We start from the raw sequence: 115,343 nt of genomic DNA, 5'->3' as shown, positions 1-115,343 counted from the left end.
CTGCCGGATCAGGCTGGACCGAATGATCTCGGCATCCGTCTCAAGTACGACCTGCTCGACTACCTGCGGGGACTCGACGCCGATTCGCCGGGCTATCGGGCGGTATCGCTGGTCGCCGAGACGGCCCCCCTGGCCGCATGGCACGGTCAGCTGCGGTCCGGCGATCTAGTCCTGATCGACAACGATCGCTGGGGGCACGGCCGCCACGAGGTCTCGGGTCGCCGGGTCGGCCCGAACGGTCGGTCCGACAATCCACGGGAGCTGTGGAGCGTAACCCTCGGCTGAGGGTTCCGGGATCGAGTCCTGGATCTCAGATGTACACGCCGAGCTACAGCGACTATGTGCTCGCTGGAGGGACGGTCTGCTGACCGAGTTCGGCGGTGATCCGTGCCGCCTGGACCTCGTGGGTGTGCGCTGCGGCCGGCTCTTCGAGGTGCCGGCCGCAGTCAGCCATCCCGAGGTGAGCGATTCGCTGCTCATACCGGTCCCCGAGGGCCTCTGCAAGATCGAGGGCTTCCTGGTACCGCAGTCGCGCCGCGGCGTGGTTCGACATCGCGCGGAGGATGTCGCCATGGATGTTCAGAGCTTCCGCCAGCGCCTGCTTGTCGCCTAGCTCGGTGTAGGCGACAAACGCGGAGCGATTGTCGGCCAGAGCCGACCCGTACTCAGCTCGTGCCAAATGCAAGAGAGCGCGACGGTGCACGATGAAGGCGCGGCCCGGCACATCGTCCACGTCGGCGATCTCTGCCGCCGCGTCGGCGAACGCGGCCTCCGCTGCCTCCAGCTCTTCGGTGGCGACCAGGACATTGCCCAGGTTGGTCAGCGCCAGTGCCACACCCTGCGGATCTCGCAACCTGCGGGACAGCTCAAGGGCTCGCCGAAACCGGCTGAGGGAGCCGGCATAGTCTCCGACCCGGTAGCGGACCGTCCCCAGGTTCGCCTGCGCAATCGATTCCCCGAACTCGTTCTCGCTCGCGGCGTACAACTCGACTGCCTGCACACTGCTCGCGTCGGCCTCGGCGTACAGTCCCAGGCGCTCATAGAGATGCCCCAGGTTCGCCAGAACGTTCGCCTGGTCCGTCGAATCGATCCCGGCCGCGACCGCGTGCTCGAAACCCTGCCGCTGATGCTCGACCGCCGACGGGTAGTCAGCCAGTGTTCCATCGATGTTGCCGAGGTTGATGTGGGCTCTGGCCAGCAAAAAATCGTCGCCGAGCAGATCCGCGAGGCTCAGTGCCTCCAGGCACTGTTCACGCGCCGCGCTGTAGTCTCCCCGGCGGAAGTTCACGACGGCGAGATGGATCAGGGACAGGCATCGCCGCGGCATGTCCGCGGTACGGGCGGCGAGCTCGTGCAGAAGCGCACCCTCCGAATAGAGCGCTCCAATCTCAAGGTACTTCGCGAGTACGGCCGCCAGATCTGCGGTCCAGTTCAGATCGCCCTCGCCGGCGACGTAACCGGCCACCGTCAGGATGTTGGCACGCTCGGCTTCGAGCCACGCACGTGCCTCGTCAGCTTCAGCGAACACCGGCGGCGCCGATGCGACGTTCAGCACCGGACGTCGGGATCGCTCATGAGGCAGGAGAACGTCCATGGCCGCCGACGCGCCGGCCGCATAGTGATCAGCGAGGCGCCCAGCGGCGATCGATCGGCTGCTCTGGGAATCGACGGTCACGGACAGGCGCCGACCGTAAGCCCGCACCACGTCGTGCAACCTGTATCGGCGCGAACTGATCTCTCGGATCAGGCTGGCGTCGGTCAACTGCTCCAGCGATGTCATGTTCGCGGTCGGCGCATCGCCCGTCAATGCGTCTGCCGCGTCGACGGAGCTCTCGTCGCAAGGCGAGACGGCCAGCAGCCTCAGGAGGCGCTGCCCAGCCGTGGTCAGGTCGTCGTACGAGACCGTGAGAGCCCGGTTGATCTCGCCCTCGAGGATGAGGTCATCGAGCACCACCAAGTGATCGGCGAGAGTCCAGTCGGCAAAGGCGTTGATGTGCCGGCCAATGGCCGCGAGTGCCTGCGGGAGATGGCCACAGCGCTGAGCGATCAGGGCGAGCTGACCGAACTGCTCCGCTCCGAGGTCATCGAGCCCGCCCGTCAGCCGCAGCAACTCGACGGCCTCGGCGTCGGTCATCGGGTCAAGGGCTGTGGCTGCGATTCCCTCGAGCTGACGCCGGCTGGTGATCATCGTGAAGGCCGTCGGCGAGTTCGGTAGCAGGTCCTGGACCTGCTCGGCCGAGGCCGCGTTGTCCAGCAGGAGGAACACCCTCCTGCCATTCATCAAGTTCCGGTAGCTCCGTACCTTCGCGCTATGTGCTCCCGGAAGTGGACCTCGCTGTCCCAGCCGGCGCAACAGCTGATCCAGAACGGCCGACGGATGCGCGGGCGGACGACGTTCCACGTCGAAGCCCCGAAGGTCGACGTACAACTGGAGCTCGCCGAGACCTTCGTCGGTTGCGCCGCGCGCGAGGCGAAGTGCGACCTCGGACTTGCCGACACCAGGCATACCGGTCAGAGCCCAAATCCCGCCCGGGACAACCCGAGCCGCGCTTTGACGCAAGATGCGGCTCCGACCGGTGAAGTACGGAGCCGGCAGCGGCATGGCCCCCATGACCTCGACAATCTGATCCGGGTCCGGCGGATGGAACACAGCGGACCACGCCTCACGCCACCAATCCTTCGCCTCGTCCGGTACGCCCAGGACCGACAACACGTCCATGAGGTTGTCGTACTTCCACTTGGTCCGGGCTGAGCGCTGCAACATTCGGCCAAGCACGCTGTGGCTCAGAGTCGGAACGTCTTCGTCGCGTCCGGCACGGCGGTACCGCAGCGCATTGACCTCTTCGGCCAGCGTGCGGTAAGCGATCGACCCCGCCCAGTCGACTGTTTGCTTCAGGACCATGGCGAGGTCGTCGACCTTCTGGGCCGAGCGCGGGTCAGGTGCTGGCGATGCGGAGTTCTCGCTCGGACTCACTGGTCGACCTCCTCGTCCCCGGCAGAGGGAGCGACCAGTGTCCCACCTTGTCCCACCGGCGAGACGTGGAGCTCGGGACGTCCGATCTTGGAATGGAGGCGCGGACGATCCGCGCCGTCGTCACTCACCATCTGGAGGACCAGTGACCACGTCCACCCCGTCGTCGGGCAATACCACTCCCCCGGCTCCGAGGTCTCACCTGCTCCGCAATCTCACGGTCGGCGCCGGCGTGCTGGCAGCGGTCGGCGGCCTGCTGGTCGGCATCGGCGCGGTGACACAGGCCGATGAGTCCAAGACGGACCGGACCGCCACCAACTCGGGAGGTTCGAACAACACGAGCAACAACGGCGACCACAACACCTCTGGGAGTAACAACACGGGAAGCAACAACAGCGGCGGCAACACGGTGGTCTGCCCCGCCACCGACTCCGGAGCCGTGACGAACTGCCCACTTCAGCAAATCATGGGTGACGAGACGCTGACCGACCCGGAGTTCCGCAAGCAGATCGCGGCAGTCTCGACGGACGCTCCCGCAGCACCCGCGCCCTATCAATTCGTCGTGGTCGACACGGGGAAACTTGGTGTGAAGGTCCGAACCGGTCCGGAGACCAGCGATATGCAGTTCGGATCGGCCGGCAACCGGTCGATCCTGTGGGTCGACTGCCAGGTGCGCTCCAGCTTCGACGCCGATCCGACAACCGGTGCCGGTCCGGTCTGGCTCAAGGTTCGCTGGCCGAACACCACCGGCACCGAGTGGGCGAACTCGCAGCCCCGGGACCCCGCGCGAGGCTGGGTCTACCGCGGTTACGCGATCCCGGCCGGTCACAACGGCGACATCCCCGCCTGCAGTTGATGCGCGGTCACCCGGTGGAGAAGCCGACGCTACCTGTGGTCCCAGGCGCGATGATCCGCAATCATCGATTTGGGGAAGCAAGGGGGCCGCATGGAGGGAATTCGGAGACGACCGATTCGGCTGGTACCACGAGAACGCGTGGCTTGGTTGCTGAGGTCACACCGGGTGCTGTCGAGCAGCACCCGGCTGAGTACACAGGCCGGCCTCGCCGCGGCCTTGTCGGAAGTGTCGCCAGCGGTAGGAAGGCTGAACGCCAGCTCCGTGTCACGTTGGGAATCCGGCCGGCTTGCCGTCTCGCATGCCACGCTGGACGCATACGAGCGGGTGCTTGAACTACCGGCCGGCTCGCTCACAGCTTGCGTGGACGTCATTCGGAGGTATTGGTCGCCGCAGGTGGCGGCGCCGACCTCGGCGTACCGGCGAGAGGGTGCGGACGCCGTACTGGACGATCTGCTCGACCGGATCGCGGTGGACGGCCCGCTGACCGCCACAGAATGGGACCTGCTGACCGAGCGGATCGTGCGTGTTCCTGGCCTGTATCTGCGGCAACGTGACTGGACCAGCCTCGCCGATCGGCTGCTGAGGGAACTTCTGGTCGCAGATCGAGGGCTCTACCTCCGGCGACGGGAGGCGTTTCACCGGCTGCTCGCACATCCGCAAGCCCAGGCTGCAGCCATTGGGGCGGCGGTCAGTGCCGGTGCTGACACCACCGGCCAGGGGATCATCGAGGCCGTCAGCATGCTCGACGGCAGCGCACACCCGGACGCGGCGGCTGCAGTCGTGCGGCAACTGGACCACCCCACTACATCCAGCGCACAGATCGGCGCACTACAGGCCGCCGTACGGAAGGTTCGCTTCGGCCACTTCTCGCCGGCGCAGCTGGCTCGGGTCAGTGAGATGGCGGGCGAGATGATCCGATCCGGCCGCGATGACGACGAACTGGTGGCGCTCGCGGACGAACTGAAGGTCGGGCAGATGCCGGCGTCGAGCGGATCATCCCGGCCAGGAGTCCTACTGGGCCGGCTGGTGCTCGGAATCACCGGCGCGGCCGGCCTCCCGGAATCACTGGACGACCAGGTGCTGCCGTTGCTGATAGAGGAGCTGATGTTCTCACCGTCCGCGGACGCGCGGCTGCTCGCCTCCAGCCTGGTCGCAGCCTCGCCGTTCCGCCCGACCGCCGCGCGGGCGGTCGCCGCGGAGCTCACCTCGGCGCGAGTCCTCATCGATCAGGCCGACTGGGCCGAGAAGCTCCTCGACACCCTGCGCTTGATCGGCGGACAGGACCAGGTCGAGCTCGTCCAGCGCGTAGCCACCGCCGACGGTATCCCCTCCAGCGTCAACCGCGCCGCCGCCATCACCATCGGCCACGTAGGCGGCAAGATCGACCGCTCGTTCTGGTCCCGCGGCTTCGGCAAGTACGTCGTACGGTGGCGCCGGCATCACCGCCCGGCCGACGCCCAGCAACTGGATGCTCTGGTCTACAGCGCCGGAGTCCTTGGCGAACGCTCAATCCTCACGACGCTCCGCGCCGACCCAACCCTTCCAGCGAAGGCCCGCACAGCCGCCGCCTGGTGGATCAACCTGCCGACGCACGTAGCTGACGGCGCTCGCACATAGCACCAGATCTCGTTGCCTGCAATGCCTCTTGCAGATCTCCAGAGGATCCGCATACGGCGACCTGGCACCGCCGATCGCGTTGCGATTGTCGTTACAGACATTCGCAAACCGTCAGGAGGCAACGATGAAAAGGACAACTCGCTGGGGCGTCATCGCGGCACTGCTCGTCAGCATGCAGACAGCTGCCGTGCCAGCCGGCGCGGCCCTGCCGACCTGCTACGCCGCAAGCTGCACCGGCTATCGGCCAACTGACGCCCAAGGCCCGAACGGCGTGCGCTGCTCGGATGACGCCCGCTCAGTGACCGCCGACAACCACCTCGTCTACAGCCCGCCGTTCACGGGCGCCTACCTCAGCGCCCAAACAGTCTCCGGCTACTGGAACTCAATCATGGTCGAACTCCGCTACAGCCCGGCGTGCCGCGCCACCTGGTCCCGTGTCTACTCCCGCGGCGATGCCAACTTCCACGGCAAACTCTCCACCTGGATCGTCAACCAGCCCAGCCAGGAAACCAACATCCACTACGACGGCTCAGGCGACTGGTTCACTCGCATGGTCGACGGCAGCAAGGTCAACTGCTTCGGAATGCAGATCTACCACCAGGACATCTGGCGGGCCTGGAAACAAGCGTTCTGCGTCTGACACCAGTACGTCGTAGTGGTGAGGTAGGAGTGGAGCTCAGCGAGGATGGGCCCACTCCATGATGCCGAAACGTTCTGTATCTCGAGAATCGAGATCGCGCCCGAGCTGCAGAACCGCAGCGTCGGTACAGCTCTAAGCCGAGTGAACCTGGAGCATTCCGACCGAGCGGAGAAGTTGCAGTCGCCGTCGGTTGCCGGCCGGACCCGCGCGTTCTGCATCGCCATCTCATTTCCGTGACCTGATGCAAAGTGTTACAGGCGGTCGAGGTACCAGTGTTGGTTGCTGGTGCCGAGGTATTGCCACAGGTGGACTTCGGCGCCTCGGTTGGGGTTGCTTTGCGGGATGTCGACGGCGAGGCCGCTGACTGTGGAGATGATGCTGTAGGTGCCGTTGGCGCTGGGCTCGACGCGCCAGGTCTGGCATGCCTGGTCGTTGGCCGTGGCGATGTCGACGACCGTTCCGAGTGTCGACCCGCAGGCGGCGGCGTTCAGTGGTTTCCCGGAGTTGCTGTCGAGGATCCGGTAGGCGTCATCGCCCAGGCTCTCGAACTGCCACTTCTGGCAAGGCAGTGCGGCTGAGTAGTCCCAGATCCGCACGTTGGCACCATCGGCGGTGTTGCAGTTCTCGATGTCGATGACGCGGCCGACGTTCACCTCGGACCGGATCTTGTACTGCCCGTCGAGCTGTGGGGTGTTCAGGGCTGCTCGGATGATCCATTGCTGGCTTGCCGCGGCCGAGCAGGGCAGTTGCTCGAGCCGGGCGCCGTTTGCCTGCGAGGCCCCGATCACCTCGGCGCATTTGCTGCTGTGCCCGAAGCGGAGCTGGACGACGGTGTCGTAGGAGCTGCCCTCGACGTAGTCGAGGGTCAGTTGCTGATTGGCTGCGCCCACACACGACCACTGCATCACCTGCGCGCGGTCAGCAGTTGAAGCGGCAGCGACCCCCAGGCATTTGGATGGCGCGTGAGCCGGCCGAACCTCGAACCGGTCAGTCCCGGCGACCCGGTTCAGCCGGAAACGCTGGTGCAGCGTGTTCTGGCAGTCCCATTGCTGATGCAGCGCGCGATCGTCGACATTCGCGGCCGGCAGTTCCAGGCACTTGCCGCTGTGCCGCGCCACGATCTCGTAGGTCCGATTCTCGATGTCGAAGCCCGGGTTGGTCGCGGCACCGACCGCAGCCTCGTCCCAACCGAGGACCGGTGCCGAGTACGTCGTACCGGTCGATGCGAGGCTCCACACCTGGCGACCGGTTCCACGCGTGCCCGACGATGCCACGAGAGCCACATCGTCCTTGCCGTCCAGGTCGTAGTCACCGGTGGCTAGTGCCGTGTCTGCCGGGTCGAACGTCCCGGCCTTGCGCCACCACAGTGCCGCGCTGAGCGCCGTACCGGTGTTCTTGAACACCCACAGACCAGTGTCCTTCGAGCCATAGTCGTACAGCGCAACCAAGTCGTCCTTGCCGTCGCCGTCGACGTCTGCCACCTCCGGGCGAGAGCGTTCCCAGCAGTACGACGTGTTGTCCGCCAGCTCAGCGGGCGTCGCGGCGAACGCCGTACCGGTCGAGCGGAACCAGGACGTGACCGTGTGACAGCCACCCAGGTTGCGCTGGTCAACCAGATCCGCCTTGCCGTCCCCGTCGATGTCGGCCAGAACGGGCGCACTGCCCGCCCACTCCCCCGGCGTGTCCAGCCAGCTGACCGGGTTGCCCAAGTCGCCGCCGCGGAACACCAGCGTCTCCCAACGACCTGCGCCGAGGTTGCGCTGCACCACGATGTCGGACTTCTTGTCACCGTCGACGTCCCCGGCGAGCACCCGTGCGGTCGACAGCGCCCAGCTCGACATGCCGCTGCTCCAGACCGGAGCCGCCGCACTGTCGTACCGGTTACCGTCGGACTTCAGCAGGTACAGCGAGTTCCGCCGCCCGGCCTCCTCCCGGAACAACGCGGCATCGGTCCGCCCGTCACCGTCGAAGTCCCCCTGCGCCGCTCGGCTGCGGAACAGCGGAAAGCCGCCGTTGTTGCCGGTGTCCCAGCCAACGAAGCCGGTCTCGAAACCATCCTCCTTGGCGTCCACGTTCCAGACCGAGGTCCGGCCGAACCCGTGATCGAGGACCAGCGACACATCCGCCCGCCCATCGCCGTTCACGTCGCCGCGAACATGCGGCACCGGCTTCGGTTCGGTGGGCTCGTTGGCCGACAACCCGTACGCCGGTCCGGCCGGGCTGATGTTGCCTGCGGCATCGACCGCTCGGACGTACAACCGTTTGGTCGGAACCCCTCCAGTCCCCGGCCAAACGGTTACCGGGATCACCGCCGTACCGTCCGGCCCAGCCTTCACCCGCATCGTGGTCTTGTCCTGCTGGAAGCCGTAGGCGTACTCGGCGACCCCGGCGTCACCGGCAGCCGGCCGAAGGGTGATCCGCCCGGTCTTCCCGACGTCGATCTTCGGTTCGCCGTCGGGAAAGTCGGCGGACTCGATGCTCGGAGTCTGCGGCCGGCTGGTGTCGATGCGGAAAGAGCACCGCCCGGTCCACGGCCCGTTGTCGAGTCCGTCGGAGCTGTTCGCCGAGTACGAGTACACCTGACCGTCGATCAGCTTGCCATCCGGGATCACCGGCCAGGCGAACGCCGCCCCCGATGTCGTCGTACTCGAGGTCACGGCATGGACCAGCGTGCCGTCCGCCTTGTGCAACTGCAACTGGGAGGTCAGGTTCTGCCCGTTCGGATCAGTGGCCACCGCGGAGAACTGCGGCTGCGTCGTACCGATCGGCGTCGGATCGGCCGCCGAGCCACACGGCAGCGGCCGGGTGAATTTCAGCTGCGTCGGCATCACCGGCGCGTGGTTGTAGACGATGGTGATCTTCGCGCTGCCGGGCACGAACTTCTTCCACTGGTTGACGTTGCCCTCATCCGGCGCCTGCAGACCAACGGTGACGAACCCGGTCTTGTTGTTCGCGGCCCGCTGAACCATCGCCGTCAGGTTCGAGCTGGCGAACTCCATCCCCATGTTCGGCTCACCACCAGCCGTCCAGGCGTGGCCGCTCGCGCTGTCGAGAAAACCCTTCCACGGAAGGGCGCCCTGGTTGTTCCAGGTCAACGGAACGGCCGGATCGATCGGTCCGGTCTCGTACAGGTTGACCGGCGTCGACGTCGAGGTCGGGCTGTGATCCAGGATGATCGAGAACGTCGCGCTGATGATCCGCGCGCCGCCGATCGGACCGGTCGGCAACTGGAAGAACGACCGGTACCGGACCTCACGGTCCCACGAGAACCCGACCTTCGCGCCCTCGGCACGGTCGTAGTTCCAGTACGACTGATTCGGCGCCATCTGATTCACATGCGTCCAGCGGTACGCCGTCCCGGTGTACGACAACCCGGTCGCCTGGGCCGCCGCCACCGCCGGAAGCCGAGGTTGCAACGTCACCGGCAAGGCGACCAGTAATCCGATCAACAGAATCAACCATCGTCTTGCATTCAGCATGTCCACCCCACAGGTCCGCGATCGTCACGGTTCGTGACGCACGGAGCACACCACGCTCGTCCAAGGCGCTCAACGGCTCTTTAGCCACGGCTAAAAGGCTCTCGACGCGCGCCAGAACCACTGCGACAAAGGGCGGACCTTGATGAGTCCACATCCTTGGGGAGGGGTTACACCGCATGCGACAACGACACCGCCGTACCTGGTACCGATCACTCGGGATCCTGGTCGGCTCCGCCCTGATCATCGGCCTGCACGGCCCGGCCGCCGAGGCCGCCGCGCAGCGACCGCCCGACAGCAAACCCTTCACGCCACGGAAGGAAAAGTCTGTCCCCGGCGTCAACGCCACCTTCACACCCGGCAAACCGGACCCGGCCGAAGCTGCTGCCCGCCCCCGCGCCGCCGCGGTCACCTGGCCGAGCCCCGGTACGGCGGAGGTCGCCGTACCGCTAGCCGACAGCAGGACACCGGCAGCCCGGCAACCCGGCAACCCCAAACCGGCCAGCCTGATCACCCCGGCCAAGGCCGGGGCGTTGCCGATCGCCATCGCCCCTGCCCACAAGCAATCCAAGTTCGCGGGCACCACACCGGCCAAGGTCAAGGTCGAGCTGGTCGGCCGCAAGGACAACGGCCTCGTACTACGCGTCGCGCGGGCCGACGGGCTCAAGCAGCCCGGCACAGTCAACCTCCAACTCGACTACAGCGCCTTCCGCGACACCTTCGGCGGCGACTGGGCCAGCCGGCTCCGACTGACTCGGTGCGCTACCACTTGCGAACCGGTTGCCACCCGCAACGACGGGTCCGGCCTGCTCTCCGCCGACGCGGCGGCCGATGCCACCAGTACCGAATACATCGTCCAGGCGGGTCCTTCCGGCACGGCGGGCGACTTCAGGGAGACCGGTTTGGCGCCGAGTGCCACCTGGAGTGTCGGTGGTTCGGCCGGCGACTTCACCTGGTCGTACCCGATGAGGATGCCGCCCAACCCGGCCGGGCCGATGATGGACCTGACGCTGGGCTACTCCTCCGGGAGCGTGGACGGCCGGACGACAGCCACCAACAACCAGCCCTCGTGGGTCGGTGAGGGATTCGACCTGGCACCGGGCGGTTCGATCGAACGGCGCTACGCGTCGTGCGGAGCGAAGTCGCAGCAGAACGGCAACAACGGCACGAAAGCCACCGGCGACCTGTGCTGGGCCACCGACAACGCCACGTTCACCTTGAACGGAAAAGGGGGCGAGCTCGTTCAGGACGACCAGACGAAGGTGTGGCATGCCCGCACCGACGACGGCTCCAAGATCGAACGTCTGAACAGCGCGGGCAACGGCGACAACGACGGCGAGTACTGGCGGATCACCGGCAAGGACGGAACCCAGTACTACTTCGGCTTGAACCACCTTCCTGGCTGGCAGAACGCAACCCAGGACACCCAGTCGGCATGGACGGTACCGGTCTTCGGCAACAACGACGGCGAGCCCTGTCACAAGACTGACTTCGCCGCGTCGTACTGCAACCAGGCCTATCGCTGGAACCTCGACTACGTCGTCGACACCCACGGCAACACGATGAGCCTGTTCTACGAGCGTGAACAGGACAACTACGCACGCAACCAGACCGCCACCACTGTCAGTCCGTACACCCGGGCCGGCAACATCGCCCGGATCGAGTACGGCCAGCGGGCCGGTCAGGTCTTCACCAGCCCGCCGACCGCGCGGGTCCTGTTCACCTCGGGCAACCGGTGCGACCCGGCCAGCACGAACTGTTCGGCGTACCCGGACACTCCGCTCGACCTCGCTTGCGCGAGTACGACCAACTGCAAGGACCACTACACGCCGTCATTCTGGACCAAGAAGCGGCTCGCCAAGGTCACCACCCAGGTCGCGCGCGGCACGACGTTCGGCGACGTCGAGTCATGGACCCTGCGACACACCTTCCCGCCGCCGGGTGACGGGACTCGCGCCGGCATGTGGCTGGAGGGCATCACCAACACCGGCTTGGTCGGTGGCTCCTCCACTGCGCCCGAGGTGAACTTCGACGGCGTTCAGCTGGCCAATCGCGTCGACGGAACCGATGGCATCCCGCCATTGAACTGGTGGCGTGTCTCGGCTGTCCACTACGGCACCGGCGGCGAGATCGCCATCTCCTATTCCGGCAAGGATTGCAGCTTGCCTGGAAATGTGCCGGCTCCGGACACGAACGGCAAGCGTTGCCATCCGGTGAAGTGGACCCCGGAGGGCCAAGCGGAGCGTCAGGATTGGTTCAACAAGTACGTCGTCACCGACGTGACCGAGAGCGACCGCGTCAGCGGCATCGAACCCGTGATCACGCACGTCGACTACCTGTCGCCGGCTGCGTGGCATCACGACGAGGAAGACGGCCTCGTCGAGATCGGCCGGAAGGGCTGGTCCCAATGGCGGGGCTACGAGCGCGTCCGGGTCACCAAGGGCGCGCCCGGCGGACCGCAGACAGTGACGGAGAACCGCTTCTTCCGCGGCATGGACGGCGACAAGCTCGCGAATGGTGGCACGAAGTCGGTCAAGATCACCGACTCCACCGGTGGACAGGTGCCCGATACACCCCAGTTCGCCGGCCAGTCCCGGGAGCGCCTCAAGTACGACGGCAGCACCGTCGTCGATCGCGCGATCACCACACACTGGTCTTCCGGCGCCACCAGCACCCGGACCCGGCCGTGGGGCACGACGAGGTCCTACGCCGTTCACGACCAGGCCATGCAGCAGGACCAGATCACCGACAACGGCTACCGGCGCCTCGTGAACCAGAACATCTACGATGCCGACGGCACTCTGGTCCGGGTCGACGACAAGAACGACCCGGCCAAGGCCGACGACGACGTCTGCACTCGCTACGAGTACGCCGCCAATCCAGCCAAGGGCCTGTCCGACATCAAGGTCCGGGAGCTGCGGATCGCCGGGTCCTGCGACCAACCGATCGTCAACGCCGACATCATCAAGGACGAACGGATCTACTACGACGGCGCCACAACTCCGGGCACCGCGCCGTCCAAGGGCGACAACACCAAACTGGAGCGGCTGTCCGGCTTCGATGCCGACGGGAAGCCGCAGTACCAGACCGTCTTCACCGCTGCCTACGACACCCTCGGCCGGCCGAAGGCGATCACCGATGCCCTCAACCGCACCACCACCAAGCAATACACACCGGCCGAGAACGGACCGGTGACGAAGGTGGTGCTGACCGAGGCCAACGGTCACCAGACAGCGCGGAGCTACGAGCCCGCGTGGGGTTCGGAGACGATCGTCACGACGCCCGATGGTCGGCACACGGATACGGCGTACGACCCGCTCGGCCGGAAGACCAAGATCTGGTTGCCCGGCCGCAACCGCGCGACAGACGTGCCCGACACCGAGTACCAGTACCAGGTCCGGGCCAACGGCCCTGACGTAGTGACGACGAAGACGCTGCAGACCGATGGCACCGTGAAGACGACCTACGACCTGACCGACGGGCTGATGCGGCCCCGACAGACGCAGAAATCGGCACCGGGAGGCGGCCGATTGGTCAAGGACACCTGGTACGACTCGCGGGGTCTCGAGGTCAAGACCAACCATTGGTACTACAACGACGCGCCCCCAGGAACCGACGTCCTGCTGCCTGTCGACAACGCGGTCCCGACCCAGACCACACTGCAGTACAACGGAGCAGAGGAACCGCGGCTGCAGACCTTCAGGTCAGAGGGACAGCAGAAGTGGCAGACGACGTACTCGACGACCTCGGACCGGTCGACGATCGACCCACCGACCGGTGAACAGCCGGAGACCAGACTGCTCGATGCCGAGGGCCGATTGGCCGAACTGCGCAAGTACGACGGCGACAGTCCGGTCGGCGCATTCCAGAAGACGTCGTACTCGTACGACGGCGCCGGCCGTCTTTCGTCCCTGACCGATGCTGACGGCAACGTCTGGAGATACGAGTACGACGTTCGCGGGCGCAAGGTCAGGGAGTCCGACCCGGACAAGGGCGTCACCATCTTCCGGTACGACGACCTGGACCAGCTGGTGTCGACGACCGATGCCCGCGGAGTCACCCTCGCGTACACCTACGACGAGATCGGCCGACGGACCGGTCAGTATCAGGACTCGGCGAGCGGCACCAAGCTGGCCGAGTGGACGTACGACACCCTCGGCAAGCGGCTACCGGTCTCGTCAACGCGCTACGTCGACGGCAAGCCGTACACGACCAAGATCACCGGCTACGACGCCGGCGGGCGCGCGACCGGAACGCAGATCGAGTTGCCGTCGACCGAGGGGGAACTGGGCGGAACCTACACGTTCGGAAAGACCTACCGGGCCAACGGTGCGACCGCGACAGAAACGCTGCCTGCGGTCGGCGACCTGCAGCAGGAGACTCTCGTCCATGGGTACGACGACTTCGACGCCGCGACCACCCTGTCGAGCGAACTCGGCAGCTATGTCACCGGAACCGAGTACACGCCGTTCGGCGAGTTGTCGGTCATGTCGATGGCACAGACCGGGGGCAAGTGGATCCAGAACAGTTACGAGTACGACGTCGCGACACGGCTGCTGAGCAAGGTGGTGACCGAACGACAGACGCTGCCACGACGCGTCTCCGCCGTGAGCTACAGCTACGATCCGGGTGGCAATGTCACGAGGATCAGCGATGCCCCGGGCGACGGCGGAGCGACCGACACGCAGTGCTTCGACTACGACGCCGCCAAGCGGCTCACCGCGGCCTGGACGCCGGCAAGTGGCGACTGTGCCACGGCACCGAGTGTCGATGCGCTCGGCGGGCCCGCGCCGTACTGGAACTCCTGGACGGTCGATGCCACCGGCAACCGAACGTCCGAGACCCGGAGGTCATCGGGCAGTGCCAGTACGACGACCTACGAGTACCCTGCGCCCGGGTCGGCCCGTCCACACGCCGTGACGAAGACCACGACGACGGACGGGGCCACCACGAGTTCGAACACCTACGCGTACGACGAAACCGGCAACATGAAGGAGCGCACGATCGCCGGCGTAGGTGAGACGCTCACCTGGGACAGCGAAGGCCACCTCGCGACATCGGTGCGGGACGGGAAGACGACAAGCTTCCTGTACGACGCCGACGGCAACCGGATGATCCGCCGGGACACGAGCGGCACCACGCTGTACCTCGGCCAGACCGAGGTGACGCTGAAACCGGACGGCACCACCGCCGCGACCCGCTACTACCAGCACAGCGGCAAAACCATCGCGGTCCGGACCGGCGGCCACCTGTCATGGCTCGGCACCGATCACCACGGGACTCCGACGATGACCATCGACGGGGATACCCAGCAGGTGCAGCGTCGCCGTACCGATCCCTACGGCAACACCCGCGGCGACAAACCCGTCGGTTGGCCCGGCCAACGCGGCTTCGTCGGGGGCGCCGAAGACCTGTCGACAGCTCTGGTTCATCTGGGCGCCCGCGAGTACGACCCGACTATCGGGCGCTTCATCTCCGTCGACCCACTTGCCGACCTCAACAACCCCCAACAACTCAACGGCTACTCCTACGCCAACAACAATCCGACAACCTATGCCGACCCCGACGGCCGCTCCCCCGACGGCGGCATCATCGAGGTGCTGCTCCTCATCATCGTCGTTGTGCTGGTCATCTACATCGTCTACAAGCTGGTAGAGGCGGTGGTGGAGGCCCTGGTGCCGGTGATCCGCAAGGTAGCCAACTGGATCGGCGGGATCCTGGACGTACTGAACCCCACCAAGCTGCTGATCGTGTTCATCGCGACTCTGATCACCACGTGGAACTGGGTGGCCGAACAGGTCCGGAACTGGGTCAAGAACACCTTCAAGCGGAACCTCAAGCAGATCCAGCGAGCCGAGCGGCCGCAGAATCCCGGCAAGCAACAGCCCGAGACCCAGGCCAAGGGCAAGGGCGGCGGCAAAGAGAAGGGCGGCGATCAGAAGAAAGGCGACTATCAGGGTAAACACGAGTGGAAGCCCAAGCACGAGTGGAAGCCGAAGCATGAAAGGCAGCCTGGATCTCACCGTGCCAACGAAGAGGGGCCACAGCGTCCGGAGACCGACTATCAGCCGCGCCACAACACCAAGATGGACCGAGCCTCCGACTGGGCCGACCGGAACCTCGGAGAAGGGCCGCCGCTGTTCCGTGGCCCCCGTGCGCCGTGGAAGGAAGTGCTGTGGTGGATCGGCTATGCCGCGTTCGTCGTGTCGCGATTCATGGACCCGCCGGAACCGGGATTCCACCCGCCGCACGAGTTCGATCCGCGACACGGCCCTGAGCCGGTCCTGAGCTGAACTCGTGGCAAGGGCCGGCCATCGATGGCCGGCCCTTGTAGGGTCGACAGACTGGGTGTTCGAACTGTTCATGCTCCCCCCGTGGTCTAACGTCATGAGTTGGACGCGAAGGGGATGGTGTTCTTGCTCTTCAACGTGCTGGGGACGTTTGAGGTTCAGGATGCGGATGGTGGGCGGATCAAGGCCGGGGGCGGCAAACAAATCACGACACTCGCCGTCCTGTTGTTGTTCGCCAACAGCTGGGTCAGCTCGCACCGCCTGATCGACTTCTTGTGGGAAGCAGATCCGCCCCGTTCCGCGGCAGGCAACCTGTCGACCTATCTGTGGGGTCTTGGACGGGTGCTGCCGCCGACTCGGGCGGGAGCGACGCGGATCGAGCGGGGGTCGGGGCGCTACCGGCTGAGTGTCGAGCGGGCCGAGCTCGACAGCTTCACCTTCGAGGATCTAGTGGCCGCAGGGCGCCAGGCCAACGACGCCGGAGACCGTGAGGAAGCCACGATCCGGTTCGAAGAGGCCTTGGCATTATGGCGAGGCGTGCCGTTCGAAGGCCTCGGGTCCCCGATGCTGCACGAGGCTGCGGCGCCGCTGCTGGAGAGTCGCTGGCAGGTCGAGGACGAGCTGATCGATCTGCGGCTCGAACTCGGTCAGCACGCGGCTGTGGTCGGCCGCCTGCAAGAGGCAGTCGCCGCGCAGCCGACGCGGGAACATCGCTGGGAGCAACTGATGCTCGCGTTGGACGGCTGCGGGCGGCGTGCCGAAGCACTCGACGCGTTCCAGCGGGTCTACCGATTCCTCGGCGAAGAGCTAGGCGTCGAACCAGGTCCGCGGCTCAAGGAACTACAAGCTCAGATTCTCTCGGCAACTCGATCAACAGCGGATCGCCCCAAACCATCCGCGACGCCGGGCACCGTCGTACCGGCGCAGTTGCCTGCTGCGGTGCCGGATTTCACCGGGCGTCGAGAGGCCTTGAAGTACCTCGACAACCTTGTCTCCATCGAGAGCGGCGTGTCCGCGGTCGTGATCAGTGCCATCACCGGTACGGCGGGTGTCGGGAAGACGGCGCTGGCCGTTCACTGGGCGCATTCCGTGGCTGACCGCTTCGCGGATGGGCAGCTGTACCTCAATCTGCAGGGCTACTCGACCGGCCGCCCGATCGAACCAAGCCAGGCACTCGAATGGATGCTGCACGCGCTCGGCGTACCGGGAGACCAGGTGCCGCCCGATCTGGAGTCGAAGGCAGGCATGTACCGGTCTGCGCTGGCCGGGCGTCGGCTGCTGATCGTGCTCGACAACGTGAGCGCCGTCTCCCAGGTCCGCCCGCTGCTTCCAGGCTCACCAGGCTGTCTTGCCCTCATCACCAGCCGGGATTCCCTGACCGGCTTGGTCGCACTCGACGGCGCGCGACGGGTCGACCTCGGCGTACTGACTGACGAGGAGTCGCTCGATCTCCTGGCCCGCCTGCTCGGCCCCGAGCGGGTGGAAGCGGAATCGGCCGCCGTCGCGAGGCTCGTCGAACTCTGCGCACGCCTCCCGCTGGCGCTCCGCCTGGCGGCCGCCGGCGTCGGCGCGACCATCGCCGACTCGGTCGACCGGCTCGCGGAGGATCAGCTCGGGCTCCTCGCCGTCGACGGTGACCCCGAGGCCGTCGTACGGCGGCAGTTCGACCACTCGTATCTCCGGCTGACCGGGCCGCAGCAACGCATGTTCCGGCTGCTCGGCCTGATCCCGATGCCCCAGGCGGGCCCGTACGCCGCGGCCGCCCTGGCCGACGTCTCGATCGCGGAGGCGACTCGGCTGTTGCGGCAGTTGGTCGCGGCACATCTCGTGGAGGAGCCGGTCACCGACCGGTACACCTTTCACGACCTCCTACGGGCCTACGCCGTCCAGCTGACACAGCAGGAAGACTCACCTGCCGACCGCGATGCGGCAAGCGACCGGCTAGCCGACTGGTACCTGACAGCCGCCGGCGCCGCCATGAACCGGATCGACCCGCGACGGGTCCAGCTCCCGAATCCCCCGGCGCCACCGCCCATCGGCGTACCGGTCTTCGAGACTCATCAACATGCGATGGAGTGGCTGGAAACCGAGCGGCCTGCCCTGCTGGCCTTGACAGCAGATGCAGAGCGACGAGGCCGCAACGATCGCGTCTGGCAGTTCCCGCAGACGCTCTGGCGGTTCTTCTACATTCGTGGCTACCAGCAGGACTGGATCAGCACCCACGAGTCAGCGCTGAAGGCCTGCGAGCAACTGGGTGACGAATGGGCTCTGGGCGAGACGCTGCACAACCTCGCGGGAGCTTGGCGACGTTCTGGCGACACCGCCGCGGCTATCGCCTACGCCGAGCGCGCGCTCGTGATGCGTCGTCGATGCGGTGACCAAGCCGGCGAAGCATCCACTCTAGGAGCTCTCGGGACGATTCGGATGATGCTCGGCGACAACCTGCCGGCGCGCGAACACCTCGAGCAATGCCTGGCAATCCTCCGGCAGATCGCCGGGCCTCCCCATCAAGCGATGGGGCTGATCAACCTGGGCCTGCTCGACCATGTGACCGGACGCAACGTGGAGGCGCTCGATCGACTCGGAGAGGCTCTGGAACTGTTTCGTCAGTTGGGAAACCGGATCGGTGAAGCCCATGCTCTTGGTGCGCTCGGCAAGACGTACGAGGCACTGAGCGACTATCCCGCGGCCCTCGAACACCAACAGGCTGCCCTCGAGCTGCACCGCGAACTCGGCGAACGCTGGAGTGAGGCGAACGCCATCAGCAATCTTGGTTCGGTGCTCTGCCGGCTCGGCCGGTACGGTGAGTCGCTGCAGCACCAGAAGGAGGCGCTTGCCATCAGCAACGAGCTCGGAGACAGCGAACTGGAGAGCAGCATCCGGAACAGTCTCGGCGAGCACCACCTCGCCGTCGCCGACCATGACTCTGCCGCCACAGAGTACGAGTTGGCGCTGAGCCACGCCCTCCGCACCGGCAACCGCCGAACGCAAGCCGCCGCCCACCACGGCCTCGCCCGAGCCAACCACACACTCCACCGGCACGACGTGGCCCACCGACACTGGCACCAAGCACTAGCCCTGTACGCCGACCAGCACCTCCCCGAGGCCGATGCCCTCCGCACGGAAATCACGACCCTCGACGAAACCTGCGCCGTACCGTAAGCAGTTGGAAGTCGCTTGGAACTTTTCTGGAAGTCGGTCTGTGAGCATGCGGAGAACGGCCGATCACGGACGGGGGAAGCGATGGTGCTGCGGATCTACTTCACGAGCGAGGACCTTCGGAAGGTACGGATCGCGGGCGGGCCGCATCCGTTGTGGGAACTGGTCCTGAGTATCAACTGTCTCCAGCAAGACGCATTGCCGCCGCAGTACTGGACCTGGCGGGATTCAGTGGGCACGCGGGGCCGCGCTCGCGCACTCGATGCCAGGGTGCTGCAGTCCGCGTGCGCCGTGGTCCCAGCCGCCGGGAACTTCGCCGACTTCCTGACCCCCACCGTCGATGAGCTCGATGCACAGGCTCACTTCGAGTCCATGCTGGCACTGCCGGCCGCCGCTGTTCGGGCCGATCTCACCCGCACCTACCGCCGCCTCGACCAGCCACCACGCTGGGCCCACCGGTTACACGAACTAGGCCGGCCCGACGGGGTGGTCCGACTCCTGCGCGACTACCGGGCCATCGCACTGCAAGGCCCGGTCTGGGGCGAGGTACATCGACACGTCGAGACCGCCCGGGCTCGCTACGCACATGATCTCCTGAGCGGCGGGCTCGACGTTCTGCTAGCCGGCCTGCACCCGTCGATCCGCTGGAAAGCGCCCGTCCTCGAGGCGGACTACTCGTACGATCTGGATCTCGAACTGGGCGGCCGCGGCCTGCAGATCGTCCCGGCGTACTTCAACTTCGGCGGACCCCTCACCTTCATCGACGGCGACCAGCCACCGACCCTGGTCTGCCCAGCTGTCCGGGACTGGGACGGCATCGGCACGATCACCCCAACCATTGACACCGCCGGGCTCGGCGACCTGATCGGACATACCCGCGCCAAACTGCTCGCCGCTCTCGGCATCGCCGCGTCCACCAACCAACTGGCTCACCGCCTCCACGTCACCCCGGCCGCCATCAGCCAACATACAAAGACCCTGCGCGAGGCCGGCCTCGTCACCACCACCCGAACCGGTCAATCCGTCCGCCACGCCGTCACCCCGCTGGGCCGTTCTCTGCTCAGATCCGACCGTTGACCGCATACGGCCGAGCGCGATGTCGTCGACGGCCCGGCGCCTCTGTGCGGTGAGCTCAGGCGCGGACCAGCAGCATCACCTCGGACGCCAGATGGCTGTTGGTCCGCCGGGCCTCCAGGCAGTGCATGCTGCTGTGGACGCCACGGAGGCCATTCGCGACCTCGTCGTCGAACATGTCGGCCACGACGGTGGCGGCCAGTAGGCCCAGCCGAGCTGCAGGTCCCCTGGCCGGCACCAGCTCCGGGGATGCTGTGATCGCCGTCACCGTGCCGACGGCCAGCGTGGTCATCCGGCGAGCCAGGATGCGCCAGGCCTGTTGATCGCGTTTGCCTTCGGCGCCGCTGTAGGCCGGTCCGCTCCACTTCGCGTACTTCAGTTGCTGGGCGGTGCCGCGCAGTATGAAAGGCGCCACCTCGGGGATGACCGGCGTAACAGCGCGAGACTCGTCGAGGAGCGCGGCGACGAATTGGATGAAGTGCTCCCAGGATTGGCCGGGTCGAGCTTTGGAGCGTGGCGGTTGCCAGGTCGACAGCAAGACACTGAATGCGAGGACGACCAGCTCGACGTCCTCGCCGGCGAGCCGGCGAGCTGTGTTTCCGTCCGCCATCTCCAGCAGGTCCTGTTGCAAGAGATGCAGATCATCTGCTTGCAGCGAATGGGTCAGGACGATGTCCAGTGCCTGACCCAACGCCTCGGACACCGCGGGGTTCCGGCGTACGGCCGATCGTCCCACCATTGGGCGTGCTCGCCGTGGAACAAAGCCCAGGCCTGCGGGGTCACTTGGATCAGCCACCGCCTGGATATCAAGCAGGTAGACCGCGCGCTGTCGGTGGCATTGGTCGGCTGATGGGATGGGTGGGGTGAGTGCCAAGACATGCTGGGAATCCCTTACCAGCAAGCGATTCTGCGCATCACCGACAGCAGATGACAATCCTCAGCTGGAAATCAGCGCGTTCGGGTTCGAGTCCCTGGCGGCGCACACTCAAACGCACTCATTTGATCCCAGGGCGAGCAGCTTGCCTTGAGCTGATCGTGACTGTGCGTCATGTCACACCGGCTGCCGCAGTCGCTCGGACTTTCGCCGTCCTTCTAGGTGCGGGTGGCTTGGGCGTGGAGGTGGTTGAAGGCGGATGGGGCCCGCACGTGGGCGTTGTGGCCGAGGCCGGGCAGGGTGAGGGTTTGGTCGTGCAGGGCGGCTAGCTCGGTGTTGGTGTTCATCGGGTCTAGTTCGCCGCGCGCCAAGAGGACGTCCGCCTGGCTTGCCGCGATCAATTGGGGCATCTTTGGCGCCCCGACGCCGAAGGTGGCCGGATCCATGGCGAGCCGCCAGCGACCGTCGACCTCCAGCAACCCCTCGTCCACGGACTCGTCGGCCGGATCCACCAGGCCTTGCAGCCCGGACACCTTGAGATACCGCGCGGCTGCTTCCTCCCGGCTGTCGAACCAGGCGACCGGCTTCTGCGCCAAGGCGGCGGCCTTGGCGAGCTCGGCGTCCGTCCAGGACACCTTCACGCCAAGGGCGATCACGCGGTCAACCTGTACGCCGTACCGCCCGCTGGACAGCTCGAGCGCGAGGACCCCGCCTAACGAGTGTCCGACGACGACCAGGCCTCGACGTACCGGCAGCGCCTCAGCCAGGGCGGCCGTCATGGACTCGAATGTGTAGTGCGCCAACGGCGCCGTCCGCCCATGCCCGGGCAAGTCCGGCGCTAGCCGCGGCTGCGGCCACCCGTCCCACACGCGCCCCGTCGCCCCAAGCCCATGCAACAACACCAATGAACCCATGCCAGCCAGGCTGACACAGCAAACCCACCACGCGCCACGACGCGCTAGCTGAGATTGAGGTCGGTTGAGAGGGGGAGGTCTGTGACTGAGGAGCCGGCTCGGAGGGTGAAGGTGCCGGGCTCGGTGGTCCAGGTGTTGTCCCAGTGGTGGAAGGTGTGGTTGTGCAGGGGGATGGTGAGTTCGGTGGTCTCGCCTGCTTGCAGGCGTACGACGGCGAAACCGGCTAGCCAGCGGTGTGGGCGGTCTACGGTGGTTTCGGGGCGTTCGGCGTATACCTGGACGACGTGTTTGCCGGGTCGTTGGCCGGTGTTCCGGACGGTGACCGAGGCGGTGGTCGCGGAGGCTTGGAGGTCGGACAGGGACCAGGTGGTGTAGCTGAGGCCGTGGCCGAATTCGAACGCGGGCTCGGTTCCGGCGCGGAGCCAAGCGCGGTAGCCGAGGTGGATGCCTTCGTCGTAGCGGACCGTCCCGTTGTGCGGCGTGACGTCGATGACCGGTACGTCGGCCTCGTCGCGCGGCCACGTCGTGGGGAGTCGACCGCCGGGCTCGACGACGCCGAGGAGTACGTCGGCCAGTGCGTTGCCGTACTCCTGGCCGCCGAAGTAGGTGACCAGGAGGGCTGCGACCTCGTCACGCCAAGGCAGCAGGACGGGTGAGCCGGCGTTGACGACGACTACCGTCCGGGGGTTCGCGGCGACGACGGCCCGGACGAGGTCGTCCTGGCGGCCGGGGAGTGCGAGGGTGGTCCGGTCGTGGCCCTCGGATTCGACCTTGGAGTTGGTGCCGACCACCACGACCGCCACCTCCGCGGCACGGGCGGCGGCGACGGCTTCGTCGATCAGCGCCTGCGGGTTCGAGCGGTCCGGCTCGAGTCCGACGGTGATACTCAGGGCGTTGCCGAGGCCGCCGTCCGCGGTCGGCACTTCGAGCTCGACGCGGATGTCGACCGGCTGGCCGGCGACCAGGTCGAGCGGGGTGGAGACGGACGGCGGGGACAGCAGTGCGGCGCCGAGATCGGTGCCGGCCGGTACGACGGATTCCTCGCGCAGAAGGTTGCCATCGGCAAAGATACGGCCACGCCCGACCGAGGCGAACCCGAGCAGCGCCGACGCGGACTCCGTCGGCGTGTACGTCGTACTGAACTCGAAGACCGCGGTGTCGGCGATCGGCGCGTCCCCACCGAGGTAGACGAGCGCGCTGGAGAAGCGATCCTCGGCGTACAACTCGGCCCCGTCCGCGGCGAGGAAGCGTGCCCGGGCGCCGGGTCGGCCGGTGACCGGGTTGGTCATCGTCGACAGCGGCAACTCCGCGACACCCTCCTGGACCACCGCGCCGATCGAGTAGGTCACCTCAGCAGCGGGCAGCGCGGCCCGGAGTCCATCGAGCGGTGAGACCACCGACGACGGTATGACGGTCGCGCTACCACCGCCTTGGGTCCGCGCGTCCCGCGCGTTGTGGCCGATGACCGCGACCCGCTGGAGCCCGGTCGCGTTCCAGGGCAGCTCGCCGGCGTTGCGCAGCAGGACAGATCCGTCGGCCGCCGCGGAGCGCGCGAAGGCGACCGTGTCGATCGACGGAACGGCAACAGGCTTCGCGAACCCTTCGAGCGCGCCGACCCGGGCAGCCAGCGCGAGCAGACGCAGCACCTTCCGGTCGATCGCCTCCTCCTTGACCGCTCCCGACTGCACAGCCTCGACCAAGGCGTCGCCCCACGCCCCGACCGGGCCCGGCATCGCCAGGTCCTGCGAGTAGTTGGCGCTTTCCACGCTGCGTACGGCGGTCCAGTCGCTCACCACGACGCCGTCGAAGCCCCACTCGCTGTTCAGTGGAGTCTCGAGCAACTCATTCTCCGAGGCGGTCGCACCGTTGATCGAGTTGTAGGCACTCATCACCAGCCAGGCCGTCGACTCGGTGACCGCCTTCTCGAAGGCGAGCAGGTACACCTCGCGCAGCGCCCGCTCGCTGACCACGACATCGGCGGTGAAGCGGTCGGTCTCGAAATCGTTGGCCACATAGTGTTTCGGGGTGGCGCCGACACCCAGCTCCTGGACGCCGGCCACGTAGGCAGCGGCGAGCTCCGCGGTCAGGACCGGGTCCTCGCTGAACGCCTCGAAATGACGCCCACCGAGCGGCGATCGGTGCAGGTTGATCGTCGGGCCGAGCACCACGTCCACGCCCTTGCGACGGGCCTCGAGCGCGGACACCACGCCGTACCGGTGGGCGATCCCGAGGTCCCAGGACGACGAGAGCGCGGTCGCGGACGGCAGGTTGAGCGACGGATCGCGCTCGTCCCAGACCGGGCCCCGTACGCCACTCGGGCCGTCGGACAGGATCATCGACCGCAGCCCGATCGCGGGCAGCGGGTGCGTCGACCAGAAGTCCTGGCCGGTGAGGATCCGGACCTTGTCCTCGAGCGTGAGGCGACCGAGGCGATCGGCGAAGTCAGCGGGAGTCGGGCTCATGAGTGTCACTGTAGGCGCGAAAACCGAGTGATGCTAGGTTTTGGGACATGGCACCGAGAGGCCCGTACGCGAAGGGGGTCGCCAAGCGCGAGGAGATCCTGACCACGGCGCTCGAGGTGATCGCCCGGCAGGGTTACCGCAAGACGTCGACGCGTGAGCTGGCGAGTGCGGTCGGGCTGAGCGAGGCCGGGCTGCTGCACTACTTCGGATCGAAGGAGAAGCTCTTCGAGGAGGTACTGCGAGCGCGTGACACCGCCGACACCGAGCGACTCGGCGAGGAGTCCGACGCGGTCGGCAAACTCGGCGCCATCATGCGGCACAACGCCGGCGTTCCGGGCCTAGTCCAGCTGTACTCGACCTTCTCCGCAGAGGCCGGGGATCCCCAGCACGGCGCCCACGAGTACTTCGTGGAACGGTACGGCGATCTGCGCGAGGTACTGGCCGCAAGTATCCAGCACCGGCAGGCGGACGGAACGATCAGCGCGGCGGCGGATCCGGAGAAGATTGCCACCCTGCTGATCGCCTTGTCCGACGGCCTGCAGATCCAGTCCCAGTTCGAGCTTCCGGACGAGCCAGGCGACTTACTGGACCATCTGATCGAACTACTGCGACCTACCTGATCAGGCGACGCGCACCACGCAGTCGCCGAGGATCGCGTCGATCGTCTGCAGGAGCGATGGGTCGAGCTTCACGCCGGATGCAGCAGCAGAGTTGGTGATCTGCTCAGGGCGTGAGGCTCCGACGATGGCCGAGGAGATGCCTGGCTGCTGCAGTACCCACGCGATCGCCAACTGCGCCATCGACAGCCCGGCCTCGTCCGCGAGCGGCTGGAGTCGTTGTACGCGCTCGAGGATCTCTTCCCTCAGCAGGCGCTGAATGAACTCGGATCCCGTCGGATCAGTTGCCCGGGAGCCGGCCGGGGCCGACTCACCGGGGAGGTACTTGCCGGCCAGAACGCCTTGCGCCACAGGTTGGTAGACGATCTGCCCGATCCCGGCTTCGAGGCACACGGGGACAACCTCGGCTTCGATCGTCCGGTGCAGCATGTTGTACTGCGGTTGATGGGCAACCATCCGGTCCAGCCCGAGGCCGTCCGCGATCTCGACGGCCTCGCTGATCTGCGCAGCGGTCCACTCGGAAACGCCGACGTACAGGACCTTGCCCTGCCGGATCAGGTCGTCGAAGGCCCGGAGCGTTTCTTCCAGCGGCGTGTCCTCGTCGAACCGGTGCGCCTGATAGAGATCGATGTACTCGGTGCCCAGCCGGCAGAGCGAGGCATGGGCCGCGTCCATGATGTGCTTGCGCGACAGGCCGCGCTCGTTCGCCCCGGGTCCGGTCGGCCAGTAGAGCTTGGTCAGCACCTCGACCGACTCCCGCCGGACACCTGCCAACGCTCGCCCGAGCACCTGCTCGGCTCGAGTCTCCGCGTACGCATCCGCGGTATCGAAGGTGGTGATGCCGGCGTCGAGCGCCGCACGAACGCAGGCAACGGCCGCATCCTGCTCGATCTGGGAACCATGGGTGATCCAGTTCCCGTAGGTGATCTCGCTGACCTTCAAACCGCTGCGGCCGAGCCGCCGGTGCTGCATGCCCGGAGTCCTCCTTCATCACGTCAGGAGCGCAACGAACCAGATTTCTGGAAGCGCTCCCGGTCACCGTACTGATCGGCCTTCTCCTCGGCAAACGCGAAGATTCGTCAGCAAATCGAGGCATTGACGGCCACCGATGCCATCCGACACTATCGGTCACACATCGCTCACGAACTGAGCAAACCGGAAGCGCTCCCGGAGACCGCCCCACCCCGAGACAGGAGCAGCAATGAGAACGAGAAGGATCACCCGCGGCCTGGTCGCCGCCGGCCTGATGGTCGCGGTCGTCGCGCCGGTGACGCAGGGCGCCCAAGCCGCCGTGACCGCCGGCGACCCGACGCAGCTGACCAGCGGGTTCTATGTCGATCCGAGCTCGAATCCAGCCACCTGGGTTCGGAACAACCCCAACGACAGCCGCCGTACCGCGATCCAGAACTCGATCGCGAGCAAGCCGATGGCGCGCTGGTTCGGCAACTGGAGCAACCCGATCGGCACCTCCGTCGGCAACTTCGTCGGGGCCGCGGACGCCGCCGACAAGCTGCCCGTGCTGGTCGCGTACAACATCCCCGGCCGGGACGCCTGCGGCGGTCACTCGGGCGGCGGCGCGGGCACGCCCGCGGCGTACCGCACCTGGATCCACGACTTTGCCGTTGCCATCGGCAACCGTCCGGCGGTGGTCGTGATCGAACCCGACGCGCTCGGTGACTTCAACTGCATGAACGCGGACCAGATCGCCGTCCGCAACGGCATGCTGAAGTACGCCGTACAGCAGTTCAAGGATCTGGCTCCGAACACCTGGGCCTACCTCGACGGCGGCAACGCCGGCTGGGTCGCCGCCGACGTGATGGCGCAGCGACTGACCGGCGCCGGCCTCGCGAGCGCCCACGGCTTCACGCTGAACGTATCGAACTACTACACCACCGCCCAGACGGTCAGCTACGGCAACGCAGTCAACGGCAAACTGTCCGCGGCCAAGCCCTACGTGATCGACACCAGCCGGAACGGCAACGGCCCCGGCAACGACTGGTGCAACCCGCCCGGCCGCAAACTCGGCACCACGTCTCGGCTCGGCGGCGGCGCGGAGATGCTGCTGTGGATCAAGGTCCCCGGCGACTCCGACGGCTCCTGCGGGACCGGCGCCGGCATCCCGGCCGGCACCTTCAGTCCCGTCCTGGCCATGCACCTGATCAACGGAAACTGACCCGCCGAGCCGACCAGCTCGACTCGATCCCTCCGTGCCCGCCGTCCCGAGCGGCGGGCCCGGAGTCACGACCGCACGCCGACGCACTGACACCCTGACCTGGAGGTCAGGGTGTCAGTTGTTGGGTTAGGGGGTGATCAGCTCTACCTTGCTTGCGGTGAGGGCTTCTCGTAGGTCGGCGGGGGGCGGGGTGTCGGTGATCAGGTAGTCGGCGCTGCTCAGTTCGGAGACTTGGGCGAAGAGGCGGCGGCCGAACTTGGAGGAGTCGGCGAGGATGGCTACGCGGGTGGCGCGCGAGAGCATCTCTTGCATCATCGCGGCTTCGGCGAGGTTGCTGGTGGTGTAGCCGGCGTCGGCGGAGATTGCGCCGACGCCGATCAAGGCGAGGTCGCAGCTGATGTCCAGCTCGGCGCCTCCGTTGACGCGGAAGCTGACCGGGCCGATCGTGGCCAGGGTGAGGGAGCGCACCGCGCCGCCGAAGACGTAGATGTCGCGGACGGCCGACGGGGGTAGCGCGGCCGGGACGAGCAGGTTGTTCGTGGCCACGGTGAGATCGCGGTGCTGGCGCAGGCTGCGGGCTAGCGCGAGGGTGGTCGTCCCGCCGTTGATCATGATGGTGGAGCCGTCCTGGACCAGGGCGGCGGCCAGCGTCGCGATCTTTTCCTTCTCCTGCTCCTGCAGGGTCAGCCGCTGGTCGACGGCGCGGTCGGTGCGGGAGATCGTCGACAGGCTGACAGCGCCGCCGTACGTGCGCACGAGGACGCCGTCGGCGCTCAGCTGATCGAGATCGCGTCTGACGGTGTCGATGGAGACGCCGAAGCGCTCGGCCAGTTCGCCGACCGTGACCTGACCGGTCTCGGCGACGTACGCCGCGAGCTGAGCTTTGCGGCCAGCGGGCAGATCCCGCCTGTCGTCCTTGTCCACGCTCACTCTTCCTCCCGATTCGTGCGGAAGTATGCCACAACCACGCGCACATGCCTGCCGCGAACACTCTCTGCTGTGCATTAGTCTGCCACATGTTGCGGCTCTTTGCAGCTCTGCTCTTGTGCTTGCGATATCTCGCTGTTAGCTTGGCGCCAATCCCGCAAAGAACAGAACGAAGGAGCTCGCCATGGCGACACGCAGATCCCGGCTGAGGCGTCTGGTAGGGGGAATGACGGCGATTGCGACCGTCGCGTCACTGGCGGCGTGCGGCTCTGGCGGCTCGGACGGCGCCGCAGCGGACGGCACCGTGACGCTGGAATTCGCCCAGTGGTGGGGAGCCGAACTCCCCGCCGGGAATTTCGAGAAGCTCATCGATGACTTCACGGCGCAGAACCCGAACATCAAGGTGAAGCTGCTCAGCGCGCCATACGCGTCGACCAAGCAGCAGCTCGTCACCGGCGCTGCGTCCAAGACCCTGCCCGACGTCGTGGGGCTCGACGGTGCCTGGGTCAACGACTTCGCCAAGCAGGGCGCGATCACCGATCTGTCCAAGCTGATGACCGACGCCAAGTACGACGCCGGCCAGCTCGCCAGCCAGGTGCAGCTCGAGGGCAAGACCTACATGATCCCGGTGGTCAACTTCGTCTACCCGCTCTTCGTCAACAAGGATCTGCTCGCCAAGGCCGGTGTCACGGCGGTTCCCAGCACGCGCACCGAGTTCCTGGACGCGGCCAAGAAGATCAGTGCGAGTGGCGGTGACGTCAAAGGCTGGGCGCTTCCGCTCGACACCGCCGTACCGAACGGCGTCCAGAACGACGTGATGTCGTGGCTGTGGGCATCCGGCGGCAGCATGCTGCAGGACGGCAAGCCGAACCTGACCAGCGCCCCGGTCAAGAGCACGGTCGAATTCGTGAAGAGCCTGAACGACGCCGGGGTGATCGCGCCCGGCTCGCTCACCATGAAGGAGCAGGACAAGGTCGAGAAGTTCACCAACGGCCAGGTCGGCATGATGATCGACTCGCTCGCGCACATCAACCTGATCAAGAAGAACAAGCCGGGCCTGAAGTTCGAGGTGGCAGCGCTGCCGGCCGAGGACGGCTACACCGGTAAGCGCGGGATCCCGTACGCGTCCTGGGGAATCGGCATCTCCAACTCCACCAAGCACAAGGCCGAGGCGTTCAAGTTGGTGTCCTACCTGATGAGCCAGGAGACCAACGCGAAACTCAGCACGATGGCCAACGGCTTCCCCGGTAACAAGAACGCGAAGCCCGACTTCAGCGACAGCGACCCGCTGTTCAAGACGGCGTTCGACATCTACCAGCAGGGCTACCCAGCCAACGAGTTCGTCGGTCTGCCCAAGTCCGAGGACCTGATGCGCAGCTTCGACGAGCAGCTCCAGCTGGTGCTGACCGGCAAGACCGGCGTCGACGACGCGCTCGCCAAGTCCCAGGAGTCCTGGACCTCGGTGATCCAGTAGCCCGCCAGGGCGCCCGATCAAGGAGAGGCATCGATGACGCTCACCGCAACCGAGACAGTGACGCCGGCCAAGCAGGCCGGTCCGGGCCGCCGCCCCGCCCGGACCCGGGCGCTGATCCCCTACGGCTATCTGAGTCCCACGCTTCTGCTGATCGTGGTCCTGATGGTGATTCCCATCGTCATGGTGATCGGCTACTCGTTCCGGGACAACGTGATCGTCCAGGAGAACTCGGTGTTCGCCGGGATCACCAACTACACCAAGGTGCTCACCGACCCGGACTTCCTGGCCGCGCTGAAGAACACGGGGGTGTTCATCTCGGTCAGTACCGTGGCCCACCTGCTCCTGGGGCTGGCCTTCGCGATGATGCTCAACACGCAACTGCTGAGCGGAGTCACGAAGGCGGTCTTCCGGATCGTCTACATCCTGCCCTGGCTGTTCACGATCGCGGTGATCGCCGTCATCTGGCGGCTGCTGCTCGATCCGTCCGGCGTGGTCAACTACGTGCTGCACACGCTGGGCGTGGTCCAGGAGGGTGTGAACTGGCTCGGCGACCCCGGTACGGCGCTCTGGGCGGTGACGTTCGTCAATATCTGGTCCGGCTATCCGTTCTTCATGATCAGCCTGCTCGCCGGGCTCCAGGGCATTCCGCACGACCTGTACGAAGCGGCCGCCGTCGACGGGGCGAACCCAGTGCAGCGGTTCCTGAACGTCACGCTTCCGCAGTTGCGTCCGGTGATCATCAGTATGGCGGTGCTCGATCTCATCTGGACGTCGCAGCAGTTCGCGCTGATCTGGATGACGACCGGCGGCGGGCCACTCAACTCCACCGAGATGCTCAGCACGTACACGTACAAGCGGGCTTTCAGCGAATACGAGTTCGCCACCGCGTCCGCGGCCGCCGTGATCGTGTTGCTGCTGACGATGGTGCTGGCCTTCTTCTACGTGCGCCAGCAAAGGGAGCGCTGACATGGCCAGAGTCGAGACCCGTCGTACCCTCGCAAAGGCCGGTGTCATCACCGGGCTGATCCTGGGCGCGCTCTTCGCCGGACTGCCGGTCCTGTGGATGCTCTCCACGTCGTTCAAGAGCAACGGGGAAGTTTTCCAGAGCCCGCCGAAGCTGCTCACCGAGAGCTTCTCGCTCGACGCCTATCGCGAGATCCTCGGCAACGGCGCCCAGCTCCGGTTCTTCCTCAACAGCTACATCGTCGCCTTCGCGGTGACCATCCTGACGCTCCTGGTGGCGCTGCTGGCTGGTTACGCGTTCAGTCGCTTCAACTTTCCGTTCCAGCGCACCATCAACGCCGTGATCGTCAGCGTCCAGGCCGTGCCGCCGATCACGCTGGTAGTCCCGTACTTCGGGCTCGTGGTCGCGCTCGGTCTGTACAACACCTATCCGGGCCTGATCCTCACGCACATGGTGTTCACCCTCCCCTACGCGATCATCATGATCACCGCGTACCTGAACACACTGCCGCGCGAGCTGGACGAGTCCGTCAAGGTCGACGGCGGCACCGGGTGGAGCGCCCTGTGGCGGGTCCTGGTGCCGATTTCGGTTCCCGGTCTGATCGCGGTCGGGGTCTACACGTTCATGATCTCGTGGAATGAGTACCTGTTCGCGCTGACGCTGACCCGCACCGACGACATGCGCACGGTGCCGATCGGCATCCAGTTGCTGATGGGCCAGCACTCGTACGAGTGGAACCAGATGATGGCGATGAGCATCCTCGGCTCGGTTCCCGTCCTGGTCCTCTTCCTGCTCTTCCAGCGACGGTTCATCGGCGGACTCACCGCCGGCGCCGTCAAATCCTGACACCCCCTCAAAGGAGATCACGCATGCTGACGACCACCAAGGTGATACTTGACGTCGCCAACGAGCACAGCTTCGCCGTACCGGCCTTCAACATCAGTGACTGGGCGATGTTCCAGGGGATCGTCGAGATCAGCGAGGAGAAGGACGCGCCGCTGATCATCGGGATCCACCCGGACGAGGTGAAGCACATCGGCCGCGAACTTATCACCGGCATGATCGAGCGATCACACCGCTCGAGTGTTCCGATCGCGATCCACTGGGACCACGGAGCGACGTACGAGCAAGTGCTGGAGGCGATCCAGTACGGCTTCACCTCCGTGATGATCGATGCCTCGTTGAAGCCGTTCGAAGAGAACGTCGCGCTCTCGAAGAAGGTCACCGACTCCGCGCACGCGCTCGGTCTGTCGGTGGAGGCCGAGCTCGGCACCATCGGCGCGAACGACAGCTACGCCGAGGCCGGCGCCGCCACGATCATCTACACCGATCCCGACGATGCGGTGACGTTCGTCGAACAGACCGGCGTGGACTGCCTCGCGGTGGCGATCGGCACGTACCACGGCTTCTATCCGGCGCACCTGAAGCCCGAGCTGAAACTCGACCTGCTCAAGGAGATCAAGAGTCAGGTGCGGATTCCGCTGGTCCTGCACGGCGGCTCCGGCAACCCGGACGACGAGATCGCCGAGGCCGCGCGGATCGGCATCAACAAGATCAACATCTCGACCGATATCAAGGTCGCGTACCACGACAAGATGCGCGAGGTGCTGGGCAACGATCCGAAGACGCGCGAACCGAATGCGATTCAGCCGGCCTGTATCGACGCCATGAAGGTCGTCGCGGCCCAGAAGATCGACCTGTTCGGTGCCACCGGCAAGGGTTCACTCTACTGATATGACCGATGCCTCCCGTGTACTGCTGGGCCTCGGCGGCTGCGTCGACTACGAGTTGAAGCTCACCGCCGGCGTACTGGAACAGTTGGTTGCCGACTACAACATCAGCGCCGAGGAGCTGGCGTCGCCGGTCGCGGTCGGCGGCGAGCGGGACCTTGTCGTGTCCATCCTCCAGTACGTCGCTCGCGGCGGCGGAGGCGAGCAGTACGTCGCCTCCGCCGCGGCACTGGGGACTTTCGCCAACCGGTTCCCGCATCGAGTTGCCCTCGGCGGCACCTCGGTGCGGGCGGGGATCGTGATGAGCCGGCTGGGCGTGCCGTCAACGCTGCATCTGGTCAGCATCAACGACACCATGCGCGGACTGCTGTCGCCGGACACCGAGTACATCTCCAGCAGCGTCGAGGACACCTTCTACCCGCACCTGATCGTCCAGTACGACGCGGGCCTGCGGATCCGGACCGGCGATCTCGACATCACCGCGCCGTACCCGAACCGGCTGATCTACGTCAACGACCCGGCCAACGGCGCCATGCTGCTGGCCGACGAACTGGGCGACCGACTGAGCAAAGCGTCGGTGTTCCTGATCTCGGGCTTCAACGCCATGCGCGACCAGGAGGAGCTCGACCGGCGGCTCACCGAACTGCGATCGCACCTGCGGCAACTGCCGCCGGATGCGGTGACGTACTTCGAGGACGCGGCCTTCCACGAGCCCGCGTTCAGCCGCCACGTCCGCGACGCCTTGCTCGAGGTGATCGACGTGTACGGGCTGAACGAGGACGAGCTGCAGTCGTTCATCGGGCACCCGGTGAACCTTCTCTCCGCAACCGAAGTCGCCGACGCGCTCACGGCGCTGCACGCACTCATCGCCGTACCGACGCTGGTAGTGCACACGAAGTACTGGGTGGCGGCGTTCGGCGAACGCGCCGACCAGTACGCCGACGCTCTCGACACCGGCACCGTGATGGCCACCGCCCGCTACCGCCACGGCGACAACTTCACCGCGGCGGACGTCGACCACCTGCACGCGCAACCGCGATGGCCCGAGTCCATCACCTTCGCCGCGGCGCTCCACGAGCGGATGGGCGCCGCGGTCCGCTGTGTCCCCGGATTCGTGCTCGACATCGAGAACCCCACTACCGTCGGGCTCGGCGACACCTTCGTCGGCGGCTTCCTCGCCGCCGTCGCCGAGCCGCGATTGTTGCGGTAGGCAAGTTCTTTAGAAGTTCGGCTGCGCCCAGCCGAGGTAGCTGTTGAAGTACGGCAGGCTCGCCTTGCCGATCCTCCCGTTGACACTGGTCGCCCAGAAGTTACCGTCACCCGTTGCGATGCCGACATGTCCGTAGGAGCTGATGTTCCAGAAGACCAGCGCACCCTTCGGCGGGTTCAAGTCACCCCGGTGCGCCGCGCCTCGCCGTACGGCGTCGTTCCAGTTAGCGATCGCCGACGCATAGATACCGGTCCGGCCATACGCGTTCTCGACGGCCTTCTCGCAGTACCCCTGGTACGACGTGGAGCCGTTGCGGGCCCTGAACCACGCGATCGCGTCATCGGCCCGCGACTGCGGGCCGATGGACGTACTGGCGATCGGCGCCGGCGCGGGAGTTGCTGTCGCGGTGGCCGGAACAGTAACGACCAGCCCGCCGAGCACGGCGGCGGTCGCGGTCAGACGCGTGAACGAGCGAACAAAAGCTGACCTCATGATGGTTGCCTTTCACTCTCAACTGCGACGGGAGGGCTTGTTCCATCAAGGCAAGCAGAGCGTGACCGCGTTGTCGCAGTAGGCAACGGAAGAAACTCACGAAGACCTGATGCGTTAGGTAGGCAATTTACGGATCGTTGCCCGCCGTCACATGAAGGTTGCTCCGGACTGATCCGGATGATCCTTGGGCGCAGACATCCCGGCCAGGAACGCAGCATAGAGTCCCGCCACGGTCTGAATGGTCGGCAGATCCACCGCGACGTGGAACGCCGCCGGATCCACAGCATCGATGGAGATCATCCCGAACAGCGTGTCACCCGACGCGACCGGCACCGCCATGAACGAGCGGTACTTCTTGCGGGGGTTCCAACCGACCGCCGGAGTCTCTCCCTCGACGTAACGCCAGGTGCGGGGCTCCCGCGCATCCAGCGCGTTGAAGGTCTCCGTGCCGCGGCCGCCGTCGCCCTCGTACACCGCGCGCATCGGCTTGGAATTACCCCGACCAGCGCGGTGCCGGAACACCAGACGACGATCGGAGATGTCGCCTTCGACCAAGTACAGACACACTCGCACCCCGGCGTCTGCTCCACCATGCAGATTGGCGAGACCAGCCAAGGTGGCCGTCTCCGCCGCGCCGGCGAGTCGCTGTCTCGGCAGGGTCTCGCCGGGGTCCAGCTGCGCGAGCGCTCCCAAGTGTTCCGCCAGCGGGGCGATGACACCGTTGACCGTCTGCACGCGAAACGCGATCTCGTCCTTCTCGCGGGCGCCTGCCCGCTTCGCCCGCACGCCGGCCTCCCAGGCCAAGAACGCCGGGATGGCGACGATCACCGCGGCACACACCATCCCCATCAGCCGGATGATCTTCTTCCGGTCGCCGGAGAAGATCCACCACCCGGTTTGGTCAGGCAGCACCTCGCCGTAGTCGACCTGCAGCGCCCAGGCCCCGAGCCCGGCCGCGATCACCACGCCCCACAGCGACAACCGCCACCACGACAGGCGGCGGTACCAGGGACGCACGTCGGGGGCCTCCGACCTGCGACGCCCGTTGAATTCGAGCATGCACAACTCCCAACGCCTGTGAAGTTAGCTGTCGGGTTCGGGCTGAGAGTCAAGACCCGGTCCGCTCCCGCGGACTTCACCCCAAGGGTCCCAACCACTCACAGTCGAGACTCCAACCTCCTGGGTCCCCCACCCCTGCCACAGTCCTTCGAGGGGAGTCCGTGTGTCCGGCAGGGTTCGGCGTTGACACACAAACAGTCCAGTTGCTCACGGGACTGTCGGCGACAGTAGCAGAGCGATGCCGGAACGGCTCGCAACGTCGCGAGACACGCTCAGCGTCGGCGTTTCGCCTTGTCTACAAGGCTTGTCGACACGGCTGGCGGAATCCGGCGCAGGCCGAAACCTCTCGCCACGCCGACACTTCGCGCACATTCGGTCATCCCAACAGCGAATTCAGTCGGGGTGCCGGACTTCTCAGGCCCTGCCGGCCAGCCGTTCTGCCAGACCGCGCAGGCCGATGAGACGCAAGAGCTTCACTCTTGTCTCGAGGGCGCGTCGCTGCTCTCGCTCGCGGACGTCGGCAGCCGCGGCCGCTTCGCTCTCAGCGCGTACCCGAGCGAAGTATTCGTCGGGGTCTCGCGCCGCGGCGACGGCTCGTTCGGGTCCGGACATATCCCCTAGCGGCTCCACAACATTCCCCTCAGCGATTGCTCGTGGCACGACCCTGGCACGAGCCGAGCCTGAGCAACAGGCACCCGACCGCACAGTGTCCCTAACGTGATGATCTTCAACCACTTTCACCTTTACGCGAATCTAACGTAAGCCTCAACGGTCGAATCCGTCCCCAAGTCACACAGAACCTGCGCGAGCACTCCGGACGCGGTCGCGTTCGTACGACGAGTCTTGCCACGAACCCGCATCGTTGGGAAGGCCAGAGCTCGGGGCATCCGGGGGCAGCCCCCAAAACCCTTTCAGAGCTGACCGCGTGCCCGGACCCGCCAGATGACGGCGACAGATCGACGAGGTATCGGTCAGAGCAGGTTCGCGGTCACCAGGTGCTTTTCGACTTGGGCTATTTCGTCGGGGTTGAGGGGGATTTGGGGTGGGGCCATGGTGGCGGTTTCGATGATGCCGCGGAGGTGTAGGGCTGCTTTGAAGGCTCCGAGGGCGGAGGAGCTGACGCCCATGCGGGTCGGGTCGCCTACTCGGATCAGGTCGAAGAGGCGGATTAGGCGTTCCTGTTCGGTGCGGGCGTCGTCCCAGTTGCCGGTGGTGGCGTGGTTGACGAGGTTTACGTAGCCGTGGGGGTCTACGTTGCCTAGGCCTGGGACTACTCCGTCGGCGCCCATTCGCAGGGCGTTGTCGACGGTTAGTTCGGAGCCGGTGAGGATGCTGAAGTTGGTGATGTCGCCGCGGTCGCGGGCGCCGAGGATGACGTTGCGTAGGCCGGCCTCGTCGCCGCTGGAGTCCTTGAGACCAGCCAGTACGCCGTCCGCCGCGAACTGCAGCACTAGATCCGCGCCGAGCTTGGAGTGGACGGAGACCGGGAGGTCGTACGCGAACACGGGTAGTCCGGCGGCTGCTGCGACCAGGCGGAAGTGCTTGTCGATCTCGGCTGGATGGGTGCGGGTGTAGAAGGGCGCGGTCACGACGATGCCGTCGACGCCGGCGGCGACTGCGGTGCGGACGTGGTCGATGACTCGCAGGGTCGCGGTGTCGATCACGCCTGCCAGCACTGGCAGTCGGCCGGCTACGTGGCCGACCACGGTGTCGAGCACGACCTTGCGGTGTCCGTCGGGCAGGTAGGCCACCTCGGAGGTGGAACCGAGCACGAACAGTCCGCTCACGCCGCCGTCGATCAGGTGGTCGACCAGCCGCACCAGCGAGGCGGTGTCCACCTCGTGGTCCGGGGTCAACGGCGTACAGACAGGTGGGATGACACCGGTCAGGCGGGCTGGCAAGGTCATGAACGCTCCAATGCTTGGGTGATCAGGTCATCGGTGGACTCGCGCTCCACGACCGGGTGATAGCAGCGGAACCGGTGGGCCGGATGGGCGGCGTCGGACTCGAAGTCCGGCATCGCGCCGGCGCAGCTGTCGTCGGCCTTCCAGCAGCGGGTGCGGAACGGGCAGCCGCTCGGTGGTCGGGTCGCCGACGGCACCGGGCCGGTCAGTGGGATCGGATCGATCGGGGAGATGAGGCCGGGGGTCGCGGAGAAGAGCGCCCGGGTGTACGGATGCCGGGCCCGCTGAGCGATCCCGACGGCTGGTGCTTCCTCGACGATCCGGCCGAGATACATGGTGATCACTCGATCACTCATCCTTCGAACGGTCTGGATGTCGTGCGAAACGAACACAAGCGAAAGACCGAGGCGTTCCTTGAGATCCAGCAGCAGGTTGAGGATCTGCGCGCGGACCGAGACGTCGAGAGCACTCGTCGGTTCGTCGGCAACCAGCAGCGACGGCTCGAGCGCGAGTGCCCGCGCGATCGCCACCCGCTGCCGCTGGCCACCGGACAACTGGCCAGGCAGGGCATCGGCGACGCTGCGGGGCAGGCCGACCAACGCCATCAACTCCTGGACCCGTTCGTTGCGCTGAGCAACGGTCCCACGATGGTGTACGTCGAGGGGATCGCGCAGCACCCGGCGTACGGGCAGCCGGCGGTTCAGCGCCGTCGAAGGATCTTGGAAGATCATCCCGGTTCCGGTGCCGATGGCCTGGCGACGTTCGGCGGGTTTCATCGACCAGATGTCCTGGCCGCGGAACGACGCCGTACCCTCGGTCGGTTCCTGTACGCCGACCAGCACCTTGGCCAGCGTGGATTTCCCGCAGCCGGACTCCCCCACCACTCCGACGGTCTCACCGGCGGCAATGGTCAGGTCGGCCCCGGTCAGCGCGTAGACCCGATCCTTGCGGAACAGACCGCCGGACCGAGCCCGGTGGACGACGTGTACGCCGGACAGTTCGAGCACAGGCTCCGTCATCGCAGTGCCTCCTTCTCCAAGGGCTCCGACGACTCCGGTACGGCGAGCGCGACCGCGGGGTGATGACAGGCCACCCGATGTGCCGACGACCCAGTGAGCTCAGGAGCGGTGGTGCGACACAGCTCGGTGACCATCGGGCACCGGTCGGCGAACCGGCAACCCGCCGGAAAGTCAGCCGGTGAAGGGACGACGCCGCGGATCTGGGTCAGTCGGGCGGCGCCGGATTCCAGCGACAGGACCGAGCCCAGCAGACCACGGGCGTAGTGGTGCGCCGGCTCGCCGACCAGGTCGGCCGTGACGCCGGTCTCGACGATCTGGCCGCCGTACATCACGACCACTCGGTCGGTGACGTCGGCAACCAGCGCCAGGTCGTGTGACACCAGGATCAACGCGAAGCCGAGTTCGGCCCGCAGTCGCAGCAGCAACTGGATCACCTGGGCCTGCACGGTAACGTCGAGTGCCGTGGTCGGCTCGTCCGCGACGATGAGTTTGGGGTCCCGAGACAGCGCCATGGCGATGAGCACGCGCTGGCGTTGACCGCCGGAAAGCTCATGCGGGTAGCTGGTCAGGGTCCGTTCGGGATCCAGGCCGACCAGCTCCAGCAGCTCTGTCGGAGTACGCCGTCCGCCGCGGCGCACCACCTGCTTCAACTGAGCCTTGATCGTCATCGCAGGGTTCAGCGAAGACAACGCGTCCTGATAGATCATCGCCATGTCGTGACCGAGCAGCCGTCGCCGTTCGGTGCGGCGCAGGCTCAGCAGGTCCTTGCCGTCGAACCGAATCCGGCCGCGGATCCGGGCGCCGCGCGGTTCCAGTCCCATCACGGCGAGCGCGGTCAGCGACTTGCCACACCCGGACTCGCCAACCAGGCCGAGGACCTCACCCGGCCGTACGTCGAAGCTGATCCCATCGACGATGTCGACGCCGTCGTGCCGGCCTTCGAAGCCGATCGCCAACTGCTGCACGGACAGCACGGGTTCGCCATCCGGCAACGGTCGCGCTCGTTCCCGCAGCCGAGCCGCCGCCAGGTCCAGACCGGGTAGCTCGACAAGTTCACCGGAGCCCGGCTGCGCTGTCTCCAACGCGTCCTTGTCCTTCTTGCTCTCCGCCCGACGCGCGCCCGGCGCCGCCCAGGCGTCGGAGACGCCCTCGGACAGGATGTTCAGCGACAGCACGGTGATCAGGATCAGCAATCCCGGGAACACCGTCGCCCACCAGCCACCCAGCAGCACCATATTCTTGCCATCGGCAATCACCGAGCCCCACGACGGCTCCGGCGGCCGGACCCCTGCTCCGATGAAAGACAGCGACGCCTCGAAAACGATGGCATCGGCAACCATCACCGTGCAGAACACCAGCACCGGAGCGGCACAGTTGATCGCCACGTGCCTGATCAGGATGTGCGGCGTACGGGCGCCGATGATCTTCTCCGCCACCACATAGTCCTCGCCGTACTGCGCGAGCACGTTGGCGCGGACCACCCGGGCCACCGGCGGCGTGTACAGGAAGGCGATCGCGAAGACGAGCACCGGAATCGACCCACCGAACACAGCAACCAGTACGGCGGCCAACGCGATCCCGGGGAACGCCATCACGATGTCCAGGATCCGCATCACGGTCTCGTCGACCGCCTTGCGCGAAGTGGCCGCGATTGCTCCGATGATCGCGCCGGCGGTCAACGCGAGCGCGGTTGCGCCGAGACCGATCATCAGCGACCAGCGAGCGCCGTACACGAGGCGGGTGAAGATGTCGCGGTTCGCACTGTCCAGTCCGAACCAGTGCGCACCCGAAGGCCCACCGCCGGCGTCCTCCTGCGTCAGGATGTCGTACGGCGTCAGCAGCGGAGCGAATACCGCAGCCAGGATCACCACTGCCAGTACGGCGACCGCGATCCAGGCGGGCAGTGGCAGCCGCCTGAAGTTGATCCCGGGGCGAGACAACTGCCGGGCCAGGCGTGCACGCATCAGGCAGCGCTCCTCAGTCGCGGATTGACCAGCAGGTACAGCACATCGACGACGAGGTTGACCACCACGAACCCGATCGCAATCGTCAGTACGACGCCCTGCACGACCGCCGGATCGCCGTCGCGGACGGCGTTGATCATCAGCGTGCCCATCCCCGGCAGGGTGAAGATCTGCTCGATCACGACTGCTCCGCCGAGCAAGTAACCGATCCGCAGGCCGAGCACGGTGAGCGGGTTGATCAACGCGTTCCGCAGGACATTGCGTCCCACGACCACCATCGGCGGCAGGCCGCTGCCGATCGCGGTCCGGACGTAGTCCTTGTCCAGTTCCTCGACGACCGACGTACGAATGATCCTGATCAGCTGCGCGGCCACCGGCAGGGACAGCGCGAGCGCCGGCAATGTCATCGTCCGCAACCACGGGCCGACCCCGTCGGCCGGATTCACGTATCCGCTCGGCGGAAACCAGCCGCGGTCCACTGCGGCGTACTGGATCATCAGCAGCGCGAGCCAGAACGACGGCGCGGCGACGCCGATCAGCGAGACCAGCCGGATCGCCTGGTCCGGCCAGCGGTCCCGGAAGATCGCCGCGGTGACACCGAGCAGCAACGCCAGCACGATTGCGATCAGCAGTCCCAGCAGAGTGAGCTGGAACGTCAACGGCATCGCCGTCGTGATCGATTGCAGCACCGACGCCTTGGTGAGCACGCTGGTCCCGAGATCACCCTGCAACAGGTCGCCGACGAAGTGCACATAGCGCAGCGGCAGCGGATCCAGCAGGCCGTTCTCCTGCCGGAACATGTGCAACTGCTCTTCGGTCGGGTTCGCGCCCTGGAAGTAGGCAACCGCGGGATCGTTGGTCGAGAACCGCATCACCAGGAAGACGAACGCGATGATGCCGAGCAGCAACGGGACCAGCAGAAGCAGCCGGCGAACCAGCATGCGGACGATGACAGCCACAGTCGGTTACCTCAGGCTCGCTTGGACTGCAGCAGGTTGATGCCCGGATAGGGCTGAGCCTTGACATCGCTCAGCTTCTTCGGGTTCCAGGCCGTCATCAGCTCGGTGTGGACGACCGGGTACAGCACCGCCTGCTCGGCGACCAGATCGAGGTACTCGTGGGTCAGCTTGAGCCTGGTGTCCGCGTCGGGTGCCCGGACCGCCTGGTCCATCTTCGCGAAGATCGCCTTCGCGCCGGCGCTGTTCTCCCAGCGCGTGTACTTCATCCAGGACCCACCCTGGGTGTAGTTGTAGCGCAGGATCAGGTCCGCGTCGGCACCGAACTGATTCGGGTTCGAGGCCGCCGCGACCACCTGATAGTCGGCATTCTGGTCCATCTTGGTGAACACCGCAGCGGTGTCTTGCGGCTGCAGTGTGGTCTTCACGCCGATCGCGTTCCAGGAGGCGGCGATGGTCGGCAGGCAGTCGACGATCCAGCTGAGGTTCACCGCGAGCAGATTGATCGACAGGTTCGTCACGCCGGCCTCGGCCAGCAGCGCCTTCGCCTTCGCCGGGTCATAGCTGTACACCGTCTTCGCCTTGGCGTACGCCGGGTTTTCTTCGTTCAGGAACGACGTACTGGCCCGGCCCCGGCCCTTGAGCGCGACCTCGATCATCTTCTGGGTGTCGATCGCCATGAACAACGCCTGCCGGACGCGGACGTCGTCGAACGGCTTGTTCGCGGTGTTGAACATCAGGAACATGTGGTTCATGCCCTTGCCGCCCTCGACGGTGAGGCCCGAACTCTTCAGCTGCTCGATGTTGGCGTACGGGATGTTGTCGGAGATCTGTGCCTCCGCACTGGCACCGGAGATCTTCGCGACCCGCGCCGAGGCATCGACGATGCTCAGCCAGTTCATCTTCTTGAACGCCGCCGGGCGCGGACCGTTGTAGTCCGCGAACGCCTCGAAGGTGGTGTTCGACTTCGGCTGGTGCGAGACCTGCTTGTAGGGGCCGGACCCGACCGCCTTGCCGTTCTTGGCCAGGTCCCAGGCACCCGGCTGGGAGAAGACGTGCTTGGGCATGATCTTCGCGATGGTCAGCCGGGGCGCACCGTCGGGGAACGGGAAGTTGAGGACCAGCTCGACGGACTTGTCGTCGACCTTCTTGACCTCTTTCAGCCAGGCCGCGAAGAAGTTGTAGGTCAGCACCTTCAGCTTCGGGTCGAGGATCCGCTCGAAGGTGAACACGACGTCGTCGGCCGTGACCGGCTGACCGTCGTGCCACTTCGCCCCGTCCCGCAGAGTGAACTTCCACGAGGTCGCGTTGAGGTCGGCCGGTACCTCGGTGCCCAGCGCGGCGTACGGCTTGCGGGTGATCGGGTCGGTATCGAGCAGGCCCTCGTAGATGTGCTGCATCGCCGCCATCGTGAACGCGGACGCGCTCAGGGTCGGATCCCAGCTCTGGTTGTTGCCGTAGCCGATCACCGCGGTGACCAGGTCGGTGTCACCACCGGCGCCCACGGATCCGGTCGAGGCCGGCCCACCGGAACAGGCCGACAATCCACCAGTGATCGTCGCGGCTGCCCCCAGCACGCCGGAGTACTTCAGGAACGACCGGCGGTCGAACCCAGATCCTGCGAATTCGTTCACGATGCCTCCGACTACAGGGGTGTGATGGTGCGTCGCAGGAGGTAGGCTGCAGGCATTCATCCCACATCCTACGTCCTATGACCGCCGACCTTAGGAGACCGTCGCCGGTCGGTCAAGCCCGGGAGCCGGCTGACCTCGGACGTAGGATGTGGGGCCATGCAGGAGCGGAAGAGTGGGAGTGCGTTGTGGCACTGACGCGGCCGAAACGCAGTGATGAGCTCGCCAACGCCATCGCCGACCTGATCATCGAGCGCAACCTGCAACCCGGCGCCCCGCTGCCGACCGAGAACGTGCTGATGGCCGACTTCCAGGTCAGCCGCAACTCGGTCCGGGAGTCGCTCAAGGCGTTGCAAGCCCTCGGGATCGTCGAGATCCGGCACGGCTACGGCACCTTCGTCGGCTCAGCCAGCTCGGCAGCGCTGCACCCGTGGTTGCTGTTCCGGACTCGATCGTCCGGCAGCAGCGTCGAGCGACTGAGCGAGCTGCTCGAGATCCGGGAGATCCTGGAGACCGAGCTCACCCGCCGGGTCGCCCGCACCGACAACGCCGAGCTTTTGAAGAAGCTGTCCGCCTGTGTCGACCGCATGCGCGTCGAGGGCCAGGACGCGGCCACCGCGGACCGCGAGTTCCACGAGCACATCTGCGATGCCGCGGGAGTTCCGCTCGCTCGGGAGTTGGTCGGTCTGTTCTGGGACGTCTACCGAGCCGTCGAAAGCGTGGAGACCGTGGCCCCCTCGCCGGCCGAGACCGCGGCGCGGCATCAGCGGGTCGTCGACGCGATCGGATCCGGCGACGCCGACCGGGCCGAGCAGTCCGTGCACGCCCACTTCGACGAGGTCCGCGACCGCCTCGGCACCGGCCCCTATCGCAGTCCGCGGGCCCCCATCAGCAACTGACCTCTTGGCGAACCACGCCAGGTCGGCTAACTTGACGCCGGACATCCCACGTCCTATCTCCACTCTCAGGGAGAGTCCCATGCGCAAGTTCAGTCTTGGCCGCGTCGCGGCTCCCGCTCTGCTCGCCGTCGGCGCGCTGCTCGCATCCGTCGTTCCGGCCCAGGCCACCGGGCCGGCCGCCGCTGCGCCCTTCGTCGACGACAGCCCCTTGTTCCAGCAGCGCACGAACGGGTACGCGTGTTTCCGCATCCCGGCGATCGTGCGGGCGGCCAACAACACGGTTCTCGCGTTCGCCGAGGGCCGGGTCGCGGATTGCGGTGACGACGGCGACATCGACGTCGTACTGCGAAGGTCGACCGACGGCGGCAAGACCTGGGGACCGCTGCAGGTGGTGTCCGAAGGCGGCGGCGACACCCACGGCAATCCGGTGCCGATGGTGGACAACCGGACCGGCCGAATCGTCCTGGTGACGACGCACAACGGCGCGGCCCCCTGTCCGAACGGTTGCGACCGCGACCCCTACGTGCAGACCAGCGACGACTCCGGGGTGACCTGGACAGCGCCGCGCGAGATCACCGACGGCAAGCTGCCGAGCTGGAACTTCTGGTACGCAACCGGACCGATGCACGGTATCCAGCTCCAGCACGGTCGGCACGCAGGTCGTCTGATCGTCGGCGCCAACTTCGAGTCGTACGACGGCGTTGGCGCGCACGTCTATGGCACGCATCTGCTCTATAGCGACGACTCCGGCCAGACCTGGCATATCGGAGCGACCACCTCACGCGACGACGGCACGGTCATCGCTCAAGAGGTCACCGTGATCGAGTTGGCGGACGGCCGGATCTATTCACTGGCTCGAGAACGCGGCACCGATCCGGGCAGCCGCGCGTACGCGCTCAGCAGCGACGGCGGCGAATCGTTCGACCGCCCGTTCCGGACGCTGCCTCGGCTCGAGATGCCCGACGTCCAAGGCTCGCTGCTCCGATTCAGTGCACGGTACGACGGCGATCGGCGGAACCGCATCCTGTTCTCCGCGCCGGCCCACCCGGCTGCCCGCGAGGTGATGGCGATCCGATCGTCGTACGACGAAGCGCGCACCTGGGACACGTGGCAGCAGGGCAAGGTCTTCTGGTGGGGACCGACGGCGTACTCCGACCTGGTTCGACTCGAAGGCGATCAGGCAGCGCTGCTCTACGAGGCCGGCGTCGCAACGCCGTACGAGTCGATTCGGTACGCTCGATTCAACGAGGCCTACCTGGCAACGCCGAACGGCACTCCCCCGGGCATCCCCGGTCCGCCCGCACCAGGCCCGACGACGGCTGACCTCGGTCCGGCCCACAACCCGGCGTACGTTCGCGGTGGGGCAATGGTTGCCGAGGGCAAGTTCGGCCCCGGCCTCGCGCTGGATGGCGTGGACGATCGCGTCGAGGTCCCGTTCGACCGCTCGATCGACGTCGGCGCGCAGGACTTCACGATGATGACGTGGATCAAGTACGGCGCCACCACCGGATCACACGCGCTCTTCTGGGCCTACCGCACCGGATCGGGCACGACACCCCAGGTCTGGCTCCGCGCCGAACCCGAAAGCAACCGCATCCGCGGTCTGATCGCGGTCGACCGATTCAACATCACGGTGCAGTCGACGTCGGCGTACAACGACAACCAGTGGCACCACGTCGTCCTCCAACGCGCCAACGGCAAACTCCGCCTGCTCGTCGACGGAGCCGAGGTCGGTACGGCGACCGCGCCCCCTGGCTCAGTCACCGCCGGCCAGGAGTTCGGCGTACAAGGCATTCACATTGGTCAGCGTGTCGACGGCGCCAACCGCTTGCGCGGAAACCTCGACGAGGTCCGCGTCTACCGCCGCGCCCTCTCCCCCACCGAACTCACCCGAATCCGCGAACACAACTCCCCCATCCGACCCGCCCTCGGCCTCTCGCTCCCCTTCAATTCAGTCGATTGACCAATTCCTTCGGCTCTTGCCTGCGCCCTTCCTCCGCCCCATTCTGTTAGGGCGTAGGAGGTGCGCATGAGCAGGTCCAAGGTGTGGGTTGTGACCATCGGTACCGCGCTGGTGGTCTTCACAGTCATCGTGCTCGGTACTTACCTGCTGACCGGTGAGGTCAAGCCCTGGTCGATCGGACTGGGCGGCGTGTGTTTCGCAGCCACGGTCGCGATCGGGAACTCGGTCCTCACGTCCCGCTCCAAGCCGGAGCCACCAAGTCAGGGAAGGCCCAGCCAGCAAACCGGAACGACGTATGCGACCGGCGGCTCGATTGCGGGCCTGGCCGCCGGTGGCGACATCACCATCGGTACGCCGCCTACACCTCGGCCGGAGGCACCGGACGAAGGCGCCTGATCCCGTGCCGGACCCGGACGAGAGCGCAGACCGGAAGCCGTCGCAGCAGACCGGACCGACGATTGCCAGCGACGGTTCGATCGCGGGTCTGGCCGCCGGGCGCGACATCCACATCGGTAGTCCGTCGTCGATCAACGACCTCGTTCTCGAGCTTCAGCATCTGAGTTTGAACGCGGCCTTCCAAAGGTTCCGGAAGATCGAACTCAAGGCGGGTGTTCTTGGCGATCTCGCCGCCAAGGACCCCCGTCGTGCGTCCGATCTCGTCGCGAAGCTCGTCACGGCTGATGAGGCCGGCGCCCGGCAACTCGTCCGGCAGCTGGCCCCTGCCTTCGCCGGGAAGCTCATGCTGTTGATGAAGCCTTCGGCCCGAGCGGCTTTGATGGAAGCCCATGGCAACCCGGCGCGCATCATCGGCAGCATGGGGTCTGCTGACGGGGCACCGTTGTTGTCGGACCTCGCACGACGCGATATCGGTACGGCGGCGAAGGTGCTCGCGGCCTTTCCAGCCACGCACCGCGCCGTCTACCTCGGCCACATGGAGCCGCACCAGGCTGCCCGGGTACTCAGCACGTTCGCACCAGCGGATGTGAAGGATGTGATCGAGCGCCTGGAGAGCAGCGACCGGTCTGCGGCGGAGATCCTGTCGGCCGAACTGCGGACCGTGGCTGAGTCCGCCCAGCGCGAAGGAAGTCTCAAGTCCAAGGTTCTTGCCTTCCAGATCGCAGCAGGCGCGTTGCTCGTCGTCTGCATCGTTCTGCTCGCCGGCCGCAGTGGCGGATCCGCTCAGCCGAACACCGGCGCCACGGTATCGCCGGGCCCGCTTTCAACTCCCCAGCCGGCCAGCAACCCCACTGTGTCCGTGATCCCCAGTGGTTTCCCGGCTGACCACCCTCTCCGCGCCGACCTCGCACAATGGTCGGATACCTGCCGCAGTTGGCAGGAAGAGCCGGAAGCCAAGGGCAGTCAGATCACCCGACTGATCTACAGCTGCCGAACCGCCGAAGGGATCTGGGTCGTCTACACCCAGTACTCCTCGGCCGTGATCCCCTTCAGCTTCGGCAAACCCAACCAGGCCGACGCCACCGGCGGATCCTGGAAGGGTCCCGGCGAACGACGAGGTACCTATCTCCTGTACGCCCGCGACCGCGGACGCCCCGGCATCTGGCTCCAGGAAGCCGGACCCTCCCGCATCGCCTTCATGCTCTGGGCTCCAGAGAACAGCAGCCTTGGCGAGGAAGAACTCAAAGACTCACTCCGCCGCCTACTCCGAGACCACGGCTACGAACTAGCGCCCTGACCGGGGAAGGGCGAACTCGCGGAGTTTGCCGGTCGACAGCCGCATTCGCACCAGACCTTCGACGGCGACAGTCGCTGCGGCGACGCCGTCGACGACGCTCACGCCCAGGTCGGCTGACAGGTCGTGGCACAGGTCGGCCATGCCCGCGCAGCCGAGGACGATCGCGTCGGAGCCGTCGCTGGCGAGGGCGTCTTTGCAGGCCTGCTGGATGATTGCCCGGGCTTGCGGGTCGGTCTCGAGGGCGAGTACCGGAATCTCGCAGGCGTGAATACCGAGGCAGCTCCGGGAGACGCCGTACTCGTCGACAAGGTCCTGAGCCTGCCCGACTGTTCTGGACAGTGTGGTGACCACGCTGAAACCGCGTCCTAGATAGGCCGCCGTCCGCATGGCTGCTTCGGCGATACCGACCACTGGACCGCGCGCCAGTTCTCGCGCGGCCTTCAGGCCGGGATCGCCGAAGCAGGCGATGACGTAGCCGTCGTACCCCTCGGCCTCGCCAGCGGCGATCTCCTCGAGCACCCCCGGTACGGCGAGGGCCGCGTCAGCGTGGCTCTCGATCGCCGGCGGTCCTTGGCGAGGACTCGTCGCGTCGACGGTGACACCCGGGCCGGCGGCGGCTCGGGCGCACTCGCCGATCTTGGCGGTCATCGATGCAGTGGTATTGGGGTTGATGATCTTGAGTTTCACGCGGCGGCCACGTTGGCGCGTTTTGCCAGGACCGAGTAGGCCGCGAAGCCGACACCGCAACCGATGAACCAGCTGTAGTCACTGATCCACAACGCCGCATCGATCCACCGTGGAACCAGTACCGAGGCGATGGAGACCAGACCCGCTGCGACGACAGCCTTGACTGCGCTGGGGTTGTAGCCCTTCGAGTAGAAGTACTCGCCGTCCTCGTCCATCGTGAACATGTCGTCGACGACGAGTTTCTGCTTGCGGATCAGGTAGAAGTCGGCGATCAGGATGCCGAACAACGGACCGATCAACGCACCCAGGATGCCCAGGGTGTAGTGAATGGCGGTGTCGTTGTTGTACCAGTTCCACGGGGTGAGGACGACCGAGCCGACTGCCGCGATCATGCCGCCCGCCCGCCAGCTGATCCGCTGCGGACTGACGTTGGAGAAGTCGAACGCCGGTGAGATGAAGTTCGCCACGATGTTGATCCCCACAGTGGCGGTGACGAAGGTGGCGGCACCGAGAAGGATGGCGAACGTGCTGTCGATCCGCTGCACGGTCTGGATCGGATCGGTGATCAGCTCGCCGTACACCGGGACGGTGGCGGCCGCGGTGACCACAGTCAGGAGCGAGAAGAAGATGAAGTTGAGCGGCAGACCCCAGAGGTTCCCCTTCTTGACGGCCGCGAAGCTCCTGCCATAGCGGGAGAAATCACCGAAGTTCAGCATCGGTCCGGAGAAGTAGGACACCACCAGCGCGATCGCGCTCAGCATCGTGCCGACCGTGGCCCAACCCGAGAGCTTGTGGTCCGACAGGCTGAGGTCGATGTGGAAGTCGGCCTTGATCAGCAGGTAGCCGCACAACAGCAGCATGGTCACGTAGACGGCCGGGCCGGCCAGGTCGATGAACTTGCGGATCGTCTCCATCCCCCGCCAGAACAGCGCCGCCTGAGCCACCCAGAGGATCGCGAATCCGACATACCCGAGGACGGACAGACCGAGGAATCCGTGCTGCGTGACATCCGCCCACGGGGCCAGACCCGGCCAGAGCTTCAGGAACACGATATTGAGCGCAGCGGCGGCCAGGAACGTCTGCACGCCGTACCAGGCGACCGCGATCAGGCCGCGGATGATCGCCGCGATGTTGGCGCCCCGGACACCGAAGGAGACCCGGCAGATCACGGGATAAGGGACACCGGCGAGCTGGCTCGGCTTGGCCACCAGGTTGCAGAAGAACTGCACGATGCAGATACCGGCGATCAGGCAGACGAACACCTGCCAGCTGGTCAGGCCGAGCGCGAACAGGCTGCCCGCGGTCAGATAGCCGCCAACGCTGTGTACGTCGGACATCCAGAACGCGAAGATGTTGTAGCTGCCCCAGGATTGGCGCTGCAGAGGCGCCAGATCTTCGTTCGTGAGCCGGGGGTCGTAGCTGGTCCCGGGGTCGATCTTCGTCACGGTGTCGGTCATGACGTGACGCTAAGGAGAGCTCGTTTCGGCCACGGACGCCGTCGGTAAACCCAGGGTTTCCGCTCAAATATATGCAGCGCGATCGGTCACACAGGGTCGACGAAGCATTCGGGGTCGTCGGCGAACCGGCTGATCACGGTCCGGAGCCGTGCGTAGTGCTCATCCGACTGGGCGATCAGCGCATCTGCATCGCGGGCCTGGAACGCCTCGATCATCCGCTCATGGTCCGCGTGCAGCGCTGCCCGGTCGGCGGCGGGGACGCGGGACATCGGCCTGGCCGGTTCGGTGATATTCCAGGCGGATTCGTACATCTTGACCAGGCGCTGCATCCCCGATGGCGCGATCAGGGCCAGATGGAACCGGCGGGCCGCCGCGTCGTACCCGCGGTCATCGCCTCGCTCGACGGCATCACCGAGCTGCTCGTGCGCCGCCCGGACTTCCGCCTCATGCTCGGCATCGACCCGGCCGACGGCCGCCCGAAGAGCCGCCGCCTCGAGCGCCTGGCGGACGTCGTACAGCTCCTTGAACTCGCTGAACGTCAACTTGGCGACGCTGTATCCCACGTGCGACCGATGCTCGACGAGTCCTTCGGCCAGCAGGGTCTTGAGCGCCTCCCGGACCGGGATCGGACTGACCCCGAAGAACGCCGCCACCTCGTCGATCGGAATCGGCGTACCGGGCTGCTGGTCGCCGGTCAGAATCGCGCGCCGCAGGTCAGCCTCCAGCGACGGCGTCCGGCCGGCACCGGACGTCCGCACCAACCGAGAGGCAAAAGCCGATCGACGACGCATCCCCTCACGATAGTCTGACGCGGTCACGTCGCGGATCCGCTGGGGGCAGCTGTGTTTCGATCTTTCCGGATGGTGCTGGCTCTGGCGCTGGTGGCTGTCTCCGTGGTCGCTTCACCTGAGGATGCGTTGGCCGGTCCGACGGCGTGCGCAGATCCTGCGGTGCAGCGGTTCGGGCCGGCGTCGGTGAGTGGCGCGATCGTCACGGCGGCGGTCGACAAGGGTCACGCGTACGTCGTCACCCGGGGACAGACGCCGCCGGTCGTCGGTGACGTCGATCTGGCGACCCGGCAGGTGGTGCGGTCGACCACGCTGCCGGACGGGCCTGCGGAAGGGCGGCCGGAAGGAGCCTGGGCGTCAGCAGTTGCCGGGGGCAACGTTTACTTCGGGACCTATCCGGTGCCGGATCTGTATCGGTTCGACCCGGTGACCGGCAAGGCAACCTTCCTGCGGTCGTTCGGAGCCAACGGTGGCTTCATCTGGAGTATGGCGGCCGCCTCGAACGGGACGCTCTATCTCGGTACCTACCCGGACGGCAAGGTCTGGGAGTACGTTCCGTCGACCGGCGCGGTCCGCGACTTCGGTGTCCTCGCCACAGGGGAACGGTATGTGCGATCCCTCGCCGTCGACGACACCACCGTGTACGCCGGTCTGCTGGACAAGGCGCGGTTGATCGCGATCGATCGCTCGTCCGGGGCGAAGCGTCAACTGGCTACGGGACCGACCGGATTCACAGTGCTGACGACCAACGGCGACCGCGTGCTGGCCGGCAGCGGCGGGACGCTGATCGACGTCCGCAAGGACGGCACGGACCTCAAGTCGATTGACCTTGGCGGACGAAGTGCGGATGCGATCACCGTCTCCCCCGACGGCACCGCGTATCTCTCGACTCGGCCACGCGGCGCGATCCTCTCCTACCGCAGCGGGGATACCGCCGCTGTCGAGATCGGGACTCCGAGGGCGGAAGAGGAGACGCGCACGATCGTGCCCATCGACGGCCACCTGACCGGCTTCACCGGAAGCGGCGGGTGGTGGGAAATGGACCCCGGCACCGGGCAATCGACGTACACGGATCTGATGGCAGCGGGCCTGACCGCCGGGGCCGAGCGACCGCAGTCGATGCTGCTCATCTCGGGCAAAGCGGTGTACATCGGCGGCCACTTCTCCATGACAGTAAGGAATCTGGCCACTGGACTGCATCGGCGGTTCTGGGTGCCGGGCGAACCCAAGGCACTCGTCCAGCGCGGCGACAAGGTCTACGCCGCGATCTACCCCAGCGGGCAGATCATCGAGATCGACCAGGCTACCGACGCGATCCGCAGCCTCGGCTACCTCGGCCACGGCCAGCAACGCCCGTGGGATCTCGAGTACGACGCTGTGACCGACAAACTCCTGGTCGCCTCAAGCGCCCTCGGCGCAAGCCTCAAAGGCGCACTGTCGATCGTCGACCCCGACACCGGCGAGATGAACGTCTACGTCGACGTCATCCCCGACCAGTCCCTGATGACCCTGTCCCTGGACAGCGCGAAAGGCATCGTCTACCTCGGCGGCGACGTGCGAGGTGGCGGCGGCACGACCCCCACCCAGACAAGCGCCTCGATCGCCGCCTTCGACCTGCCCACCCGCAAGGTCCTCTGGCGAAACAGCCCCATCGCCAACTACCAAACCTTCCAGGACCTCAAGGTCCACCCCAACGTCAACCTCCTGTACGGCGTCTACAAACGCACCGCAAGCTGGTTCGCCATGGACCTCGCCACCCGCAAGATCGTCCGCAAGGGCTCGCTGGCCGGCTACGGCGAACTGCACCTCCAACGAGGCAAGGTCTTCACCGCCACCTACTACGGCGGCGGCAACGTCCACGAACTCAGCGGAACCACCGCCCAACTCATCGCCACCGGCCTCGGCGACGAGTGGTACACCAACCCCCAACTAGCCTTCCAACCCAGCACCTGGAACGCCTGGACCCTGGCCGGCCGAGACCTGGCCCTCATCCGCCTAGACCCAACCTGCCCCCCGGTCAACGTCAACGGCTAGCTCACCGAGGAAAAGTCATTCGGATGAATTATTGACGGCGGGCATGACCTGGATCACACTCGTTCGAAATCCCTCAGTCGCCGCCCCACTGAAGGAGCTTTCGAATGCTGCCTCTCGCCACTGCCGCCCTGACCATCACCACGTCGCTTGCACCGGTTCCCGCGGCCGCCGCGTACTACGTCGATCCGTCGACCGGCTCGTCGTCCAATCCCGGCACCGCCGCCAGCCCGTGGCGCACGCTGCAGGAGGTCTTCGACTCCGGCCGCACTTTCGCGGCCGGTGACGTGATCTACCTGCGGAGCGGCAACCACGGGAATCCCGTGATCCGCGGCGGGATCGCCTCTGGCGTTCGGACGATCAAGGCGGAAGCGGGGCAAACACCGAGGATGCGGACACTGCGTTTCCAGAGCGGTGCCACGCGCTGGGCGGTCGACGGTGTGGTGGTGTCTCCGCCGGAGGCCGACGGGTCGTTCACCACTGCCAACCTGGTGCAGTTCGACGCGGGTGCCACGAATGACGTCGTACAGAACTCGCAGATCCGCGCGGCCAGTGACAGTACGGCGGCCGGCTGGGCGAACGATGATTGGGTCAACCGCAGCGGCACCGCGGTGATGGTGATCGGCAGCAACAATCAGGTGCTGGGCAACCAGATTCGCAATGTCCGCAACGGAGTCATGCTCGAGCGGACGACGACCGCCGGTGCCGGCGCGACCGGTGCTGTCGTCCGGGGCAACAGTGTCAACCACTTCTGGGAGGATGCCTTCCGCTGCAAGATCAGCGGCTGTCTCCTGGAGCGGAACTCGGCGATCAACAGCTACGCCGTCGTACCGCCAGGCATGGAGAACGATCCGCCGCACCGCGACATGTTTCAGAGCTATCGCGGCGATGGCAGCTTCACGCCGATCACGAATGTGGTGCTTCGCGGCAACGTCTTCATCAGCCGGCAGGGCACCCGGTACTCGAAGATTCCCTTTCAGTACAACGGGAAATACACCACCCAAGGCATCGGCGCCTTCGACGGTCCGTACGACAACTGGACCATCGAGAACAACGTCGTGATGGTCGAGGTGAATCTCGCGATCGGCCTCTACGGCATGAACAACAGCCGGATCGTCAACAACACGGTCGTGCCCAATGCGCTCGGCGTCGACAGCGAGATCCGGCTGACCAACCAGAAGGACGGCACCCCGTCCGACAACAACGTGATCCGCAACAACCTGGCTCACGCGTTCAACACCGGCGCCGGAACCAACACCCGGCACAGCAACAACGTCACCGTCGGCACAGCGTACTCGACATATTTCGTGGACTACGCCGCCGGAAACGTCCACCTGAAACCCGGCAGTCCCGCGATCGGTTTCGGCACGACCACCGACGCGCCAACGATCGACGCTGACGGCAAGACCCGTTCGGTCCCGTACGACGCGGGCGCCTACGAGTACTGAGCGGCCGGACCCGTCGAGTCGCGTACGACGAGCCTGGGGATCAGCGAGATCTGCCGCCGCGGCGAGTCGGGGTCGGCGAGCCGGGCCCGCAGAGTCTCGACGGCAAGGCGGCCGACGTCGAGCTTGGCCGGCGAGACCGCGGTCAGCGGGACATCGGAGAGGTCGGCGACCTCGTCGTCGTAGCTGATCACCGAGAGATCACCGGGGATCGAGATGCCGTTCGCCGCCGCCGCGTTGACCAGCAAGGTCGCCTCGCGGTCGGCGAAGCAGATGACAGCGGTCACCTGCTCTCGCCTGAGTTCGGCGAGAAATCGGCTCGCGTCGGCGCTCGTCCAGCGGTCGCGCGTCTCCGACACCACCGGTACGTCGCCAAGACCGTCGCGAAGCTGCGGTGCCGTATGCGGGCTCGTCCGTTCCAGGTAAGCGATCCGCGTGTGCCCCAACCCGCGCAAGTGCTCAACCGCGGACCGCGCCCCGGCGGCGTGGTTCGACCCGACGAACTCGTGCAATGTGCCCGGATCCTCCAGGCCACGCTCCACCAGCACCACCGGTACGTCGAGATCGTCGAGCCCCGGCACGTCCGCCGCGAGGATCAGCCCGGCCGCGCCGGCGCTCACGAGCCCTTCGACTGCCTGCCGCTCCGCGACCGCGTCCCACTCCGTTGAGCGCAACAGCATCTGTGCACCATGGACAGCGAGTTCGCGCTCGATTCCGACGATGATGCGCGGAAAGTAGTACGTCATCGACGGCACCGCCACGCCGATCAGCGGCCCGGTGTCGCTGCTCGCGATGTACATCCCCGAGCCTTGCCGCCGATAGACCAGGCCGTCCTGGACCAGCAGATCCACCGCCCGGCGGACCGTACTGAGGCTGACCCCCTGCTCACGGGCCAGTTGCTGCTCGGTCGGTAGCTTGCCGCCGGGCCATCGCAGCTCGGCGATCCCGCGCCGCAGGTCAAGCGCGAGATGCCGCGCCTTCTGCCCGCGCTGCACGTCAGCCGCCGGCACCTCGGATCCACTCACGCGCCGACTCTACTGGGCAGCACTCCGGAAATTCATTCGTATCAATCTGTTGACCCAGCAGATGACCTGGCCCACACTCATCCGAACACCCCCTGAATCCGCCTCAGGAGATCCCCCGTGAATCGACGCGCCTTCCTGGTCGGCACCACTGCCGCCACCGCAGCCCTCACCCTCCACCTACCGGCAGCCGCAGCCCCGTCGGACTTCGCCGCCCTGCGGGCCAGGTGGGCCGCCAGCCTGACTGGCGGTACGGCGATCGATCCAGCCGATCCGGACTATGCCGTCGCACTCCGTCGCCTGGACACCGCGGTCGCGTCATCGCTGGCCAAACTCGACCGCACTCCACAACGAACGCGGGTCTTCACCGACTACCCGCTGACCGCCGACCCGTCGGTCGCGAACACCTACGTCCGGCTCGAGCAGCTCGCAACCGCCTGGGCAACGCCAGGTTCGACGTACCACCAAGATGCCGCGCTACTGACCGACGTACTGGCGGCGCTGGAGTCGATGAACCAGCTGATCTACAACACGACGACTGCCGAGTTCGGCAACTGGTGGTCATGGGAGATCGGCGCGACCCGCCCGCTCGCGAGCATCATGGTCCTCCTGTACGACGTCCTGCCGGCCGAGGCGCGTGATCGGTACTGCGCGGCCATCGACCACTTCGTCCCCGACCCGTACCTGATGTTTCCGCCCGCGCGCTCGGTCGTGTCGACCGGCGCGAACCGGGTCGACCTCTGCCAAGCGATCATCGTGCGCTCGCTGGTCACAGATGACGAAGCGAAACTCATCCATGCCCGGGACGGTCTCAGCGACACCTGGCAGTACGTCACGAGTGGCGACGGGTTCTATCGCGACGGTTCGTTCATCCAGCACACCTGGGTTGCGTACACCGGAACCTACGGTCACGTCCTGCTCAACGGCATCGGCAAGCTCCTCGCCCTGCTCGCACAGTCGCCCTGGGCAGTCACCGACCCGAAGCGGCAGATCCTGTTCGACTCGGTCGCGAAGGCGTATCTCCCGGTCGTCCACGACGCGCGGATGATGGACTTCGTCCGCGGCCGCGCAGTCTCGCGGTACAACGCCTCCGACCACAACGACGGCTACACCGTGATGGAGGCGATCCTGCGCCTGGCCAACGGAGTCGATGCTGCCCTCGCGACGAAGTGGCGCGCCGCCGTCGCCGGTTGGGTCTCGCGAGACACCTTCGGCAGCGTGCTCGCCGGGGCCAGCATCCCTCGCGTCGCGCTGATCAAGAGCCTGCAGGGCGTGACTCCGGCACCTGAGCCCGACGGGCACACGTTGTTCGCCAGCATGGATCGCGCGGTCCACCGCCGTTCCGGCTGGGCCTACTCGATCTCGATGGCCAGCGCCCGGATCGCTTACTACGAATGCGGCAACGGCGAGAACGACCAGGGCTTCCACACCGGCTCCGGGATGACCTATCTCTACGACAAGGACAACGGCCAGTACGCCGACGCCTTCTGGCCCACCGTCGACCGCTACCGCCTCCCCGGCATCACCGTCGACAAGTTGCCCCTGGCACCGAAAACCGGCGGCGAATGGGGAGCCTGCCGACCGACTACGAACTGGGTAGGTGGATCCACCCTCGCCGGTTATGCAGCCGTCGGCCAGGACCTCCAAGGCCTGGGCTCACCAATGCGCGCCCGCAAATCCTGGTTCTGCCTCGACGAGTACGTCGTTGCCCTCGGCGCCGGAATCACCGGGACCAGCGGGAACCCCGTCGAGACGATCGTCGAGAACCGCAATCTGCACAGCGATGGCACGAACGCCCTGCTCGTCAACGGATCCGCAGAGGTCCCGGAACTCGGTGACGCAAAGACCGTCGCTGCTCGTTGGGTTCACCTGGACGGAGTCGCCGGCTACGTCTTCCTCGACGGCAGCATCCCACTGCAGCTCCGCCGCGAAACCCGGACTGGCGCTTGGCGAGACATCAACACGGGAGGCCCCACTACGCAGGTCGACCGCCGGTACCTGACGATGTGGCTGGACCACGGCGTCGATCCGACCAACGCGACGTACAGCTATCTCATCGCGCCGGGCACAACCGCCGTACGGACCGCCGAGCTCGCCCGCCACTGCTCGGTCCTCGTGCTGCGCAACACAGCCGACGTACAGGCGATCCTCAGCGGCCGGCTCCTCCTGGCCAACTTCTGGTCCCCAGGCCGCGCCGCCGAACTCACCGCCGACACCCCATGCTCAGTCGTACGACGTACGCGCGGCCGCGAGATCGACCTCGCCATCTCCGACCCGACGCAACTGGCCACCGAGGTGCGACTCCGACTGTCATTGCCCAGGGCCACCATCGTCAGCGCTGACGAAGGAGTCCACCTCCGCCGTACCGGCTACGGCCTCGAGATCACCGCGGACGTCACCAACGCAGCGGGCTCCACCCGGAACCTGACCTTGCGGCTCTAAGCTGGCCCCTGAGGAGGTGGGCTGGTGGCGGTGACGATGCGCGACGTCGCGCGGCATGCGGGCGTCTCGCCGAAGACGGTCTCGAACGTGATGAACGGGTACCCGTACATCCGCGAAGAGACCCGGGTCAGGGTGCTCGCGGCGATCGACGATCTCGGTTACCGGGTGAACATCTCCGCTCGCACGCTGAAGTCCGGGCGGACCGGTGTCATCGCCCTCGTGCTGCCCGAGCTGAGCAACCCGTACTTCGCGGAGCTGGCCGACGCGGCGATCGCAGCCGCGGGTGAGCACGGGTTGACGGTGATGATCGAGACCACCAACGCCGACCGCGAGCGCGAACTGACCGCGCTCGCCCGGCCCGGCGGCCACCTGGTCGACGGTCTGCTGTACAGCCCGCTCGGGCTTGGGCAGGAAGACGTGGACGAGCTGCCGACCCGCAGTCCGATGGTGCTGCTCGGCGAGCGGATCTTTCACGGCCCGGTCGACCACGTGATGATCGACAACGTCGAGGGGACCAAGGCCGTGGTCAAGCACCTGCTCGACCAGGGCCGGCGGCGGATCGCGCTGCTCGGCAGCAAACCCACTGAGCAGATCGGCACCGCCGCCATCCGGCACCGCGCGTACATCGAGGCTCACGAGGAGTACGGCGTACCTGTCCCGGAGGATCTGGCGGTCTCGGGCGGCAAGTGGCACCGCTCGAGTGGAGCCGACGCCATGAACGACCTGCTCTCCCGCACGCGGGACTTCGACGCGGTCCTGGCCTTGAACGACACGCTCGCACTGGGAGCGATCCGCGCGATCACCGCGCACGGGCTCCGGATTCCGGACGACATCGCGGTGGCCGGTTTCGACAACATCGACGAGGCCGAGTACAGCACTCCGACGCTGACCACGGTCGACCCCAACCGGGTGCACATTGCCCGGACCGCCGTCGACCTGCTCGTCCGGCGGATGGGCGGCGACACCTCGGAGCACGAGGAGTTGGTCGCGCCGTACCGGCTGCACGTCCGCGAGTCGACCGTCAGCTGACGTCTTGACCGGCTCAGGGCTGGCGTGCATCCTTTCTACACCGATGTAGTACACCGATGTAGAAGGCCGGAGGAACCCTGCAATGGCCGACGGCTCCGCCCCCTCTCGTCCCCGTCGCCGCGCCGTACTCGGCGGTCTGCTCGGCGCCGGCGCGCTGTCCCTGACCGGCTGTGCCGGCCTGCAGCCGAAGACCCGCGTTCGCGAATGGAACCTCTTCGGCGGTGGTGACGGCGCCCGCCTGCAGCAGATCCACCAGCAGTACGTCGCCGAACATCCCGACGTACGGTTCGAGGCCCACACGCTCGCCTGGGGACCGCCGTTCTACACCAAACTCGCCATGTCGGCGGCCGGCGGGCGCGCGCCCGAGGTGGCCACCCTCCACCTGTCGCGGCTGAAGGGCTTCAGCCCGACGACCATGCTCGACCCGATCCCGCTCGATCTGCTGACGGAGGCCGGCATCAGCGAGTCCGACTTCCTTCCGGAGATCTGGAACCGCTGCCACGTCGACGGCGTCCTGTACGCCGTTCCCCTCGACCAGCACCCGTTCGTTCTGTACTACAACACCGAGATCTGTCAGAAGGCCGGGCTGCTCGCACCCGACGGCCGCCTGAAACCGGTCACCGGCGTACCCGCCTTCCTGGACATGCTCAAGGCGGTCAAGGAAACCACCGGCAAGTTTGCCGCCTCGGTAGAGACCACCAACCCGTGGCGAATGTGGTGGACGCTCTACGGCCAACTCGAAGGCAAGTTCTTCGACGACTCCGGTCAGCGCCTGGCGCTCGATGACGCCAAAGCGCTCGAAGCCCTGTCACTGATGGCGAAACTCGCGGCCGATGGACTCACGCCTCGATCGGCCAACTACGCCGCTTTGGTTGCGCAGTTCAGCAACGGCGAGGCGGGCTTGAGTTTCAACGGCCAGTGGGAGGTGACCACCTACCAGACGGCGAAACTGCCGTTCAGTATGGCGCCCTTCCCGGTCCTGTACGACGTTCCGAAGTACGCCGGTGATGCGCACACCTTCGTGCTGCCGCACCAGGCGAACCGGAACCGGGCCGACACGAAGGCGACGGTCGAGTACATCGCGTGGATGCTCAAGCACAGTACGGACTGGGCGGTCGGCGGCCACATCCCGGCGTACCAGCCAGTGGTCACCAGCCAGGAATACCTGAGTCTCAAGCCACAGGCGGAGTACCGCAGCGTCGCGCCCGACGTGCTGTTCGATCCCGATGCCTGGTTCAGCGGCTCCGGGGCGCAACTGCAGAACGAGGCCGGTGCGGCGTTCAGTGGCGTCTTCTCCGGACAGACCACGCCGCAAGCCGCGCTCGCGCAGTTCAAGGCGGCGACCCAGAAGCTCCTCGACACTCCGTCCCCGGTCTAGGAGGTACGCATGTCTTCCCAAAAGCCTTGGCGGGAACGCTGGGCCGGGTTGTTCTTCGTCGGCCCGTTCTTGCTGCTGTTTGCGGTGTTCCTGGTGTGGCCGACCATCTCCGGGCTGTGGAACAGCTTCTTCAACACGAGCCTGGCGGGTGTTGAGCAGGAGTTCCTCGGTCTGCAGAACTGGCGCGAGATGTTCAGCGACTCCGCGGTCTGGTCGTCGCTGAAGAACACGCTGATCTTCACCGCGATGAGCACCCCGCCGTTGGTGATCATCGCGCTGGTGATGGCCCTGCTGGCCAATCGCACCGGTGTGCTCGGCTGGCTGTTGCGATTCGCGTACTTCGCTCCGTTCGTGCTGCCGGCCACAGTCGTGACACTGATCTGGGTCTGGATCTACGAACCGGGGTTCGGTTTGGTGAACGGGCTGCTGACGGCCGGTGGGTTCGCCGAGATCGACTGGCTGAACACCGAGAACCGGGCAATGCTCGCGGTGGTGATCACGACCGTCTGGTGGACGGTCGGGTTCAACTTCCTGCTCTATCTGGCTGCTCTGCAAGGGATTCCGGAGCAGGTCTACGAGGCGGCGGCGATCGACGGTGCGGGTGAGCGGCAGAAGTTGTTCCGGATCACGTTGCCGCTACTGCGCCGCACGACCGCACTGATCGCCGTACTGCAACTGGTGGCTTCACTGAAGATCTTCGACCAGATCTACCTGATGACCAACGGCGGCCCGAACTACGCGACCCGGCCGATCATCCAGTACATCTACCAGAACGGCTTCACCAACTACCGGATCGGCTACGCCTCGGCGATCTCGTACATGTTCTTCGCGATCATCGTGGTGGTGGCCGTGCTGCAGTTCAAGCTGTTCTCCGGCTCGAAGGAGACCAGCGAATGAGGCCGGCCTGGACGTTCCCGAAGGTCGCCACCACGGTTGGCGCGCTGATCCTGGGCGTCGTCTGGCTGATTCCGTTGCTGTGGGCCGTGAGTACGTCGCTCAAGCCGGAACCGGAGACCACCCGGTCGCCGATCACGTGGTGGCCCGCGGCACCGACCGTGGACGCCTACCGCAGCATCCTCAGCCAGGGTGATCTGATCCGCTGGTTCGTCAACAGCAGCGTCGTCTCGGTTCTGGTCACCGTGCTGACCCTGCTCGTGTCGGTACTGGCCGCGTTCGGCTTCTCCCGCACGGACTTCCCGGGACGGCGGGTGCTCTTCGGGCTGGTCGTCGCCGGCATCTTAGTACCGCCGCAGGTTCTGATCGTGCCGCTGTTCCAGGAGATGACCGGCCTCGGACTGGTCGACACCTACTGGGGCATCGTGCTGCCGCAGGTCGTGGCTCCGGTGATGGTGTTCGTGCTGAAGAAGTTCTTCGACGGCATCTCCCGCGACTACGAGGACGCGGCCCGGGTCGACGGCGCGTCCCGGTGGCGGATCGTCTGGAGTGTGATGGTACCGATGTCGCGCCCCATTCTCGTTGCCGTCGGCATCTTCACCTTCATCGGTGCCTGGAACAACTTTCTGTGGCCCTTCATCGTGACCACCGACCCGTCGATGATGACGATCCCGGTCGGGCTCGCGAACGTCCAGGGTTCGTACGGCCTGCGTTACGCCCAGATCATGGCCTCGGCCGTGCTGGGCGGCCTGCCCTTGCTGATCGTCTACGCGCTGTTCCAGCGTCAGGTGGTCCGCGGGGTCGGCGACGCCGGCATCAAAGGCTGACCGCTACAACATTTTCACTGACAGGAGCAAGCTGGTGCGCACTGCCCACCTGACCATCGATCCCGCCTTCGCGATCGCGCCGGTGAACCGCCGGACCTTCGGGACCTTCGTCGAGCACATGGGCCGATGTGTCTACACCGGGATCTACGAGCCCGGCCACGCGACCGCCGACGAGGACGGCTTCCGCAAGGACGTCCTCGAGCTGACGCGCGAGCTCGGCGCTTCGGTGGTTCGCTATCCCGGCGGCAACTTCGTCTCCGGATACCGCTGGGAGGACGGTGTCGGTCCGCGGGAGGAACGGCCCCGACGGCTCGACCTTGCCTGGCACAGCGTCGAGACCAACGAGTTCGGGCTGGACGAATTCATGCGTTGGTGCGCCAAGGCCGGGGTGGAGCCGATGATGGCGCTCAACCTCGGTACCCGCGGTGTGCAGGAGGCACTCGACCTGCTCGAGTACACGAACCACCCGGACGGTACGGCGTTGTCCGAACTGCGCGCGCAGCACGGAGCCTCGCCGTACGGGGTGAAGTTGTGGTGCCTCGGCAACGAACTCGACGGGCCGTGGCAGGTCGGGCACAAGACGCCGACCGAGTACGGGCGGCTGGCGGCCGAGACGGCTCGGGCGATGCGGATGGTCGAACCGGATCTGCAGCTGGTCGCGTGCGGCTCGTCGTCGTCGAAGATGCCGCTGTTCGGTACCTGGGAGCGCGACGTACTGCGTGAGACGTATGAATTCGTCGACTACATCTCCTGCCACGCCTACTACGGCAATGACGACGGTGACACCGCGTCCTTCCTCGCCTCGGCCGTGGACATGGACCACTTCATCGACTCCGTCACGGCGACCGCTGACCACGTCGGTGCCGAGCTCAAGAGCCGCAAGCGCATCGGCATCTCCTTCGACGAATGGAACGTCTGGTACGGCGATCGCTCCCGCCGTACCGATGGTCCGGCCGACCAGTGGGAGGTCGCGCCGCGGCGGATCGAGGACGAGTACAACGTCACGGATGCCGTTGTCGTCGGCAACCTGTTGATCTCGCTCCTGCGACACAGCGACCGGGTCGCGGTCGCGTGTCTGGCCCAGTTGGCCAACGTGATCGCCCCGATCATGACCGAGCCCGGCGGTGCTGCCTGGCGGCAACCGACCTTCCACCCGTTCGCCATCACCTCGCGACTCGCCGCCGGCCAGGTCCTGCGGGTCGAGACCAACTCCCCCACAGTGACCACGGCCAAGCACGGCGAAGTGACGGCCGTCGACGCAGTGGCGACGTACGACGAGGGCCGGCTGGCGCTGTTCGTCGTCAACCGCTCCACCGAGGGACCCGTCGAGATCACCGTCGACCTCAGCCGGACCGGCGTGACCACGATCGACGAAGCAGTCATCATCCACGACGAGGACCCACTCGCCACCAACTCCGCGGTCGCCCCGGACCGCGTCACCGCGCAGCACCATGACTCAGCCCAACTGCTGAACGGCAAGCTGACACTCACCTTGCCCGCCATCAGCTGGAGCGCCCTGAGCCTGTCCGTCTGACCCCCGCCCCGTCGCCCCACGGATCGAGGACGCCATGCGTCGTTTCACGAAACAACTCGCCAGCTTGCTCGCCGGAGCCATCGCAGTAACCGCCGCGATGGCTCCCAACGCCTGGGCCGCCTATCCAGGACCCGGCCACGTCACCGGCGACATCGGAGTGCACGACCCGAGCGTCGTGAAACGACCAGGCGGCGGCTACCTGGTCGCCCACACCGGTGACAACATCTCGCTGAAGACATCCACCGACAGAACGGCCTTCCGCAACGCCGGCTCGGTCTTCCCGGGCGGCGCCCCCTGGACAACCGCCTACACCAACGGCAGCCCGCACCTGTGGGCGCCCGACATCTCCTACCGCAACGGCCAGTACTACCTGTACTACTCAGCCTCCACCTTCGGCTCCAACCGCTCGGCGATCTTCCTCGCCACCAGCCCCAGCGGCAATTCCGGGACCTGGACGAACCGCGGCCTGGTCATCGAATCCCGCACAACCGACAACTACAACGCCATCGACCCTGACCTGGTCGTCGACGACCAGGGTCGCTGGTGGCTCTCGTTCGGCTCGTTCTGGTCCGGCATCAAGCAGATCGCCCTCAACCCCACCACCGGCCTACGCGCCGACTCCACCCTGCGCGCCCTCGCCGGCCGCAACGGCGGCCCAATCGAAGCCCCGAACATCATCAAACGAGGCAGCTACTACTACCTCTTCGTGTCCTTCGACTACTGCTGCCGAGGCGCCGACAGCACCTACCGCGTCATGGTCGGTCGCTCCACCTCAGTCACCGGCCCCTACCGCGACCGCAACGGCACCGACCTGAACGCGGGCGGCGGCACCCAAATCCTCGCCTCCCACGACACCATCCACGGCCCCGGCCACCAAGACGTCTTCCCCGACACCGACCACGACATCCTCGTCTACCACTACTACGCCAACGACGGCACACCCCTCCTAGGCATCAACTGGCTCACCTGGGACACCGCCGCCTGGCCCGTGGTCAGCTGACCACGGGCGCGCGCTGGGGGTTACGGCTTTTTGGCTACTCCTACCCAGAGGCTGCAGCTGATGTCGTTGAAGGTGTCGTTCTCGACCAGGCGGTCGGTTTCGGCGTCGGGGTGCCAGCGGTAGGGGACCTCTACGCCGGGGTCGACGAGTTCCAGGCCGGTGAAGAAGCGGGCGATCTCTTCGCGGCTGCGGACCTGGGCGTCGCCGCCGTCGGCCTTGTAGACCTGGATTGCTTGTTCCCACATCTCGGGGGCGAAGTCCGGGGTGCAGTGGGAGAAGAGCAGGTAGGAGCCGGGGGCCAGGGCGTCGACCAACTGCTGGAGGAGCTCGTAGGGCTTGGCGTCGTCGGGGAGGTAGTGGAAGACGCCGACGATGCTCAGGGCGACCGGCTTGCTCAGGTCGAGGACGTCGCGGACCTCGTCGGAGTCGAGGATCGCCTGCGGGTCGGAGATGTCGGCTTCGAGGTACGCCGTGCGGCCTTCCCGCGTGCTGACCAGCAGCGCGCGGGAGTGGGCGAGCACGATCGGGTCGTTGTCCACGTACACGACGTGGGCCTCCGGCACGACCTCTTGCACAACCTCGTGCAGGTTCGGGCTGGTCGGGATCCCGGTACCGATGTCGAGGAACTGCGTGATGCCCTGCTCGGCGACGTACCGGGCCGCTCGGTGCATCCACATCCGGTTCGACTGCGCCGCGGTCCGGAATCCGGGGAAGGCCTCGAGCAGGTGCTCGGCGACCGCGCGGTCCGGCGCGAAGTTCGTCTTGCCACCCAGGAAGTAGTCATAGACCCGCGCACTGTGCGGAACACTCAGATTGAGCCGTTCCACCATGTCGACTTCGGTGTCATCGCTGTGGTCACTCATACAAACTCCTCGACGCCGCCCGTGCAGTAACCCGCATCGTAGCGAACACGCACCACCCTGTAACCACAGCCCGCAATTCCTTGACGAGGCAGATACATGTCGGTCGATTGTGGTCGTCTGTGTTCGGAGTATTGCTTCGGGGCCGGACGCCCGCTGCGATGACCCCAAGCCACTCTCAGCGAGGAGACCGCCCCATGGACTCACCTGTGAACATCCACCGCCGGACACTACTCGCCGCGGCCGGCGTCACCGCTGCGTCCGCGGTGCTCAGCACCGGTACGGCGCGCGCCGATGCGACCGTGCGCGTCGATCCGGCCGCCGATCAGGGGGCCTGGGAGGGGTGGGGAACCTCGCTGGCCTGGTGGGCGAATGTCTTCGGCGACCGGGATGACTTCGCCGACCTCTTCTTCACCACCAGGACGGTGAGCTACAACGGCGCCTCGCTGCCGGGTCTCGGGATGAACATCGCTCGCTACAACCTCGGTGCGTGCAGCTGGAACGCCGTCGGCAGTGAGCGGATGGCGGTCTCGCCGAACATCCCGCGGTTCAAGCAGATCGAGGGTTTCTGGCAGGACTGGGGCAACGAGGACCCGGCGTCCTCAGCCTGGAACTGGAACGCCGACTCCAAGCAGCGCGCGATGCTGGCCAAGGCGACCCAGCGTGGTGCGATCAGCGAGCTGTTCGCGAACTCGCCGATGTGGTGGATGTGCTCGAACCACAACCCGTCCGGGGCCGCGGACGGCGGTAACAATCTCCAGTCGTGGAACCACCGCCAGCACGCACTGCACCTGGCGACGACCGCTCGCCGTGCCCGCGATCAGTGGGGTGTGAACTTCCGGACCGTGGACCCGTTCAACGAGCCGTCATCCGGCTGGTGGAAGGCCGACGGCGGCCAGGAGGGCTGCCACATCGACGCCACGACCCAGCGCAGCGTCATCACCAATCTGCGCACCGAACTCGATCGGCTCGGCCTCAGCAGTGTCGGAATCTCCGCCTCCGACGAGACGAACTACGACCTGGCCCGGACGACGTGGAGCAGCTTCGACGCTGCCACCAAGGGTCGGGTCCAGCAGGTCAACGTGCACGGTTACCAGGGCCTGAGTGGTCGTCGCGACCTGCTGGGCAACGAGGTCCGGGCATCGGGCAAGGTGCTGTGGAACTCCGAGCACGGTGACTCCGACGGCACCGGCATGATGACCGCCCGCTGTCTGCTGATGGACTTCCGGTGGCTCAAGCCGACAGCGTGGTGCTACTGGCAGGTGATGGACCCGACCGCCGGCTGGGGCCTGCTCCGGTACGACGGCGGCTCAGGCCAGGCGGGTGCAGTCGAGACCAAGCTGTACGTCGTCGCCCAGTTCACCCGGCACATCCGCCCCGGCATGCGGATCATCGACACCGGGGTCGACTACGCCGTGGCCGCCCATGACGCGGCCGCGCGGCGCCTGGTGATCGTTGCCGCGAACAACGGATCCGCGCAGAACCTCACCTTCGACCTCTCGCCGTTCGGCACGGTACCGAACGGCACAGCCACTCGCTGGTCCACGCTGACCTCAGGCTCTGGCGACCGGTACACGCGTCGCCAGGACCTGACTGTCAGCGGGGAACTCGTTCAGGTGCCCTTCGCAGCAGGCGCCGTACAGACAATCCAGATCGACGGCGTCACCCGCTGACTCCTCCGAACATCAAATCCGTCGCTACCGCAGCCGGGGCGGGAGTCACTTTGGGCATCCACCAACCATCTGCGATCCGCCGCGATGGTCGAACCGTGCTCAAGGTCGCCCGGCCGGGTCACCTTGAGCACCATCAACCACCTGCTGGCCGCGCACATGGCTGACCCGTGCTCAACGTCGTACCGGATCGTGTGGAGAGCCCTTGCCCAAGGGCAACCCAAGGCAACGTGGAGCCTCGGTCACCAGCCTCGCCATCCACCCCCAGCCACCGCTGCGCCCGGCCACCCTGTCTTTAGAGTCGGCCGGGAGCGGTGACAAGCCACAGCGCACGTCCCCGGCCGAGTCCTTTCGGACCTCAACCCACTCGACCGCCAAGGGCGGCCGACTGAAAGCGCGAGGCGGGCCAAGCAGTTGGCTGAGCGGGATGGCGAGGCCCGGCGACCGCGGTTCCACGTCGTCTGGGACGGACGGGCGGTGGCTGAGGTGCGTGATGGAGTTCTGCGTTACAAGTGATCCGGCGGCGTTGGGGAGCGCTATCCCACCGAGTCGGGTGGTAGGACTCCCCATCGTTCTGGACACGTGGTGCCGATCCTCCCCAACCGGTTTGGGGAGCTGGATCACGACGGGCCCGGTTGACACCACCCGAGCCGCGTTAAGTCACCGGCCTTGGGGGTTGCCCCCTCAGTTGGGCTCGACAGGCCAGCTCGGGCTTACTGCTGAGCGGCTACTTCAGGTACGCCGATAGGGGGATCTGCTGGTCTCGGACTGCCTTGGTAACCACGCCGGCGATTTGACGGGCGCCGGCGGGTTCGAAGTGGGTGTGGTCCTTGCAGAAGAAGGCACCGACTGGGCCTGAGTTGTAGTCGCCGCTGTTGGGACAGAACTTCAGGGTGTTGTAGAGCGTGTAGCTCAGGCGGTGGAGGTCGATGACCGGTACCTGGTTGGCGGACGCGGCGGCGTTCGTCTCGTTGATGAAACCGCGGGTGCCGACTGCCGTACTGCCCGAGCACCTGATCGCAGAGACCGGGGTCAAGAAGACGGGGTGTGCGCCACGGGCCTTGGCCGCGGCGGCCATCACGCCGAGCAGTTCGCGGTAGCGGGCCGAACCGACGTGCCGTGGGCAGTTGGGGTCGCCGTCGTTGATCCCGAACTGGATGAGTAGGTAGTCGCCGGCCTTCATCCCGGTTGTCGAATTGAGCATCGCCTGCCAGCGCGATGAATAGGTGTTCGAACTGAGGACACACTCACCGGCCGAGTTCTTCGTCCCCGTGACATTGCCCTCGTACAGCCAGGTCTGGATACTGCGTCCGCCGACAGCGCTGTTCCGCACCGTCACGTTGGAGTTGAAGTAGGGGGCAACCTGAGACCCCCACCCGGCCGGACACGTCGTGCCGCTAGAGGGCGCGGCCATCGTGGAGTCACCCGCGAGCCAGACCGTGATGGGGGTCTGAGCAGCCGGTCCCGCCGATGAAGTGGTGGGCGATGACGCGCAGGGGTTCGCGGTCGCCGGCGCCGCGGCGCTCGCCGTACTGGCTGCTAGGACGGAGGTGAGGCGTTGGGCGATCTTTGCGTGGCCTGCTTCGGTGGGGTGGACGTTGTCGCTGGTGTCCGTGGCTGGGTTGATCCACCCCGTGGTGTCGACGAAGCGGACGCGGTTGTCCCCGGCCGCGATGCGAGCCGCCACGGCGTTGCGGGTCTCGGGGATGTAGCGGTTGCGGAAGGTGCCCATCGCGAAGATCTGCGCGGACGGGTAGGCGCGCCGTACACGTTCGAGCATGGTCACGTAGTTCTGCTGGAACGTGGCTGCCGGAATACTCCGCCCGGCATCGTTGGTGCCCAAATTGATCACCACCGCCGAGGCCTGGTACGTCGAGAAGTTCCAGTCATCGGTGGTTGCCGCGGCCGAGGAGCGGCGGAACCAGTCGACCATTCCGTAACAGTCCTGGTTGACTAGACAGGCACCACCTTGCGCGACCTGCGTATGACCGGCCTTCAGCGCCTCCCCGGTGAGCCATGGGTAGGCAGTGAACGGGCGATTGCCATTCGGCTGCCCGACAGTGATCGAGTCACCGATGAACTCGACCAACTTCTGCGGCCGGCTGATCGCGGTCGTCTGCCCACCGCCGCCCAGCACGAGACCGCCGAACACCGGGTCACCCGTGTACGAACCGGCCCGCTCCCGATACCCGATCCGAACCCGATGCGAACCGCTCGACAACCCGGTCGCCAGAGTGACAGTCCCGGAGACGTTGCGCCGCCACTGCAGCGGCTTCCCGTCGATCGAGTAGTACAGGTCGATGGTGTTGCGCTGCCGCACTCCAATCGAGGTTCCGGTGAACCCCGCCTCGAGATACCCACCTGCCCAACCCATCGAGTAGTACGACGAGTTAGCGCGATTCCAGCGACCGTAGTACTGAATGTTCGCGTCATTCGGTGCCCCGGTACCGGCCGGAACAGCAGCAGCGGCGACAGCCGTGTTGTCGATCGCGAAGCTGGGGTGCGGTGGCTGGTTGTACCCGGTGTTCTGCCAAGCAACGGCCACCCGGTACTGCCGGTCCTGCATCAGCGACGGCCGGCTGATCGACGTACTGTCGGTCGTCGAGTAGATCCGCAGCGCGCGGTTGTCCGACGTCCGCCAGATCACTTCCTCGCGCCAGTCGCCCAGGATGTCAGCCGACAGCGCCGGCGTCGACTTCGTCCCGTTGTTCGACGACACCCCCGAGCCGGTCAGCAGCCGGGTGTCCCCACTCGTTCCGTACTTGTCGATATGGGTGCCGTCTAGCAGCTCGCGTTGCGCGTCGCCGTCCCACCAGATCACGAAGTTGATCGACCCCGGCTTGCGCGCCGCGACCTCACTCCCGTTGGTGGCACTGCGCAGACCACCGACCGCCGCCGACCAGGCCTCCGCGCCGCGATTGCCGGCCCAGATGTCCGCCGCGACCGCTCGTCCGTTGTCACACCCACAGGACGGTGCGCTCCAAATGATCTGCCCGGTGCGCGCATCACCCATCCAATGCGCTACTTCACTGGTCGACTCCGACGGCTTGAAAACCTCCAGCCCAGGACGGGACGGGATGAAGTCGCTGACGTGATACGCGTCCCCGTGATGCGTGCTGTTCTGCCACAACCCGCGGCCGTTGTCGTCGATTGCCATCGACCCGTAGAGCACCTCGTCACGACCGTCGGCATCCACATCCGCGATGGACAGCTGGTGATTACCCTTGCCGGTCCATTGGCTTCCGGCCGAGTTCGAGTCGAAGATCCAGCGCTGCGTCAATGCGCCGTTGCGGAAGTCCCACGCGGTGATGACGGAGCGCGTGTAGTAGCCACGCGCCATGATGATGCTCGGCCGCGAGCCGTCCAAGTACGCCGTACCGGCCAGGAAGCGGTCGACCCGGTTGCCGTAGTTGTCGCCCCAGGACGACACGGCGCCGCGCGGCGGTTGGTAGTTGGCAGTCGCCAGTACGGCGCCATCGGTCCCGCGGAACACCGACAGGAACTCCGGCCCGGCCAGGATGTACCCGGACGAGTTGCGGTGGTCAGCACTCGCATTCCCGATCACCTGCCCGGTACCGGACCGGGTGCCGTCCGCAGTCTTCACCGCCACCTCGGCACGCCCGTCACCGTCGTAGTCGAAGACCTGGAACTGCGTGTAGTGCGCGCCGGCCCGGATGTTGCGGCCGAGATCGATCCGCCACAACCGCGTCCCGTTCAGCTTGTACGCATCCAGGTAGACGTTGCCGGTGTAGCCCGACTGCGAGTTGTCCTTCGCGTTCGTCGGATCCCACTTCACCACGAGCTCGTACTGCCCGTCCCCGTCCAGATCACCGACGCTCGTGTCGTTGGCCGTGTAGGTGTAGGCCTCGCCCGACGGCGTCGTTCCACCGGCCGGGATCTGCAGAGGCACATCCCGGCTGCTCGCGTTCGCACCGTTGACGCTGTCCAACGACAGCGACTCCTCGGCGGCAACCTTCACCTGCCGCTCGACCCCATCGGCAACAGCCCGTACGACGTACTTCGCGTCAGCCGCTCCTTCCGCGTCCACGAAACTCGTCGGACCGGTGACCGGCGTGGTGTTCACCTTGGTGCCATTGCGATAGACGTTGTATGCGACATCCGCAGGGTCTTCCGCGAGCAACCGCCAGCTGACGCGATTGCCCTTCGCCGAATGCACGCTGATCACACCACGATCGAGCGTCTCGGACTCAGCAGAAGCACTCGGGCGCAGGAACCCCGTCAGCGAGAGGTTGCGCTCGCGGATGCCCTGGACGACCAGGTCCGCCATCTGCGTAGCGCCGTACGTGGAGAAGTGCGTGTTGTCGTTGGCTTCCTTGGTGAGGAACAGTTGCTGCGAGGCCGTCGGCCCGAGCGACTCCACCAAGGCCTTGCTCTTGGCGGTCAGATCGACCACCGGAACGTTCGCGCTCTGACCGAGTGCCCGGATCACCGCGGGCAGGTCCACACCGCGACCATTCACGTGCAACGCGGTCGGGGTCAGCGTGTTGCCGCTGAACAACCGTCGTACCGGCGGGGTCATCAGGACCGGCGTGCCGCCACGTTCGCGTACGCCGTTGACCAGCTTCGTGAGGTTGTCCCGAAAGGCCGTCGCGGTGGTGTCCTTGTCGTTGTGCCCGAACTGGATGAAGACCAGATCCTTGCTCTTGATCAGCGGTTTCATCGTGGGAAACAGCGCGGAGTTGGCGAGGAAGCTGCCGGAGCTCTCGCCGGAATCCCCGTAGTTCGCAACGACCGCACCATTGCGGATGCGGGTCGGCAGGAGCTGTCCCCAACCGGCGTACGGCGCGCCCGGCTGATCGCAGACGGTCGAGTCGCCGGCGAGATAGGCAACCAGCGGGGCGGCAGCCGGCTTGACCGTCAGCGCACCGATCGCCGGCGCACTGCCGTCGAAGGTGATGCTCAGGCCCGGCGTACCGGTTCCGCCTTGGCCGGTCGGCTGTCCTTCGGGGATCCGGACGTTGACGGTAGCGGTACTGCGGATCACTTGGCCCGCGCGGGTCGAGACGACCGGCAGCACCTGTCTGCGGGTTTCCACCGACATGCCGGTGGTGGCGGCCCGGGTCGGGCTGCCGAGGTCGACTGCGACGTCATAGTTGCCAGGAGCAACGTCGAAGTGGCACTGGATCGGGGCTGTCCCCGAGCAGCCCGCGGGCAACGCCGACGGCTGCGCGGCCGCCGGTAGCGGGGTCACGGAGGCGATGGTCAGTGCCGAGGCGATCAGCACTGTTCGGAGGCTGGACATGGGGCGGTACCTCTTCCTCGATGGGCGAAGGAAAAGCGGTCGTGGCGCGGTCCGGCAGGGGGCGAAAGGCGGACGCAGCGGCAACGACTGTGAGCGTGAACACTCTGTGGCATCGCGCGATCACCATGATGAAAGCGCATGTTCACGAACCTGACAAGACCTGATCGCGAAACCTGTGAACGTGAACAGTCGAAGAGGACGAGCACAGCAGGGCGGTTCGCAGCCACCCTTGTAAACTGCCGCGCACACCGGACGGAGGACGATGGCGACGCCCAGCATCAAAGAAGTCGCCCAGCGGGCAGGGGTCTCGGTAGGGACCGTCAGCAACGTCCTGAACCGGCCTTGGATCGTTGCGGCGACCACCAGACAACGCGTGCAGGACAGCATCCAGGCCCTCGGATTCGTCCGCAACGAGGCGGCCCGGCACCTCCGGGCCGGCCGCAGCCGGACGGTCGGCCTGATCGTGTTCGACGTCGCCAACCCGTTCTTCACCGCGATCGCCGAGGGCGCGGAGGCGCTCGCCTACGCGCACGACACGATGGTGATGCTCTGCAACAGCAAGACCGACCGGGTCCGCGAAGGTCATCACCTGGATCAGCTCGAGCAACAACGCGTCCTCGGCATCCTGATCACGCCGTTCGACAGCAACGATCCCCGGCTGACGGCCATCGTCGATCGCGGTACGCCGGTGGTCCTGGTCGACCGTACGGCGGAGAGCGGGCTCTGCTCGGTGAGTGTCGACGACCAGCTCGGCGGGCGGTTGGCCGGCAAGCACCTGATCGAGACCGGCCATCGCCGGATCGCCTTCATCGGTGGGCCTTTCGGCGTACAGCAGGTCGCCGACCGGATGGCCGGGATCACGGCCGTCGTCGAGCAGGCCGGTGACGTGGAGCTCGAGTACCACGAGGTCGACGTGATGGGCGTGACGGAGGGCCGGGTGATCGGCGAACAGCTCGCCGCGCTACCCACGAAGTCGCGACCGACCGCCGCATTCCTGGCCAACGACCTGCTGGCGCTGGGATTCCTGCAGGCGATGGCAGCCGCCGGACTGCGGGTACCGGACGACATGGCGATCGTCGGGTACGACGACATCGACTTCGCGCGGGCGGCCGCCGTACCGCTGTCGTCGGTGCGCCAGCCCGCCGAGCTGCTCGGCCGGTCGGCGATGGAGCTGCTGCAGGAAGAGGTGGAGGCTGCCGACAGCCACCGCCATCGTCAGGTCATCTTCCAGCCGGACCTGATCGTCCGCGCCTCCAGCGCCGTCAACCGCTGATCTCAGCCCCTCGACCAGTCTCCGACAAGCGCTTTCCCAAGCCTTGACATTGAGACGATTCAATCATACGGTCACATCACTTTTCGCCTGCAGCAGGTGTCCGCCAAGGAGTGATGATGAGTGCCACCGGATGGTCGATCAAGCTCTATCACGCTGCAGACGAAGTGATCTGGGCTGTCCGGCTGAACGGCCTGTGGCTCGGCTTCACCCTGCTCGGCGGTGTCGCGCTGGGTATCGGCCCGGCCACGTTAGCGGCATACACCCTGTCCAGACGCCGCAATATTGGTGAATCGTTTCATATCTTCCCCGCCTACCGAGCGGCGTTCAAAAGCGAGTTCCGTCGAGGCACCCTCCTGGGGCTGCCGGCGAGCGTCGCCGTGGTGCTGCTGGTCGGCAACTACCTGTACTTCGCGTCGCTCGGAGTGCAGGCAACAATCCCCCGCCTCGCCAGCCTGGGCGCACTCGCCGTGCTCGGCGTCATCAGCGCCTACCTGCTTCCGATGGCCGTGCACTTCGACCTTCGGACCCGCGAGTTGTTGCCCAAGGCATCTTTGATCGCGCTGGCCCGACCGGCCTCGTCGGCGGTGCTGCTCTTCGTCGCGATCTCCATCGGCTACGTCTCGGCGAGGTTCCCGGTCCTCGGGATCCTGCTGGCCGGCGGCGCCTGGATCCACCTGAACACCTGGCTCTGCCTGCGCTTCTTCGCCGAGAACGAGGCGCGTCTGCATCTGAAAGGGACCTCATGACCATCTTCTCCCGACGCCATGTCGCGTTGGCCGCGTCCGTGGCACTCCTCGCTGTCGCCGGCTGTTCCGGTGGCAGCGACGACCAGGGCCAGGCCGCCGACGAGCTCACCGTGATGGCGCCGCTGTTCGGTACCGCACCCGATCCGGGCGGTGAACTCCAGCAGGCGGTCGAGAAACTGATCGGCAAGAAGCTCAAGATCACCTGGGTACCGAACGCCGAGTACGGCGACAAGTCCAACGTCACGCTGGCCTCGGACAAGATCCCGGACGTGATGGTGGTCAACGAGAAGGGCCCGTCGTTCGTGAAGGCGGCCGAAGCCGGCGCGTTCTGGGACCTGACCGGCAAGCTCGACAAGTACCCGAACCTGAAGCCGGCCAACGAGCAGACCGCCAAGAACACGATGACCAACGGCAAGACCTACGGGATCTACCGGGTCCGGCCGCTGCTGCGGTCCGGCATCGTGATCCGCAAGGACTGGCTGGCCAAGCTCGGTCTGAAGGAGCCGCAGACCGTCGACGAACTGCGGGCGGTCGCCAAGGCCTTCACCGAGCAGGACCCGGACGGCAACGGCAAGAAGGACACCTACGGCCTGATAGTGCCGAAGTGGCCGGGCAACTACGCCAGTGCCAGCCCGTACGACGTGATCGAGACCTGGTTCGGTGCTCCGAACGGATGGGGTGAGCGCGACGGCAAGCTGGTCCCCGGCTTCGACACCCCGGAGTTCCTGGCCGCCAACCGCTGGCTGCGCGGCTGGGTCACCGAAGGACTGGTCAACCCCGACTTCGCCACGCTGGACAGCGCGAACTGGAACGACGCGTTCGTCCAGGGCAAGGGCGGCATGATCATCGACGTCAACGTGCGCGCCACCCAGCTGCTCGACCTGTTCAAGGAGAAGAACCCCAAGGACTTCGACAAGGTCACGCTGGTCGGCAACCTGAAGCGCTCCGACGGCCAGAAGTTCTCCTATCCCTTCACTGGCTACAACATGGTGATGGCGATCTCCAAGCAGCACGTGCGCACCGAGGACCAGCTCGCTCAGGTGCTGCAGACGCTGGACAAACTCGAGTCCAAGGAGGGCTCGATCCTGCTCACCAACGGCATCGAGGGCCGCAACTTCAAGGCCGAGGGTGAGTTCGCCGTACCGCTGAACCAGGACGATCCCAAGATCAAGGCGATCCAGAACGACGTGGACAAGGCCTTCATCCAGCTCGGTACCCGGGCCAGCGTCGGCCTCGGCGCGTACCGGTTGCGGCCGGCCGACGAAGCCAGCCGGGCGATGCGGGACAAGTTCGACGTACTGATGAACGAGGACCTGAAGACCGCAGTGTTCAACCCGGCCCTCAGCGTGATCGCACCGACCGCGGTCTCGAAGGGTCAGACCCTCGACACGATCATCCCGGACGCCCGGATCAAGTACCTGTCCGGCGCCATCACCGAAGACCAACTCAAGGCACAGATCAAGCGCTGGTACGACGCCGGCGGCACCCAGATCGCGCAAGAGGTCAACGATCTGGTCGCCAAGTGACCAACCATCTGTGGCGGGACATGCTGCGCTACCGCTGGCTGTATCTCCTGCTGTTGCCGGGGCTCGCGTACTTCGTCGTCTTCAAGTACCTGCCGATGTACGGCCTCACCATCGCATTCAAGGACTACGTGCCGTTCCTCGGTTACTCCGGCAGCGAGTGGGTCGGTCTGAAGCATTTCCAGGAACTGTTCACCGGACCGGACTTCGGCCGACTACTCGGCAACACGATGCTGCTGGCCCTGCTGACGGTCGTGTTCGTCTTCCCGGCACCGATCGTTGTCGCGCTGCTCCTGAACGAGCTGCGCGTCAACGTGGTGAAGCGGTCCGTGCAGTCGCTGATCTACATCCCGCACTTCCTGTCCTGGACGATCGTTGCCTCGCTCACCTACCTGCTGTTCTCGGTGGACTTCGGCGTGATCGCGAACTGGATCCACGGCCTGGTCGGCGGTCAGAAGACCGACTACGTGGCGCAGGCCGACTGGTTTCGTCCGCTGATCGTGGCGCAGCTGCTCTGGAAGCAGACCGGGTGGGGCACGATCATCTACCTGGCCGCACTGGCCGGAGTGGACTCGCAGCTTTACGAAGCGGCCCGGGTCGACGGTGCCGGTCGGTGGCGGCAGTTCTGGCACATCACGTTGCCTGCGATCCGGCCGACGATCGTGATCATGGCGATCCTGACCTCGGGTCACCTGCTGGACTCCGGATTCGAGCAGATCTGGCTGATGACGACCTCGCTCAACCGCGATGTCGCCGATGTGTTCGACACGTTCGTCTACTTCATCGGCATCACTCAGGGCGCGTTCAGCTACGCGACGGCGGTCGGTCTGTTCAAGGGACTCGTGGGTGTCGTACTGATCTTCGGTTCGAACTTCCTGGCCAAGCGGCTCGGCCAACGCGGACTGTTCTGAGGAGTCGAGCAGATGCTGAAGAAGTCACCCACCCGACACAAGCGGCGGACCGTCCGGTACTACGACTCGCGCGGCAGCCGGTTGTTCGACGTACTGAATGTGGTGTTGCTGTGCGGCCTCGGCCTCATCACCGTGTTGCCGCTGATCTACGTCCTGGCGGGATCGTTCGCCACCGAGTCGGAGATCAGTTCGCGGCCGTTCTTTCTCTGGCCGGAGAAGTTCGTCACCGACACCTATCAATACATCTTCTCCACCGACACGTTCGTCCGCGCACTTCTGACCACGATCTGCGTGACCGCTGTTGGAACCATCGTCCAGCTGACGCTCACGCTGACCATGGCTTATCCCCTGGCCAAACGCTTCCTGCCTGGACGTGCACTGGTGCTGAACCTGGTGATCTTCACCCTCGTGTTCAGCGGCGGCATGATCCCGACCTACCTGGTCGTGCGTGACCTGGGCCTGCTGGACAGCTACTGGGCGCTGATCCTGCCGCTGGCCATCAACCCGTTCTATCTGATCGTCGTGAAGAGCTTCTTCCAGGAACTGCCCGAGGCGCTCGAAGAGGCAGCCCGGATCGACGGGTGCAACGAGCTGAACGTCTTCCTGCGGATCGTGCTGCCGCTGTCGAAGCCGATCATCGCCACCTTCTCGTTGTTCTACGCAGTCGGGATCTGGAACGACTACATGTCGCCGTTGCTCTACATCGACGACAGCAAGAAGTGGACGCTGCAGATGATCGTCCGCCAGCTGACCGCGGCGAACGCGGACTCGGCGAACGTCCTGCAGCAACTCGAGACGGTGACCTTCCCCGAGCAGGGCCTGAAGTTCGCGGTGGTGGTCGTCGCGACGCTGCCGATCCTGTTCTTCTACCCCTTCCTGCAGAAGCACTTCGCAAAGGGCGTGCTGATCGGGTCGGTGAAGGAATGACCACGGTGCACTGGCTCGAGACGCCCTGCCGGCAGGGCGTGACCTGGGGTGTCCCCTGGCCGCGTGGAACGGTTGCCGACGGCACACAGTTTGCGCTGACCGACGGTACGGCGGTGCAGAGCTGGACGACCGCGACTTGGCCCGACGGTTCGGTGAAATGGTCCACGCACGCGATCGGCCCCGCCGAGCACCCACCCTCGTCGTACGAGGTAGTCGAAGGTCAGCCGACCGAGCCGCCCGACCCGGTCCGCGTGGAGGAGGTGGGTGCGGACCAGGCCGGCGCGGAGCACGCGGGCGCAGAGATCCGGGTGACGACCGGCGCGGTTGCCTGGGCGCTCAGTGCGCCCCTGCTGATCTCGTCCATTCGCATCGACGACCGCGAGATCGTGCGGGACGTCCGGCTGGTTAGCCTGCGCCAGGATGCCCCGGACGAGGACGATGACGGGGACCGGGTCCGAGGCCGCGATCGGAGGCGGACGACGGCGACGGTCGACACCATCACTGTGGAGCAGTCCGGGCCCGTCCGGGCGGTGGTCAAGCTCGAGGGAAGGCATGGCGACTGGCTTCCGTTCTCGGTGCGGCTCTACTTCTACGCGGGCGCGACCGACGTACGGATCATCCACAGCTTCGTCTGGGACGGCGATCCGGACCGGGACTTCCTGGCCGGCCTCGGGCTCAGCGCAGACCTGGTGATGCGCGACGAACCGCACAACCGTCACATCAGACTGGCCGGTCCATCCGGCTTCCTCACCGAAGCCGTCCGCGGACTGACCGGTCTGCGTCGCGACCCGGGTGCAGAGGTCAAGCAGGCCCAGACAACCGGGCAAGCGATCGGCGAGATCCCGAACCCTGAGGTGTCCGGCCGCCTGCAGCTCATCCCGCAGTGGAACGACTACACGCTCGACCAGAGCAGCGCCGACGGCTTCACCCTGCGCAAACGCACCGGCCCCGAGCACGCCTGGGTGACCGTGCCTGCCGGGACCAGGTCGCCGGGCTACGGGTACGTCGGCGGTGCGACCGGCGGACTGGGCTTCGGACTGCGCGACTTCTGGAAGCTCCATCCGACCAGACTCGACATCCGCAATGCAGCCACTGACCTCGCGACCGCCACGGTCTGGATGTGGTCGCCCAGCGCACCAGCCATGGACGTCCGGTACTGGCACGACGGCATGGACCAGGACAGTCACGCCGAGCAGCTCGAAGGTCTCGAGATCACCTATGAGGACTACGAACCAGGCTTCGGCAACGCCCATGGCATCGCCCGCACCCACGAGCTGACGCTGCGGGTCCACGACAGCACCCCGACTGCCGAGGATCTCGCGCGACACACTGCGCTACTCGACTCCCCCGGTCTCCTGACGGTCTCCCCCAACCGGATGCTGGAGGCCGGTGTCTTCGGCACCTGGAGCCTGCCGACCGCCGATCACCAGGACCTCGAGGCCCGGTTGAACTTCCTCTTCCAGTACTACGTCGGCCAGCGCGAGCAGCGCCGATGGTACGGATTCTGGGATTACGGCGATGTCATGCACACCTACGATCGCGACCGGCACACCTGGCGGTACGACGTCGGTGGCTATGCCTGGGACAATTCGGAGCTCTCGCCGGACCTGTGGCTCTGGTACCAGTACCTGCGGACCGGCCGGGCCGACGTGTTCCGGTTCGCGGAGGCGATGACTCGGCACACCGGTGAAGTCGATGTCCATCATCTCGGCCGCTGGAAGGGTCTTGGGTCGCGGCACAACGTGCAGCATTGGGGCTGCAGCTGCAAGCAGCTGCGCATCTCCAGCGCGATCTATCGCCGGTTCTACTACTACCTCACCGCCGACGAACGCACCGGCGATCTGCTGGACGAGCTGGCCACCGCCGAGGAGACCTTCCTATCTGTGGATCCGCTGCGCAAAGTGCGCACCAACGACTACACCCCGGACCCGCGTGCGCTGGAGGTCGGGCTCGGCGTCGACTGGGGTGCTCTCGCCGCCAGCTGGCTCACGCGCTGGGAGCGGTACGGCGACGAGCGCGCCCGCTCGCGGCTTCTCGGCACCATGGCCGATATCGCCGTACTTCGCTATGGATTCCTGACCGGCAATGCCGCGCTCGATGTGTCGACCGGGCGCTTCGACACGAGTCGGCGGGATATCTCGGTCTCCCACCTGTCCGCGGTCTTCGGACTCCCCGAGATCTGCGCCGAACTCATCGACCTGGACCTCGACGTACCGGGGTTCGAGAAGGCCTGGCTCGACTATTGCCGGCTCTATCTGTTGCCGCCGGAGCGGCAGGCCGCCGAGGTCGGCGCCGCGCTGCAAGGCATCTCGCTCGTTCAGGCACACAGCCGGCTGGCCGCGTACGCCGCGGCTCGGACCGGTGACGTCGAGCTCGCCCGCCTGGCCTGGCGCGCGTTCTTCGTCGACGAAGGCGATCAACTCAACCGCAACGCCTTGCAGCGCGAGGCGGAATGGCGGACCACGCCGGTGACCGGTTCCTTGATGCCGGTCGACGAGGCGCCATTCGTCAGCACCAACGACGCGTCGCAGTACGCGCTCGCCGCGATTCAGAACCTGACCCTGATCCCCGAACACCGACATGACAGAGGTGGACCGGTATGGAGATCTCCCGACGCACAGTCCTAGCAGGTATGGCCGCCGTCCCCGTGGTGTCGCTGCTCGATACCCCGGCAGCCTTCGCCGCGCCCTCGGAAGTGAAGCTCACCTGGCTCGAGGGGAAGCCCGCCACGGCAGCCGTCACCAACTGGGGTACGCCGTGGCCGAAGGGCGCCGTACCGGCCGGCCAGTCGTTCGCACTGACGGCACCCGACGGCAGCGCCGTACCGATGCAGAGCAGACCGCTCGCCTACTGGCCCGACGGCTCACTCAAGTGGAGTGCGCATGCCATCGCGGTGGCCGAGCCGGCCGATTCGTACACGCTTGGTCCGGGTACGCCGGCCGCCCCGCCGCACCCGGTCACGGTCAAGGACGAGCGACAGTACGTCGATGTCGACACCGGCGTGATCAGGGCGCGGATCCGCAAGCACGGGTCCGAGGTGATCAGCCAGATCTGGCGTGGCGACGTACTGATCGCGCGACAGGGCAAGCTCGTGAACCTCAGGCAGGAAAGGATTCCGGAGGACGAGGAGAGCGGGAGCGTCCGGGAGCGCTACGAGAGCGACATCACCCGCGTCACCGTCGAGCAGACCGGTCCCGTCCGAGCGGTCGTGCGGGTCGAGGGCCGGCACAAGTCCCGCAAGGGCAAGACCTGGCTGCCCTTCTCGATCCGGCTGTACTTCGCGGCCGGCGCCGAGAACGTGCGGATCGTGCACACGTTCGTCTACGACCGGGACGGTCAGAAGGACCACATCGCCGGGCTGGGCGTGCGATTCCGCGTGCCGCTGCGCGATCCGGCGTACGACCGGCATGTCCGATTCGTCGGCGAGAACCACGGCATGGTCGCCGAGGCGGTCAAGGGAATCACCGGACTGCGACGCGATCCGGGTGCCGTCGTCCGCGCCGCGCAGGTGGCCGGGACCAAGCTGCCGGACCCGTCGACCTGGGACCAGCGGGTCACCACACGGCTGCAGTACATCCCCGAGTGGGGCGACTACTCGCTGAGCCAGCTCACCGCCGACGGCTTCACGGTGAAGAAGCGGACCGCGAAGGGATACGGCTGGATCCCTGTGGACCAAGGGCGTCGCGCGTCCGGACTCGGGTACGTCGGCGGTGTCAGCGGCGGCGTGGCGTTCGGACTGCGCGACTTCTGGCAGCGGCATCCCACCCAACTGGACATTCGGGACGCGGCGACCGACGAGGCCGAGGTCACGGTGTGGCTGTGGTCGCCGGACGCCGGTCCGATGGACACGCGGTTCTACCACGACGGCATGGGACAGGACACGTACCCCGAACAGCTCGAGGGCCTCAACATCACCTACGAGGACTACGAGCCTGGGTTCGGAACGCCGTACGGGATCGCGCGGACGTCGGAGCTCATGCTGTGGGCAGTGGCCGCGACACCGACGGTGGCTCGGCTGGGCGACATGGCGGACCAGTTGCGCGTACCGCCTCAGCTGATCAACCCCGTGGACCAGCTGATGTCGACGCGGGTCTTCGGCGGGCTGATCAGTCCGGTCGACCGGTCGGTGCCGGCGAAGAAGTCGATCGAGGATCATCTGGACTTCCTCTTCGACTACTACCGTGGCCAGGTCGAGTCGCGACACTGGTACGGGTTCTGGGACTACGGCGATGTCATGCACTCGTTCGACGAGGACCGGTCGGTCTGGCGGTACGACGTCGGTGGGTATGCCTGGGACAACTCGGAGCTCTCGCCTGACTTGTGGCTGTGGTACTCGTTCCTGCGGTCCGGTCGCGCCGACATCTTCCGCTTCGCGGAGGCGATGACTCGGCACACCGGTGAGGTCGACGTCTATCACCTTGGCAAGTGGGCCGGCCTTGGCACGCGGCACGGCGTACAGCATTGGGCGGACAGCGCGAAACAGCAACGGATCAGTACGGCGATCTATCGGCGGTTCTATTACTACCTGACCGCCGATGAACGCACTGGTGATCTGCTGTCCGAACTGGTCGATTCCGACCGGACCTTCCTGGTCCTCGACCCGATCCGCAAGATCCGGACCGAGCCGTACACGCCGGATCCGCACGCGTTGTCCATCGGGCTCGGGACGGACTGGAGCGGCTTGGCCGCTGCGTGGCTGACCGAGTGGGAGCGTCAGGGGCCGAAGGCAACGATTGCCAAAGCGAAACTGCTCGGGACGATGGAGACGATCGCGGCGATGCCCAATGGCTTCGTCACCGGCGGCGGGCTGTACGACCTGGACACCGGCCGCTTCGCGCCCGTCACCGAGAAGACGGTGAGCGTGTCCCACCTGAGTGCGATGTTCGGTCAGGTGGAGATCTGCGCCGAACTGATCGACCTGGTGGACATGCCGGCGTTCGAGGCGGCTTGGTTGCAGTACTGCCGGCTCTTCAACGGCACCCGCGCCGAGCAGACAGCCGAGTGCGGCGCGTACTTCGGCAACCTGATCCTCCGGCAGGGCCATGCCCGGCTCACGGCGTACGCCGCGGTGCGATTGCAGCGCGACGATCTCGCGAACCGGGCGTGGAAGGAGTTCTATACCGGGGACGGCTATGGTCCGGGCCTGCCGTGGAAGGCCGACCCGGTCGACTCCACCCTCAACCCGACCGAGGTTGCCAAGTGGGTCTCCACGAACGCGACGGCGCTCTACGGTCTGGCGGCGATCCAGTCCCTAGCGCTGGTTGGTGACCACATCGTGAATCCCTGATCCGGTCAGGGTCGGCTTGACCTTCGCCATCGTCCCGTCGGGGGCGAAGGTCAGCCGGTCGATGGTGGTCTCGCGATGAGTCCCGTCTCCATTCGGCATACCGAAGCGGTGGTAGGCGACGTACCAGTCGTCGGTGCCGGGGGCCTGGATGATCGAGTTGTGGCCGGTGCCGAGAATGCCTTGCGCGGGGTCCTTCTCGAGGATGACACCGCGGTAGGTCCACGGTCCGTCGACACTCGTCGCGGTCGCGTAGCCGACACGATAGTCGGGCGAACCGGTGTCGACGCGTCGTCGATGACCGCGGGAACCTTCAGGCCTTCTGCGTCGGCGCCCAGGATCGCGCGCGGATCGGCGTCCCGGTCGCGGACCTCGGCGGGCGACAGGGCTCGGTTGTAGAGCCGGAAATCGCGCACCTTGCCCTTGAGGTACTTGTCGGAGGTGTAGACGGAACGCCCGATGTAGTTGGCCGCCGTGCGCCCGCCGCCGATGTCGCCGGGGTCGATGGTGACACCGGTCTTCTGGCCGACCTGAACTCCGTCGAGATAGATCGTGGCGACGCCTTGCGCAGTGAGCGTGTAGGTGAGCGCCTTCCAGGCACCACGCGGTACGGCGCTCGACGACGACGCGGTCTGTTCGGTCGACCAGTTGCCGCTGGCAATCGACGTACGGTAGGCGTTGCCGGTCGTGAACAGATAGCCGTTGCCGATGTTGTTCGCGGTATTGCCCAGTCCCCAGATGAAGTACGGCGTGGTCTGGCCGGCGTCGATCCAGACCCGGGTCGAGACTGTGGTCGCGGTCAGCCCGGCCATCAGGTTGTTGGGCAGCTTCACGTGACCGTTGGTACCGCCGAGGGTAAGTGCATCACTGGCCCAACTCGCGTCGCCGGCCACGACGCCGTCGTACCCGTGCCCTGTTGTGTCGGTTGCCTTGGTGCTCTGGTTCAGGGGGTAGTGGGCGACCAGTCCGTTCGCATCCGCCTTGACCGGGTCTGGCAGGACGATGCCGCTGCGTAGGCGGTCGAGCTCGGCCTGGGTGACCGGTATCACCGTGCCGTGCCGAGGGCTGGACGGTAGCGAGTACTTCGTGGGGACCTTCCAGTTCGGTGCTTCGAGGTCGTTGGTGCCGAGCGGGATGTAGCCGCGGCCGCCGTACTCGTCGACGAACAGGTAGTACTTGGAGCCGGGCGTGTCGCCGGGGTTGGCCTTGAAGACCGTCGGGCCTTCGACCGCCGAGGTCCCCGCGTCCCGGCCGATACACGAATCCTGCATCGCCCACTTGGGTTTCCCCGGCAGGTCGACTGCGGTCAGCGACGACGACTTCTCCTGGATGATGTCCGAGCAGCCGGTGCCGCCACCGCCTTCGTCCTTGGTGAAGCGGTAGTAGGTGCCGCTCTCCTTGATCACGGTCGAGTCGATGCGGGACTCGCCACGGTCCTGCCAGATCTTCGGTGCACTGAAGGTTCGGAAGTCGCTAGTCGTTGCGTAGAGCATCCGGTTGTACGTCGAACCGGTGTGGCCGGGGTCGTCTGCGGCATACAGCTTCGATGCCCAGAAGACGACGTACTGCTGGAGTTCCGTGTCCCAGTAGGCCTCGGGCGCCCAGGTGTTGCCGGCGGTCTCGGGCGACACGAGGACATGGCGCTGCTCGGACCAGTTGACCAGGTCGGTGGACTCCCAGACCTCGAGGTAGCGACTGCCTCGGCGTTGCGCCGCATCCCAGTCGCCGTTGCGGCCGATCGACAGATCGGTGGCGATCAGGAAGAAGCGGCCACCATCAGGAGAGCGGATCAGGAACGGATCGCGCAGGCCGAGGGTGCCCTTGGTGGACTCGAGCACGGGCTGGCCATTGTTGAGCTCGTCCCACTTGAGCGCGGTGTTGCCGCGGCTGGCAGCGAAGTAGATCTTCTCGCCGGCGACCGAGTTGCCGGTGAAGTAGCTGAACACATAACCGACGTACGGCGCCGCCGCCGGGCGCTCGGGGGGTGTGTCGGCCGCGTTCGCGTGGGCGACCTGCGCACCGAGGAGAGCAAGGACTGCGATGGCTGCGTGGAGCATGGGGCGGATGCGGATCTTCACGTCGACCTCACCAGGGTGTTAACGTTAACAGTGCTGGTATTTTGGCCGATCCTCCGCAGTCCGTCAAGGTCTGGCGCGAGAGATATGAAGGGTTTAGTTCTATTTCACGATTTGAACGTTCTATCGAATCGCTTCGATTTCTGTTCATGTGAACTCTTGACCTGACCGGTGCCGCTTTGTAAATTCTTCGATGGAAAGCGTTTTCCTCTCAGTCCCGCCCCGTTTCACTGGAGGTTTTCCCATGCGATCCATCACTCGACGGCTGCCTTTCCTGGTGGTGGCAGCCGTCCTGACGGCCACCGCCGGCACCACGGTCGCCGCACCGCAACTCCTACCCAAGGCCGCAGCATCGACGTACGCGCTGCAAGGCTGGGCAACGCAGGGAGGCGGCACGACCGGCGGCGGCAGCGCCTCAGCCGTCACCGTGACGACCGCCGCCGCCCTGATCAGCAATATGCAAGCCAGCGGAGCGCGCGTCATCCGCGTCTCCGGCACGATCACCCTGTCCGGGATGAACAAGGTCGCCGCCAACAAGACGATCATCGGCGTCGGCAGCGGTTCGGCGATCGTCGGCGGCGGCCTGAACGTCGCGAGCGTCAGCAACGTGATCATCCGCAACCTCAACTTCCGCAACTGGGATGACGACGCGATCAACGTGCAGTACTCGACCCGCGTCTGGATCGACCACAACAGCTTCAGCAACGGGTACGACGGGGCTGTCGACGTCAAGCGCGCCTCGGACTACGTGACCGTGTCGTGGAACAAGTTCTCCAACCACGACAAGGTCGGGCTGATCGGTCACAGCGACGACAACGGCGGTGAGGACCGCGGCAAACTGCGCGTGACCTACTACGCGAACTGGTTCGACGGCACCACCCAGCGACACCCCCGGGTCCGCTTCGGCAACCCGGTCCACGTCTTCAACAACTACTACCGAGGCACCAGCGGGTACGGCGTCGCCTCGACCTGCAACGCCGGTGTCTACGTCGAACGGAACTACTTCGAAGGCGTGTCGAAGACGGTCGTCGCCCAGACCGGCGACTCACCGGAAGGCAACGTCAAACTCCTCAACAACTACCTGGCCAACTCGGGCACCCCGGTTTCCCGAAATGCCGGCAGCGTCGCGGCGATTCCCTATTCTTACGTGGTCGACGCCGCCGAAAGTGTGAAGTCGATCGTCACCGGTGGAGCCGGTACCGGCAAAATCTGAATTCAGCTTTATTGAACCCCGGAGCACCTCCCGTCGCCCCACAGGAGGTGCTCCGGCAATAACGCATCTCAAAACTCGATCGTGCTCCACAGATCGCAATTGTGCGCGCGGCTCAGATTGGTCCTCTGAATGGTGGGTGCGAGAGATTGAGCGACGACATCGGTCGGGTGTAGCCGCGGCCAGTGCGGGAGGTCCGGCATGTTCGGGTTACCGGTGCGGGCGAAGGCCGACCAGTAGTCGATCATCGCGTCTGACAGGCGTCGCTGGGTGCTGGTGAGGGGTGGGTTGGCGACACCGCCTCGCAACGCGAAGAGATACAACGCGTCGGCCGAGTGATAGGCGCCGTACGGGTAGGTTGCGGGCGGCAAGGTCGGCGGCGCGGTGCGGTCGGCGAACTCATACGCGTACGTCGGAACGTGGCGCGCGAAGGCCTGGTTGCGTTTCAAGGTCGGACAGGCGAACGCGCTGTCGGTCGTGACCGACGCCCAGGTCCGGCTCGGCGGGACTTTGCTGCTCAGTGGATAGCGGCGTGCGACTCGGCCGGCGTCCTCGCCGAATGCTTTGACCAGGTAGTCGCGATACTGCCGGCTGGTGAGCGGCTGAGTCGCCTGATCGATCATGCCCTGCACATACGTCATCTCGTCGCGCGTCGTACCGGACAGCATGGGTACGTCGTGCGCTCGGCTCTCAGCCGGATTCTCCGGCAGCGTCGAACTGCCGTATGCGAGTCCGGCGAAGTGGCCGAAGACCGGCATCAGATCCGGCGCGAGCTTCAGCCGCAAGCAGTCGACGGTGGCGCAACCGAGGTCGGTGGCAACGGATCGGCCCCGAGCGGCGACACTCGCCACCGCCTCCCACGGTGAAACGGACGGCAGTCCGGGCGCCAGCGCGTTGGCCGGGATGGGCGACGTACACAACGAACTCTGGATGATCGCTCTGTGGAACAGGCCCGCCGCAGCGGGCGCCGCGAGCTGCGCGCACACGCTTTGCCCACCAGCCGACTGCCCGAACAACGTGACGTTGCCCGGGTCGCCTCCGAAAGCGGCCGCGTTCTGCCGAACCCACCGGAGCGCGGCCTGCTGATCCTCGATCCCGAAAGCCCCTGAGCCTTCGAGCCCGGGATAGCCGAAGTTCCCGAAGATGCCGAGGCGGTAGTTGATCGTCACCACGACCACCTCACCGCGGACCGCCAGCCGATGCGGGTCGTACTCACCACCCGACCCCTCCACGAACCCGCCGCCATGCAGCCAGACCATCACCGGTTTGCGCGGTCCAGTTTTGGCTGGCGTCGTGACGTTCAGATAGAGACAGTCCTCCTCGGTACTGGGCGGCGTACCAGTCGCGGACTCCGCCTGAGCGCACCGCGGTCCGATTGTTGAGCCCGCCCGTACGCCGGTCCACGCCGCCGCGGGCTGCGGTGAGCGCCACCGCAATGCGCCGACCGGCGGCGCGGCGTACGGGATGCCGTTGAACTCGCGGTACTCCCCCTTCTTGACGCCGCGGACCGCACCCTGCTCGATCCGCACAACCAGCGGATCGTCAACGGCAACCACCGGCGCCGGAAGCAGAGCGGCCAGCGCGAGCGCGAGTATCTTCACCATGAGGTCCTCACCTAATCAATACTAGCGTATTGTTCTGCTCAGGAGGCTAACGCCGTGAGAGGTCAGGGTGCCGCCCACGACGAGCGGCGAACCGCGATCGTCGAAGCAGTCTTCGCACTCGTCGACACCGGCGGCGTCGACCACGTGACGGTACGGCGAGTCGCCGACCAAGCCGGCGTCTCGATCGGCCGGGTCCAGCACTACTTCCCCACCAAGGACGACCTGCTCCACGCCGCCTTCACCGCCATCAACGACCTCGGCGCCGCCCGAGTGCAGGCCCGCGCCACCGGCGACCACCCGCACGACGTCCTCCGCGCCGTACTAGCCGTCCTGATCCCCCGCACCGAAGACGACCGCCGACTCTTCCGAATCCAGCGGTCCTTCGAAACCCACGCCCTCACCAACCCGGCACTCGCCAAACACCTCCAACAGGGCTACACAGACCTGGCCGCCCTCTTCACCCTCCTCCTCGACGGCCACCAACCCAAAGCCCACCACCTGCTAGCCACCGCAATCGGCCTGTCCACCCTGGTCCTCACCAACACCCTCACCCCAACCCAGGCCGACCAGATCCTCACCAGCACACTCGATTCCCCGAAGTAACCCTCACCCTCCGTCCGGCAAGAGGTTGTGCGTCGCTTCCTGTTTCGTGCACAACTCGTTCGGTGCGGCTTGCTGCGGGTCGATGGTGGTGGTTCCACCGAGCAAGGAGATGCGAGATGAAGCGAAGGATCGCCATCATCGCGGCCGCCGTCGGCCTAGGCCTCGCCGCCACGACCGCACTACCGGCCAACGCCTCGTGGCACCCCGGCACCGTCCTGTACACCGGCGCCAAACTGCGCGACTGCTACCACCCGACACACCCATCCCAGCCAGGACTCGGGTGCACCAACTACACCACCATGAACCGCGGCTGGACCGTCCACGTCGTCTGCCAACACTGGGGAGACGTCATCGCCGGCTCCGAGGCCTGGTACTACATCGTCGTCCACAACGGCCCCCAAGGCTACGTCCACGAGTCCCAGATCAACTCCGGCTATGACGGCTACATCCCCGGAGTCGACGTCTGCAACTACTAACCCTCCGCCGAGGTGTGGTCCTTCGGGGATGTTCATCGCATCCAGCCCCACGGAGCCACCGGCGACGCCTGAGACGACCGCACCTCGCCTGCGGCAAACACCCACGTCGAACCCTGGGTGTTGCCTCGCCCGACGACTCCGCGGTGGCTATCACCGCTCCGGCCGACCAAAAAGCGGACCCCTCGCCGTGGTTGCCGCTCTCGGATGCGGCTTCCTGTTGACGTCGCGGCGCGAGCAGGCGTCGACTCGGCTGCCTAGTGGACTCGGCCGGCGACGTGCGCGGTGGTTGATCGCCGCTGCGGCCGACCAAAAGCAGGTTGGCTGAGCGATCCGATGGCTGAGCGGGATGGTTCCTGCGGGCGACCGCCTGCTCGTTACCTGGGGCTGACGGGCTGTGGTTGCCGCCTCGGGGATCCGGCGGCTTGCAGCTGATCCATCGCTTTAGTTGCTGTCGCGGGGATCGGTGGCTTTGCTTTGCAGCAGACCCATTGGTGTAGGTGCTGGTTGGGGATCAGGTGGCCTGCGACTGACCCGTCGGTGTGGGTGCTGCTTGGAAGTCACGGGGTTGGCGGCTGATCCGGTGGTGTGGTTGGCGTGCGGGAAGAGGTCTGCTGGCAGCTGATCCACCCAGGACTGCCGAAACATCAACCGCACGACCAGTCCTCCGTCGACCCGAAACCCCGCCTCACCACAACCGCCTGCCCCTCCACCCGTCCACCTGAGCAGCCTTCGAACACTCCGGGGCGGCTCAGGTTGCTGCTTGGAAACTGCGGTGGGCATGGGTAGGACCGCGGGCCGGTCTGGGGACCGGCTGCCGCGGTGGGGTGATGGGTGGTGGAGCGTTGGGGGCGATGGACCGGGTGGTGGGGTTTCTACGGTCCGGCTGTGGGGGTGGTGTTGGTGCCCCAGGGGTCGGTGTAGTTGGGTGCCACTGCGGTGAGCCAAGTCCGGAGGGCTTCGCGGGCGGCGGCCAGTGCGGGGTTGGGGAGGGTGCTGGCGGCCGGCAGGCGGGCCGGTTGTTCGTGTGTCGGGTTGCTGGTGACGCCGCCGTGGCCACTCCAGTCGGCACTGGCGTTGCTGACACCGTCCCGGCCGGGATCGCTGTTGCTGTGGGGGTGGGTGTGGGCAGGGGTGACCCAGTTGATGACGTCGGCGAGTGCGGCGGGGTCGGTGCGGGGCGGGTCGGCCCAGGTCGGGCGGGTGACCTGGACGCCTTCGGTGGTGATGGACAGGGCCCATTGGCCGTCGTGGACGGCGCGGTGGTGGACGGCGCACAGTAACGCGAGGTTTTGGAGGTTGGTGGGGCCTCCTGCGGCCCAGTGGATGAGGTGGTGGGCGTGGCACATCGAGGGTGGTGCTTGGCAGACGACGCAGCCTTTGTCGCGTTTGTTCAACGCGCGGCGGATGTAGCGGTTGACGAAGCGTTGTTCGCGGCCTACATCCAACGGTTGGGAGTCGCCGCCGAGGACGATCGGCAGGACTGCGGCGTCGCAGGCTAGGAGGCGGACGGCGCCGGCGGATAGGTTGCCGCCGAATACCAGCTCACCTACTCCGCCACCTTGACCGGCCGCACCGGCCCCGTTCGCAGCGACTCCAGCTGTACCGGCTCTGGTCGCGTCGGCGTCGGCCGCGGCGGTGCCGGTGGTGCCGCCGAAAGCGGCGAGGGTGGCGGCTTTGAGGTCGTTGAAGTCGATCGTGACCGTGAGGTGTGGGACGCCGGGGTGGTCGGGGTTGCCGGCGGCGGCGTCCATGGTGGTTTTCAGGGCGTCGGCCTGTCGCTGGTCGAGAGTGCGCGGGTCGCGTTCGCCGTCGATGGTCTTGTGCGGCTTGGACAAGACGTGCATCTGGGTCTGGAACTGCTCGGCGCTGGCACCGGCCAAGAAACCGGTGAACCTGACGCCGCCCTCGACGCGCCGGATCCGCAGGGATTCTTTCGCGGCTGCTTCGTCTTCGGCCGGTTCCATGCCATCGGTATCGAGCCGGCTGAGGACTGTCTGGCCGAACTCGAAGAGCTTGCGAGGGTTGGACACGCGGGCAGCGTTGATCATCTGCTCCTCGGCCACGGTCAGGGTCTCGACCGGCACCGACGAAGGAGCCTTCTCCAGAGTGGTGACGATGACCTTGGCCTGTTCGACCGACAGCACCGACGGGTGCGCGGGGTCGGCCGGGTCGGGCAGGGCGGCGGTCACGGCCGGGTACTTGCGCAGGGCACCAGTGAAGGCGAGATCTTTGCGGACCTCCGCACGATCGACGCGGTAGCGTTCGGAGACCAGCTCGACGGTGTCGCGGGCACCGAGCTCGGCCGCGGCGCCCATCTCGTCGAGACGGGCCAGTACTTGGAGTTCGTCGGTTTCGATCAGGGCTTTGGCGGCCTTCAGGGTGTCCAGACGCGACAGCAGTTCGCTGCTGCTCTGCGTGTACACCGGGGGCATCGCCAACATCTCCATACCCAACAGCTTAGACACGGCCACCGACAGTTTTCGAGCTCAGAACCCCTTATTTACAAGGGAATGTGTGGGCTGTTTGGGGGCTGATTGCGCACTCAATTTGCCCACACCTTGACGGCGGTGGCCGGGAGTCGGGTGCGAGGCGTGGGCTGTTCGGCAGGTTTCCGTGGGCGGTGGCGAGTGTCGGTCTGCTGCTGGAGAAACCTGTCTGCCTTCGGGCACCCCGACCCTGGGAGAACGCCCGTTGATCACGACTCCTGGCCGGCCGGGGCTGCGGCCGGCCTGTGGGTGCTGTCAGGCCGAGGTGGTCTCCCAGATGAAGCCGTCGGGGTCGGTGAGGGGGGCGGCGTCGGTGCCTAGGACCAGGTGGTGGGAGCCGGTGCCTTCTTGGGGCATGCCGGTGTCTTTGGCCAGGGCGCGGCGGGGGTAGAGGGCGAGGGTGACGGCGGAGGACGGGGTGTCGAACTCGACGTACTTGCCGCCGAAGCTGCGGCCTACGGCCAGGCCGTTGTCTACGTAGAAGCGCTTGCTGGCCTTGACGTCGTCGACGCCGAGCAGGAGGGCTACCTGGTCGATGGTGCCGGTGACGGGAGCGGTGTCCTTCTTGCTCGAGCTGGCGACCTTGATGATCGTTCCGTCGGGGGTCTGGACGATGCCGCCGTAGCCCCAGAAGCTCTTGGTGGCGGGCTTGAGGGTGGTGGCGCCGGCTGCGGCGGTGGCTCCGATGATGGCGTCGACGTCGCCGGGCTGGGAGGCGACCAGGGAGAGGGCGAAGCCGCGGAAGCCGGTGGACGGCTTGTCGGTGCCGCGGACTGTTACGTAGGTGTCGAGGCCGGTGGCTCGGTAGAAGGCGTCGGCGGCGGTCGGGTCGGAGGCTTCGACGGTGACGGAGGCGAGAGTGTTCATGGCGGTGTCCTTTGCTAACGAGAGGTGGAGGTGGTTCAGCGGTCCTGGATGAGTCCGAGGACGTTTCCGTCGACGTCGATGACAGTGGCGACCACCCGGCCGCCGCCGACCTCGTGCGGGGCTTCCTGCACGGTTGCGCCGGCTGCGGTGACCTCGGCGAGCTTGGCGGCGATGTCCGGCACGTGCCAGTACGTGACCGGCGAGGTCATGCCCTGCGGTCCGCCGTCGGGTACCAGGCCGATGTGCTGGCCCTCGGCGTCGAAACCGACGTAGTACGGCGAGTCTGTCTGCGGCTCGATGCCGAGTAGGGCGGCGTACACGGCCTTGGCCTTGGTGAGGTCAGACACGGGGTGCAGCACGGTCTTGATTCCCTGGGTGGTCACGGTCGCTCCTGTTGTGGTCCGTTGCTTGCTGTAGTCACAGCTTGCCGTTGGGAGCGCCCTCGCCACATCCGTGCCGACCACGGAAACCTCACCACGGATAGGGGTACGGATCCCGCCACTGAAATGAGGGAAGATTGGGCGGTGACCGCCACTGTCGACATCTCGCCTCGCGAAGGTGACGTGCTGGAACTGGTCGGGGCGCACTTCAGCAACGCGGAGATCGCGGCGCGGCTGAGCATCTCGGTGCGCACCGTGGAGAGCCATGTCTCCTCCCTGCTGCGCAAGCTCGAGGTACCGGATCGGCGGGCGCTCGCCCACCGTGCACCCGAGCCGACCAGCGCCGGCGCGGTACCCGTGGCGCCGGTGCTGCCTGCGGTGCTCACCTCGTACGTCGGCCGGGCCGGCGAGCAGGCGGCTCTGATCGGGCTGATCACGACCCGTCGCGAGGTGACCGCGGTCGGCCCCGGCGGCGTGGGCAAGACCCGGCTCGCGCTCGCGGTAGCGGCCGAGGCAGCCGGTGAGCACTTCGACACGGTCTGGTACGTCGATCTTGTCCCGGTCACCGATCCGGAGATGATCGCGACCGCGATCGCTGCCACCCTCGGCCTCGGTGAGCAGCCGGGCCGCGACATGACCGAGTCCGTGATCGCCGCACTGTCGGATCGGCACGCCTTGCTGGTGCTCGACAACTGCGAGCAGGTCCTGGACGGCGTGGCACTCGTCGTCGAGCGGCTGCTCGCGACCTGCCCACGGTTGACCGTACTGGCGACCAGCCGCGCCCAGCTGATGGTGCCGTTCGAGCACGTGTACCAGGTCCCGCCGCTGTCACTCCCCGTCGACGGCGAATCGGATGCGGTCGCGTTGTTCCTCGATCGTGCGGCAGTGGACGGTACGACGTTGGACGCGGCAGCGCGTGAGCAGATCACCGTCATCTGTGAGCGACTGGACGGGATGGCACTGGCCATCGAATTGGCCGCGGCCCGCTATCGGACCCTCGGGCTCGACGGCATCACGGCTGCACTGTCGCATCCGCTCCGCATGCTCACCGGCGGCTTCCGCGCCAACGAGCGGCATCGTTCGGTGCGTGCGGCACTGGACTGGAGCCATGCGCTGCTGGATCCCGTCGACCAGGAGCTCCTTCGCCGGGTGTCCGTGTTCGTCGCGCCATTCACCGCCACTGCGGCAGCTCAGGTCGCCGAGTCGGACGAGTTCCTGGTGGCCGACGGCCTGGCCCGGCTGGCCGAACAGAGCCTGCTGGTGGTGACGGCGTCACCGCGCGGTACGACGTACCGGGCGCTGGAGACGATTCGTCAGTACGGGACCGAGCAACTCGCTGATGAGCTCAGTGCGGTCCGTGCGCGGCACCTGCGCTGGTGTCTGGAACAGGCGGCCGGGCTGACGGTGGATCGACCGGACTGGCGAGCCGGGTTCGATGCGGTCGCCGACGACCTCCGCGCCGCTCTCGCCTGGGCGGCGCAGGAACCGGAGCAGCGTGCGAACGCGTACCGCCTCGCTCAGCGGCTGGCCGAGCTGACGTTCACCCGCACGCTGATCGGCGAGTCCCAGCTGCGGTATGAGCAGGCGGCGTCGCTCTCTGAGGAAGCGGCAACCGAGCTGCGGAATGCCGCGGCCGTAGCGGCGTGCCGGATGCGGGGCGACGACCTGTACCGCCTCTACCGCGCTGCGGCGGAGGCGGACCTCAGCGTCGGAAACACGGCTGGCGCGGCCCGCGATCTGGCGACGATCGCCATCTCGTCGTACCGGTTCGCGGGGTTCGTGCGCCAGCTTCCCGTGGAGGAGTCCGACGCGCTGGTCGCCCAGGCCCGCGAGCTGGCCGGTCAGGACGAGGCCGCGAGCGTCGTGGTGGCTGTGGCCGAGGCTGGGCAGGCGCTCAACGCTTCGATCACCGCCGCGGACGGCCTTCCCGGCAATTCCGTCGCGGATACGATCGCGCTCGCCGTACGAGCTGTTGAGTTGACGCACAGCGCAGGCGATGCGCTGGCCGAGTCCATCGCGCTCGACGTACTGACCGGCGCGCAGAGCTGGGCTGGCGACACCTTCGCCGCCGCGACGACAACTCAGCGCCGCGTCACCCTGCTCGCATCCGCACCGGTGACGCCAGCTGCGACGCATGAGCTGATCGAGGCGCTCGGTGAAGCCGCCGAAGCCAGCCTCGGTACCGGAGACTTGCACGCGGCGCGACGGTGGGCGACCCAACTCGCCGAGCATCCCCTGCTTGCGGAAGTCGGTCACCGCGCCACAAGCTGGCTTCTGGTCGCCGACGCCTTTGCAGGCAACGTGGACCAGGTGCTCGCCGGCAGCGTCCGCTTCCTCGACGCCTGGCGACGCGCAGGCAGTCCAGCCCGTGCATCCCTCGGCCCCGCCGTCGCCGCGGTCGCGATGATCCACGGCCTCCAAGGCGATCAGGACGCCCGCCAGGAGTGGTTGGAGATCTTCGATCACCTCGACACTCCCCCAGAACACGCCTTCGGGTACGGCGCAGTCTTCGACACCACGCTCCTGCTCCACAACGGCCAACTGCCCGAAGCACTCGAGCGGATCGCCCGACCCCCTTCGGAGATCTGGAAGTGGGTCACCTGGATCTGGCACCACTGGTACGTCGCCCTTCGCGCCGAGGCCGCCGTACTCGCGGGGCACCCCGACGCCCGCGCGCGCCTGACCGAGGCCCAGACCATCGTGTCCGGCAACCCACTCGCCGCAGCCCAGGTCGAACGAGCCGCAGCCCTCCTCGACAATGATCCGGCGGCGGCGCGAGCCACGGCGGCGAGGTTCGATGCCCTCGGCTGCCGCTACCAGTCCGAGCGTACGACGATCCTTGCCGCAGGCAACCAACTGCCTGCCGGCGGATAACTTCCGAGGTCTTGTCACCGGCGGTGAGGCGCGCTTAGGATCCCGCCCAATCCCTGGTGATCTTGCCCGAACTATCCGCCCCCATCGTCGAAGCGCTTCGACGCTTCGTTCGACAGACCCGGAAGGGAGATATTCCGATGGGTTCACGCAAGCTCAGAATTGCGCTGCTCACTGCTGCTCTGATGGTCGTGCCTGGTATGACGAACACGGCCACTGCTAGCCCTGAAGCCGGTGCTGCTCAGATCGTGGCCGACCTCGGCGTCGGCTGGAATCTCGGGAACCAGCTCGAAGCCAACTCCAACGGCTACCCGAGCGAGACGGCCTGGGGCAACCCGGCCATCACCCAGGCACTCATCGACAAGGTCAAGGCTGCCGGCTTCAAGTCGATCCGGATCCCGGTCTCCTACCTGCGCACCATCGGCGCCGGCCCGAACTACACCCTCGACGCCGCCTGGCTGAACCGGATCCAGCAGGTCGTCAACTACGCCTACAACCGCGGCCTGTACGTGATCATCAATATGCACGGCGACGGCTACAAGTCCATTCCCTATGCCTGGCTGATCTGCGATGCTGCCAATCAGACCGAGATCAGAGCGAAGTACCTGAAGGTCTGGCAGCAGATCGCCACCCGATTCCAGAGCTATGACAACCGGCTGATTCTCGAGTCGATGAACGAGAACTTCGACGGCCAGTACGGCGCTCCCACGCAGCCGTGTTACTCGAATATCAACGCCTGGAACCAGATCTTCGTCGACACCGTACGGCGAGCCGGCGGTAATAACAGTTCGCGCTGGTTGCTCGTCCCCGGCTGGAACACCAATATCGACTACACCGCCGGCAACTACGGCTTCGTCGTACCGACCGATCAGTATCGGTCCTCGTCCATTCCGGCCAACGAGCAGCGGCTCATGATCTCCGTGCACTACTACTCCCCCTGGGACTTCGCCGGTGAGGAGAACGGCACCATCACCCAATGGGGGCGCGGGGCAACCAACCCGGCACGGAAGTCGACCTGGGGTCAGGAGGACTACCTGGATGCGCAGCTCAAGCTGATGTACGACAAGTTCGTCGTCCGCGGCTATCCGGTGGTCGTCGGTGAGTACGGTTCGATCGACAAGACCTCGGCCGACTCGACAAACAACCGGTACCGCGCCGACTACGCGCGCGCCGTGGTGTCGACCTCGAAGAAGTACGGCGCCGCGACCGTCTACTGGGACAACGGGCACAACGGTCAGTACGGCTTCGGCCTGTTCAATCGCGCCAACAACGCGGTGACGCAGCAGGGCATCATCGACGCCATCAAGAACGCTCGCTAACGGGCGAGCTCTTCCGCCGGGGCGGGAATCGGTCTAGGGTCCGCTGAAATGAGAGCGCTCTCACCTCATCCCCTCTACCGCCCCGGAGGTGGTTCCCCGTGTTCAGGAGTTCCAGAAGAGATCGTCGCCGTCGATGGCGTGCGGTGGTTGTCTCGGTGGTGCTGGCTGTGTGCTCGAGCTTCCTGGTGGGTGGCGTAGCGAAGGCCGCTGACGACTACACGCAGACGGTCACGTCGCTCAGCGCGACCCAGGCGCAGATTGCCTTCACGCCGACGACGGCGGCGGTCTATGTCGACGTCCACTACATCGTCGCGGGCCAAGGTCAACAGAACTTCCGGATGGATCTGAGTGGCGGTACGTGGCGCAAGACCGTGGGTGGTCTGTCGTCGGGCAGCGTCATCGACTACTGGTTCACGTATGAGAAGAGCGGGCCGCAGTACGACACACCGCACTTCAGCTACACCCACGGCGGTACGACGACGCCCACCGTCGCGACGCCGACCTTCTCGCCGGGCGGCGGCAGCTACGCGACCGCGCAGACGGTGACGATCTCGACGGCGACCGCCGGATCCACGATCCGGTACACAACCGACGGGTCGACACCGACCGCTTCATCGACTGTCTACAGCGGCCCGATCAGCGTGCCGTCCACCCGGACGGTCAATGCGATCGGGATCAAGGCCGGTCTCACGAACTCCGCGGTCGCGAGTGCGACGTACACGATCGGTACGACGCAAGTCAGCTGCACGACGCAGCCCGACGTACCGAACTTCGGGCCGAACACGCGGATCTTCGACCCGAGCATGTCGTCCACTGCGATCCAGGCGCAGCTCGATGCGGACTTCAACGCGCAGAAGGACACCCTCACGCACCAGATGGGCAGCGGGCGGATCGCGCATCTGTTCAAGCCCGGTGCGTACAGCGTGCACGACGATGTCGGCTACTACACCTCGGTCGCGGGTCTCGGTCAGAACCCGGGCGATGTCGTCATCAACGGCGCTATCACGGTCGATGCGTTCAACGAGTCCGACCACGGTGTCGCCTTGCAGAACTTCTGGCGGTCCGCGGAGAACATGGCGGTCAACCCGATCGGTGGTTCCAACCGCTGGGCGGTCGCGCAGGCGGCGCCGTTCCGGCGGATGGATATCCGCGGCAACCTGCAGCTGTACCCGGCCAGCTACGGCTTCGCCAGTGGCGGTTACATCGCCGACTCCAAGGTGTCCGGACAGACCGCGTCCATCTCGCAGCAGCAGTGGTACACGCGGGACAGCAACCTCGGCAGCTGGGACGGCGGCGTCTGGAACATGGTCTTCTCGGGCACCCCCGGCGCCCCGCCGACCACCTTCCCGAACCCGCCCGAGACAACCCTCGCCACGACACCGGTCTCCCGCGACGTGCCGTATCTCTACCTCGACGGCGCGGGTAAGTACCGCGTGTTCACCCCGTCGCTCCGCACGAACGCTTCGGGCGCGAGCTGGGCCAACGGGTCAACCCCCGGTACGTCGATCCCGATGAGCCAGTTCTATGTCGTCAAGGCCGGCGACACCGCGTCGACGATCAACTCGGCGCTCGCGTCGGGCTGCAACCTGTTCTTCACGCCGGGCATCTACCACCTGAACCAGACGCTCAACGTGACCAGGGCGAACACCGTCGTACTGGGCATCGGCTATCCGACGCTGATCCCGGACAACGGCGTCAACGCGATGCAGGTCGCCGACGTCGACGGCGTACGGGTCAAGGGTCTGCTGTTCGATGCCGGTACGACGAATTCCGCAGCTCTGCTCACCGTCGGCCCCTCGGGCTCGTCGGCGAACCATTCCGCGAACCCGACAACCCTTCAGGACGTGTTCTTCCGGATCGGCGGATCGATCGCCGGCCACGCGACGACCAGCCTGATCGTCAACAGCCACCACACGATCATCGACCACATCTGGGCCTGGCGCGCGGATCACGGGAACGCGGGCACCTGGGGCTGGACCCAGGCGACCGCGGATACCGGATTGATTGTCAACGGCAACAATGTACTGGCCACCGGCCTCTTCGTGGAGCATTACCAGAAGACCCAGGTGATCTGGAACGGCCAAGGCGGCAAGACCATCTTCTTCCAGAACGAGATGCCGTACGACGTCCCGAACCAGGCGAGCTGGAACCGACCGAGCGGCCGCAACGGATACGCGGCGTACAAGGTCGGCGACAACGTCACCTCGCACGAGGCGTGGGGATTGGGAAGCTACAACTTCTTCAACGTGAACCCCTCGGTCAGCGCCTACAACGCGTTCGAGGCACCCAACAACGCGAACGTGCGCTTCCACAGTCTCTGCACGGTGTCGCTGAACTACCAGGGCACCATCACCCACGTCATCAACGACACCGGTGCAGTCACACCACCCGGCACGGTCCCGGTGAATGTGGTCAGCTACCCCTGATCTGAGTTGGGCCCGGCCGGCTCCTGCGCTGCACAATGCAGGTTGCCGGCCGGGACCTTCAAAGCCGTCAGGTAGTTGTCGGTCGTCGACCGCGTGCACGCCGTGTACGGGTAGACGCCGTGCCCCCAGCCGCCATAGCTCAGCAGAACCGTGCCGGCCTTGTTCTGACCGTGAATGGCTGCGGCCCACTCGTACGGCGTGGACGGGTCGTGCGCCGAATTGAGCATCAGGATCTTATTCGGGGTCCTGAGCATCGGGATGTGCTGGGGATTAGTGGCCTTCGGTGAAGCCAGGCAGGCCGTCGTTGCGGCGTGGCCCAAATGCGAACCGCGGACATGTGGGGCGTTTCGAAGCTCAGCCGCAGTGAGCTGCTGGTAGTGCTTGAAATCGCGAATGCTGAAGTTGAAGTCGCTGCACAGCGAGGCCGCGACGGGCTCTGCGACCGGCTCACCCAGAGCAGCGGCACGACTGGACGCCTTCTGTCCGATGTTCAGAGCGGCAACCCAGGCACTGAATCGAGGCCAATCGGGCCCGTAGCCCATGCTGCCCGCTTCGTCCTTCAACTTGGTCGTGGTCACTTTGTTGCCGTCGGCATCGGTCAGCGCATCGCGTTCGGCCTTGGCCATCAAGCCGTCCCAGATCTTCACCGCGTCCTGGCCATGCAGCGGTGACGAGGCCGTTCGCTGATTCCACTTCACCCACTCGTGGAACGAATCCTCGACCGCTCGCGCCTCGCTGGTCAGGAAGGCCTCGGTGCCCAGGCTGTGGTCCACGGTCGAGTCGATCACCATGGCGCGCACGCGGTCGGCGTACCGCTCGGCGTACATCTGCCCGAACAACGTGCCGTACGAAATGCCGTAGTAGTTGAGTTTCGCCTCACCCAATGCGCCGCGCAGTGCATCCATGTCGTCGGCGACATCGACCGCTGACATGTGGTCGTACATCGGTCCGGTCCGCGCGCGGCAGTCGGCACGCAACTGCTTCTCGACCGTGACCAGCTGGGCGAACTCAGTGGCCGTGCGCGGATAGATCGCCGCCTGCTGCTTCTCGACCAGGTCCTGGTCGCACAGCACCGGCTTACTGCCGGCAACCCCGCGCGGATCGAACCCGATGATGTCGAACCGCTCCAGGATCTGCGGCGAGAAGAACTGCTCAGCATCCCCAGCGAACTGCACACCCGAGCCGCCCGGCCCACCAGGATTGACGAACAGTACGCCGACCCGGTGCGTCGGATCGGTCGCCTTGTGCCGATTCACGGCCAGCTCGAACGTCGGTCCCCCGGGCTTGCTCCGGTCGATCGGTAGAACCAGCGTGCCGCACTCATACCCGGGCTGCTCTCCCGCACACGGCTTCCACACGATCTTCGCCGTACCAGCCATCGCCGGCACTGTCGCGGCGGCCAGGACAACGCCCGCGGTCAACGCCCCGAGCGCTCGCTTCATCGGTCGCATAACTCCCTCTCGAAGGTTCATCGAACTCCCCTTCGAGGAGGTTGGCACCCGGCTGCGACTACCGGGACCACCCACAGGATGGCCCCTGATCATCCTGTGGGTGTACGTCCACTACGACCATCCGTCGAGGCTCAGTAGCCGCCGAAGACGCTGCGCAGGGTGTCCAAGCTGATCGGACCGGTCAGCTCGACCGATTCCGGCGTACGGTCCGGGCCTAGGCGACCGGCCGCGAGCCGCAGCCACGCCTCGGCCGACAGCGTCAGCGTGCCGTCGGACTCATCAGCCTTGGTCGCCTCCAGCGTGACCGGGTCGGCCAGCCGCAGGGTGAACTCCTCGGCCGGGTCGGTCGTGACAACAGTCAGTACGGCGGCCTGTCCGTTGAGCTCGGCGGGTTTGGTAATCCAGCTGACGTCGCGGTCGGTCTGCAGCATCTCGGGGACCGCCGCCGCGTCGAGTGTGGCCGCGGGGTCGGAGGCACTGCGGACGTCCCAGGAGTGGTAGGTCAGCTCGCTGAGGCGCATCCGCGCGAAGGTCGCCAAATCGATCGGAGCGGGCAGCCAGGAGAACTCGATCTGGATGGTGTCGCGCTGGTCCTCGGTCAGCGACTCGAAGAGCGCGAGCAGCTTCTCGTTCCACTCGAGGAAACCTTCGGCCTGCTCACGGCGAGACGACGAGTTCCACCGGTCCCAGACGGACTGGTTGAAGTCACCGGCGGCGGGCGGCTTCCCGTCCACCGCGAGCTGCAGGGTGTTGGTCATGATCTCCGCGCCACTGCCGAGGTGGCTCAGCACCTGCGCTATATCCCACTCCGTGGCCGCCGACTGCCCGGCCAGGGTCTCGTCGTCGAACTTGTCCACCAGATCCGCGAGCCGCTCGTAGCCGCTCCGAAGCGCGGTGATGACGGTATCGGCGTTGCTCAAGCTGTGCCTCCACAGGAGTAGTCGGTTCAGTTGTCAATCACTTCGCCGCCGTTCCTATTCCGCCGCCGTGCTCACCGGACGGTTGCCGGGACGGAGGTCGGTCGGTACAGTCTGATTTCTGTTAGGAAAGTTTACTTATAGTTTCGCTGCCGACAGTACCTCATCCGTGGCGAGCCCCGCCCCCCGTTGGCCGGAAGGAGCGCGACGTGTCCCTGTTCCGCCGTACGACCGTCTCCGCTGTTGTTGTCGCGGTGTCCCTGATCGCTCCCCCGGCCCACGCGGCCACCCCCTGGCCTGGTGGCCCGGCGGTGACTGTTGCCGACGGCAGCAATGTGTTCGGGACGAACCTGAGTGGGCTCTCGTTCGAGAGCCCGGATGTGTTGTGGGCAGTCAAGAACGGGCCCAGTACGTTGTACCGCTTGGTCCGGGATGGAACGCGCTGGAAGCCGGACTCGATTGGCGCGCGGTCGCTGAGCTATCGCGACGGCAGCGGCGATCCCGACGCCGAAGGTGTGGTCCGAACGCCGGACGGCTTGGTGGTCGCGACCGAACGCGACGGTGACGACGACAGCACCAGCCTGCTGAAGGTTCTCCGCTACAACCCGAGCTCCACGGCGAAATCTGTCAACGCCGTTGCCGAATGGGATCTCACCTCGGACCTTCCCGAGGTCGAGGACAACTCCGGCCTCGAAGCGATCTCCTGGGTACCGGACTCATTCCTCACCGCGAAGGGCTTCCGCGACCAGCGCACGAACGCCGCCTACAAGCCGAGCTCCTACGCCAACCACGGCACCGGCCTGTACTTCGTCGGTCTCGAAGACAACGGCATGGTCTACGCCTACGCCCTGAACCAGTCAGGCGGCACCTTCACCCGCATCGCCGCGTTCACCGGCGGCTTCCCGTCCATCATGGACCTCGAGTTCGAGCCGGAAGCCGACCGCCTGTGGTCAACCTGCGACAACCACTGCCAGGGCCGCAGCGCCGCGCTCACGATCGTGAACGGCAAGTTCACCGTCGCAACGACCTACGACCGCCCAGCCCAGCTCCCCAACTACAACCTCGAAGGCTTCACCATCGCGCCCACGTGTGCCTCCGGCCGCAAGCAGGTCGTCTGGGCCGACGACGACAACACCGGCGGCCACGCACTCCGCGCCGGTTCTCTCCCTTGCCTGTAACGAAGCTCTTTCCCTAGGAGGCACTATGCGCAGTCTTGTTGTGGCGGTGGCGTTGACGGTTCTGAGTGGTGGTACGGCGGTTGCTGTTGCGCAGACGACTCATGAGCGGCCTCGGGTGGCGAAGAACATCATCTATATCCAAGGTGATGGGCTGGGGCCTGGGCAGCGGAACCTGATTCGGCTGGCGACCAAAGGCCGGTACGGCGAACTAGCGCTCGACAAGCTGCCGGTTGCCGGGATGGTGCGGACTACGTCGGTCGATCCGGATGAGGTGGTGACCGACTCGGCTGCTTCGGCGACCGCGTTGGCAACCGGGCACAAGACGAACAACGGGGTCGTCGGGATGGATCCGAAGGGGCGGCCGGTCGAGACGATTCTGGAGTTGGCGAAGAAGGCGGGGAAGTCGACTGGGCTGGTGACCACCGCAACGGTCACGGGTGCGTCGCCGGCGTCGTTCGCTGCCCATGTGCCCAGTCGCGACCTGCAGAACGACATTGCCAAGCAATACATCGAGAAGGTCAGGCCCGACGTACTGCTCGGTGGCGGTGAGGACTGGTGGTTCCCGAAGGGGAACCCGGGGCAGTTTCCGGACAAGCCGGGTGAGGAGGAGAGCAACAGTCCGTACGGCAATCTGGTCGAGCAGGCTCAACGCACGGGCTACACCTACGTGCGCAACGCCGACGAACTGCGCGCCACCCGATCGAACCGGCTGCTCGGACTCTTCGCGAACGAGGACATGGTCGACTACGGGGAGCACGGCAAGTACGCGCCGCGCGTTCCCTTGCAGCAGATGGCTCGCAAGGCGCTGGATGTCCTGTCCAAGAACCCCCGGGGTTTCTTCCTCTTCCTCGAAGAAGAAGGCACCGACGGGCTGTCCCACGACAACAACGCCGCCGGTGTGATCGACGCCGGGCGCGCCCTCGACAACACCGTTGCCGAGGTCATGCGGTTCGTCGCCAAGCACCCGGACACCCTCGTCATCATCAACGGCGACCACGAGACCGGCGGTCTGAGCATTCAGGACTACGACACCGACGAGGAGAAGACCGACCCGCGCCAGGAGGGCCCCTTCCCGATCCCCGGCTCGAACCTGCGTTTCGCCGTCGACTGGGTCACCAACAGCCACACCGGCGCCGACACTCCCCTGACCGCATCCGGCCCCGGATCCGACCGCCTCGGCCGCGTCCTCGACAACACCGAGGTGTACGCCGTCATGCGAGCCGCCGCCCGACTCTAGAATGGCGCGGTGGCGACTGACTTGGTGATCGAGGAACGTCCCGTCGACGACCCGGAACTGGCCCGCCTGCTGGCCGCCGCGTTCGACGAACTCGTCGGCCGGTACGGCGCGGAAGGCCGGTCGCAGGTAAAGGACGGTGCCCGCTACCTCGTCGTACTGGACGATGACTCCGCCGTCGCCTGCGGCGCCGTACAACCCTTCGAGTCATCCCACGAACATGCGGGCGACGGCGAGGTGAAGCGCATGTACGTAACCCCCGAAGCACGTGGGCGCGGACTAGCCCGAGTCCTGCTCACGTGCCTCGAACACGTAGCCCGAGAAGCCGGACACCCCACTCTCCGACTCACCACCGGCCACCTCCAACCAGCCGCCATAGCCCTCTACGAGTCCGCCGGCTACCGCCGCACCGAGCCTTGGGGCAAGTACCTCAACCAGCCCGGCACCCACTGCTACGCCAAGTCCCTCTAGATCGGTACTACGACATACCCCTCGGCTGGTACGGCGTACGTCGTGCCGTTGATGATGAGCGTCGTGAAGCCGGGTGGGGCGTGGACCAGGAGGCGCTCGGGCTTGGTGCGCCAGGTGGCTGTCCAGGTGAGCGTCAGTTGAGTGGAGCCGGTACGGCGGAATTTCAGGCTGACGGGGCCGTAGACGGTGGCCATTTTGTCGAAGACGGTGTCTTGGTCGGTGGTTAGCCAGGCCATCGGGCAGAGGCGGAGCAGGTTGAGGTCGGTCTCGGAGAGTTGGTCGTCGACGACCGCGAGGCGCATCAGCGTGAAGATGGTGGCGTGGGTGCCTAGTGAGGCCGACATGCCGCCGCGGTGTTCGAAGGGGATGTAGGTCTGCGGTGAGACGCCGCCTGCGGCCAGCGAGTACATGCCTTCGAGGAAGCGAGCGCGGTTGCCGAGCTGCCAGGAGTGGAAGATGTTCCAGCTGTAGATCGGTTCGAAGCTGGAGATCTCGTGCTCGAGGATCGGGGCGTCGAGCGGGTGTTTCCGGGAGCCGCCGTTCCACAGTTTCGCGTTCGGGCCGACGCGGAAGTAGTCGCAGTACTTGACCATCCGCTCGTCGGAAGCCGGGAGCAGTCCGGCCCACACCATCACCATCGCGCCGGCGTCGAGCCGCATCGCCTCGCCGAAGTTGCCCGCCGGACCGAAGTAGTTGTGCCCGTAGATCGGATAGTCGCTCCCATCCGGATGACGCCACTTCGGCGAGACCCGGCCGATCGCGTCCAGGCCGGCACTCGCCTTGGCGCGGTAGTCGGCCGCCAGAGCCGTCAACGCCGGCACCCGCGCGTGGTTGAGCCGCTTCAGCAGCCGGATGGTCGTCGCCAGACCCTTGTAGATCCAGGCCGTCGCCCAGATGCTCTGGACCGAGATCTCCTCGTCAGACGCCTCCGCCGCCGGCGGCAGACCCACGACACCACCGTGCCCGGTGAGCTTGCACGCCATCTCGATCCAGTCGCAGGCGAGCAGCAGCGACGGCAGCCACTTGTCGATGAAGGCCTGGTCACCCGTCATCAACGCATGGGTCGCGACCGATATCATCACCGCACCGTGGTCGGGCAGCCAGTCGACCGCCTTCACTTCCTCCGGAGTCGAGTAGTACCCAAGATGCGACGGGTACAGCTCCCCCTTGGGCGTCTTCTTGCCCTGATTGCCGAGGTAGAGATCGAGGTGTTTTGCGACCGTGTCGTGATGGCCGAGCAAGGACAGGAACATGTGGCTGGTCATCGACGTCGGCGTCGACCACAGCACGTCGTACCCCATCGACCCGGTCAGGAAGGTCGAGTAGGTCTTCCCCGGCACCTTGCAGGCGACCACCTCGGAGAACTGGATGTTCCGGGTGACCAGGTCGTTGACGTACTTCTCCGGCGTGCTCACAGTGGCCGCGGTCGCCGGCTTGCGGGACCAATACCGGTTCGAGTCGGCGAGCGCGCCGTCGTACCCGAGGTTGATCTCCGGGTTGAACTCGTTGGCCTCGTTGACCGGCCGCATGCACTGCAGGATGTCGACGCGCGAGCCGACCTCCGGCTTGAGCCGGGCGGCGATCTCGTAGATGTTCTTGCCGGCAACCGTGGGCTCAAGGAACTCCGGTGCCGGCGCGCCGTTCATCGCCAGTACGCCGAGCTGTGGGCCGCGCGGCTGCCACATCGAGAAGCCGGTCATCCCGTTGGCGCTGAGGTCCTTCTTCCAGCGGGTGTAGGTGAACGGCGCCAGCTCCGGGAAGCCGGTGAGCACGATGCCGTCTTGCCAGTTGTACGGGAGTTCCTGGGTGTAGTACGCGCGGCATACCCGGATCGCGAATCCGTAGTCGCGGTTGGGCTTCACCAGTCGTGCATCAGCGGCTACGACCTCAAGCCGGATCCACGCGAAGAGTGACTCCTCGCCGGTCACCACGTCAGCGCCGTTCATGGCATGGGCGAACACCGATTGCCGTAGTACCAGCCCTGCTTCGGAGAACGTCCACTCCGTTTGCAGCACCGGCGTCGGGTGGTCGGCCCAGCTCTGGCGACCGCGGCCGTACAGGCCTTGGTCCTCGCGGTAGACGTAGAAGTGGCCCGGGTACAGGTCCGGCATCCGCGGCGTCGGATCCTCCGGCTTCCCCCGGCTGAACGCGGGACCGCCCCACGGCGTCATGTCCAGCTGCAGCCGGTCTTTCTCGTAGTGCTTGTCGTCGTTCGGGTTGCTTTCTTTCTCGAACTCCTTGATCTTGCGCGCCAGCGGGGAGGGCGCGCCGATCACGCTGCCGTTGTAGGTGACGTTGAACCGGAACAGGTGGTCCTTCCAGCCGATCGGCGTCCACACGTTGCGTGGATTCGGCCACCACAGCTTGGCCAGCTCGATATCCGGCTCGACCCCGGCAAGCCCGGACACCGCGGGAGCCACCGCGGCGCTGCCCACCGATGCGGCCGCGGTCCCGCTGGGGACAGCGGTTGCCGCGAGTGCGCCACTACCGGTGGCAAGGAAGGTTCGTCTGGACCAGTTCGTCGCCATGCCGAACAACGTAAGGATTCCCGGATATCCCGCCTATCGTTTCGATGTCAGTGATCAGGCTCTTGACAGGCACAATGACGGCATGAACAGGGACAAACGAACCCGGGACCTCGCGTTGATCGCGACCTTCGCCGGTCTGGTCGGCGCCATGGGCCTGGTGCCGGGAGTGTCACCGTTCGGGTTCCCGGTGCCGGTCACCGTGCAGACACTGGGCGTGATGATCACCGGCGCGGTCCTCGGCGGCCGCCGCGGTGGACTCTCGATGCTGCTCTTCCTGGCGCTCGTCGCTCTCGGCCTGCCGCTGCTGTCCGGCGGCCGCGGTGGGCTGGCGGTCTTCACCGGACCGAGCGCGGGCTACGTGATCGGGTTCCCGGTCGCCGCGTTCGTGATCGGCAGCCTCGTGTACCGGTTCGGAGCGCCGTACCGGATGTGGCTTGGACTGCCGAGCATCGTCTTCGGCGGGATCGTGGTGCTGTACTGCATCGGCATCCCGGTCACCGCGTGGCGCGCGCACCTCGACCTCGGTACGGCGATCACCGGCAGCGCGTTCTTCCTGATCGGGGACAGCGTGAAGGCGGTCATCGCGACTGTCGTCGCCGACGCCGTCCATCGCGCCGTACCAGATCTGCTGCCGCGGCGTCAGTCGTCAAAGCCTCGCGCGATCAACGCCTCGGCCAATCCGTCGGCCTGACGGAGCGAGCGGACAACCAGCGGTACGGCGAACGCTCGCAGACTGAAGCCAAGTCCGCGGGCCAGCTGAGCTTCTCGGACATCGCGGGCCAGGTCGAGGACGACCGCGACCGAACGGATGCCGAGGGCAAGGGCAATCCCGAAACGCTCAGGGTCGACGCCTACTCGCTTTAGCGGCCGGGCACATCTGACTGCGAGGTCGAGCAGGTCGGTCGTGCGCGTCGTACTGCTGATCACGCCGGCGAGGATGAGGAGCGCGGCCAGACCGCCGGCGACGTGGAAGGCGGTGGCTGGGCCGTCGGTCAACCATTGGTAGCCGCCGAGCAGTACGACGATGAGCAGGTAGGCCTTCCATTGCCTGGCGAGGAGTCTGCGCGGAAGGCGGGCGACGACGGTGGCGATGATCGCGAGGGCGAGCGCGGTCGCGGTCAACCAGGGCTCGTCGAGGATGACGGTTGCGATCGAGACCGCGGCCAGCGCTAGCACCTTCGAACCGGCTCTGGTTCGATGCAGGATCGACGTACCGGGGACGTAGGTCATCAGGTCGCTCATATGGCCAGGTCCCGGTACGCAGCGCGGGCCTGATCCGGCTCGTCGTCGCAGACGAGGCGGCCGTTGTCGAAGACGAGTGTGCGGTCGAAACCGTCGAGCAGGTGCAGGTGATGGGTCACCAGGATCACTTGCAGGTCAAGGCGTTCGATCTCGTGGCGGATCCGTCGTTCGTTGCTCAGGTCAAGCAGTGTGGTCGGCTCGTCGAGTACCAGAACCTCGGGTTCGGTGACGATGACGGAGGCCAGGGCGAGCAGCTGCTTCTGCCCGCCGGACAACGTGTGCGCGGGCCGATCCTTCAGCTGCGACAAGCCATAGGTGGCGAGGACATCGTCGACGCGCTGATGCACTTCGGTCTTGGACAAGTGCAGCCGACGGAGGCCGAAGGCAACATCTTCGGCGACCGTCGGCATCACGATCTGCGAGTCCGGATTCGTGAAACAGAAGCCGACCTTGCGGCGGATCCGGCGCGCCTGATTCGCCGTACTGTCGCCGTCGACTCGCACGGTGCCGAGCTCCGGAATGACCAGCCCGTTGATCATCCGCACGAAGGTCGACTTGCCCGAGCCGTTGGCGCCGATGATGCCGATGCGGCGTTCGTGGAGTTGGACGGTGATGTCTTGGAGCACGGGCTCACCGTCGCCGAACGCGTGCGTCACCTCGGCGAATTCGATCAGCGGCATGCTTCGACCAGAATCGCCGTACCTTGGCCACCACCGGCAGCAATCGCCGCCACGCCGTACCGGCCGCTCTGCTGGGTGACCAGCTGACTGAACAACCGCACCGCCAGTACGGCGCCACTCGCACCCCACGGATGTCCGAGTGCCAGCGCACCACCTTGCGCGCAGACGCGCTCATCGGGGAGCCCGAGCACGTCGCAACACGCAAGCACTTGTCCTGCAAAGGCTTCGTTGAACTCCCAGACGTCGATCTGCTCGATGCTCAAACCAGTTGCCCTGAGCACCCGTTGCACAGCCGGCACCAACCCAAGCCCGGGTGTCGTCGGATCGACTCCGGCCGAGGCAGCCGCCAGCACCTTTAGCCCGGGGCCAGTATGGGACAGCGCCACCACCGCGGCGCCATCGTTGATCCCGCACGAGTTGCCAGCCGTCACCGTGCCGCCAGCCCGAAACACCGCAGGCAACTTCGCCAACCGCCTCGTGGTCAACCCACGCCTAACTCGCTCATCAGTCGTCTGCCCGCCGACCGGCACAATCTCGTCATCAAACGCCCCCGCCAGTTGCGCCGCCGCAGCCCGCTCATGCGACCGAGCGGCGTACTCGTCCTGGCGCTCACGCGTGATCCCATGCAGCTCAGCCAGCACATCAGCGGCCACCCCCATCTCGGGATCCCGGTCAGCGGGCGCGAAGGGAGCACGCTCGTACCGCACCGGCTCACCCTCCCCCACCGCCGGCCAGAACCGCCAAGGCGCAGTAGAAGCACTCTCCACCCCACCCGCCACCACAAACCCGCCCTCGGCAGCCGCGGCCTCAACCCCAGTCGCGCGGCTTCCCCCGCCACCACCATCCCCGTGCGCCGCGGCTGCGAGTTGGATTGCGGCTAGGCCGCTGGCGCATTGGCGATCTACCGTGATCGCGGGGACGTGGTCGGCGATGCCTGCTGTTAGGGCGGCTACTCGGGCGACGTTGCCGCCCGGTCCCATGCAGTTGCCTAGGACAACGTCTTCGATCTGGTCGGCGGGGAGTCTTCGGGTCAGCTCCTTCAGCACCGCGGCACCGAGGTCGGCGGCGGTCAGGTCGCGGAACGCCTTACCTGCGGTGCCGATCGGCGTTCGCAGTGCATGGGTGATGAACAGGTCAGACACGCGCCAACCTCGCTCGATCGATCTTCCCGCCGGGCGTCAACGGTAGTTCGTCGACGACTCGCCAGCGCCGCGGGCGATGCGACGACGGCAGGTGTTCTCGCGCATACGCCCGCAGCGTCGCCAGATCAGCCTCCGCGACAACCGCAACTGCGAGCACTTCGCCGAGAACTGCGTGCGGTACGCCGTAGACGACGACCGGTCCCTGGGCGACACTCGCGAGCCGTTCCTCGACCTCGGCGATCACCACGGTCGCACCAGCTGTCGTGACCGCGCCGGGGCGGCCGAGCACGCTGAGCGTCGTACCGGACCAGCGGCCGCGATCACCCACCGTCGCCCACCCCTCCGAGTCGGTCCGCAACGGGCCGGCAGCGCCGTCGGCGTACCCACGGCAGATGTACGGCGACCGCACCCAGATCTCGCCATCTCGGAGCTCGACCTCGACCCCGTCGAACGGGCGCAGGTCGTCGGCGTGACTTCCAGCGGCAACGAACGACAACTCAGCAGCACCGTAGTAATGCACCACATTCGCCGCCGCCGACCGCCGCTCCAACCTCGCGCCCGCCACGCAGATCACCACCTCCGGCGCCAACTCACCACCCAGCCGCTCAAGCTGAGCCGGAGTCAGACAAGCATGAGTCGCCTCACCCGGCTCATCCACCACCCGGGCGCCAACCGCCGCCGCATGCACTGCCGCGAACAGGTTCATCGTCGCGCTCAACGGCCCCGGAACCCACACAGCTGCGCCCGACCTAACCCCGGTCAACTCCGAGTAAGCCTCGAACGACGCCCACCACGACTCCGGATCCCGCACCACGAACCGCGGCCGATCGGTCGTCCCCGACGTACCCAACGCAATCGGCACCCCACGCTCCCGCGCCCCCAGCACCGCCCGCACCGGGTCAGCCGTCTCCAACGGCCGCACCGAAAACCCACCAGTCACGCCCCGACTCTAGTTCCTGACTCCCCGCATCCCCCGACGGACAGGACGTAGCCGCCTACACACACCGCCGTACCCGCCTGAGCCGACCCCCTGACCGCCGTTCTCCAGCAGACACCTCCTGTCGATACGCACTTTGTCTCTCCGCGACCGCGAACTACCACAGAGGTGAGGTTGAGGGCCCGGGTGCGCCGGGATGCGGCCGGGAACGTACGGCAGGGTGCTCGCCGCTGCGGCCGGCTTGCAGAGGAAGTGTGGCTGGGCAGGGCAGGTGGCTGAGCGGGATGGCGAGGCCGGCGACCGCGTGCATGTCGCCTGGGGCTGACGGGCTTCGGTTGCGGTCCAAGAAGAGGTTGCCCTTCAAGTGACCGTCGCGGATGGTTCAGCCGGTGTGGGGAATGTGTTGGGCCTGAGCGGGCCAAGATGCGCCCCACACTCCGTCTCCCGAGGCGAAATGGTCCGCCGGTGGCGCTTCAAGGAAGTACACCGCCGATTCCGTGGCGCCGGAGTGATGGACAGGACTACTAGCCCTCTGAGCGGTCGTGCTCGGTCCCGCCTGAACCGGTTTGGGGAGGATGACGGCCAGCGCCGAGTCGATTCGGGGTGGATTCCGGACGTATTTGGGCGTGCATCCCTCCCCGGACCCCCGCGGGATCCTCCCCAAACCGGTTTGGGGAGGATCGATCGCATCGCACTTGGCCTGCGCGGGGACTTGGCCTGCGCGGGGACTTGGCCCGGGCGGGGACTCGGTCGGCGCGGGAACCTGGCCAGCGCGGGTAGATCGGCCGGTGTGGGGAATGTGTCGGGCCTCAGCGGGCCAAGATGCACCCCACACTCCGTCTGCCGAGGCGAAATGGTCCGCCGGCGCGGATTCACGGAAGATCACTGCCGCTCCGTGGCAGTAGCGATCCGCGAAGCGGGGTTTCGCCTTTGGTTGCTGGTGTTTGGGGCAACTATTTGTCACATGCGGGCACATACTCCACGCAGCTCTTGTACCGCAACCCAAGCCCGTCAGCCCCAGGCAACGTGAACGCGGTCGCGGCCTCGCCAAGCAGCCCAGCCACAGGCTCGGCCAGCCACACCCCCTCTGTAAGCCGGCCGCAGCGGCGAGGACCCGGCGCCTCGATCCCGGCCGCATGGCAGCGGGCCCCGGTCGCCAACCCCGCGCGGCAGACCACCGCGGCCCGGCCACGACTCCCGCCGTACAGGAGGTGGTTAGCGGGTGAGGGTTGCGATGGGGACTACTAGGTAGAAGAGGTTGATTGCGACGATGAAGATTCGTTCGGAGAGGCCGAAGAAGCGGCGGCGTAACGGGCGGACTAGGAGGGCGACGACTAAGGCGGCTAGGGAGACGAGGGCTATCCAGCGCAGGGCGGTCAGGACTACGAGGTTGTACTGGGCGGTGAAGGTGCTGGTGAGGGTGAAGCTGATGGCGAACCAGGCGATCGCGGCGATGTAGTGGACCCGGCCGACGACCGTCCGCCGCGCGCCTTCTAGGTCGGTGGGGAGGAAGGGGAGTACGGCGAAGATGGCGGCTAGGAGCAGTAGCCAGATGGTGCCGTGGTCTACGGCGGCGGCGAGGGTTGCCCAGGCTGCTGCCCAGACCCAGGTGGCGGTCGTGGCTAGGCGGCGGGTGGGGCCTACGGCGTAGTCGCTGACGGCGTGTTCGATGGGGTTGTAGTCGCTGCGGACCAGGTGGAGTGCGACGAACAGGCCGAGGCGGATCAGGAACAGGGTGGCGGCAACGGCGGCGAGAGCGGTACTCATGGAGTGCATGGTGCCGCCACCGGCTGACATTTCGATGACACGCTAGGCGAGGTCGTGCATGAAGGCGGTGAGTTCGGTGGCGACGAGTTTGGGTTCTTCGAAGGGCATAAAGTGGCCGCCGGCGGCTGGGGCCAGATAGCGGCGGATGTCCGTGGCTGCGCGTTCGGCGATCGATCGCGGGAAGAGCGGCATGTTCCATTCCTGGCTTTGCGTGACCGCGACCGGTACGGCGATGGTCGGGCGGGCCACGTTGTGCGAACCGTCGTAGTACGCGCGGAACGACGTACCGATGGAGGCGGTCACCCAGTAGAGCGTCATGATCGTGCAGAGGTCGTCGCGGGTGAAGCGGGACTCCAGGTCGCCGTGGCAGTCGCTCCAGGCTCGTAGTTTGTCGATGATGAAGGCGGCCAGCCCAGACGGTGAATCCAGCAGCGCGGCGGCGACCGTGTCGGGCCGGGTGCCGACGATGGCGCCGTAGCCGCCGTCTTCTTCGCCGCGCTCGTCGTCCGAGTCGAGCCACACTTGCTCGGCCTCGGTGATGGGCTCGGCGAAGTCCGCGGGGAACGGGCCGTGAATGACATGGATCCCCGCGACCTGGTCGGGGTACATCGTTGCGAGCCACCCGCACACCGAGCCGCCGATGTCACCACCGAAGGCGAAATACCGTTCGTACCCGAGGGTTTCCGTCATCAGCCGGTGGTACCGCTCGGCGATCGCGGCCTTCGTGGTCGGCCCGTCGGTCGGCGTCGACCACAGGAACCCAGGCAGGGAAGGGATCACCACGTCGACCTCGAGCAGATCGGCCACCGGCAACAACTCGGCGAACGTACTCGGCCAACCATGCGTGAGCAGGACCGGCGGCCGCGTCGGATCGCGCCGCATGTGGACGAAGTGGGTGCCATCCACGATGTACTGCGGGTATTCGTTCAACCGCGCCTCGGCGGCCCGCCAGTCGAACTCGTCGGCCCAGTAGGAAACGAGCGACCGCAGGTAGTCCGGATCGACACCGGCATCCCAGTCCTTCGCAGTCGGTACGGCGAATCGCGTCCGCCGGAGTCGTGACCGGAGATCGTCGAGTTCGGACTCGGGTACGGCGATCGTGAAGGGGCTCATGGGGTTACTCCCTGTCCGCGCACCAGCGGGAACGCGTTGAGCTGCAACTGCACGGGTCGCGCATTTGCAGACGATTGGGCTTGGAGGCGACGAGCGATGACACCGTCGATTTCGGCGACGAGTTCACGCAGTTCGTCGGCGGTGAGTCGCAGGTTGACGGTGTCGAACGACGCAACGTCGAGCCACTCCGGCCCGAACACTTCCTCGCCGCGCGACCGGAACTCGCGGACCGAGTCATCGCGGCGGCTCATCCACTCCTGGTCGATCAGCTCGGTGGCGAGCCGCTCGGCACTGCCCTCCGCCTGCCGATGGGCGTCCGGCAGGGTGATCGAGCCCGGCGGCCGTTTCCACCAGCGCTCTCGCGCCGTACCGCGCCCGACGTCCTCAGCGACCAGCCCGTGCTTCTCCAGTTGGCGAAGGTGGTAGCTAGTGGCACCGCTCGACTCACCGAGCCGCTCCCCCAACCCACTCGCCGTCAGCGGTCCGTACATCGACAGCTCATCGAGAATCCGCACCCGGAGCGGATGCGCGAGCGCCCGCAACGCCGCCGTACCCAAAGCCGGCGCCCTCGTGAATTCCTCCTGCATGATGCAAAAGTAGCTTTGCAAAGCTTTCTTTGCAACAGGCTTACTGAGTGAGCAACTGCTCCCGGTCGAGCCAGGCCTGCTCCCAGCGGCGAGTGAGCGCGGGGTAGATGACGAGATAGCGGAACGGCGCGATCGCAGCCATGTAGCGCCGCCCGAACGAGCCGTTGGGCTTCACCAGCACGGCCATCCGCAGCTCGTAATCACCCTGCACCCCCTGGACCCAGCCGAGATGCATGAGGGCGTGCACGGTCTTGTTCGCGATCTCGAGCGCGGCCTCCCGCTCCAGCGCATACACCGGCTTGAGCGGCAGGCGATCGTCGTCGAGCTCCGTCGAAGTGGCGGGGAGATCGCTCGGCAACCGGTCGCGCAGCGAGGCGATCCGGCTGTTGAGTCCCGCAGCCGGCTTATCCCAGCCGAACAGCTCACCGAGCTTCCAGCGGAAGGCGAACAAGAACTTCGCCACGCCGGGCTGATTGTCGATTCCCCCGGCCGCCCGCATCGCGGCGAGCATGACGGGGAAGTCGTCCGGCCCCGCGCCCGGCGTACGGAAGGACCACACATCCTCGACCGTGAAGTCGCTCGCGAGCTCGTGGATCCGCCAGTTCAGCTCGGTGTGAGCGCTCGTTTCGAGTCGCGCCATGACTCCGCCTTCCATTTATACGTCGCCGTACAATTGATCTGTACGGTAACGTACAACTTGGCCGTCATCAATGGAGGAGGACCGATTCCCGCCGTCGCCCGGACCCCGCGATCCCGCTGGATCGAAGCCGGTCTGACCGCACTGGCCCGGGGCGGACCTGACGCCGTCCGCGTCGAGGTACTGGCCGCGGACCTCGGTGTCACCAAGGGCGGTTTCTACGGGTACTTCGACGGCCGGGCCGCGCTGCTCGACGAGATGCTCGACGAGTGGGAGCGCCGCTGCACTCGCGAGGTCCTGCTGCACGTCGAGGCCGAAGGCGGCGATGCGGCCACCCGGATTCGGCGCGCGGGTCAACTGACCTTCTCCGAAGACGTCCACCAGATCGATCTCGCCGTCCGCGCTTGGGCGCGCCACGACGAGGCAGTGGCGGAGCGACTCCGCCGGATCGACACCGAGCGGATGGACTTCCTGCGCACGATGTTCGGCTCGTTCATCAGTGACCCGGACGAGGTCGAGGCTCGCAGCATCCTCGCGTTCACACTGGCCATCGGCCGGCACTTCATCGCGTTCGACCACCCCGGCCGGACGCGCGCCGAGACGGTCAAGCTAGCCGGGGAGTATCTCCTCAGTGCGCCTGGAGACCATCCAGCAGCAACGTGATCAGGCGCCGCGGGTCGTAGGCGGTGTCACCTTCGCGGCCGATGCAGAGATTTCCGATGCCGCGCATCAGCTCGTAGGCCTGAATATCGGAGTCGATCTCGCCGGCCTCGGTAGCGGCCGCGAGTAGCTCGGTGCAGATCGGCAGCAGGCGCTCGAGGAAGTAGACATGCAGGGCTTCGAAGCCACTGCTGTCCGACTGCATTGCGTGCGCGAGGCCGTGCTTCGTGACCAGGAAGTCCACGAAGAGATCGACCCATTGCCGCAGCGCTTCCAACGGCGAGTCCAACTCGGCCAGCAGGCGCGGGCCAGCCTCTGCACACTCCTCGACCTGGTGCCGGTAGACCGCGACCACCAGATCCGCACGGGTCGGGAAGTTCCTGTAGATCGTCCCGGTACCGATGCCGGCCTGGGCCGCGATCTCCCGGATCGGCGCATCGACGCCGGAGACCAGGAACACCTCAGCCGCCGCGGTCAGCAGCT

At 66.3% G+C, this 115,343-nt stretch carries 83 protein-coding genes, 2 pseudogenes and 1 riboswitch (2 of these 86 cut by a window edge); of the genes and pseudogenes, 46 read left to right on the top strand and 39 right to left on the bottom strand.

Annotated elements, in window-relative coordinates; translation table 11 throughout:
• Window positions 1–285, top strand: partial view of a TauD/TfdA dioxygenase family protein gene (locus tag ABD231_RS29640; RefSeq protein WP_344159038.1) — the final stretch only. Its footprint begins 522 nt before the window's first position; 285 of the gene's 807 nt are visible here — the last part of the coding sequence; the start codon falls outside the window, past its left edge; its stop codon occupies window positions 283–285.
• Between the two features lie 52 nt (window positions 286–337).
• On the opposite strand, the gene ABD231_RS29635 is transcribed toward ABD231_RS29640, so the two are convergent.
• On the bottom strand, window positions 338–2,974 hold the full coding sequence (locus ABD231_RS29635) for a tetratricopeptide repeat protein (protein ID WP_344159037.1): 2,637 nt from the start codon (window positions 2,972–2,974) through the stop codon (window positions 338–340).
• 142 nt (window positions 2,975–3,116) lie between these two features.
• On the opposite strand from ABD231_RS29635, the gene ABD231_RS29630 reads away from it, so the two are divergent.
• The 3 genes from ABD231_RS29630 (at window position 3,117) to ABD231_RS29620 (ending at window position 6,084) form a co-directional block, all read left to right on the top strand.
• Window positions 3,117–3,827 (top strand): hypothetical protein, encoded by a 711-nt coding sequence (locus ABD231_RS29630; protein ID WP_344159035.1) that lies wholly within the window; start codon window positions 3,117–3,119, stop codon window positions 3,825–3,827.
• A 261-nt stretch (window positions 3,828–4,088) separates the two neighbouring features.
• The gene (locus ABD231_RS29625) at window positions 4,089–5,444 is read left to right on the top strand and encodes a hypothetical protein (RefSeq protein ID WP_344159033.1); all 1,356 of its coding nucleotides are present in this window, start codon (window positions 4,089–4,091) and stop codon (window positions 5,442–5,444) included.
• Between the two features lie 124 nt (window positions 5,445–5,568).
• Window positions 5,569–6,084, top strand: a complete 516-nt coding sequence (locus tag ABD231_RS29620) for a DUF2690 domain-containing protein (protein WP_344159031.1) — start codon at window positions 5,569–5,571, stop codon at window positions 6,082–6,084.
• A 251-nt stretch (window positions 6,085–6,335) separates the two neighbouring features.
• Here the strand turns inward: ABD231_RS29620 and ABD231_RS29615 are convergent, their stop codons facing one another.
• The gene (locus tag ABD231_RS29615) at window positions 6,336–9,533 is read right to left on the bottom strand and encodes an RICIN domain-containing protein (protein WP_344159029.1); all 3,198 of its coding nucleotides are present in this window, start codon (window positions 9,531–9,533) and stop codon (window positions 6,336–6,338) included.
• A gap of 206 nt (window positions 9,534–9,739) precedes the next feature.
• Between ABD231_RS29615 and ABD231_RS29610 the strand changes: the two genes are divergently transcribed.
• The 3 genes from ABD231_RS29610 to ABD231_RS29600 all read left to right on the top strand — a co-directional run bounded on the left by ABD231_RS29610 (window position 9,740) and on the right by ABD231_RS29600 (window position 20,086).
• Window positions 9,740–15,853 (top strand): RHS repeat domain-containing protein, encoded by a 6,114-nt coding sequence (locus tag ABD231_RS29610; RefSeq protein ID WP_344159027.1) that lies wholly within the window; start codon window positions 9,740–9,742, stop codon window positions 15,851–15,853.
• Window positions 15,854–15,952: 99 nt separating this feature from the next.
• On the top strand, window positions 15,953–19,012 hold the full coding sequence (locus ABD231_RS29605) for an AfsR/SARP family transcriptional regulator (RefSeq protein WP_344159025.1): 3,060 nt from the start codon (window positions 15,953–15,955) through the stop codon (window positions 19,010–19,012).
• 15 nt (window positions 19,013–19,027) lie between these two features.
• A complete protein-coding gene (locus tag ABD231_RS29600; protein WP_344159023.1) occupies window positions 19,028–20,086 on the top strand; it encodes an ArsR/SmtB family transcription factor in 1,059 nt (352 codons plus the stop codon).
• 55 nt (window positions 20,087–20,141) lie between these two features.
• Here ABD231_RS29600 and ABD231_RS29595 read toward each other — a convergent pair whose 3' ends face one another.
• From ABD231_RS29595 to ABD231_RS29585, 3 genes are all read right to left on the bottom strand, one after another.
• Entirely contained in the window at window positions 20,142–20,822 is a 681-nt protein-coding gene (locus tag ABD231_RS29595; protein WP_344159022.1) for a hypothetical protein, read from the bottom strand.
• A 353-nt stretch (window positions 20,823–21,175) separates the two neighbouring features.
• Complete coding sequence (locus ABD231_RS29590) at window positions 21,176–21,871, bottom strand: alpha/beta fold hydrolase (RefSeq protein ID WP_344159021.1); 696 nt, start codon at window positions 21,869–21,871, stop codon at window positions 21,176–21,178.
• A gap of 44 nt (window positions 21,872–21,915) precedes the next feature.
• Window positions 21,916–24,333 (bottom strand): glycoside hydrolase family 3 protein, encoded by a 2,418-nt coding sequence (locus ABD231_RS29585; RefSeq protein WP_344159020.1) that lies wholly within the window; start codon window positions 24,331–24,333, stop codon window positions 21,916–21,918.
• Window positions 24,334–24,380: 47 nt separating this feature from the next.
• Here ABD231_RS29585 and ABD231_RS29580 point away from each other — a divergent pair, with 47 nt between their 5' ends.
• Entirely contained in the window at window positions 24,381–24,953 is a 573-nt protein-coding gene (locus ABD231_RS29580; protein ID WP_344159019.1) for a TetR/AcrR family transcriptional regulator, read from the top strand.
• On the opposite strand, the gene ABD231_RS29575 is transcribed toward ABD231_RS29580, so the two are convergent.
• On the bottom strand, window positions 24,954–25,922 hold the full coding sequence (locus tag ABD231_RS29575) for an aldo/keto reductase family protein (RefSeq protein WP_344159018.1): 969 nt from the start codon (window positions 25,920–25,922) through the stop codon (window positions 24,954–24,956).
• Window positions 25,923–26,151: 229 nt separating this feature from the next.
• Here ABD231_RS29575 and ABD231_RS29570 point away from each other — a divergent pair, with 229 nt between their 5' ends.
• Window positions 26,152–27,123, top strand: coding sequence for a glycoside hydrolase family 6 protein (locus tag ABD231_RS29570; protein ID WP_344159017.1), 972 nt, complete (start codon window positions 26,152–26,154; stop codon window positions 27,121–27,123).
• 126 nt (window positions 27,124–27,249) lie between these two features.
• On the opposite strand, the gene ABD231_RS29565 is transcribed toward ABD231_RS29570, so the two are convergent.
• Window positions 27,250–28,053: a DeoR/GlpR family DNA-binding transcription regulator gene (locus ABD231_RS29565; RefSeq protein ID WP_344159016.1), complete on the bottom strand. Its 804-nt coding sequence runs from the start codon at window positions 28,051–28,053 to the stop codon at window positions 27,250–27,252.
• A gap of 181 nt (window positions 28,054–28,234) precedes the next feature.
• Here ABD231_RS29565 and ABD231_RS29560 point away from each other — a divergent pair, with 181 nt between their 5' ends.
• From ABD231_RS29560 to ABD231_RS29540, 5 genes are read left to right on the top strand one after another with little or no spacing between them, the layout of a single operon-like run.
• The gene (locus ABD231_RS29560; RefSeq protein WP_344159015.1) at window positions 28,235–29,524 is read left to right on the top strand and encodes an ABC transporter substrate-binding protein; all 1,290 of its coding nucleotides are present in this window, start codon (window positions 28,235–28,237) and stop codon (window positions 29,522–29,524) included.
• 33 nt (window positions 29,525–29,557) lie between these two features.
• On the top strand, window positions 29,558–30,490 hold the full coding sequence (locus ABD231_RS29555) for a carbohydrate ABC transporter permease (RefSeq protein WP_344159013.1): 933 nt from the start codon (window positions 29,558–29,560) through the stop codon (window positions 30,488–30,490).
• Between the two features lies 1 nt (window position 30,491).
• Window positions 30,492–31,334 carry a carbohydrate ABC transporter permease gene (locus ABD231_RS29550; protein WP_344159011.1) on the top strand — a complete coding sequence of 281 codons (843 nt, stop codon included), beginning with the start codon at window positions 30,492–30,494 and terminating at the stop codon, window positions 31,332–31,334.
• Window positions 31,335–31,357: 23 nt separating this feature from the next.
• Window positions 31,358–32,221 carry a ketose-bisphosphate aldolase gene (locus tag ABD231_RS29545; protein WP_344159009.1) on the top strand — a complete coding sequence of 288 codons (864 nt, stop codon included), beginning with the start codon at window positions 31,358–31,360 and terminating at the stop codon, window positions 32,219–32,221.
• A gap of 1 nt (window position 32,222) precedes the next feature.
• Window positions 32,223–33,428, top strand: a complete 1,206-nt coding sequence (locus ABD231_RS29540) for an ADP-dependent glucokinase/phosphofructokinase (RefSeq protein ID WP_344159007.1) — start codon at window positions 32,223–32,225, stop codon at window positions 33,426–33,428.
• A 9-nt stretch (window positions 33,429–33,437) separates the two neighbouring features.
• Here the strand turns inward: ABD231_RS29540 and ABD231_RS29535 are convergent, their stop codons facing one another.
• The 8 genes from ABD231_RS29535 to ABD231_RS29500 all read right to left on the bottom strand — a co-directional run bounded on the left by ABD231_RS29535 (window position 33,438) and on the right by ABD231_RS29500 (window position 42,456).
• Window positions 33,438–33,920 carry an NlpC/P60 family protein gene (locus tag ABD231_RS29535; RefSeq protein WP_344159005.1) on the bottom strand — a complete coding sequence of 161 codons (483 nt, stop codon included), beginning with the start codon at window positions 33,918–33,920 and terminating at the stop codon, window positions 33,438–33,440.
• A gap of 147 nt (window positions 33,921–34,067) precedes the next feature.
• Window positions 34,068–34,979 (bottom strand): hypothetical protein, encoded by a 912-nt coding sequence (locus ABD231_RS29530; RefSeq protein WP_344159003.1) that lies wholly within the window; start codon window positions 34,977–34,979, stop codon window positions 34,068–34,070.
• Window positions 34,979–35,172, bottom strand: a riboswitch (cyclic di-AMP (ydaO/yuaA leader). (Overlaps the previous gene by 1 nt.)
• 221 nt (window positions 35,173–35,393) lie before the next feature.
• Window positions 35,394–35,591, bottom strand: a complete 198-nt coding sequence (locus ABD231_RS29525) for a hypothetical protein (protein WP_344159001.1) — start codon at window positions 35,589–35,591, stop codon at window positions 35,394–35,396.
• A 359-nt stretch (window positions 35,592–35,950) separates the two neighbouring features.
• Window positions 35,951–36,886 (bottom strand): dihydrodipicolinate synthase family protein, encoded by a 936-nt coding sequence (locus ABD231_RS29520; RefSeq protein ID WP_344158999.1) that lies wholly within the window; start codon window positions 36,884–36,886, stop codon window positions 35,951–35,953.
• Window positions 36,883–37,902 (bottom strand): oligopeptide/dipeptide ABC transporter ATP-binding protein, encoded by a 1,020-nt coding sequence (locus ABD231_RS29515; protein ID WP_344158997.1) that lies wholly within the window; start codon window positions 37,900–37,902, stop codon window positions 36,883–36,885. The genes ABD231_RS29520 and ABD231_RS29515 overlap by 4 nt, the downstream gene beginning before the upstream one ends.
• Complete coding sequence (locus ABD231_RS29510) at window positions 37,899–39,866, bottom strand: dipeptide/oligopeptide/nickel ABC transporter permease/ATP-binding protein (RefSeq protein WP_344158995.1); 1,968 nt, start codon at window positions 39,864–39,866, stop codon at window positions 37,899–37,901. The genes ABD231_RS29515 and ABD231_RS29510 overlap by 4 nt, the downstream gene beginning before the upstream one ends.
• Complete coding sequence (locus ABD231_RS29505) at window positions 39,866–40,825, bottom strand: ABC transporter permease (RefSeq protein WP_344158993.1); 960 nt, start codon at window positions 40,823–40,825, stop codon at window positions 39,866–39,868. Before ABD231_RS29505 ends, ABD231_RS29510 begins: the two co-directional genes overlap by 1 nt.
• A gap of 11 nt (window positions 40,826–40,836) precedes the next feature.
• Window positions 40,837–42,456 (bottom strand): ABC transporter substrate-binding protein, encoded by a 1,620-nt coding sequence (locus tag ABD231_RS29500; RefSeq protein WP_344158991.1) that lies wholly within the window; start codon window positions 42,454–42,456, stop codon window positions 40,837–40,839.
• Window positions 42,457–42,641: 185 nt separating this feature from the next.
• Here ABD231_RS29500 and ABD231_RS29495 point away from each other — a divergent pair, with 185 nt between their 5' ends.
• The 4 genes from ABD231_RS29495 (at window position 42,642) to ABD231_RS29480 (ending at window position 47,008) form a co-directional block, all read left to right on the top strand.
• Window positions 42,642–43,352, top strand: a complete 711-nt coding sequence (locus ABD231_RS29495) for a FadR/GntR family transcriptional regulator (RefSeq protein WP_344158989.1) — start codon at window positions 42,642–42,644, stop codon at window positions 43,350–43,352.
• 79 nt (window positions 43,353–43,431) lie between these two features.
• Window positions 43,432–45,315 carry an exo-alpha-sialidase gene (locus tag ABD231_RS29490; protein ID WP_344158987.1) on the top strand — a complete coding sequence of 628 codons (1,884 nt, stop codon included), beginning with the start codon at window positions 43,432–43,434 and terminating at the stop codon, window positions 45,313–45,315.
• A gap of 66 nt (window positions 45,316–45,381) precedes the next feature.
• On the top strand, window positions 45,382–45,711 hold the full coding sequence (locus tag ABD231_RS29485; RefSeq protein WP_344158985.1) for a hypothetical protein: 330 nt from the start codon (window positions 45,382–45,384) through the stop codon (window positions 45,709–45,711).
• A gap of 4 nt (window positions 45,712–45,715) precedes the next feature.
• Entirely contained in the window at window positions 45,716–47,008 is a 1,293-nt protein-coding gene (locus ABD231_RS29480) for a magnesium and cobalt transport protein CorA (RefSeq protein WP_344158983.1), read from the top strand.
• Here ABD231_RS29480 and ABD231_RS29475 read toward each other — a convergent pair.
• From ABD231_RS29475 to ABD231_RS29465, 3 genes are all read right to left on the bottom strand, one after another.
• Entirely contained in the window at window positions 46,997–47,695 is a 699-nt protein-coding gene (locus ABD231_RS29475; RefSeq protein ID WP_344158981.1) for an aspartate/glutamate racemase family protein, read from the bottom strand. The genes ABD231_RS29480 and ABD231_RS29475 overlap by 12 nt on opposite strands.
• Window positions 47,692–49,152, bottom strand: coding sequence for an NCS1 family nucleobase:cation symporter-1 (locus ABD231_RS29470; RefSeq protein ID WP_344158979.1), 1,461 nt, complete (start codon window positions 49,150–49,152; stop codon window positions 47,692–47,694). The genes ABD231_RS29475 and ABD231_RS29470 overlap by 4 nt, the downstream gene beginning before the upstream one ends.
• 86 nt (window positions 49,153–49,238) lie before the next feature.
• Entirely contained in the window at window positions 49,239–49,943 is a 705-nt protein-coding gene (locus ABD231_RS29465; RefSeq protein ID WP_344158977.1) for a GntR family transcriptional regulator, read from the bottom strand.
• Between the two features lie 69 nt (window positions 49,944–50,012).
• Between ABD231_RS29465 and ABD231_RS29460 the strand changes: the two genes are divergently transcribed.
• Together ABD231_RS29460 and ABD231_RS29455 are read left to right on the top strand one after the other, a co-directional pair.
• Window positions 50,013–51,974, top strand: a complete 1,962-nt coding sequence (locus ABD231_RS29460; RefSeq protein WP_344158975.1) for a hypothetical protein — start codon at window positions 50,013–50,015, stop codon at window positions 51,972–51,974.
• Window positions 51,975–52,078: 104 nt separating this feature from the next.
• Window positions 52,079–53,419 (top strand): choice-of-anchor Q domain-containing protein, encoded by a 1,341-nt coding sequence (locus ABD231_RS29455; protein WP_344158973.1) that lies wholly within the window; start codon window positions 52,079–52,081, stop codon window positions 53,417–53,419.
• On the opposite strand, the gene ABD231_RS29450 is transcribed toward ABD231_RS29455, so the two are convergent.
• Window positions 53,407–54,441: a LacI family DNA-binding transcriptional regulator gene (locus ABD231_RS29450; RefSeq protein ID WP_344158971.1), complete on the bottom strand. Its 1,035-nt coding sequence runs from the start codon at window positions 54,439–54,441 to the stop codon at window positions 53,407–53,409. The genes ABD231_RS29455 and ABD231_RS29450 overlap by 13 nt on opposite strands.
• Window positions 54,442–54,558: 117 nt before the next feature.
• On the opposite strand from ABD231_RS29450, the gene ABD231_RS29445 reads away from it, so the two are divergent.
• The 7 genes from ABD231_RS29445 to ABD231_RS29415 all read left to right on the top strand — a co-directional run bounded on the left by ABD231_RS29445 (window position 54,559) and on the right by ABD231_RS29415 (window position 63,542).
• Window positions 54,559–56,880, top strand: a complete 2,322-nt coding sequence (locus ABD231_RS29445) for a polysaccharide lyase 8 family protein (RefSeq protein WP_344158969.1) — start codon at window positions 54,559–54,561, stop codon at window positions 56,878–56,880.
• Window positions 56,881–56,904: 24 nt separating this feature from the next.
• Complete coding sequence (locus ABD231_RS29440; protein WP_344158967.1) at window positions 56,905–57,909, top strand: LacI family DNA-binding transcriptional regulator; 1,005 nt, start codon at window positions 56,905–56,907, stop codon at window positions 57,907–57,909.
• A gap of 82 nt (window positions 57,910–57,991) precedes the next feature.
• A complete protein-coding gene (locus ABD231_RS29435) occupies window positions 57,992–59,287 on the top strand; it encodes an extracellular solute-binding protein (protein ID WP_344158965.1) in 1,296 nt (431 codons plus the stop codon).
• A 9-nt stretch (window positions 59,288–59,296) separates the two neighbouring features.
• Window positions 59,297–60,184, top strand: a complete 888-nt coding sequence (locus ABD231_RS29430; RefSeq protein WP_344158963.1) for a carbohydrate ABC transporter permease — start codon at window positions 59,297–59,299, stop codon at window positions 60,182–60,184.
• A complete protein-coding gene (locus ABD231_RS29425) occupies window positions 60,181–61,008 on the top strand; it encodes a carbohydrate ABC transporter permease (RefSeq protein ID WP_344158961.1) in 828 nt (275 codons plus the stop codon). Before ABD231_RS29430 ends, ABD231_RS29425 begins: the two co-directional genes overlap by 4 nt.
• A gap of 34 nt (window positions 61,009–61,042) precedes the next feature.
• Window positions 61,043–62,542 carry an arabinosylfuranosidase ArfA gene (gene arfA / locus ABD231_RS29420; RefSeq protein WP_344158959.1) on the top strand — a complete coding sequence of 500 codons (1,500 nt, stop codon included), beginning with the start codon at window positions 61,043–61,045 and terminating at the stop codon, window positions 62,540–62,542.
• 34 nt (window positions 62,543–62,576) lie between these two features.
• A complete protein-coding gene (locus ABD231_RS29415; RefSeq protein WP_344158957.1) occupies window positions 62,577–63,542 on the top strand; it encodes an arabinan endo-1,5-alpha-L-arabinosidase in 966 nt (321 codons plus the stop codon).
• Between the two features lie 20 nt (window positions 63,543–63,562).
• Here the strand turns inward: ABD231_RS29415 and ABD231_RS29410 are convergent, their stop codons facing one another.
• Window positions 63,563–64,405 carry an SAM-dependent methyltransferase gene (locus ABD231_RS29410; RefSeq protein WP_344158955.1) on the bottom strand — a complete coding sequence of 281 codons (843 nt, stop codon included), beginning with the start codon at window positions 64,403–64,405 and terminating at the stop codon, window positions 63,563–63,565.
• Window positions 64,406–64,599: 194 nt separating this feature from the next.
• On the opposite strand from ABD231_RS29410, the gene ABD231_RS29405 reads away from it, so the two are divergent.
• Window positions 64,600–66,075, top strand: a complete 1,476-nt coding sequence (locus ABD231_RS29405) for a glycoside hydrolase (protein WP_344158953.1) — start codon at window positions 64,600–64,602, stop codon at window positions 66,073–66,075.
• A gap of 724 nt (window positions 66,076–66,799) precedes the next feature.
• Here ABD231_RS29405 and ABD231_RS29400 read toward each other — a convergent pair.
• Window positions 66,800–71,335 carry a rhamnogalacturonan lyase family protein gene (locus ABD231_RS29400; RefSeq protein ID WP_344158951.1) on the bottom strand — a complete coding sequence of 1,512 codons (4,536 nt, stop codon included), beginning with the start codon at window positions 71,333–71,335 and terminating at the stop codon, window positions 66,800–66,802.
• Between the two features lie 262 nt (window positions 71,336–71,597).
• Here ABD231_RS29400 and ABD231_RS29395 point away from each other — a divergent pair, with 262 nt between their 5' ends.
• The 7 genes from ABD231_RS29395 (at window position 71,598) to ABD231_RS29365 (ending at window position 82,002) form a co-directional block, all read left to right on the top strand.
• Complete coding sequence (locus ABD231_RS29395; RefSeq protein ID WP_344158949.1) at window positions 71,598–72,608, top strand: LacI family DNA-binding transcriptional regulator; 1,011 nt, start codon at window positions 71,598–71,600, stop codon at window positions 72,606–72,608.
• Window positions 72,609–72,724: 116 nt separating this feature from the next.
• On the top strand, window positions 72,725–73,354 hold the full coding sequence (locus ABD231_RS29390; RefSeq protein ID WP_344158947.1) for a YesL family protein: 630 nt from the start codon (window positions 72,725–72,727) through the stop codon (window positions 73,352–73,354).
• A complete protein-coding gene (locus ABD231_RS29385; RefSeq protein WP_344158945.1) occupies window positions 73,351–74,880 on the top strand; it encodes an extracellular solute-binding protein in 1,530 nt (509 codons plus the stop codon). The genes ABD231_RS29390 and ABD231_RS29385 overlap by 4 nt, the downstream gene beginning before the upstream one ends.
• Complete coding sequence (locus tag ABD231_RS29380; RefSeq protein ID WP_344158943.1) at window positions 74,877–75,788, top strand: ABC transporter permease; 912 nt, start codon at window positions 74,877–74,879, stop codon at window positions 75,786–75,788. The genes ABD231_RS29385 and ABD231_RS29380 overlap by 4 nt, the downstream gene beginning before the upstream one ends.
• A 12-nt stretch (window positions 75,789–75,800) precedes the next feature.
• The gene (locus tag ABD231_RS29375) at window positions 75,801–76,715 is read left to right on the top strand and encodes a carbohydrate ABC transporter permease (protein WP_344158941.1); all 915 of its coding nucleotides are present in this window, start codon (window positions 75,801–75,803) and stop codon (window positions 76,713–76,715) included.
• Window positions 76,712–79,342 carry an exo-rhamnogalacturonan lyase family protein gene (locus ABD231_RS29370; RefSeq protein WP_344158939.1) on the top strand — a complete coding sequence of 877 codons (2,631 nt, stop codon included), beginning with the start codon at window positions 76,712–76,714 and terminating at the stop codon, window positions 79,340–79,342. The genes ABD231_RS29375 and ABD231_RS29370 overlap by 4 nt, the downstream gene beginning before the upstream one ends.
• Window positions 79,315–82,002: an exo-rhamnogalacturonan lyase family protein gene (locus ABD231_RS29365; RefSeq protein ID WP_344158937.1), complete on the top strand. Its 2,688-nt coding sequence runs from the start codon at window positions 79,315–79,317 to the stop codon at window positions 82,000–82,002. The genes ABD231_RS29370 and ABD231_RS29365 overlap by 28 nt, the downstream gene beginning before the upstream one ends.
• Here the strand turns inward: ABD231_RS29365 and ABD231_RS42255 are convergent.
• Together ABD231_RS42255 and ABD231_RS29360 are read right to left on the bottom strand one after the other, a co-directional pair.
• Window positions 81,967–82,224: pseudogene (locus ABD231_RS42255) on the bottom strand (family 43 glycosylhydrolase); the annotation flags it as partial. The gene ABD231_RS29365 and the pseudogene ABD231_RS42255 sit on opposite strands and share 36 nt — an antisense overlap.
• Window positions 82,225–82,379: 155 nt before the next feature.
• Window positions 82,380–84,056, bottom strand: a pseudogene (locus ABD231_RS29360) (LamG-like jellyroll fold domain-containing protein); the annotation flags it as partial.
• A 262-nt stretch (window positions 84,057–84,318) separates the two neighbouring features.
• On the opposite strand from ABD231_RS29360, the gene ABD231_RS29355 reads away from it, so the two are divergent.
• The gene (locus ABD231_RS29355) at window positions 84,319–85,287 is read left to right on the top strand and encodes a pectate lyase family protein (protein ID WP_344158933.1); all 969 of its coding nucleotides are present in this window, start codon (window positions 84,319–84,321) and stop codon (window positions 85,285–85,287) included.
• Between the two features lie 68 nt (window positions 85,288–85,355).
• Here the strand turns inward: ABD231_RS29355 and ABD231_RS29350 are convergent, their stop codons facing one another.
• Window positions 85,356–86,888 (bottom strand): carboxylesterase/lipase family protein, encoded by a 1,533-nt coding sequence (locus ABD231_RS29350; protein ID WP_344158931.1) that lies wholly within the window; start codon window positions 86,886–86,888, stop codon window positions 85,356–85,358.
• A 54-nt stretch (window positions 86,889–86,942) separates the two neighbouring features.
• On the opposite strand from ABD231_RS29350, the gene ABD231_RS29345 reads away from it, so the two are divergent.
• A complete protein-coding gene (locus ABD231_RS29345) occupies window positions 86,943–87,491 on the top strand; it encodes a TetR/AcrR family transcriptional regulator (protein ID WP_344158929.1) in 549 nt (182 codons plus the stop codon).
• A 116-nt stretch (window positions 87,492–87,607) separates the two neighbouring features.
• Window positions 87,608–87,967 carry a hypothetical protein gene (locus ABD231_RS29340; RefSeq protein WP_344158927.1) on the top strand — a complete coding sequence of 120 codons (360 nt, stop codon included), beginning with the start codon at window positions 87,608–87,610 and terminating at the stop codon, window positions 87,965–87,967.
• A gap of 872 nt (window positions 87,968–88,839) precedes the next feature.
• Here ABD231_RS29340 and ABD231_RS29335 read toward each other — a convergent pair.
• The 3 genes from ABD231_RS29335 to ABD231_RS29325 all read right to left on the bottom strand — a co-directional run bounded on the left by ABD231_RS29335 (window position 88,840) and on the right by ABD231_RS29325 (window position 91,703).
• The gene (locus ABD231_RS29335) at window positions 88,840–90,414 is read right to left on the bottom strand and encodes an HNH endonuclease signature motif containing protein (protein WP_344158925.1); all 1,575 of its coding nucleotides are present in this window, start codon (window positions 90,412–90,414) and stop codon (window positions 88,840–88,842) included.
• Window positions 90,415–90,708: 294 nt separating this feature from the next.
• Window positions 90,709–91,320, bottom strand: coding sequence for a VOC family protein (locus ABD231_RS29330; RefSeq protein ID WP_344158923.1), 612 nt, complete (start codon window positions 91,318–91,320; stop codon window positions 90,709–90,711).
• A 35-nt stretch (window positions 91,321–91,355) separates the two neighbouring features.
• Complete coding sequence (locus ABD231_RS29325) at window positions 91,356–91,703, bottom strand: VOC family protein (protein WP_344158921.1); 348 nt, start codon at window positions 91,701–91,703, stop codon at window positions 91,356–91,358.
• A 141-nt stretch (window positions 91,704–91,844) separates the two neighbouring features.
• Between ABD231_RS29325 and ABD231_RS29320 the strand changes: the two genes are divergently transcribed.
• The 3 genes from ABD231_RS29320 to ABD231_RS29310 all read left to right on the top strand — a co-directional run bounded on the left by ABD231_RS29320 (window position 91,845) and on the right by ABD231_RS29310 (window position 98,316).
• Window positions 91,845–94,574 (top strand): ATP-binding protein, encoded by a 2,730-nt coding sequence (locus ABD231_RS29320; RefSeq protein WP_344158919.1) that lies wholly within the window; start codon window positions 91,845–91,847, stop codon window positions 94,572–94,574.
• A gap of 137 nt (window positions 94,575–94,711) precedes the next feature.
• Window positions 94,712–95,890: a glycoside hydrolase family 5 protein gene (locus tag ABD231_RS29315; protein WP_344158917.1), complete on the top strand. Its 1,179-nt coding sequence runs from the start codon at window positions 94,712–94,714 to the stop codon at window positions 95,888–95,890.
• Between the two features lie 155 nt (window positions 95,891–96,045).
• The gene (locus ABD231_RS29310) at window positions 96,046–98,316 is read left to right on the top strand and encodes a chitobiase/beta-hexosaminidase C-terminal domain-containing protein (RefSeq protein WP_344158915.1); all 2,271 of its coding nucleotides are present in this window, start codon (window positions 96,046–96,048) and stop codon (window positions 98,314–98,316) included.
• Here the strand turns inward: ABD231_RS29310 and ABD231_RS29305 are convergent.
• Window positions 98,307–99,758 (bottom strand): alpha/beta fold hydrolase, encoded by a 1,452-nt coding sequence (locus ABD231_RS29305; protein WP_344158913.1) that lies wholly within the window; start codon window positions 99,756–99,758, stop codon window positions 98,307–98,309. The genes ABD231_RS29310 and ABD231_RS29305 overlap by 10 nt on opposite strands.
• 140 nt (window positions 99,759–99,898) lie before the next feature.
• The gene (locus tag ABD231_RS29300; protein WP_344158911.1) at window positions 99,899–100,687 is read right to left on the bottom strand and encodes a maleylpyruvate isomerase family mycothiol-dependent enzyme; all 789 of its coding nucleotides are present in this window, start codon (window positions 100,685–100,687) and stop codon (window positions 99,899–99,901) included.
• Window positions 100,688–100,893: 206 nt separating this feature from the next.
• On the opposite strand from ABD231_RS29300, the gene ABD231_RS29295 reads away from it, so the two are divergent.
• Genes ABD231_RS29295 through ABD231_RS29285 form a run of 3 tightly spaced genes read left to right on the top strand, consistent with a single transcriptional unit; the run spans window position 100,894 to window position 103,567 of the window.
• Window positions 100,894–101,862 carry an SdiA-regulated/phytase-like domain-containing protein gene (locus ABD231_RS29295; protein ID WP_344158909.1) on the top strand — a complete coding sequence of 323 codons (969 nt, stop codon included), beginning with the start codon at window positions 100,894–100,896 and terminating at the stop codon, window positions 101,860–101,862.
• A 25-nt stretch (window positions 101,863–101,887) separates the two neighbouring features.
• Entirely contained in the window at window positions 101,888–103,099 is a 1,212-nt protein-coding gene (locus tag ABD231_RS29290) for an alkaline phosphatase (protein WP_344158907.1), read from the top strand.
• 9 nt (window positions 103,100–103,108) lie between these two features.
• Window positions 103,109–103,567: a GNAT family N-acetyltransferase gene (locus tag ABD231_RS29285; protein ID WP_344158905.1), complete on the top strand. Its 459-nt coding sequence runs from the start codon at window positions 103,109–103,111 to the stop codon at window positions 103,565–103,567.
• Here the strand turns inward: ABD231_RS29285 and ABD231_RS29280 are convergent.
• Window positions 103,564–106,095 (bottom strand): hypothetical protein, encoded by a 2,532-nt coding sequence (locus ABD231_RS29280; RefSeq protein WP_344158903.1) that lies wholly within the window; start codon window positions 106,093–106,095, stop codon window positions 103,564–103,566. The genes ABD231_RS29285 and ABD231_RS29280 overlap by 4 nt on opposite strands.
• A gap of 82 nt (window positions 106,096–106,177) precedes the next feature.
• Between ABD231_RS29280 and ABD231_RS29275 the strand changes: the two genes are divergently transcribed.
• Window positions 106,178–106,786: a biotin transporter BioY gene (locus tag ABD231_RS29275; RefSeq protein ID WP_344158901.1), complete on the top strand. Its 609-nt coding sequence runs from the start codon at window positions 106,178–106,180 to the stop codon at window positions 106,784–106,786.
• On the opposite strand, the gene ABD231_RS29270 is transcribed toward ABD231_RS29275, so the two are convergent.
• The 8 genes from ABD231_RS29270 to ABD231_RS29235 form a co-directional block, all read right to left on the bottom strand.
• The gene (locus tag ABD231_RS29270) at window positions 106,735–107,337 is read right to left on the bottom strand and encodes an energy-coupling factor transporter transmembrane component T family protein (protein ID WP_344158899.1); all 603 of its coding nucleotides are present in this window, start codon (window positions 107,335–107,337) and stop codon (window positions 106,735–106,737) included. The genes ABD231_RS29275 and ABD231_RS29270 overlap by 52 nt on opposite strands.
• Window positions 107,334–108,017: an energy-coupling factor ABC transporter ATP-binding protein gene (locus ABD231_RS29265; protein ID WP_344158897.1), complete on the bottom strand. Its 684-nt coding sequence runs from the start codon at window positions 108,015–108,017 to the stop codon at window positions 107,334–107,336. The genes ABD231_RS29270 and ABD231_RS29265 overlap by 4 nt, the downstream gene beginning before the upstream one ends.
• Window positions 108,008–109,159, bottom strand: coding sequence for a thiolase family protein (locus ABD231_RS29260; protein WP_344158895.1), 1,152 nt, complete (start codon window positions 109,157–109,159; stop codon window positions 108,008–108,010). The genes ABD231_RS29265 and ABD231_RS29260 overlap by 10 nt, the downstream gene beginning before the upstream one ends.
• On the bottom strand, window positions 109,152–110,099 hold the full coding sequence (locus ABD231_RS29255; protein ID WP_344158893.1) for an AMP-binding enzyme: 948 nt from the start codon (window positions 110,097–110,099) through the stop codon (window positions 109,152–109,154). Before ABD231_RS29255 ends, ABD231_RS29260 begins: the two co-directional genes overlap by 8 nt.
• A gap of 1,212 nt (window positions 110,100–111,311) precedes the next feature.
• The gene (locus ABD231_RS29250) at window positions 111,312–111,863 is read right to left on the bottom strand and encodes a DUF998 domain-containing protein (RefSeq protein WP_344158891.1); all 552 of its coding nucleotides are present in this window, start codon (window positions 111,861–111,863) and stop codon (window positions 111,312–111,314) included.
• 42 nt (window positions 111,864–111,905) lie between these two features.
• On the bottom strand, window positions 111,906–112,976 hold the full coding sequence (locus ABD231_RS29245) for an epoxide hydrolase family protein (RefSeq protein WP_344158889.1): 1,071 nt from the start codon (window positions 112,974–112,976) through the stop codon (window positions 111,906–111,908).
• Complete coding sequence (locus ABD231_RS29240) at window positions 112,973–113,563, bottom strand: ArsR/SmtB family transcription factor (protein ID WP_344158887.1); 591 nt, start codon at window positions 113,561–113,563, stop codon at window positions 112,973–112,975. Before ABD231_RS29240 ends, ABD231_RS29245 begins: the two co-directional genes overlap by 4 nt.
• A 40-nt stretch (window positions 113,564–113,603) precedes the next feature.
• On the bottom strand, window positions 113,604–114,203 hold the full coding sequence (locus ABD231_RS29235) for a DUF2867 domain-containing protein (protein ID WP_344158885.1): 600 nt from the start codon (window positions 114,201–114,203) through the stop codon (window positions 113,604–113,606).
• Window positions 114,204–114,260: 57 nt separating this feature from the next.
• Here ABD231_RS29235 and ABD231_RS29230 point away from each other — a divergent pair, with 57 nt between their 5' ends.
• Complete coding sequence (locus ABD231_RS29230; protein ID WP_344158883.1) at window positions 114,261–114,863, top strand: TetR/AcrR family transcriptional regulator; 603 nt, start codon at window positions 114,261–114,263, stop codon at window positions 114,861–114,863.
• Here the strand turns inward: ABD231_RS29230 and ABD231_RS29225 are convergent.
• Window positions 114,829–115,343 carry the 3' portion of a TetR/AcrR family transcriptional regulator gene (locus ABD231_RS29225; protein ID WP_344158881.1) on the bottom strand. 49 nt of this gene lie beyond the right edge of the window, so only the last 515 of its 564 coding nucleotides appear in the window; the start codon falls outside the window, past its right edge; it ends in the stop codon at window positions 114,829–114,831. The genes ABD231_RS29230 and ABD231_RS29225 overlap by 35 nt on opposite strands.

It is taken from the genome of Kribbella yunnanensis, from assembly GCF_039529655.1.
Taxonomy (GTDB): domain Bacteria; phylum Actinomycetota; class Actinomycetes; order Propionibacteriales; family Kribbellaceae; genus Kribbella; species Kribbella yunnanensis.
This window is presented reverse-complemented; position numbering and strand designations above follow the sequence as displayed.

Coding starts and splice junctions, on each gene's coding strand:
- ABD231_RS29620 (WP_344159031.1), top strand. CDS start 5,569: ATGAAAAGGACAACTCGCTGGGGCGTCATCGCGGCACTGCTCGTCAGC.
- ABD231_RS29610 (WP_344159027.1), top strand. CDS start 9,740: ATGCGACAACGACACCGCCGTACCTGGTACCGATCACTCGGGATCCTG.
- ABD231_RS29595 (WP_344159022.1), bottom strand. CDS start 20,822: ATGGTGGGACGATCGGCCGTACGCCGGAACCCCGCGGTGTCCGAGGCG.
- ABD231_RS29590 (WP_344159021.1), bottom strand. CDS start 21,871: ATGGGTTCATTGGTGTTGTTGCATGGGCTTGGGGCGACGGGGCGCGTG.
- ABD231_RS29585 (WP_344159020.1), bottom strand. CDS start 24,333: ATGAGCCCGACTCCCGCTGACTTCGCCGATCGCCTCGGTCGCCTCACG.
- ABD231_RS29580 (WP_344159019.1), top strand. CDS start 24,381: ATGGCACCGAGAGGCCCGTACGCGAAGGGGGTCGCCAAGCGCGAGGAG.
- ABD231_RS29575 (WP_344159018.1), bottom strand. CDS start 25,922: ATGCAGCACCGGCGGCTCGGCCGCAGCGGTTTGAAGGTCAGCGAGATC.
- ABD231_RS29570 (WP_344159017.1), top strand. CDS start 26,152: ATGAGAACGAGAAGGATCACCCGCGGCCTGGTCGCCGCCGGCCTGATG.
- ABD231_RS29560 (WP_344159015.1), top strand. CDS start 28,235: ATGGCGACACGCAGATCCCGGCTGAGGCGTCTGGTAGGGGGAATGACG.
- ABD231_RS29555 (WP_344159013.1), top strand. CDS start 29,558: ATGACGCTCACCGCAACCGAGACAGTGACGCCGGCCAAGCAGGCCGGT.
- ABD231_RS29550 (WP_344159011.1), top strand. CDS start 30,492: ATGGCCAGAGTCGAGACCCGTCGTACCCTCGCAAAGGCCGGTGTCATC.
- ABD231_RS29545 (WP_344159009.1), top strand. CDS start 31,358: ATGCTGACGACCACCAAGGTGATACTTGACGTCGCCAACGAGCACAGC.
- ABD231_RS29540 (WP_344159007.1), top strand. CDS start 32,223: ATGACCGATGCCTCCCGTGTACTGCTGGGCCTCGGCGGCTGCGTCGAC.
- ABD231_RS29535 (WP_344159005.1), bottom strand. CDS start 33,920: ATGAGGTCAGCTTTTGTTCGCTCGTTCACGCGTCTGACCGCGACCGCC.
- ABD231_RS29530 (WP_344159003.1), bottom strand. CDS start 34,979: ATGCTCGAATTCAACGGGCGTCGCAGGTCGGAGGCCCCCGACGTGCGT.
- ABD231_RS29525 (WP_344159001.1), bottom strand. CDS start 35,591: ATGTCCGGACCCGAACGAGCCGTCGCCGCGGCGCGAGACCCCGACGAA.
- ABD231_RS29520 (WP_344158999.1), bottom strand. CDS start 36,886: ATGACCTTGCCAGCCCGCCTGACCGGTGTCATCCCACCTGTCTGTACG.
- ABD231_RS29515 (WP_344158997.1), bottom strand. CDS start 37,902: ATGACGGAGCCTGTGCTCGAACTGTCCGGCGTACACGTCGTCCACCGG.
- ABD231_RS29510 (WP_344158995.1), bottom strand. CDS start 39,866: ATGCGTGCACGCCTGGCCCGGCAGTTGTCTCGCCCCGGGATCAACTTC.
- ABD231_RS29490 (WP_344158987.1), top strand. CDS start 43,432: ATGCGCAAGTTCAGTCTTGGCCGCGTCGCGGCTCCCGCTCTGCTCGCC.
- ABD231_RS29485 (WP_344158985.1), top strand. CDS start 45,382: ATGAGCAGGTCCAAGGTGTGGGTTGTGACCATCGGTACCGCGCTGGTG.
- ABD231_RS29470 (WP_344158979.1), bottom strand. CDS start 49,152: ATGACCGACACCGTGACGAAGATCGACCCCGGGACCAGCTACGACCCC.
- ABD231_RS29465 (WP_344158977.1), bottom strand. CDS start 49,943: ATGCGTCGTCGATCGGCTTTTGCCTCTCGGTTGGTGCGGACGTCCGGT.
- ABD231_RS29460 (WP_344158975.1), top strand. CDS start 50,013: ATGGTGCTGGCTCTGGCGCTGGTGGCTGTCTCCGTGGTCGCTTCACCT.
- ABD231_RS29455 (WP_344158973.1), top strand. CDS start 52,079: ATGCTGCCTCTCGCCACTGCCGCCCTGACCATCACCACGTCGCTTGCA.
- ABD231_RS29435 (WP_344158965.1), top strand. CDS start 57,992: ATGGCCGACGGCTCCGCCCCCTCTCGTCCCCGTCGCCGCGCCGTACTC.
- ABD231_RS29430 (WP_344158963.1), top strand. CDS start 59,297: ATGTCTTCCCAAAAGCCTTGGCGGGAACGCTGGGCCGGGTTGTTCTTC.
- ABD231_RS29425 (WP_344158961.1), top strand. CDS start 60,181: ATGAGGCCGGCCTGGACGTTCCCGAAGGTCGCCACCACGGTTGGCGCG.
- ABD231_RS29415 (WP_344158957.1), top strand. CDS start 62,577: ATGCGTCGTTTCACGAAACAACTCGCCAGCTTGCTCGCCGGAGCCATC.
- ABD231_RS29410 (WP_344158955.1), bottom strand. CDS start 64,405: ATGAGTGACCACAGCGATGACACCGAAGTCGACATGGTGGAACGGCTC.
- ABD231_RS29405 (WP_344158953.1), top strand. CDS start 64,600: ATGGACTCACCTGTGAACATCCACCGCCGGACACTACTCGCCGCGGCC.
- ABD231_RS29400 (WP_344158951.1), bottom strand. CDS start 71,335: ATGTCCAGCCTCCGAACAGTGCTGATCGCCTCGGCACTGACCATCGCC.
- ABD231_RS29395 (WP_344158949.1), top strand. CDS start 71,598: ATGGCGACGCCCAGCATCAAAGAAGTCGCCCAGCGGGCAGGGGTCTCG.
- ABD231_RS29390 (WP_344158947.1), top strand. CDS start 72,725: ATGAGTGCCACCGGATGGTCGATCAAGCTCTATCACGCTGCAGACGAA.
- ABD231_RS29385 (WP_344158945.1), top strand. CDS start 73,351: ATGACCATCTTCTCCCGACGCCATGTCGCGTTGGCCGCGTCCGTGGCA.
- ABD231_RS29375 (WP_344158941.1), top strand. CDS start 75,801: ATGCTGAAGAAGTCACCCACCCGACACAAGCGGCGGACCGTCCGGTAC.
- ABD231_RS29370 (WP_344158939.1), top strand. CDS start 76,712: ATGACCACGGTGCACTGGCTCGAGACGCCCTGCCGGCAGGGCGTGACC.
- ABD231_RS29365 (WP_344158937.1), top strand. CDS start 79,315: ATGGAGATCTCCCGACGCACAGTCCTAGCAGGTATGGCCGCCGTCCCC.
- ABD231_RS29355 (WP_344158933.1), top strand. CDS start 84,319: ATGCGATCCATCACTCGACGGCTGCCTTTCCTGGTGGTGGCAGCCGTC.
- ABD231_RS29350 (WP_344158931.1), bottom strand. CDS start 86,888: ATGGTGAAGATACTCGCGCTCGCGCTGGCCGCTCTGCTTCCGGCGCCG.
- ABD231_RS29340 (WP_344158927.1), top strand. CDS start 87,608: ATGAAGCGAAGGATCGCCATCATCGCGGCCGCCGTCGGCCTAGGCCTC.
- ABD231_RS29335 (WP_344158925.1), bottom strand. CDS start 90,414: ATGGAGATGTTGGCGATGCCCCCGGTGTACACGCAGAGCAGCAGCGAA.
- ABD231_RS29330 (WP_344158923.1), bottom strand. CDS start 91,320: ATGAACACTCTCGCCTCCGTCACCGTCGAAGCCTCCGACCCGACCGCC.
- ABD231_RS29315 (WP_344158917.1), top strand. CDS start 94,712: ATGGGTTCACGCAAGCTCAGAATTGCGCTGCTCACTGCTGCTCTGATG.
- ABD231_RS29305 (WP_344158913.1), bottom strand. CDS start 99,758: ATGAAGCGAGCGCTCGGGGCGTTGACCGCGGGCGTTGTCCTGGCCGCC.
- ABD231_RS29290 (WP_344158907.1), top strand. CDS start 101,888: ATGCGCAGTCTTGTTGTGGCGGTGGCGTTGACGGTTCTGAGTGGTGGT.
- ABD231_RS29280 (WP_344158903.1), bottom strand. CDS start 106,095: ATGGCGACGAACTGGTCCAGACGAACCTTCCTTGCCACCGGTAGTGGC.
- ABD231_RS29275 (WP_344158901.1), top strand. CDS start 106,178: ATGAACAGGGACAAACGAACCCGGGACCTCGCGTTGATCGCGACCTTC.
- ABD231_RS29270 (WP_344158899.1), bottom strand. CDS start 107,337: ATGAGCGACCTGATGACCTACGTCCCCGGTACGTCGATCCTGCATCGA.
- ABD231_RS29265 (WP_344158897.1), bottom strand. CDS start 108,017: ATGCCGCTGATCGAATTCGCCGAGGTGACGCACGCGTTCGGCGACGGT.
- ABD231_RS29250 (WP_344158891.1), bottom strand. CDS start 111,863: ATGAGTACCGCTCTCGCCGCCGTTGCCGCCACCCTGTTCCTGATCCGC.
- ABD231_RS29245 (WP_344158889.1), bottom strand. CDS start 112,976: ATGAGCCCCTTCACGATCGCCGTACCCGAGTCCGAACTCGACGATCTC.
- ABD231_RS29240 (WP_344158887.1), bottom strand. CDS start 113,563: ATGCAGGAGGAATTCACGAGGGCGCCGGCTTTGGGTACGGCGGCGTTG.
- ABD231_RS29235 (WP_344158885.1), bottom strand. CDS start 114,203: ATGGCGCGACTCGAAACGAGCGCTCACACCGAGCTGAACTGGCGGATC.